Annotated in this window: 100 protein-coding genes, 3 tRNA genes, 1 other RNA gene and 1 pseudogene; 49 read left to right on the forward strand and 56 right to left on the reverse strand. The window is 63.7% G+C overall.

What is annotated here, in order from left to right:
* Positions 1-538 (forward strand): anti-sigma factor family protein (locus GCN74_RS15225; RefSeq protein WP_226939060.1); only part of this gene is annotated, 538 nt, incomplete at its 5' end.
* Positions 539-552: 14 nt separating this feature from the next.
* Here GCN74_RS15225 and GCN74_RS15230 read toward each other — a convergent pair.
* Entirely contained in the window at positions 553-1,803 is a 1,251-nt protein-coding gene (locus tag GCN74_RS15230; RefSeq protein ID WP_152257471.1) for an MFS transporter, read from the reverse strand.
* A gap of 138 nt (positions 1,804-1,941) precedes the next feature.
* Between GCN74_RS15230 and GCN74_RS15235 the strand changes: the two genes are divergently transcribed.
* Positions 1,942-2,844 carry a LysR family transcriptional regulator gene (locus GCN74_RS15235; protein ID WP_152257472.1) on the forward strand — a complete coding sequence of 301 codons (903 nt, stop codon included), beginning with the start codon at positions 1,942-1,944 and terminating at the stop codon, positions 2,842-2,844.
* Here the strand turns inward: GCN74_RS15235 and mug are convergent.
* Positions 2,826-3,356: a G/U mismatch-specific DNA glycosylase gene (gene mug / locus GCN74_RS15240; protein ID WP_152257473.1), complete on the reverse strand. Its 531-nt coding sequence runs from the start codon at positions 3,354-3,356 to the stop codon at positions 2,826-2,828. The genes GCN74_RS15235 and mug overlap by 19 nt on opposite strands.
* Positions 3,357-3,524: 168 nt before the next feature.
* On the opposite strand from mug, the gene GCN74_RS15245 reads away from it, so the two are divergent.
* Both GCN74_RS15245 and GCN74_RS15250 read left to right on the forward strand, forming a co-directional pair.
* A complete protein-coding gene (locus GCN74_RS15245) occupies positions 3,525-4,001 on the forward strand; it encodes a (2Fe-2S)-binding protein (protein WP_152257474.1) in 477 nt (158 codons plus the stop codon).
* Positions 3,998-6,307 (forward strand): xanthine dehydrogenase family protein molybdopterin-binding subunit, encoded by a 2,310-nt coding sequence (locus GCN74_RS15250; protein ID WP_152257475.1) that lies wholly within the window; start codon positions 3,998-4,000, stop codon positions 6,305-6,307. The genes GCN74_RS15245 and GCN74_RS15250 overlap by 4 nt, the downstream gene beginning before the upstream one ends.
* Before the next feature lie 229 nt (positions 6,308-6,536).
* Here the strand turns inward: GCN74_RS15250 and GCN74_RS15255 are convergent.
* A tRNA-Met gene (locus tag GCN74_RS15255) sits at positions 6,537-6,613 on the reverse strand.
* A 150-nt stretch (positions 6,614-6,763) separates the two neighbouring features.
* Positions 6,764-6,840: transfer RNA gene (locus tag GCN74_RS15260), tRNA-Met, on the reverse strand.
* A 187-nt stretch (positions 6,841-7,027) separates the two neighbouring features.
* Between GCN74_RS15260 and GCN74_RS15265 the strand changes: the two genes are divergently transcribed.
* The 3 genes from GCN74_RS15265 to GCN74_RS15275 are packed head-to-tail and all read left to right on the forward strand — an operon-like array spanning position 7,028 to position 9,136.
* The gene (locus GCN74_RS15265; RefSeq protein WP_152257476.1) at positions 7,028-7,615 is read left to right on the forward strand and encodes an NUDIX hydrolase; all 588 of its coding nucleotides are present in this window, start codon (positions 7,028-7,030) and stop codon (positions 7,613-7,615) included.
* 21 nt (positions 7,616-7,636) lie between these two features.
* Positions 7,637-8,353: a leucyl/phenylalanyl-tRNA--protein transferase gene (aat, locus tag GCN74_RS15270; RefSeq protein ID WP_152257477.1), complete on the forward strand. Its 717-nt coding sequence runs from the start codon at positions 7,637-7,639 to the stop codon at positions 8,351-8,353.
* Between the two features lie 60 nt (positions 8,354-8,413).
* Entirely contained in the window at positions 8,414-9,136 is a 723-nt protein-coding gene (locus tag GCN74_RS15275; protein ID WP_152257478.1) for an arginyltransferase, read from the forward strand.
* A gap of 98 nt (positions 9,137-9,234) precedes the next feature.
* On the opposite strand, the gene GCN74_RS15280 is transcribed toward GCN74_RS15275, so the two are convergent.
* Positions 9,235-12,528, reverse strand: a complete 3,294-nt coding sequence (locus GCN74_RS15280; protein WP_226939061.1) for a S41 family peptidase — start codon at positions 12,526-12,528, stop codon at positions 9,235-9,237.
* A gap of 221 nt (positions 12,529-12,749) precedes the next feature.
* Here GCN74_RS15280 and GCN74_RS15285 point away from each other — a divergent pair, with 221 nt between their 5' ends.
* The 3 genes from GCN74_RS15285 to GCN74_RS15295 all read left to right on the forward strand — a co-directional run bounded on the left by GCN74_RS15285 (position 12,750) and on the right by GCN74_RS15295 (position 17,574).
* The gene (locus GCN74_RS15285) at positions 12,750-13,799 is read left to right on the forward strand and encodes a quinone-dependent dihydroorotate dehydrogenase (protein WP_152257480.1); all 1,050 of its coding nucleotides are present in this window, start codon (positions 12,750-12,752) and stop codon (positions 13,797-13,799) included.
* Between the two features lie 9 nt (positions 13,800-13,808).
* Positions 13,809-14,855, forward strand: coding sequence for an aldo/keto reductase (locus tag GCN74_RS15290; protein WP_152257481.1), 1,047 nt, complete (start codon positions 13,809-13,811; stop codon positions 14,853-14,855).
* Between the two features lie 295 nt (positions 14,856-15,150).
* Positions 15,151-17,574, forward strand: a complete 2,424-nt coding sequence (locus GCN74_RS15295) for a TonB-dependent receptor plug domain-containing protein (RefSeq protein WP_152257482.1) — start codon at positions 15,151-15,153, stop codon at positions 17,572-17,574.
* A gap of 49 nt (positions 17,575-17,623) precedes the next feature.
* Here the strand turns inward: GCN74_RS15295 and GCN74_RS15300 are convergent, their stop codons facing one another.
* Entirely contained in the window at positions 17,624-18,460 is an 837-nt protein-coding gene (locus GCN74_RS15300; protein WP_152257483.1) for an aldo/keto reductase, read from the reverse strand.
* Positions 18,461-18,570: 110 nt separating this feature from the next.
* Here GCN74_RS15300 and GCN74_RS15305 point away from each other — a divergent pair, with 110 nt between their 5' ends.
* Positions 18,571-19,182 carry a DUF2185 domain-containing protein gene (locus tag GCN74_RS15305; protein ID WP_152257484.1) on the forward strand — a complete coding sequence of 204 codons (612 nt, stop codon included), beginning with the start codon at positions 18,571-18,573 and terminating at the stop codon, positions 19,180-19,182.
* Positions 19,179-19,538: an MmcQ/YjbR family DNA-binding protein gene (locus GCN74_RS15310; protein ID WP_152257485.1), complete on the forward strand. Its 360-nt coding sequence runs from the start codon at positions 19,179-19,181 to the stop codon at positions 19,536-19,538. Before GCN74_RS15305 ends, GCN74_RS15310 begins: the two co-directional genes overlap by 4 nt.
* On the opposite strand, the gene GCN74_RS15315 is transcribed toward GCN74_RS15310, so the two are convergent.
* The 8 genes from GCN74_RS15315 to GCN74_RS15350 form a co-directional block, all read right to left on the reverse strand.
* A complete protein-coding gene (locus GCN74_RS15315; protein ID WP_152257486.1) occupies positions 19,535-20,467 on the reverse strand; it encodes a CysB family HTH-type transcriptional regulator in 933 nt (310 codons plus the stop codon). The two genes, GCN74_RS15310 and GCN74_RS15315, sit on opposite strands and share 4 nt — an antisense overlap.
* Positions 20,468-20,613: 146 nt before the next feature.
* The gene (locus GCN74_RS15320; RefSeq protein WP_152257487.1) at positions 20,614-21,684 is read right to left on the reverse strand and encodes a sulfate/molybdate ABC transporter ATP-binding protein; all 1,071 of its coding nucleotides are present in this window, start codon (positions 21,682-21,684) and stop codon (positions 20,614-20,616) included.
* A 2-nt stretch (positions 21,685-21,686) separates the two neighbouring features.
* Complete coding sequence (gene cysW / locus GCN74_RS15325) at positions 21,687-22,616, reverse strand: sulfate ABC transporter permease subunit CysW (RefSeq protein WP_152257488.1); 930 nt, start codon at positions 22,614-22,616, stop codon at positions 21,687-21,689.
* The gene (gene cysT, locus GCN74_RS15330; protein ID WP_099408869.1) at positions 22,613-23,422 is read right to left on the reverse strand and encodes a sulfate ABC transporter permease subunit CysT; all 810 of its coding nucleotides are present in this window, start codon (positions 23,420-23,422) and stop codon (positions 22,613-22,615) included. The genes cysW and cysT overlap by 4 nt, the downstream gene beginning before the upstream one ends.
* A gap of 335 nt (positions 23,423-23,757) precedes the next feature.
* Complete coding sequence (locus GCN74_RS15335; RefSeq protein ID WP_034747512.1) at positions 23,758-24,396, reverse strand: peroxiredoxin; 639 nt, start codon at positions 24,394-24,396, stop codon at positions 23,758-23,760.
* Positions 24,397-24,438: 42 nt separating this feature from the next.
* Positions 24,439-25,005: an RBBP9/YdeN family alpha/beta hydrolase gene (locus GCN74_RS15340; protein WP_152257552.1), complete on the reverse strand. Its 567-nt coding sequence runs from the start codon at positions 25,003-25,005 to the stop codon at positions 24,439-24,441.
* Positions 25,006-25,058: 53 nt separating this feature from the next.
* Complete coding sequence (locus GCN74_RS15345) at positions 25,059-26,063, reverse strand: sulfate ABC transporter substrate-binding protein (protein ID WP_152257490.1); 1,005 nt, start codon at positions 26,061-26,063, stop codon at positions 25,059-25,061.
* A gap of 130 nt (positions 26,064-26,193) precedes the next feature.
* Complete coding sequence (locus GCN74_RS15350; RefSeq protein ID WP_152257491.1) at positions 26,194-26,577, reverse strand: diacylglycerol kinase; 384 nt, start codon at positions 26,575-26,577, stop codon at positions 26,194-26,196.
* A 154-nt stretch (positions 26,578-26,731) separates the two neighbouring features.
* Here GCN74_RS15350 and GCN74_RS15355 point away from each other — a divergent pair, with 154 nt between their 5' ends.
* Positions 26,732-27,511, forward strand: a complete 780-nt coding sequence (locus tag GCN74_RS15355) for an IclR family transcriptional regulator (protein WP_046685991.1) — start codon at positions 26,732-26,734, stop codon at positions 27,509-27,511.
* 153 nt (positions 27,512-27,664) lie between these two features.
* Here GCN74_RS15355 and GCN74_RS15360 read toward each other — a convergent pair whose 3' ends face one another.
* The 3 genes from GCN74_RS15360 to GCN74_RS15370 form a co-directional block, all read right to left on the reverse strand.
* Positions 27,665-28,738: a serine hydrolase gene (locus GCN74_RS15360; RefSeq protein ID WP_152257492.1), complete on the reverse strand. Its 1,074-nt coding sequence runs from the start codon at positions 28,736-28,738 to the stop codon at positions 27,665-27,667.
* Between the two features lie 176 nt (positions 28,739-28,914).
* Positions 28,915-29,634 (reverse strand): nitroreductase, encoded by a 720-nt coding sequence (locus tag GCN74_RS15365; protein WP_152257493.1) that lies wholly within the window; start codon positions 29,632-29,634, stop codon positions 28,915-28,917.
* Between the two features lie 40 nt (positions 29,635-29,674).
* The gene (locus GCN74_RS15370; protein WP_152257494.1) at positions 29,675-30,601 is read right to left on the reverse strand and encodes a DMT family transporter; all 927 of its coding nucleotides are present in this window, start codon (positions 30,599-30,601) and stop codon (positions 29,675-29,677) included.
* Positions 30,602-30,950: 349 nt separating this feature from the next.
* On the opposite strand from GCN74_RS15370, the gene GCN74_RS15375 reads away from it, so the two are divergent.
* Positions 30,951-31,517: a phasin family protein gene (locus tag GCN74_RS15375; RefSeq protein ID WP_046685995.1), complete on the forward strand. Its 567-nt coding sequence runs from the start codon at positions 30,951-30,953 to the stop codon at positions 31,515-31,517.
* Positions 31,518-31,649: 132 nt separating this feature from the next.
* On the opposite strand, the gene GCN74_RS15380 is transcribed toward GCN74_RS15375, so the two are convergent.
* The 4 genes from GCN74_RS15380 to GCN74_RS15395 are packed head-to-tail and all read right to left on the reverse strand — an operon-like array spanning position 31,650 to position 35,321.
* The gene (locus GCN74_RS15380) at positions 31,650-32,369 is read right to left on the reverse strand and encodes an ABC transporter ATP-binding protein (RefSeq protein ID WP_152257495.1); all 720 of its coding nucleotides are present in this window, start codon (positions 32,367-32,369) and stop codon (positions 31,650-31,652) included.
* Positions 32,366-33,139, reverse strand: coding sequence for an ABC transporter ATP-binding protein (locus GCN74_RS15385; protein ID WP_152257496.1), 774 nt, complete (start codon positions 33,137-33,139; stop codon positions 32,366-32,368). The genes GCN74_RS15380 and GCN74_RS15385 overlap by 4 nt, the downstream gene beginning before the upstream one ends.
* Positions 33,140-33,151: 12 nt before the next feature.
* Complete coding sequence (locus tag GCN74_RS15390; protein WP_152257497.1) at positions 33,152-34,369, reverse strand: ABC transporter permease subunit; 1,218 nt, start codon at positions 34,367-34,369, stop codon at positions 33,152-33,154.
* Between the two features lie 22 nt (positions 34,370-34,391).
* Positions 34,392-35,321 (reverse strand): branched-chain amino acid ABC transporter permease, encoded by a 930-nt coding sequence (locus GCN74_RS15395; protein ID WP_034785168.1) that lies wholly within the window; start codon positions 35,319-35,321, stop codon positions 34,392-34,394.
* On the opposite strand from GCN74_RS15395, the gene GCN74_RS15400 reads away from it, so the two are divergent.
* Positions 35,320-35,586, forward strand: a complete 267-nt coding sequence (locus GCN74_RS15400) for a hypothetical protein (RefSeq protein ID WP_152257498.1) — start codon at positions 35,320-35,322, stop codon at positions 35,584-35,586. The two genes, GCN74_RS15395 and GCN74_RS15400, sit on opposite strands and share 2 nt — an antisense overlap.
* A 32-nt stretch (positions 35,587-35,618) precedes the next feature.
* On the opposite strand, the gene ispH is transcribed toward GCN74_RS15400, so the two are convergent.
* The 3 genes from ispH to GCN74_RS15415 all read right to left on the reverse strand — a co-directional run bounded on the left by ispH (position 35,619) and on the right by GCN74_RS15415 (position 39,014).
* A complete protein-coding gene (gene ispH / locus GCN74_RS15405; RefSeq protein WP_152257499.1) occupies positions 35,619-36,566 on the reverse strand; it encodes a 4-hydroxy-3-methylbut-2-enyl diphosphate reductase in 948 nt (315 codons plus the stop codon).
* Between the two features lie 10 nt (positions 36,567-36,576).
* Positions 36,577-37,032, reverse strand: a complete 456-nt coding sequence (locus GCN74_RS15410) for an FKBP-type peptidyl-prolyl cis-trans isomerase (protein WP_070224501.1) — start codon at positions 37,030-37,032, stop codon at positions 36,577-36,579.
* Between the two features lie 134 nt (positions 37,033-37,166).
* Positions 37,167-39,014, reverse strand: coding sequence for a LamG-like jellyroll fold domain-containing protein (locus tag GCN74_RS15415; RefSeq protein WP_193317102.1), 1,848 nt, complete (start codon positions 39,012-39,014; stop codon positions 37,167-37,169).
* Between the two features lie 245 nt (positions 39,015-39,259).
* Here GCN74_RS15415 and radC point away from each other — a divergent pair, with 245 nt between their 5' ends.
* The 3 genes from radC to rpmG all read left to right on the forward strand — a co-directional run bounded on the left by radC (position 39,260) and on the right by rpmG (position 40,608).
* Positions 39,260-39,934 (forward strand): RadC family protein, encoded by a 675-nt coding sequence (gene radC, locus GCN74_RS15420; protein WP_152257501.1) that lies wholly within the window; start codon positions 39,260-39,262, stop codon positions 39,932-39,934.
* Positions 39,935-40,181: 247 nt separating this feature from the next.
* A complete protein-coding gene (rpmB, locus tag GCN74_RS15425; protein WP_010400928.1) occupies positions 40,182-40,418 on the forward strand; it encodes a 50S ribosomal protein L28 in 237 nt (78 codons plus the stop codon).
* Between the two features lie 22 nt (positions 40,419-40,440).
* Positions 40,441-40,608: a 50S ribosomal protein L33 gene (gene rpmG, locus GCN74_RS15430; RefSeq protein WP_093384732.1), complete on the forward strand. Its 168-nt coding sequence runs from the start codon at positions 40,441-40,443 to the stop codon at positions 40,606-40,608.
* Positions 40,609-40,761: 153 nt separating this feature from the next.
* On the opposite strand, the gene GCN74_RS15435 is transcribed toward rpmG, so the two are convergent.
* The 5 genes from GCN74_RS15435 to GCN74_RS15455 form a co-directional block, all read right to left on the reverse strand.
* On the reverse strand, positions 40,762-41,931 hold the full coding sequence (locus tag GCN74_RS15435) for a fatty acid desaturase (RefSeq protein ID WP_413541546.1): 1,170 nt from the start codon (positions 41,929-41,931) through the stop codon (positions 40,762-40,764).
* Between the two features lie 172 nt (positions 41,932-42,103).
* Positions 42,104-43,462 carry a mechanosensitive ion channel family protein gene (locus GCN74_RS15440; protein WP_152257503.1) on the reverse strand — a complete coding sequence of 453 codons (1,359 nt, stop codon included), beginning with the start codon at positions 43,460-43,462 and terminating at the stop codon, positions 42,104-42,106.
* 122 nt (positions 43,463-43,584) lie between these two features.
* The gene (locus tag GCN74_RS15445) at positions 43,585-44,904 is read right to left on the reverse strand and encodes an RsmB/NOP family class I SAM-dependent RNA methyltransferase (protein ID WP_152257504.1); all 1,320 of its coding nucleotides are present in this window, start codon (positions 44,902-44,904) and stop codon (positions 43,585-43,587) included.
* A 21-nt stretch (positions 44,905-44,925) separates the two neighbouring features.
* Positions 44,926-45,534: a phosphoribosylglycinamide formyltransferase gene (gene purN / locus GCN74_RS15450; protein ID WP_152257505.1), complete on the reverse strand. Its 609-nt coding sequence runs from the start codon at positions 45,532-45,534 to the stop codon at positions 44,926-44,928.
* Between the two features lie 156 nt (positions 45,535-45,690).
* Positions 45,691-46,089: a barstar family protein gene (locus GCN74_RS15455; RefSeq protein WP_152257506.1), complete on the reverse strand. Its 399-nt coding sequence runs from the start codon at positions 46,087-46,089 to the stop codon at positions 45,691-45,693.
* 560 nt (positions 46,090-46,649) lie between these two features.
* Between GCN74_RS15455 and GCN74_RS15460 the strand changes: the two genes are divergently transcribed.
* From GCN74_RS15460 to GCN74_RS15480, 5 genes are all read left to right on the forward strand, one after another.
* Complete coding sequence (locus GCN74_RS15460; RefSeq protein ID WP_034747447.1) at positions 46,650-47,162, forward strand: glycine zipper 2TM domain-containing protein; 513 nt, start codon at positions 46,650-46,652, stop codon at positions 47,160-47,162.
* 123 nt (positions 47,163-47,285) lie between these two features.
* Complete coding sequence (locus GCN74_RS15465; protein ID WP_152257507.1) at positions 47,286-48,074, forward strand: spermidine synthase; 789 nt, start codon at positions 47,286-47,288, stop codon at positions 48,072-48,074.
* A gap of 47 nt (positions 48,075-48,121) precedes the next feature.
* Positions 48,122-49,879, forward strand: coding sequence for a GspE/PulE family protein (locus GCN74_RS15470; protein WP_152257508.1), 1,758 nt, complete (start codon positions 48,122-48,124; stop codon positions 49,877-49,879).
* A gap of 68 nt (positions 49,880-49,947) precedes the next feature.
* Positions 49,948-50,023, forward strand: a tRNA-Lys gene (locus GCN74_RS15475).
* 102 nt (positions 50,024-50,125) lie between these two features.
* Positions 50,126-50,524: a hypothetical protein gene (locus GCN74_RS15480; RefSeq protein WP_152257509.1), complete on the forward strand. Its 399-nt coding sequence runs from the start codon at positions 50,126-50,128 to the stop codon at positions 50,522-50,524.
* A 3-nt stretch (positions 50,525-50,527) separates the two neighbouring features.
* Here GCN74_RS15480 and GCN74_RS15485 read toward each other — a convergent pair whose 3' ends face one another.
* Positions 50,528-51,031, reverse strand: coding sequence for a hypothetical protein (locus GCN74_RS15485; RefSeq protein ID WP_152257510.1), 504 nt, complete (start codon positions 51,029-51,031; stop codon positions 50,528-50,530).
* A 3-nt stretch (positions 51,032-51,034) separates the two neighbouring features.
* On the reverse strand, positions 51,035-52,081 hold the full coding sequence (locus GCN74_RS29310; RefSeq protein WP_226939062.1) for a lysozyme inhibitor LprI family protein: 1,047 nt from the start codon (positions 52,079-52,081) through the stop codon (positions 51,035-51,037).
* Between the two features lie 174 nt (positions 52,082-52,255).
* On the opposite strand from GCN74_RS29310, the gene GCN74_RS15495 reads away from it, so the two are divergent.
* Positions 52,256-54,415, forward strand: coding sequence for an alpha/beta hydrolase family protein (locus GCN74_RS15495; protein WP_152257511.1), 2,160 nt, complete (start codon positions 52,256-52,258; stop codon positions 54,413-54,415).
* Between the two features lie 62 nt (positions 54,416-54,477).
* On the opposite strand, the gene GCN74_RS15500 is transcribed toward GCN74_RS15495, so the two are convergent.
* The 5 genes from GCN74_RS15500 to GCN74_RS15520 all read right to left on the reverse strand — a co-directional run bounded on the left by GCN74_RS15500 (position 54,478) and on the right by GCN74_RS15520 (position 60,109).
* On the reverse strand, positions 54,478-55,770 hold the full coding sequence (locus GCN74_RS15500) for an MFS transporter (protein ID WP_152257512.1): 1,293 nt from the start codon (positions 55,768-55,770) through the stop codon (positions 54,478-54,480).
* Between the two features lie 217 nt (positions 55,771-55,987).
* Positions 55,988-56,719, reverse strand: coding sequence for a BON domain-containing protein (locus tag GCN74_RS15505; protein WP_152257513.1), 732 nt, complete (start codon positions 56,717-56,719; stop codon positions 55,988-55,990).
* Between the two features lie 104 nt (positions 56,720-56,823).
* A complete protein-coding gene (locus GCN74_RS15510; protein WP_226939063.1) occupies positions 56,824-57,516 on the reverse strand; it encodes a hypothetical protein in 693 nt (230 codons plus the stop codon).
* Between the two features lie 157 nt (positions 57,517-57,673).
* Positions 57,674-59,398: a dipeptidyl-peptidase 3 family protein gene (locus GCN74_RS15515; protein WP_152257514.1), complete on the reverse strand. Its 1,725-nt coding sequence runs from the start codon at positions 59,396-59,398 to the stop codon at positions 57,674-57,676.
* A 111-nt stretch (positions 59,399-59,509) separates the two neighbouring features.
* A complete protein-coding gene (locus GCN74_RS15520) occupies positions 59,510-60,109 on the reverse strand; it encodes a short chain dehydrogenase (protein WP_152257515.1) in 600 nt (199 codons plus the stop codon).
* A 112-nt stretch (positions 60,110-60,221) separates the two neighbouring features.
* On the opposite strand from GCN74_RS15520, the gene GCN74_RS15525 reads away from it, so the two are divergent.
* Entirely contained in the window at positions 60,222-61,139 is a 918-nt protein-coding gene (locus GCN74_RS15525; protein ID WP_152257516.1) for a LysR family transcriptional regulator, read from the forward strand.
* Between the two features lie 166 nt (positions 61,140-61,305).
* Here the strand turns inward: GCN74_RS15525 and GCN74_RS15530 are convergent, their stop codons facing one another.
* The 3 genes from GCN74_RS15530 to GCN74_RS15540 are packed head-to-tail and all read right to left on the reverse strand — an operon-like array spanning position 61,306 to position 65,584.
* Entirely contained in the window at positions 61,306-62,736 is a 1,431-nt protein-coding gene (locus tag GCN74_RS15530) for an efflux transporter outer membrane subunit (protein ID WP_193317103.1), read from the reverse strand.
* Between the two features lie 40 nt (positions 62,737-62,776).
* A complete protein-coding gene (locus GCN74_RS15535) occupies positions 62,777-64,375 on the reverse strand; it encodes a DHA2 family efflux MFS transporter permease subunit (protein WP_152257518.1) in 1,599 nt (532 codons plus the stop codon).
* A 6-nt stretch (positions 64,376-64,381) separates the two neighbouring features.
* Positions 64,382-65,584, reverse strand: a complete 1,203-nt coding sequence (locus GCN74_RS15540; protein WP_152257519.1) for an HlyD family secretion protein — start codon at positions 65,582-65,584, stop codon at positions 64,382-64,384.
* A 144-nt stretch (positions 65,585-65,728) separates the two neighbouring features.
* On the opposite strand from GCN74_RS15540, the gene GCN74_RS15545 reads away from it, so the two are divergent.
* Positions 65,729-66,448 carry a TetR/AcrR family transcriptional regulator gene (locus GCN74_RS15545; protein ID WP_152257520.1) on the forward strand — a complete coding sequence of 240 codons (720 nt, stop codon included), beginning with the start codon at positions 65,729-65,731 and terminating at the stop codon, positions 66,446-66,448.
* Positions 66,449-66,456: 8 nt separating this feature from the next.
* On the opposite strand, the gene GCN74_RS15550 is transcribed toward GCN74_RS15545, so the two are convergent.
* From GCN74_RS15550 to aceE, 5 genes and pseudogenes are all read right to left on the reverse strand, one after another.
* On the reverse strand, positions 66,457-67,557 hold the full coding sequence (locus GCN74_RS15550; RefSeq protein WP_152257521.1) for a hypothetical protein: 1,101 nt from the start codon (positions 67,555-67,557) through the stop codon (positions 66,457-66,459).
* A gap of 338 nt (positions 67,558-67,895) precedes the next feature.
* Positions 67,896-68,091 (reverse strand): annotated as a pseudogene (locus GCN74_RS15555) (dihydrolipoyl dehydrogenase); the annotation flags it as partial.
* A 71-nt stretch (positions 68,092-68,162) separates the two neighbouring features.
* Complete coding sequence (gene lpdA, locus GCN74_RS15560) at positions 68,163-69,953, reverse strand: dihydrolipoyl dehydrogenase (protein ID WP_152257522.1); 1,791 nt, start codon at positions 69,951-69,953, stop codon at positions 68,163-68,165.
* 10 nt (positions 69,954-69,963) lie between these two features.
* Positions 69,964-71,628, reverse strand: a complete 1,665-nt coding sequence (gene aceF / locus GCN74_RS15565) for a dihydrolipoyllysine-residue acetyltransferase (protein ID WP_152257523.1) — start codon at positions 71,626-71,628, stop codon at positions 69,964-69,966.
* A gap of 94 nt (positions 71,629-71,722) precedes the next feature.
* Positions 71,723-74,419, reverse strand: a complete 2,697-nt coding sequence (gene aceE, locus GCN74_RS15570) for a pyruvate dehydrogenase (acetyl-transferring), homodimeric type (protein ID WP_152257524.1) — start codon at positions 74,417-74,419, stop codon at positions 71,723-71,725.
* A gap of 537 nt (positions 74,420-74,956) precedes the next feature.
* On the opposite strand from aceE, the gene folD reads away from it, so the two are divergent.
* From folD to GCN74_RS15595, 5 genes are all read left to right on the forward strand, one after another.
* Entirely contained in the window at positions 74,957-75,802 is an 846-nt protein-coding gene (folD, locus tag GCN74_RS15575; protein ID WP_099666771.1) for a bifunctional methylenetetrahydrofolate dehydrogenase/methenyltetrahydrofolate cyclohydrolase FolD, read from the forward strand.
* A 79-nt stretch (positions 75,803-75,881) separates the two neighbouring features.
* Positions 75,882-77,966, forward strand: a complete 2,085-nt coding sequence (locus GCN74_RS15580) for a M3 family metallopeptidase (RefSeq protein ID WP_413541547.1) — start codon at positions 75,882-75,884, stop codon at positions 77,964-77,966.
* Between the two features lie 7 nt (positions 77,967-77,973).
* Entirely contained in the window at positions 77,974-78,411 is a 438-nt protein-coding gene (locus tag GCN74_RS15585; protein WP_152257525.1) for a DNA polymerase III subunit chi, read from the forward strand.
* The gene (locus tag GCN74_RS15590) at positions 78,408-78,809 is read left to right on the forward strand and encodes a hypothetical protein (RefSeq protein WP_152257526.1); all 402 of its coding nucleotides are present in this window, start codon (positions 78,408-78,410) and stop codon (positions 78,807-78,809) included. Before GCN74_RS15585 ends, GCN74_RS15590 begins: the two co-directional genes overlap by 4 nt.
* A gap of 326 nt (positions 78,810-79,135) precedes the next feature.
* The gene (locus tag GCN74_RS15595; RefSeq protein WP_152257527.1) at positions 79,136-80,278 is read left to right on the forward strand and encodes a branched-chain amino acid ABC transporter substrate-binding protein; all 1,143 of its coding nucleotides are present in this window, start codon (positions 79,136-79,138) and stop codon (positions 80,276-80,278) included.
* Positions 80,279-80,369: 91 nt separating this feature from the next.
* On the opposite strand, the gene GCN74_RS15600 is transcribed toward GCN74_RS15595, so the two are convergent.
* Entirely contained in the window at positions 80,370-81,272 is a 903-nt protein-coding gene (locus GCN74_RS15600) for a LysR family transcriptional regulator (protein WP_152257528.1), read from the reverse strand.
* 91 nt (positions 81,273-81,363) lie between these two features.
* Here GCN74_RS15600 and GCN74_RS15605 point away from each other — a divergent pair, with 91 nt between their 5' ends.
* Positions 81,364-82,386: an NAD(P)H-binding protein gene (locus GCN74_RS15605; RefSeq protein WP_152257529.1), complete on the forward strand. Its 1,023-nt coding sequence runs from the start codon at positions 81,364-81,366 to the stop codon at positions 82,384-82,386.
* A 21-nt stretch (positions 82,387-82,407) separates the two neighbouring features.
* On the opposite strand, the gene GCN74_RS15610 is transcribed toward GCN74_RS15605, so the two are convergent.
* Both GCN74_RS15610 and ilvD read right to left on the reverse strand, forming a co-directional pair.
* Entirely contained in the window at positions 82,408-82,719 is a 312-nt protein-coding gene (locus tag GCN74_RS15610) for a c-type cytochrome (protein WP_034786554.1), read from the reverse strand.
* A gap of 230 nt (positions 82,720-82,949) precedes the next feature.
* Complete coding sequence (gene ilvD / locus GCN74_RS15615; protein ID WP_152257530.1) at positions 82,950-84,815, reverse strand: dihydroxy-acid dehydratase; 1,866 nt, start codon at positions 84,813-84,815, stop codon at positions 82,950-82,952.
* Positions 84,816-84,993: 178 nt separating this feature from the next.
* On the opposite strand from ilvD, the gene GCN74_RS15620 reads away from it, so the two are divergent.
* The 3 genes from GCN74_RS15620 to GCN74_RS15630 all read left to right on the forward strand — a co-directional run bounded on the left by GCN74_RS15620 (position 84,994) and on the right by GCN74_RS15630 (position 88,484).
* On the forward strand, positions 84,994-85,905 hold the full coding sequence (locus tag GCN74_RS15620) for a LysR family transcriptional regulator (RefSeq protein ID WP_152257531.1): 912 nt from the start codon (positions 84,994-84,996) through the stop codon (positions 85,903-85,905).
* Positions 85,906-85,984: 79 nt separating this feature from the next.
* Positions 85,985-86,815, forward strand: coding sequence for a prolipoprotein diacylglyceryl transferase (lgt, locus tag GCN74_RS15625; RefSeq protein ID WP_152257532.1), 831 nt, complete (start codon positions 85,985-85,987; stop codon positions 86,813-86,815).
* 187 nt (positions 86,816-87,002) lie between these two features.
* Positions 87,003-88,484, forward strand: a complete 1,482-nt coding sequence (locus GCN74_RS15630) for a GGDEF domain-containing protein (RefSeq protein WP_193317105.1) — start codon at positions 87,003-87,005, stop codon at positions 88,482-88,484.
* Here the strand turns inward: GCN74_RS15630 and GCN74_RS15635 are convergent.
* From GCN74_RS15635 to GCN74_RS15655, 5 genes are all read right to left on the reverse strand, one after another.
* Positions 88,481-88,945 (reverse strand): EVE domain-containing protein, encoded by a 465-nt coding sequence (locus GCN74_RS15635; RefSeq protein WP_152257534.1) that lies wholly within the window; start codon positions 88,943-88,945, stop codon positions 88,481-88,483. The two genes, GCN74_RS15630 and GCN74_RS15635, sit on opposite strands and share 4 nt — an antisense overlap.
* Before the next feature lie 79 nt (positions 88,946-89,024).
* A non-coding RNA gene (ssrS, locus tag GCN74_RS15640) (6S RNA) lies at positions 89,025-89,202 on the reverse strand.
* Between the two features lie 201 nt (positions 89,203-89,403).
* On the reverse strand, positions 89,404-89,715 hold the full coding sequence (locus GCN74_RS15645; protein ID WP_034747344.1) for a cell division protein ZapA: 312 nt from the start codon (positions 89,713-89,715) through the stop codon (positions 89,404-89,406).
* The gene (locus GCN74_RS15650) at positions 89,715-89,978 is read right to left on the reverse strand and encodes a DUF904 domain-containing protein (protein ID WP_152257556.1); all 264 of its coding nucleotides are present in this window, start codon (positions 89,976-89,978) and stop codon (positions 89,715-89,717) included. The genes GCN74_RS15645 and GCN74_RS15650 overlap by 1 nt, the downstream gene beginning before the upstream one ends.
* Before the next feature lie 156 nt (positions 89,979-90,134).
* Complete coding sequence (locus GCN74_RS15655; RefSeq protein WP_152257535.1) at positions 90,135-90,881, reverse strand: hypothetical protein; 747 nt, start codon at positions 90,879-90,881, stop codon at positions 90,135-90,137.
* A 534-nt stretch (positions 90,882-91,415) separates the two neighbouring features.
* On the opposite strand from GCN74_RS15655, the gene groES reads away from it, so the two are divergent.
* From groES to GCN74_RS15680, 5 genes are all read left to right on the forward strand, one after another.
* Entirely contained in the window at positions 91,416-91,706 is a 291-nt protein-coding gene (groES, locus tag GCN74_RS15660) for a co-chaperone GroES (RefSeq protein ID WP_010400979.1), read from the forward strand.
* A gap of 50 nt (positions 91,707-91,756) precedes the next feature.
* Entirely contained in the window at positions 91,757-93,406 is a 1,650-nt protein-coding gene (gene groL, locus GCN74_RS15665; RefSeq protein ID WP_152257536.1) for a chaperonin GroEL, read from the forward strand.
* A 186-nt stretch (positions 93,407-93,592) separates the two neighbouring features.
* A complete protein-coding gene (locus tag GCN74_RS15670) occupies positions 93,593-94,105 on the forward strand; it encodes a hypothetical protein (RefSeq protein WP_226939065.1) in 513 nt (170 codons plus the stop codon).
* 93 nt (positions 94,106-94,198) lie between these two features.
* Positions 94,199-94,768, forward strand: coding sequence for a GNAT family N-acetyltransferase (locus tag GCN74_RS15675; protein ID WP_152257537.1), 570 nt, complete (start codon positions 94,199-94,201; stop codon positions 94,766-94,768).
* Positions 94,769-94,849: 81 nt separating this feature from the next.
* Entirely contained in the window at positions 94,850-96,424 is a 1,575-nt protein-coding gene (locus tag GCN74_RS15680) for an oligopeptide:H+ symporter (RefSeq protein WP_152257538.1), read from the forward strand.
* Between the two features lie 44 nt (positions 96,425-96,468).
* On the opposite strand, the gene GCN74_RS15685 is transcribed toward GCN74_RS15680, so the two are convergent.
* Positions 96,469-98,100, reverse strand: coding sequence for an alpha-D-glucose phosphate-specific phosphoglucomutase (locus tag GCN74_RS15685; protein WP_152257539.1), 1,632 nt, complete (start codon positions 98,098-98,100; stop codon positions 96,469-96,471).
* A 122-nt stretch (positions 98,101-98,222) separates the two neighbouring features.
* On the opposite strand from GCN74_RS15685, the gene GCN74_RS15690 reads away from it, so the two are divergent.
* From GCN74_RS15690 to GCN74_RS15735, 9 genes are all read left to right on the forward strand, one after another.
* Positions 98,223-98,846 (forward strand): TonB-dependent receptor domain-containing protein, encoded by a 624-nt coding sequence (locus tag GCN74_RS15690; RefSeq protein ID WP_226939066.1) that lies wholly within the window; start codon positions 98,223-98,225, stop codon positions 98,844-98,846.
* 96 nt (positions 98,847-98,942) lie between these two features.
* On the forward strand, positions 98,943-101,204 hold the full coding sequence (locus GCN74_RS15700) for a TonB-dependent siderophore receptor (RefSeq protein ID WP_226939067.1): 2,262 nt from the start codon (positions 98,943-98,945) through the stop codon (positions 101,202-101,204).
* 76 nt (positions 101,205-101,280) lie between these two features.
* Positions 101,281-102,027: a DUF4198 domain-containing protein gene (locus GCN74_RS15705; RefSeq protein ID WP_152257542.1), complete on the forward strand. Its 747-nt coding sequence runs from the start codon at positions 101,281-101,283 to the stop codon at positions 102,025-102,027.
* 2 nt (positions 102,028-102,029) lie between these two features.
* Entirely contained in the window at positions 102,030-102,377 is a 348-nt protein-coding gene (locus GCN74_RS15710) for a DUF3649 domain-containing protein (RefSeq protein WP_152257543.1), read from the forward strand.
* Positions 102,374-103,996, forward strand: a complete 1,623-nt coding sequence (locus GCN74_RS15715) for a PepSY-associated TM helix domain-containing protein (RefSeq protein WP_152257544.1) — start codon at positions 102,374-102,376, stop codon at positions 103,994-103,996. Before GCN74_RS15710 ends, GCN74_RS15715 begins: the two co-directional genes overlap by 4 nt.
* Positions 103,996-104,349 (forward strand): DUF3325 domain-containing protein, encoded by a 354-nt coding sequence (locus GCN74_RS15720; RefSeq protein ID WP_152257559.1) that lies wholly within the window; start codon positions 103,996-103,998, stop codon positions 104,347-104,349. The genes GCN74_RS15715 and GCN74_RS15720 overlap by 1 nt, the downstream gene beginning before the upstream one ends.
* Before the next feature lie 100 nt (positions 104,350-104,449).
* The gene (locus GCN74_RS15725) at positions 104,450-104,992 is read left to right on the forward strand and encodes a sigma-70 family RNA polymerase sigma factor (protein ID WP_226939068.1); all 543 of its coding nucleotides are present in this window, start codon (positions 104,450-104,452) and stop codon (positions 104,990-104,992) included.
* On the forward strand, positions 104,989-105,930 hold the full coding sequence (locus GCN74_RS15730; RefSeq protein ID WP_152257546.1) for a FecR domain-containing protein: 942 nt from the start codon (positions 104,989-104,991) through the stop codon (positions 105,928-105,930). Before GCN74_RS15725 ends, GCN74_RS15730 begins: the two co-directional genes overlap by 4 nt.
* Positions 105,931-106,008: 78 nt before the next feature.
* The gene (locus GCN74_RS15735) at positions 106,009-108,459 is read left to right on the forward strand and encodes a TonB-dependent siderophore receptor (protein WP_152257547.1); all 2,451 of its coding nucleotides are present in this window, start codon (positions 106,009-106,011) and stop codon (positions 108,457-108,459) included.
* On the opposite strand, the gene GCN74_RS15740 is transcribed toward GCN74_RS15735, so the two are convergent.
* The 3 genes from GCN74_RS15740 to GCN74_RS15750 all read right to left on the reverse strand — a co-directional run.
* Positions 108,450-110,264 carry a putative bifunctional diguanylate cyclase/phosphodiesterase gene (locus GCN74_RS15740; protein ID WP_152257548.1) on the reverse strand — a complete coding sequence of 605 codons (1,815 nt, stop codon included), beginning with the start codon at positions 110,262-110,264 and terminating at the stop codon, positions 108,450-108,452. The two genes, GCN74_RS15735 and GCN74_RS15740, sit on opposite strands and share 10 nt — an antisense overlap.
* 169 nt (positions 110,265-110,433) lie before the next feature.
* Positions 110,434-112,062 (reverse strand): methyl-accepting chemotaxis protein, encoded by a 1,629-nt coding sequence (locus GCN74_RS15745; RefSeq protein ID WP_152257549.1) that lies wholly within the window; start codon positions 112,060-112,062, stop codon positions 110,434-110,436.
* Positions 112,063-112,308: 246 nt separating this feature from the next.
* The coding region (locus GCN74_RS15750; RefSeq protein WP_152257550.1) for a transposase at positions 112,309-112,484 on the reverse strand (176 nt) is incomplete at its 5' end.

Raw genomic sequence — 112,484 nt, forward strand, 5'->3', positions numbered from 1 at the left:
GGCCGCCGTCGTGCTGCTGCTCGCCGGCGGCATGGGCGGCTGGCTGCTGCGCGGCGACAGCGACGCTGGCGACGACCTGCGGACGGCCAGCGCCAGCCCCCTGGCCCTGGCGCGCAACGCCGCCATCGCCCATGCCGTCTACACGCCCGAAGTGCGCCACCCCGTGGAAGTGGGCGTCGAGCAGGAAGCGCACCTGGTGCAATGGCTGTCGAAGCGCCTGGGCAGCACCCTGCAGCCGCCCGTGCTGTCGCCGCTCGGCTACCGCTTGATCGGCGGGCGTTTGCTGCCCGGCGATGGCGACGGCCCCGTGGCGCAGTTCATGTACGAAGATGGCAGCGGCAAGCGCCTGACCCTGTACGTGGCCAGGGAGCGGGCCGGCCGGCAGGAAACGGCGTTCCGCTACACGCAGGAAAAGGAACTGGGCGTGTTTTACTGGATCGATGGCCAGATGGGCTACGCCCTGTCGGCCAGGCTGCCGAAAACCGAGCTGGGCAAGATCGCCGACGCCGTGTATGCGCAGCTGGAAGCACATCGCTGAACCGCGGATAGGCGCTATTGCGGCGCCGGCGCGCGCCGCCGTGCGCACCGGCCGGCCAGGTGGATCAGGCTGGCGCACAGGCACAGGACGAGCCCGAAGGCGGCCACGCCCGTCCAGCCCAAGTGCGTCATCAGCCAGCCGCTGGCCGCCACGCCGGCGGCGCCGCCGAGAAAGGTGGCCGTCATGTACAGGCTGTTGATGCGGCCCTGCGCGGCCGGATCGGCGGCAAAGGCGCGCGTCTGGTTCGATACGAGGCCCGCCTGCACGCCGATATCGAGCACGATGACGCCGGCCACCAGCAGGATCAGCGAAGACTCGGCGCCCGCCAGCAGCAGATAGCCCAGCGTCACGATGCCGATGCTGGCGCCGACGACACGGCGCGGCCCCAGCTTGTCGGTAAACCGGCCCCCCAGGGTGGCGGCCAGCGCGCCCGCTGCGCCGATGATGCCGAAGCCGCCAGCCCAGGCGCTGCCCAGGTGCAATGGACCGTTGGCCAGCAGCGACGCCAGGTTGACCCAGAAGGCATTGAAGCAAGCCCACAGCAGCGACTGGACCAGCATGGCTTCACGGATGGGCCGATGGTCGCGGGCCAGCGGCCACAGCGACGCCAGCAGCCGCGCATAGGACAGCTGCGTGCCCGGTTTGCCTTGCGGCAGCAGGGCGGCGGCCGCGATCCACACGGGCACCATGCACGCCGCTTCCATGGCGTAGACGGCGCGCCAGCCCCAGGCCTCGCCCACCACCCCGGCCACCGTACGCCCCAGCAGGATGCCCACCATGATGCCGCCAACCACCGTTCCCACGGAGCGGCCACGCTCGCCGGGCGGCGACATCAGCGCGGCGAACGGCACCAGTTGCTGCGGCACGCAGCTGACGATGCCCAGGCCAAACGACGCCCCGATCAGCGCCCGGATGCCGGGCGCCAGCGCCGCCGCCAGCGCGCAGACGCAGGCCAGCGCGATCTGGCCCAGCACCAGCTTGCGCCGGTCGACACGGTCGCCCAGCGGCAGGAGCAAGGCCAGCCCCGTCGCAAAACCCAGCAGCGCCGCACCGGCGACGAGATCGACGGCCGCCAGGCCCACTCCCAGGTCCGCCTGGATCAAGGGCAGGATCGGCTGGGTGCAATAGATGTTGGTGATCACGGCGCCGGCGATGACGGCCATGATGAGGATCTTGCCGCGCGGCGCAGGCGTCGCGGCAGGCGCCTCAAGGGGAAGAACGGGCGCGGGGGGGACGGGTGTGGAGGAAACGGGCGTGGGGCGCATGGCGCTCTCCTTTCAGGGTGGCGCGGCAACATGCCGCGGCGAAGGAGACCAGCTTACGTACTTGCACCAGAAAAGAGAATCCCATAAGATTGAAAATCATTCTTCCATAATTTGATAGGATTTACATGGTAACGCTCCATGGATAGGCTGGAATCCATGACCATCCTGCTGGCGGTGGTGGACGCGGGCAGCCTGTCGGCCGCCGCGCGCCATCTCGGCATGCCGCTGGCTACCGTCAGCCGCAAGGTGGCGGCGCTGGAAACGCACCTCGGCACGCGCCTGCTGCACCGCACGACGCGCCAGCTGGCGCTGACGGAGGCGGGCGGTTCCTACGTGGCCGCATGCCGCCGCATCCTCGAGGAGATTGCGGAAGCGGAGCGCACGGCCACGGGCGAATACGTGGCGCCCAAAGGCGAGCTGACGGTCACCGCGTCCGTGGTGTTCGGGCGCCTGCACATCGTGCCCGTGGTAGCGGAGTTTCTCGCCCGGTATCCGGAAATCGAGATCAAGCTGGTGCTGACCGATCGCGTCGTGCACCTGATGGACGAGCAGGTCGACGTGGCCGTGCGCATCGGCGACCTGCCCGACAGCAGCTTCATCGCCACGCGCGTCGGCACGGTGCGCCGCGTCGTCTGCGCCAGTCCCGGCTACCTGGCCGCGCATGGCGTGCCGCTCGCGCCGGGCGACCTGGCCGCACACGACTGCATCAGTTTTGAAGTGCTGGAATCGCGGCGCGCCTGGGTCTTCGGCACCGGCAAATCGGCGCAGTCCGTGCCCGTGCATGCGCGGCTGGCCGTCAACACGGTGGACGCGGCGATTGCCGCCGCGACCCTGGGCGTGGGCGTGATCCGCGTGCTGTCGTATCAGGTCATGGACGCCCTGCGCGACGATGCACTGCGCATCGTGCTCGCACCGTTCGAAGCGGCGCCCCTGCCCGTCAGCCTGCTGCACAAGGGCCAGGCGCCGCTGCCGTTGAAATTGCGCGCCTTTCTCGATTTCGTCACGCCGCGCCTGCGCGCGCTTCAGCTGGACGCCATCTGAGCGCGCCGCAGTTCCGCATAGGCGTCGACCAGCCGTTCCTTGGAATAGCCGCGATTGAGTCCGCTGGGGTTGGGCAGTATCCACACGCGCGCGCCGCCGAAGCGTTCCGGCTGTTCGCCCCAGTCCAGCCGGCGTTTTCCCGTCATCGCCGCGTAGGCGGCCTTGCCCAGGAAAGCGATCCACCGGGGCTGCGCCCATGCCAGCTTGTGCAGCAGGCCAGCCGCCGCCTGCGCGAATTCGTCCTCCTCCACCTGGTCCGCGCGGCGGGTCGGACGCCCGACGGCCGCCGTCAGGCCCAGTCCGAAACCGAGCACGCTTCGATCGTCCTGCGGCGCCACCTGGTGCGGCGTGAAGCCGGCCAGGTGCAAAACGGGCCAGAAGCGGTTGCCGCGGCCGAGAAAATGGTGGCCGGCCGCCGCCGCATCCACGCCGGGATTGAGGCCGCAAAAAACCACCTGCAAGCCGGGAGCGAGAATATCGGGCAAACCTGCTGCCGGTGTGACGTGTTCCATAAAAAACTCCCCATGTCTGGAGCCGCAGTATAGAAGAACCTGTGCCGGCATGTGCTGGCCTGACCTGCAGCGCATGCCGGCTGGTGCTACCATCCCATGTTGATGTGCCAATCCGCCTGACGGACGGCCGTCACGCTTCTTCGCACCACCCCACTCCGAGGAATAAACATGACGACCCTGACCATCAATGGCAAGCAGCATGACCTTGCCCTGCCTGAAGACACCCCCCTGCTGTGGGCCCTGCGCGACGAACTGGGCATGACCGGCACCAAATTCGGCTGCGGCATGGCCCTGTGCGGCGCCTGCACCGTGCACCTCGATGGCGAAGCCATCCGCTCCTGCGTGACGCCCATGTCGGCCGCTGCCGGCAAGCGCATCACCACCATCGAAGCGGTGGGCGAAGACCAGGTCGGCCTGGCGCTGCAGCAAGCGTGGCAGGAGCACGGCGTGCCCCAATGCGGCTACTGTCAGGCGGGGCAGATCATGTCCGCCACGGCGCTGCTGCACAAGACCCCAAGGCCGAACGACCAGCAGATCCGCGAAGCGATGAGCGGCAATATCTGCCGCTGCGGCACCTACACGCGCATCCACGCGGCCATCAAGCAGGCCTCGGCCAGCATCAGCGCCAAAGGAGCGGCCAAATGAGCCCCCTCGACACGCTGTCCTCCCCCGCTTCGCCTGCGCGGCGCAACTGGCTCAAGGCCGCCGGCGCGCTGGCCGGCCTGACCCTGGTGGCCGGCCCTTCCGGCCTCGTGATGGCGGCCGACGCCGTCAAATACGGCGGCGACAAGATGGCCGGCGGCGTGGTCGACGACACCCTGGTCTTCCTGTCGATCGGCGCGGACGGCATCGTCACCATCGTGGCGCACCGCTCCGAAATGGGCCAGGGCATCCGCACCAGCCTGCCCATGGTGGCGGCCGACGAACTGGGCGCCGACTGGGCGCAGGTGCGCGTGCAGCAGGCACCCGCCGACGAAGCGCGCTACGGCAGCCAGGATACGGACGGTTCGCGCAGCATGCGCCACTCGTTCCGCGCCATGCGCCACGTGGGCGCCACGGCGCGCCTGATGCTGGAAACGGCGGCCGCCGTGCGCTGGGACGTGCCCGTCACCGAGGTGAAAGCCGTCAACCATGCAGTCGTGCATGCGGCCAGCGGGCGCTCGCTGTCGTTCGGCGCGCTGGCCGGGGAAGCGGCCAGATTGCCGGTGCCGCCGCGCGCGCGCATCAGCCTGAAAACGGCGGGCGAGCTGCGCTACATCGGGCAGACCAGTACGCGCGGCATCGACCTGCACGACATCGTCACGGGCAATACCCACTTCGGCATCGACACGCGCCTCGACGGCATGGCGTATGCCGTCATCGCCCGTCCGCCCGTGTTTGGCGGCAAGCTGAAAAGCGTGGACAAGACGGCGGCCCTGAAGGTGCCGGGCGTGCTGCGCATCGTCGAACTGGCAGGCAGTCCGCCGCCGGCCATGTTCAATCCGCTGGGCGGCGTGGCCGTCATCGCCAGGAACACCTGGGCCGCCATCAAGGGCCGCGAAGCGCTGGTGCTGGAATGGGAAGATGGCCCGAACGGCGGCTACGATTCGGCCGCCTTCCGCAAGACCCTGGAAGCCGCCGTGCGCCAGCCGGCCAGCCCGGCGCGCGACCAGGGCAAGACGGTGGCCGCCCTGGCCGCCGCGCCCGCCGCGCGCAAGTTCAGCGCCGAATACTATCTGCCCCACCTGGCCCACGCCACCATGGAACCGCCCGCCGCCACCGTGCGCATCGCCGATGGCAAGGCCGAAGTGTGGGCCTGCGTGCAGGCGCCGCAAGCGACGCGCAGCAACGTGGCCAAGGCCCTGGGCCTGGCGTATGACGACGTGACCGTCCACGTGACCCTGCTGGGCGGCGGCTTCGGGCGCAAATCGAAACCCGATTTCGCCGTCGAGGCGGCGCTGCTGTCGAAAGCCATGGATGGCGCGCCCGTCAAGCTGACGTGGACGCGCGACGACGACCTGCAGCACGACTACCTGCACACGGTATCCGTCGAACGGCTGGAAGCGTCGCTGGACGCGCAAGGCATGCCGACGGCCTGGCTGCACCGCACGGCGGCGCCCACCATCACCTCGACCTTTGCCGCCGGGGCGAACAAGCAGGCGCCGTTCGAGCTGGGCATGTCGGCCATCAACGTGCCGTATGCGATTGCGAACATCCGCGTCGAAGTGCCGGAAGTGCCGGCCCATACGCGCATCGGCTGGTTCCGTTCCGTATCGAACATCCCGCATGCCTTCGCCATCCAGTCGTTCACGGCCGAACTGGCCCACGCGGCAGGGAAAGACCACCGCGACTACCTGCTGGCGCTGCTGGGACCGGCGCGCAAGATCAACCCTTCCGACCTGTCCGACGGCTGGAACTATGGCGAAGACCCGGCGAAGTATCCGGTCGATATCGGCCGCATGCGCCACGTGATCGAGCTGGCGACCGCCAAGGCGGGCTGGGGCCGCAAGCTGCCCAAGGGGCGGGGGCTGGGCCTGGCCGTGTCCTACAGTTTCGTTACCTATGTGGCGGCCGTGATCGAAGTGGAGATCAACGCGGCCGGCGAAGTCATCGTGCCGCGGGTCGATATCGCCATGGATTGCGGACCGCAGATCAACCCGGACCGCGTGCGCTCGCAGATCGAAGGCGCTTGCATCATGGGCTTGTCCCTGGCCATGAGCGGCGAAATCAGTTTCAAGAATGGCCGGGTCGAGCAAAGCAATTTCCACGACTACGCCGTACTGCGGGCCGCCGACGCGCCGCGCGTGATCCACACGCACCTGGTGCCGGGCACCCTGGACATGGAGCTGGGCGGCGTGGGCGAGCCGGCCACGCCGCCCATCGCGCCCGCCCTGTGCAACGCCATCTTCGCCGCCACGGGCAAGCGCATCCGCGCCCTGCCCGTGGGCATGCAACTGGCGAAGAAGCGCTAACTGCGGCGCGCGAGGCCTGGCTGCAGCAGCGCGCCGCCGCCACGACGTGCACGCGCCGTGCGCCGCCTGCACGTCGATGGCGCGGAACGGGCCGATGAGCACACCTCGCTGACCATCGATGCGCACCGCCACTTGCGGCCGGTGGTGCATGCGCGCCAATTGACAGAGGATATCGCCCCCTCAACGAAAAAACCGCTGGCCCTCTTGCGAGGAACCAGCGGCTTCGAATTGGTTGCGGGGACAGGATTTGAACCTGTGACCTTCGGGTTATGAGCCCGACGAGCTGCCAGACTGCTCCACCCCGCAGAAGAATTATATACCAAATTGTTGCGCGGCGTAAAGGGCATGATTTGACAATGTCATTCCTGCCCCGCCTGCCGGAGTTGGCCGTTGGGTAAATTCAGGCAGAAATGAAAAAGCCGCCGGTCTTTTGCAAGAGTCGGCGGCTTTCGGTATTGGTTGCGGGGACAGGATTTGAACCTGTGACCTTCGGGTTATGAGCCCGACGAGCTGCCAGACTGCTCCACCCCGCACAAGAATTATAAGGGCAAACAGGTGGCTTAGGCAATAGCTATCTCAACTTCCGCTGCAATAGAGCCATTTAATTAAAAAATCCGGCCAATTGCCGGTTGGCATTGTGTCCGACCGTCACGCCACGCCGCACGCAATCGGTGTACAGTAAGCGTTACACTAGACATCATTCTTTTCCTAAGCCCGCCCATGAAATTCTGCTCCGAATGCGCCCACCCTGTCAGCCTGTCCATTCCGGAAGGCGACAACCGTCCGCGCTATGTCTGCGCCAACTGCGACGCCATCCATTACCAGAACCCGAAAATGGTGGTCGGCTCCATCCCCGTCTGGGAAGAGGATGGACAGCTGCAGGTCTTGCTGTGCAAGCGGGCCATCGAACCGCGCCTGGGCTACTGGACCCTGCCGGCGGGCTTTATGGAAAACGACGAGACGACGTCCGACGCGGCCGAACGCGAAACGGTGGAGGAAGCGGGCGCGCATATCGAACTGGGGCCCCTGTTTTCGCTGCTGAACGTGCAGCGCGTGCACCAGGTGCACCTGTTCTACCTGGCGCGTTTGCGCGACCTCGATTTCGCGCCCGGCATCGAAAGCCTGGAAGTCCGGCTGTTTACGGAAGCGCAGATTCCCTGGGACGACCTGGCCTTCCCCACCATCCGCGCCACCCTGGAACTGTTCTTTGCCGACCGCGTGAAAATCCGCGAAGGCGGCAGCTACGGTGTCCATACGGGCGACATCACGCGCCCGATGGCGCGCACGGATGCCGGGCAAGCCTCCTGACCTCGCTCACGCCGACACCGCATGATTCCCTGGCTCGACATCCACACCCCGTTTCCCGACGTCTCGCGCGCGCTGACCGACGAGGCGCCCGGCCTGCTGGCGGCCGGCGCCGACCTGTCGCCCGCGCGCCTGCTCGACGCCTACCGGCGCGGCATCTTCCCCTGGTTTTCCGAAGGCCAGCCCATCCTGTGGTGGAGCACCGATCCGCGCATGGTGCTGATGACGGCAGAGTTCAAGGTCTCCGACAGCCTGGCCAAGGCGCTGCGCAGGGTCGAGCGCAGCGCCGCCACGGACGGGCGCTGGCAGCTGCGCTTCGACGGCGACTTCGAAGGCGTCATGCGCGCCTGCGCGGCGCCGCGCAAGGATGGCCCGGGCACGTGGATCTCGGACGAGATCATCGCCGGCTACACGGGCTTGCACAAGCTGGGCTACGCGCACTCGTCGGAACTGTGGCTCGATGGCGAACTGGTAGGCGGCGCGTATGGCGTGTCGATCGGGCGCATGTTCTATGGCGAATCGATGTTCGCGCGGGTCACGGATGGCTCGAAGATCGCGCTGGCGCAGCTGGTGCGCTTTTTGAAGGCACGGGGCGTGGCCATGATTGACTGCCAGCAAGAAACAAAACACCTGGCCTCGCTGGGCGCGGCGCCCATTTCGCGCGCGCACTTCCTGGCCCACGTACGCGTCGCTATTGAAGCAGCGCAAATCACCGATTGGCGAGCTGCGCCATCCGCATAAAAAAGCTATGATATCTTCAGGCAGACATTCATTGCCGCGGACAGACCAGACAGGATCAGCATGACGCACCTGAACGAACTACCGTTTGCCACCCTGCAGTTCTACACGACGGCGCCCTACCCGTGCAGCTATCTGGACGACCGCCAGGCCCGCTCGCAGGTGGCCACGCCTTCGCACCTGATCAACAGCGACGTGTATTCGGAACTGGTGCGCAACGGCTTTCGCCGCAGTGGCATTTTTACCTACCGCCCGTACTGCGACGGCTGCCAGGCCTGCATTCCCGTGCGCGTGGTGGCGCAGTCCTTCGCGCCCAACCGCAACCAGCGCCGCGCGTGGAACCGGCATGCCGACCTGCAGGCGGGCGTGGCCAGCCTGTCCTTCCTCGACGAGCACTACGAGCTGTATCTGCGCTACCAGAGCACGCGCCATGCGGGCGGCGGCATGGACCAGGACAGCCGCGACCAGTATGCGCAGTTCCTGCTGCAAAGCAGGGTCAATACGCGCCTGGTGGAATTCCGCGATGCCGCAGGCACCCTGCGCATGGTCAGCATCATCGACGTGCTGGCCGATGGCCTGTCGTCCGTCTACACGTTCTTCGACCCGGACGTGGCGGGCGCCTCGTACGGCACCTACAACGTGCTGTGGCAAATCGCCCAGGCGCAGGAACTGGGCCTGCCCTACATCTACCTGGGCTACTGGATCGCGCAAAGCCCGAAAATGGCCTACAAGATCAACTTCAAGCCGCTGGAAGCGCGCATCAAGGGGCAGTGGGTGGTGATGTAAATCAAACCCAGCATGTAATGCCGGGGTCAGCCCCCCCGCGAGCGTTAGCGCCAAGCTCGGAGCTAACAATCGAGAGGGTCTGACCCCTGCCCTTCAGCTTATTTGCTCTTGTCCGGAAACGCCGGACGCGCAGGCCGCACGGGCGGGTTCTTCGCCAGCTCGACCTGGATCACTTCAATCGCCTTTTCCAGCTGCGGATCGCGGCCCGCGATGACGTCGGCCGGCGTTTGCTCCACTTCGATATCGGGCGGCACGCCTTCGTTTTCCACGCCCCAGCCGTTCTCGCGCGTCCAGAACGCCAGGTTGGGCGCCGTGATGAAGCCGCCATCCATCAGCACGGGGAAGCCGAGGATGCCCACCAGGCCGCCCCAGGTAGCCTTGCCGATCAAGGGACCCATGTTGTTCTTGCGGAACATCCACGGCAGCAGGTCGCCGCCCGAACCGGCCGTCTCGTCGATCAGCATGGCGCGCGGTCCCTGGATGGAGGCGGACGGCGTCTTCATGTCGGCGCCGTAGCGCATGGTCCACCAGGCGATTTCCTTCTTCTGCAGGATCTCGATGTAGTAATCGGCCACGCTGCCGCCGCCATTGAAACGCTCGTCGACGATGATGGCCTGCTTGTCCGCCTGCGGGAAGAAGTAGCGCTTGAAGTAGGTATGGCCCAGGCCCGCCGTATTGGGCACGTACACATACGCCACCTTGCCGCCCGTCGCCGCATTCACCTTGCGCATATTGCCTTCGATCCAGTCGCGGTTGCGCAAGGCATCCTCGGTAGGCACGGGCACCACGGTAATCGTGCGCGCGCCCTTGCCGTCCGCCGATGGCCCCACGGTCAGGTCGATGGCCTTGCCGGCCGTGTTCTCGAAGGCGCTGTACAGATTCGTCGGCGGCAGCAAAGGACGGCTGTCGACGGCCAGCAGGTATTCGCCCGCCTTGACGTTCAGGCCAGGCTCCGTCAGCGGCGCGCGCAGGGCGGGATTCCAGTTCAAGCCGCCATACACCTTCTTGAAGCGGTAATGGCCGTCGCTCACCTCGTAGTCGGCGCCCAGCAAGCCGCCCGGCACCTTCTTCGCCTCGATAAAATCGTCGCCGCCGCCGCCGCGGTGATGGCCCACGGCCAGCTCGCTGCACATCCACTGGATCAACCGGTTCAGGTCGGCGCGGCTGGACAGCTCGGGCAGGAAGACGGCGTACTTGTCGCGCATGGCCTTCCAGTCCACGCCGTGCATGCCCGGGTCATAGAAATAGTCGCGGTTGATGCGCCACACCTCATTGAAAATCTGCGTCCACTCGGCGCGCGGATCGGCCTTCACTTCGATGGCATCGACCTTGATCCTGCCCTCGCCCGGCGCCAGCAGCTTGCCCGTGGCCGACCCCATGGCCCAGTTCTCCTTCTGGCGGTACAGCAGCTTCTTGCCATCGGCCGAGACCTCGAAATCGTCCGCCTCCGCCACCACGGTTTCCGCCTTGCGCTCTTTCAAATCAAAACGCTGCACGGCCTTCTTGCCATCGCTTTCGCGCAGCAGAAAGATCTGTCCCGCAGCGCCGGCCGTCAGGTTGGAAAACTGCGCGGCCGGCAGCGGCAGGTCGACGATGCGCGTGGCGATACCGTCGAAATCGATGGCAATCGGCGCCACGGGCGCCACCGTGACTTTCGGGTCGTCGCGGCCCGTCTTCGGATCGACCTTCGGCTCGCTCTTCGCTTCCGCCTCCCCCTTCGCCGTGTCTTTTTTACTCTCCGCGCCGGCCGCCTTTTCCTCGTCGCTTTCCTTGATCAGCGGCGACGGCAAGTCGCGCCGCAGCACGGCCATCCACACGGTGCGCGTCACCAGGTTGTCTTCGTTCTGCTGCGAGAACCAGTTGTTGCTGGGGCCAGCATTCGTCGAAGCGAAGAAGTACAGGTATTTGCCGCTCTTGTCGAACACGGGCTGGGCCACGTCGGACAAGCCATCGGTCACGGGCATCGACTTGTTCTGCTCGACGGAATAGATATAGGCGCTGCGCGTGTAGGTGGGCGAATTGAGCGTGTAGGCCAGCCAGCGCGAGTCGGGCGCCCACGAGGCGCGCATGCTCTTGTCCACGCCATACATCGGCTCCGTGGCGATTTTTTGCACCTTGCCCGTGCCGACGTCGATCACGTACATGCTCCAGCCATTGTCGGCAAACGCGATCTTCCTGCTGTCGGGCGACCAGACGGCATTGTCATAGAAGCCGCTGCCATTGAGCTTGAACTTGCGTACGGCGCCCTTGCCGTCCTGCGAACGCACGTGCAGTTCATACTCGCCCGACTCGTCCGAAAAATACGCGACCGAGCGGCCATCGGGCGACCAGATGGGCGTGCGCTCGTGGGCGCCGGCCGTCTGCGTCAGGTTGCGCACGTCGCCCTTGTCGGCGGGGATGGTGACGATCTCGCCCCGGTACTCGAATGCCACGCGCGCACCCGAGGGCGAGATCGACGCATCGCGGATGTATTTCGCGTTCTTGACCCAGCGGGGGCGCGCCTGCCCCAGGTCGCTGGCCACGGCGATGGCCAGTCTGTGCGCCTGGCCGCTGGCGATATCAAACGAGTGCAAATAGCCGGCCTGCTCGTAGACGAGCGTGCCGTTCGCCGCCGAGGCGTTCAGCACGGGGAAATCCGTGTGCTGCGTCAGCTGGCGTACGGCCTTCGTCTTCACGTCGTACGCAAACAGGTTGAATTCGCCGTTGCGGTCCGAGCGGAAGTACACGGTATCGCCCAGCCACATGGGGTCGACGTCGTTCGAGCGCGTGGTGGGCTGGGGGATTTTTTCGATGGATTTGTCGGCCGACGAGAAGAGCCACAGCCAGGAATTGGTGCCGCCACGGTAGCGCTTCCACTGCTTGAAGGCGGGCGCCAGCGGGTTGTAGGCGATGCGCTTGCCGTCGGGCGAATAGGCGGCGCGCGAGGCGTTGGGGATGTCCAGCTGGCTTTCCACGCCGCCCGTCACCGGCACCGTAAACAGCTTCTGGAAGCGGTTGTTGAAGGCGGCGCGCGGAGAGGTAAACATCACGGCCTTGCCGTCGGGGGTGAAGGCCTGCGCCAGGTCCGCGCCCGGGTGGAAGGTCAGGCGGCGCGGCACGCCGCCCGCCGCCGCGATCACGTACACGTCCACATTGCCGTCGATGTTCGCGCTATACGCGATCAGGCTGCCGTCGGGCGAGAAGACGGGGTTGGACTTGTCGCCCAGGTCCGAGGTCAGGCGCCGCGCGCCGCCGCCGTCGAGGTTCGACAACCACAGGTCGCCCGCATAGATGAAGGCGATGTGGCGGCTGGAGACGGCCGGTTCGCTCAGCATGCGGGTGTCTTGCGTATTGGGCAGTGCCAGGGCCGGGTGGCTCAGCAGCAGTGCGCTGGCGGCTGCGATGGCCGTCAAGATGCGTGTCTTTTTCAATCGATGTCTCGCTTATGAAGTCAACAGAACAGAGAAGAAACAGGAAAGTCCAAGGCCGGATGCGAATTATCAATGGATCAATATTGCATTTAGCCAACAAGAACTATACACCCGACCGCTGCGTGGAACACGGTAAAATACGGCACTTATTCCGCGCGCCGCCAGCCGTTCCCGGCGGCCCGCACACCTACTCAAAGCGCCCCATGTCTGAAAAATTCCTGTACTCCCTCGCCCGCCCGCTGCTGTTTTCGATGGATGCCGAAGCGGCCCACCATCTCACCCTGCCCGCCCTGAAACGCGCCGCCGCGCTGGGCCTGACGAAGCTGGCCGGCAAACCGGCAGCCGATCCGCGCACGGTGATGGGCATCACCTTTCCCAATCCCGTGGGCCTGGCCGCCGGCCTGGACAAGGATGGCGCCTACATCGACGCGCTGGCCGACCTGGGTTTTGGCTCCATCGAAGTGGGCACCGTCACGCCGCGCGCGCAGGCGGGCAATCCGAAACCACGCATGTTCCGCCTGCCGCAGGCGCAGGGCATCATCAACCGCATGGGCTTTAACAATGGCGGCGTGGACGCGTTTGTCGCCAACGTGCAGGCGTCGAAGTTTTACCAGGAGCGCGCCGGCGTGCTGGGCCTGAACATCGGCAAGAACGCCGACACGCCCATCGAGCGGGCGGCCGACGACTATCTGCTGTGCCTGGAAAAAGTCTATCCCTACGCCAGCTATGTGACGGTGAACATCTCGTCGCCGAACACGAAAAACCTGCGCCAGCTGCAGGGCGCGTCGGAACTCGACGCCCTGCTGTCGCAGCTCAAAGATGCCCAGGCGCGCCTGGCGGACAAGCACAAACGCTACGTGCCGCTGGCCCTGAAAATCGCCCCGGACATGGATGGCGAACAGGTGAAAAGCATCGCCGAGTCGCTCACGCGCCACCAGATCGACGGCGTCATCGCCACCAACACGACCCTGTCGCGCAGCGCCGTGGAAGGCATGCCGCACGGCGCGGAAGCGGGCGGCCTGTCGGGCGCGCCCGTGTTCGAACTGTCGAACAATGTGATCCGCCTGCTGAAGGCGGAACTGGGCGACGCGCTGCCCATCATCGGCGTGGGCGGCATCATGCAGGGCAGCGACGCCATGGCCAAGTTCGAGGCGGGCGCGCAGCTGGTGCAGCTGTACAGCGGCCTGATCTACGCCGGTCCCGCGCTGATCAAGGATTGCGCGCGCGCGCTGCGCGGCAAGCAGGCACGCTAAGGACGGCGCATGGAAAAGATCAAGCTGGGCGCCAGCAGCCTGGAAGTGAGCAGGATCTGCCTGGGCACGATGACCTTCGGCGAACAGAACACGGAAGCCGAAGCGCACAGCCAGCTCGATTACGCGCTGGAGCGGGGCATCAACTTCATCGATACGGCCGAGATGTATCCCGTGATGGCCAGCGCGCAGACGCAGGGCAGCACGGAACGCCATATCGGCAGCTGGCTGAAGAAAAGCGGCAGGCGCGGCGACATCGTGCTGGCCAGCAAGGTGGCCGGGCCGAACTCGCGCATGCACTGGATACGCAAGGGCAGGACGGACCACGACGCGGCCAACATCCGCGCCGCCGTCGAAGACAGCCTGCGCCGGCTGCAGACGGAGCACATCGACCTGTACCAGCTGCACTGGCCCAGCCGCAACCTGCCCATCTTCGGCGCCAGCGTGTACAACCCCCGCAAGGAGCACGCCTCGGTCGCCATCGAAGACACCCTGGCCGTGCTGGGCAAGCTGGTCGACGAAGGCAAGATCGGCCACATCGGCGTGTCGAACGAATCGTCGTGGGGCGTGTGCGAGTTCATCAAGCAGGCCGAACTGAAAGGCTTGCCCCGCATCGTCTCCATCCAGAACCTGTACAACCTGACGGCGCGCCATTTTGAAACGAGCTTGCTGGACGAGACTTGCCACCGGGAAAATGTGGGCTTGCTGGCCTACAGCCCCCTGGCATTCGGCCAGCTGACGGCGAAATACATCGACGATCCGCAGGCCAAAGGCCGCCTGACGCGCTTCCCGGCCGGCTGGAGCCCCCGCTACGTGCGCCCCGCAACCATCGAAGCGGCCACGCAGTATGCGGCGCTGGCCCGCGCGCATGGCTTGACGCCGGCGCAGCTGGCGCTGGCCTGGTGCTATACGCGCTGGTTCGTCGCCTCGACCATCATCGGCGCCACCAGCGTCGAGCAGTTGCGGCAGAATATCGACGCCCACCAGCTCACGCTGTCGCCGGAACTGGTGGCGGCCGTCGACGCCATCCACGCCCAGATACCCAATCCGGGCCAGTAGACGCCCCGCCTGGCGGCGCATGCCGCCGCCAGGCGCCGCCACTCTCATCGCAGATAGTCGTATTTATACAACAGCTGGCAATTTACTGCTGTGCAGCATTGCAGCCTTGCCATGCCCGGTCGTATGCTGGAAACGAGGCCATATGCGCTACTCGCGTCATTTCTACGTGTATCAGATATTTATTGCATATCGATAGACAGAACGATTCGTAAGCGCGCCACGTGCCCGCTGTTAATCTGATTTCATCACCGGACCGCCATGGTCCGTGCATCCCCTAACCGAAGAGATATCGTCGATGAGTTCAAGCACTGTCCGCTCCCAGCTTCCCGCCCTGCCCGTGAAAACCGTTATCGCCGCCAGCCTGATCGCCTGCTTCGGCCTGCCCATGCAGGCGCAAGCGCAGCAAGAGCTGCCGGCCGAAGGCGAATTGCAATCGGTGGTGGTCACCGGCACCTTCGCCAAGAACCGCCGCACCATCGATTCCGAGTCGCCGATCGACATCCTCACCTCGCGCGACCTGCAAAGCACGGGTTCGGCCGAACTGGCCACCGTGCTGGCGCGCCTGCTGCCATCGCTGAACTTTGCCCGCGCCACGGGCGCCGACGCCAGCGACGCCGTGCGTCCGGCCCAGTTGCGCGGCCTGTCGCCCGACCAGACCCTGGTGCTGGTGAACGGCAAGCGCCGCTATACCTCGGCCGTCGTCAACGTCAATGGCTCGCTGGGCCGCGGCTCGGCGCCCGTCGACCTGAACGCCATTCCCCTGGCCGCCATCGACCACGTGGAAGTGCTGCGCGACGGCGCCGCGGCCCAGTACGGCTCCGACGCGATTGCCGGCGTGATCAACATCATCCTGAAAAAAGGCGCGGCCGGCGGCGATATCGAAGTGGGCTATGGCCAGACGCAGGAACGCGACGGCAAGCAGAAATCCATCAAGGGTTCGGCCGGCTTCAAGCTGGGCGACGACGGCTGGGTGCGCGTCTCGGCCGAAGTGGCGGAACGCGATCCGACCAACCGCGCCGGCGCCGATTTCCGCAATCCGCTGGAACCGCGCTATGGCAAGGTCAACCAGCGCTATGGCGACCCGGAAAGCAAGCCGGCGACGATTTTCCTCAACAGCGAATATCGCATCAATGACAGTGTGGACTGGTACGCCTTCGGCAATTACGGCAAGCGCGACACCTCGGCCGCCGCCACGTGGCGCACGGCCCTGATCCCGGACCCGAACAATGCAAAGCTGTTCGTGCAGCGCACGCCGATCTTCCCGGAAGGCTTTTTGCCTTTGCAAAACAGCACGCTGACGGACCAGTCCCTCGTCACGGGCTTGCGCGGCGAAGCGGCCGGCTGGCGCTGGGATGCCAGCCTGAACTACGGCAGCAACAAGTTCGAGCTGGACCTGGACAACACCGTCAACCAGTCGCTGGGCGCGAACAGCCCCACGCATTTCTATGCCGGTTCGCTGAAAAACGAACAGACCGTCTTCAACCTCGATGCGGCGCGCGAATTCCCCGTCGCCGCCTTCTCCGGCCCGCTGACGGTGGCCGTGGGCGCCGAAGCGCGCCATGAAAAATACAGCATCGGCGCCGGCGACGCAGCGTCGTACACGGGAGGCGGCTCGCAAGGCTTTGCCGGCTTCCGTCCTGCCAACGCTGGCAGCCATTCGCGCCACAACGAATCGATCTATGTCAACCTGGAAGCGGAAGCGACAAAAAACCTGTCCGGCGGCGTGGCCCTGCGCCATGAGCGCTACAGCGATTTCGGCAGCACCACCTCGGCCAAGGGTTCGGCCCGCTACGCGTTCACGGACGCCCTGTCCCTGCGCGGCACCGTGTCGAGCGGCTTCCGCGCGCCATCGCTGGCGCAGCAGTACTACACCATCACCACCACCAACTTCCAGGTGGTCAATGGCACCAATACGGCCATCGAGACGGGTACCTTTGCCGTCAACACGCCGCAGGCGCGCGCCCTCGGCGCACAGGACCTGAAACCGGAAAAGGCCCGCAACTACAGCCTGGGCCTGCAATTCCAGCCCAACCGCAACTTCACCACCAGCATCGACGCCTACCGCATCGACATCGACAACCGCATCCTGTTCTCGGCCAACCTGGCGCTGAACGACAAGCTCAAGAGCCAGCTGGCGGCGCAAGGCACGCCCGTGGGCGCGGCGCGCTACTTCACCAACGCCGTCGATACGCGCACGGAAGGCGTGGACATCGTCAGCACCTACCGCATCGACCTGCAGGACAAGAACCGCCTGGACCTCACCGCGGCGTACAACCACAACAAGAGCACGGTACAAAAAATCGCCGACAATCCGGCCATCCTGACGGCCAACAACCTGAAACTGATCGACCGCCAGAGCATCGACCGCATCACGGTGGCGTCGCCGAAGGACAAGTTCAGCCTGGCCGCCGACTACAGCTTCGGCATCTGGAATGCGCACGGCGTCGTGACGCGCTACGGCAGCTTCACCGTGCCGCAAAACGACGTCAAGCTGGACCAGACGTATGACCCGCAATGGGTGCTGGACCTGTCCGGTTCCGTGAAGCTGGACAAGAACTGGCGCCTGGTGGCCGGCATCGACAACGTCACCAACCGCTACCCGGCGCAAGTGACCAGCAACGGCAACCTGAACGTCAACGGCACGCAGCCCTACAGCATCTTCGCGCCGAACGGCTTCAACGGCCGCTACTACTACGCCAAGGCCGGCTACAGCTGGTAAGCGCCGCAGCAGCAATGCAAAGGGAGGCCTCGCGCCTCCCTTTTTTCGTTTACCGTTCGTCGTTGGTATCGGGATCGCCGCCCTGGCGATGCTCGCCGTCGAGCAGCGCCAGCGCCGCCAGGTCGTCACCGTCGAGGGCAAAGTCGAAGACGGCCAGGTTTTGTGCCATGCGTGCCGGGTCCTGCGATTTCGGGATCGCCACCAGGCCGTGCTGCACATGCCAGCGCAGCAGGATTTGCGCGGCCGTACGGCCGTGCTTCTGCGCCAGGCGCAGCACGGTGGCATCCTGCAGCAGCGCGCCGCGTCCCAGCGGGCTCCATGACTCGATGACGATGCCCTGCCGCGCATGCCAGGCGCGCAAGGCCGCCTGCGTGAAGTCCGGGTGCAGCTCGAGCTGGTTCACGGCGGGCAGCACGCCCGTCTCCGCCAGCAGGCGTTCGATATGCGCGGGCTGGAAATTCGACACGCCGATCGAGCGGATGCGCCCTTCCCCGCGCAGGCGCACGAAGGCGCGCCACGTGTCCACATACAGGCCCCGCATGGGCAGCGGCCAGTGGATCAGGTACAGGTCGAGGTAATCCGTGCCCAGCGCGGCCATGGTGGCGTCGAAGGCGCGCAAGGTCGTATCGTAACCGTGTTCGCTGCCGCGCAGCTTGCTGGTGATCGCCACCTCGCCGCGCGGCAGGCCGCTGGCGGCGATGCCGCGGCCCACGCCCGTTTCATTGCCGTAGCGGGCCGCCGTATCGATCAGGCGGTAGCCGCAGGCCAGCGCCGCCCGCACGGCCGCCTCCGCCTGCGCATCGTCTAGCGGCCAGGTGCCAAAGCCGATCTGCGCGATGCGCCGGCCATCGTTGAGGGGTAAATGGGGGATCGTTGCGTCCGTCATGCCTGTCCTTGTGTGAGAGGGGGAACGGCCATCATACGGCTTGCGCGCGCGGCGTGCTTTCAGGCGTGCAATCGGCTACCATGGGCTTTCTTTCCCGACGACGGATCACCATGCCCAGCTGGCACCTGGCCGACGCAGCCGAACTGGCGGCGCGCCATCCCTACACCTTCTATACATCGCCGCCCGAGGCCATCGCCCAGGTGCGCCCCGGCGACGTGGTCAAGCTGATCTTCGCCTTCCACAGCGACGACCCGCACGCGCCGGGCGCCGAGCGCATGTGGGTGCTGGTCGATACGGTGGACGCCGGCGGCCAGTTCACGGGCAAGCTCGACAACACGCCCGCCTACATCCGCGACCTGCACGCGCAAGACCCCATCGCCTTCGCGGCACGCCACATCATCAATACGCAGCACGACGATGACGATAACCTCGTCAAGCGCTATGCGGGCCTGTGCTTCGTCACGAAAAGAGTGCTGGAAGACGGCGCGCCCGTCGGCTACCTGTACCGCGAGGAGCCGGACACCGCCGACGACAGCGGCTGGCGCTTCACGGCCAACGACGAGAGCGACGACTACATCAACGACAGCGCCAACGTGGCCCTCGTCTCGCTGGGCGTCGTGCTCAGCGTGGATGACCGTTTTATTGCGCTGCTGGACGCTCCCACCGGGGCGGCCTATGCCTTCGACCATAACACCCAACAATTCATGGCGGTTGACGAATGACAAGTGATGAACTGAAAGACGTTTGCGCGGCCCTGCCCGGCGCGCAAGCCGTGCTGTACGGCCCGCCGTCGAACATCCTCGTGTATGAAGTGAGCGGCAAGAAATTTGCCTATTTTAAGACCAGCACCCCCGAGCAGTGGCGCTTCAGCCTGCGCGCCAGCGCCGAGCGCTTCATCGAACTGACGGACATGCCGGGCGTCAAGCCGGCCCGCTACATGGGCCGCTTTCACTGGGTGACCATCGTCGACGTGGCGCGCTTCCCCGCCGATTACCTGCTGGAACTGCTGCAGGATTCCCACGCGCGCGCCGTGGCCAGCCTGACGCGCGCGCAGCGGGCCGCGCTCGCGCCAGCTTAAAGCGGCTCTTCGCCCGCCATGGCGCGATCGATGTCTTCGCGCGTCAGGTCCGGCGCCAGTTGCAGGATGAACTCGTAGGCATACGCGCGCAGGTAGGCGCCGCGGCGCACGGCCAGGCGCGTCGTGTTGGTGGCGAACAGATGCGACGCTTCCACGGCCCGCAGCCCCTTGTCGCGGCCATGGTCGAAGGCCATGGAGGCGACGATGCCCACGCCCAGGCCCAGCGCCACGTATTGCTTGATGACGTCCGAATCCATGGCCGTCAGGATGATGTCGGTGGCCACGCCCGCCTTGGCGAACGCATCGTCGATATGGCCGCGGCCCGTGAAACCCTTGTCGTAGGTAATCAAGGGATATTTCGCCAGGTCTTCCAGGCGGATGGGCGAATGCTCGAGCAGCGGGTGGCCGTCCGGCACGACGATCAGATGGCTCCAGCGGTAGCACGGGAACGACACGAGGTCGGGGAACTGGCTCAGGCCTTCCGTGGCGATGCCGATATCGGTCTTGCCCGACAGCACCCATTCCGCGATGTGCTCGGGCGCGCTTTGTTGTAGCGCGATACGCACGTCGGGGAAGGCGGCGCGGAAGCCCTGCACCACTTTCGGCAGCGCATAGCGGGCCTGCGTGTGCGTGGCCGCCACGGACAGGGTGCCGCTGGTCTGGCCGCTGTATTCGAGGCTGGCCTGCTGCAGGTTTTCCGCTTCGATCAAGAGGCGGTCGACGATTTTCAGGATGCCCTTGCCCGGCTCCGTCAAGCCCGTCAATCGCTTGCCGTTGCGCTCGAAGATGACCACGCCCAGCTCGTCTTCCAGTTCGCGGATCTGCCGGCTCACGCCCGGCTGCGACGTGAACAGGGCGTTGGCCACTTCCGTCAGGTTATAGCCGCGGCGGGCCGCTTCGCGGATCGATCGCAGTTGTTGAAAGTTCATGGTGTTCCAGTATGTGAGTTAACTTTGCGACACCTGACAAAACCGTAGCGAGCGGCAGTGATTTGTGGCTAAGAAGCGCAACCGTACTAAAGTACGGTGAGCATCGCAGGCCGCAAAGCGCGACGCGCAGTAGGTTTGGTCAGGTGTTATCTTGCTGTCGGTTCGACGAACACGTGCAGGCGTTTCGGGCGCACGACCAGGGTTTCGCCCTCTTTCAGCTGCAGATGGCTGAAACGCTCGTTCGACATCACCGCTTCGATCAGTTCACTGTTATCGACGCGCTGCAGGTCCAGCTGGGCCAGCGGGCCGATGGCATGGGCGCGGCTCAGTTTCACGACGATGCCTTCCGCACCCTGCGTGTAGCGGTCGATTTCCAGGTCGTGCGGACGCACATAGGCCGTGCCCTTGCTGTCGCTCACGCCCGCGTAATCGGGTACCTCGAAGCTGGCGTCGCCCGTGGCCATCACGCCGTCATGCACCCTGCCGTGGAACAGGTTGACGTTGCCGAGGAAGCCATACACGAACGGCGACGCGGGGTGGTTGTAGACTTGCTCCGGGGAACCGAGCTGCTCGACGGTGCCCTTGTTCATCAGCACCACCTGGTCCGCCACTTCCAGCGCTTCTTCCTGGTCATGCGTGACGAAAATACTGGTGACGTGCAAGTCGTCGTGCAGGCGGCGCAGCCAGCGGCGCAATTCCTTGCGCACCTTGGCATCGAGGGCGCCGAACGGTTCGTCCAGCAGCAGCACGCGGGGCTCGACGGCCAGGGCGCGCGCCAGGGCGATGCGCTGGCGCTGGCCGCCCGACAGCTGCGGCGGATAGCGGTCGGCCAGCCAGTCCAGTTGCACCAGTTCCAGCAAATCCTTCACTTTGCGGCGAATCTGGTCTTCCGACGGGCGCTCGCTGCGCGACTTCACGCGCAAGCCAAACGCCACGTTCTCGAACACGGTCATGTGCTTGAACAGCGCGTAATGCTGGAACACGAAACCGACCTGCCGCTCGCGCACATGGCGGTTCGACGCGTCTTCCGCATCCAGCAGCACCTGGCCGCTGTCCGGATGTTCGAGGCCGGCGATGATGCGCAGCAAGGTGGTCTTGCCGCAACCGGACGGGCCCAGCAGGGCCGTCAGTTCGCCGGCGGGAAAGTCCAGCGAGATATTGTCGAGGGCGACGAAATCGCCGAAGCGTTTATTGATGTTTTTAACTGCGATGGTCATGATCAGTGCTCCGTGGAACGTAAGGCGGAATCGTCGGCGTTGCTCTCGTTCAAACGCCACTCAATAAAGGCTTTCAGGGCCAGGGTCACCAGGGCCAGCAGGGCCAACAGGGAGGCGACGGCAAACGCGGCGGCGAAGTTGTACTCGTTGTACAGAATCTCCACTTGCAGCGGCATGGTGTTCGTTTCGCCGCGGATATGGCCGGACACCACGGACACGGCGCCGAACTCGCCCATGGCGCGGGCATTGCACAGGATCACGCCATACAGCAGACCCCACTTGATGTTCGGCAAGGTCACGCGACGGAAGGTATTCCAGCCCGAGGCGCCCAGCACGATGGCGGCCTCTTCCTCTTCGCTGCCCTGCGACTGCATCAGCGGGATCAGCTCGCGCGCTACAAACGGGAAGGTGATGAAGATGGTGGCCAGCACGATGCCGGGCACGGCAAACAGGATCTTGATGTCGTGCGCCTGCAGCCAGGGACCGAACCAGCCCTGGGCGCCAAACATCAGCACATAGATCAGGCCGGAGATCACGGGCGAGACGGAAAACGGCAAGTCGATCAGGGTCAGCAGGATGCTCTTGCCGCGGAAGTCGAACTTGGCGATACACCACGAGGCAGCCACGCCAAACACCAGGTTCAGCGGCACAGCGATGGCGGCCGTGATCAGGGTCAATTTAATGGCGGAAATCGCATCCGGATCGATGATGGCGGCGATGTACGCTTCCCAGCCCTTCTTGAACGCTTCCGCAAACACGGCCACCAGGGGCACGATGAGGAAAGCCGTCAGGAACAGCAGGGCGACGGCGATCAGGACCGTGCGCACCCACAGCGGTTCCAGCACGACGGGGCCGACATTCGGCTCGAAACGGCGCGCCGCTTTGGGCAGCGCATCTTGCGCGCTGGCGACGGCAGTAATATTCGTACTCATGATTTCTTCGCCTTTCCGCGCGTCCATGCTTGCAGCAGGTTAATCGTCAACAACAGCAGGAAGGACACCACCAGCATCACCACGGCAATGGCCGTGGCGCCCGCGTAATCGTATTGTTCCAGCTTGGTAATAATGAACAGCGGCGTGATTTCCGACACCATCGGCATATTGCCGGCGATAAAGATCACGGAACCGTACTCGCCCGTGGCGCGGGCAAACGCCAGCGCAAAGCCCGTCAGCAAGGATGGCAGGATGGTGGGGAAGATGACGCGGATAAACGTCTGCAAGGAATTGGCGCCCAGGCTGGCGGCCGCTTCTTCCAGTTCCTTTTCCGCGTCTTCCAGCACCGGTTGCACGGTGCGCACGACGAAGGGCAAGCCGATGAAGGTCAGCGCCACCACCACGCCCAGCGGCGTGAACGCCACCTTGATGCCCAGCACGCCTTCGATGAACTGGCCGAACCAGCCGTTCGACGAATACAGGGCCGTCAGGGTGATGCCGGCCACGGCCGTCGGCAAGGCGAACGGCAGGTCGACCAGCGCGTCGATGATGCGCTTGCCGGGGAATTTGTAACGCACCAGCACCCAGGCCAGGATGCCGCCGAACACCACGTTCAACAGGGCCGCGATCAGCGAGGCGCCAAACGTCAGCCGGTACGACGCCATTACGCGGTCGGACGTGACGGCGCTGAAGAAGGCGTCCCACGTCATGGTGAAGGTTTTCAGAAATACCGACGACAGCGGAATGAGAACGATCAGGGCCAGGTAAAAGAGCGTGAAGCCCAGTGACAGCTTAAACCCCGGCATGACCCGAAACGGCGCGCCGCGCGCCTTGAGCGGCGCTGCTGATGCTGATACTGCAGACATAGAAACCCCTTCTTATTACATTTTTGAGTTATAGAGTGCAATATTCACATGCAATCGTTATAAAAAGAACTAACCATTTCTCATTTGCTTAGATGGATTTTGCATACTTGGCAGCAAATGGCACGGGCGAAAAAAAACGCACCGGACAGGTGCGTTTTTGCTTCTTAGACATATTCATACCCGAGACAAATGCTGGGGTCAGACCCCGAGGGGGAATGCGTCCCAATGGGACGCATTCCGATTGCGAAGCAACTGACCCTGGTCTTACGGTGCTCTTATTTGTTCGGCTGCGGCGTCAGGCGCAAGTATGGCTTGGCGGCCGTAAATCCCTTCGGATACTTCTGCTTGATCACGTCCGGGTCTTGCACGGTCAGCGGAATGATGACGTCGTCGCCATCTTTCCAGTTGCCGGGCGTGGCCACGGTATAGCCGTCCGTCAGTTGCAGGGCGTCGATGACGCGCAGGATTTCATTGAAGTTGCGGCCCGTGCTCAGCGGATACGTGAGGATCAGCCGGACTTTCTTGTTCGGGTCGATGATGAAGACGGAACGCACGGTGGCCGTGACGGATTGCTCCGGGTGGATCATGTCGTACAGCACCGACACTTTCTTGTCGACGTCGGCGATGATGGGGAAGCCCACCACCGTGTTCTGCGTCTCTTCGATATCCTTGATCCAGCTCTTGTGCGACTCGGCCGCGTCCACGGACAGGGCGATGGCCTTCACGTTGCGCTTGTCGAATTCCGGCTTGAGCTTGGCCGTCAGGCCCAGTTCCGTCGTGCACACGGGGGTAAAGTCGGCCGGGTGGGAAAACAGCACCACCCAGGAATTGCCAGCCCACTCGTGGAACTTGAGCGGGCCGATCGAGCTGTCTTGTTCAAAATCAGGGGCGACATCGCCCAGGCGTAAAGTCATCGTGATCTCCTTGAAAGGTTGTGTAGCGGGATGTTCGTCGTCTCAGGCTGCCTGACGGTGGCGCTTGTCGCTTTGCGCCAGATCAAACAGCGTTTGCAGCTGCGCCTGGCCGTAGACCCAGTCGCCAAGGCGCGACTCGGCGTTGATATGGCCCAGCGCACCGCCATCAATATACTTGCAATTCCAGCGCCGTGCCCACTGGGCCGCGTGTTCGGCCGTCATCCACGGGTCCGTCTGGCTGGCGATCAGGATGCCGGGGCAAGGCAGGCGCTTGTGCGGCAAGGCCTTCGCCACGCCGAACTTGTCCGGATCGGCCGGTCCCACCAGCAGCACGCCGGCCACGCCCTGCGGGTCGCGGGCCAGGCTGTGCGCCGTCGTCAGGCAGCCGAAGCTGTGGGCGACGATCAGGGTCGGGCGCGCATCCTGGCGCCGCGCCTGGTCCAGGCGCGCCGACCAGCTGGCCAGGTCGGGAGTGTTCCAGTCATCCTGCTCGACCCGCTCGAATTGCGGATACAGGCGCTGCCAGCGGCTTTGCCAGTGCTCGGGACCGCTGTTATGCAAGCCCGGCACGATCAATACCCGGTAATCGGAAAAGCTGCGCAGCGCCATGATGTGTCCTTGCGTGATCGATTCCGGCAAGCGTAGCCGCCTGCCGGTGAAGATTACTTCGGCTGATAGATCTGGTCGAAGATGCCGCCGTCGGCAAAGTGCGCCTTCTGTGCTGCCGTCCAGCCGCCCGCCGCTTGCTCGATGGTGAACAGGTTAACCTTGGCAAATTGGGACGCGTATTTCTTCGCCGCCTTGTCCGTTGCCGGACGGTAGTAATTCTTGGCGATGATGTCTTGCGCTTCGTCCGTGTACAGGTAGTTCAGGTAAGCCTCGGCCACCTTGCGCGTACCGTGCTTGTCGGCAAACTTGTCGACGACGGCGACGGGCGGCTCGGCCAGGATGCTGACGGAAGGCGTGATGATGTCGAACTTGGTCGGGCCCAGTTCCTTGACGGCCAGGTAAGCTTCGTTTTCCCAGGCGATCAGCACGTCGCCGATGCCCCGTTCGACGAAGGTGGTGGTGGCGCCGCGCGCGCCGGAATCGAGCACGGGCACGTTCTTGTACAGTTTGCCCAGGAAATCCTTGGCCTTCGCTTCATTGCCGCCCGGCTGGCGCAGCGCGTAGCCCCAGGCAGCCAGATGGTTCCAGCGGGCGCCGCCCGAGGTTTTCGGATTCGGCGTGATGACGGAGACGCCCGGCTTGATCAGGTCGTTCCAATCCTTGATGCCTTTCGGATTGCCCTTACGCACGAGAAACACGATGGTCGAGGTGTACGGCGAGCTGTTGTGCGCCAATCGCTTTTGCCAGTCGGCCGCCAGCAGCTTGTGCTCGGCCAGCGCATCGATGTCATAGGCCAGGGCCAAGGTGACCACGTCCGCTTCCAGGCCGTCGATGACGGCGCGCGCCTGCTTGCCGGAACCGCCGTGCGATTGCTTGATCTTGACGTTGTCGCCCGTCTTGCCTTTCCATTCCTTGGCAAATGCCGTGTTCACATCCTGGTACAGCTCGCGCGTCGGGTCATACGACACGTTGAGCAGGGTGATATCGGCAGCCTGCGCTGTTTGCAGAATGGCAAACGCGCTGATGGCGGCGGCAATGATGATTTTTTTCGACAGCATCTAAGATCCCCGTGTGGTTGAACTTTCAGAGCCACCAGATTACGGCGCAACGGCCGCAAAGAGAACGAAGCGTTTCGCCGTTTGATATACATTTTTCGCATATGGACGGCGTGCAACGGGGATAAAGCGGTTAATAGAAACGGTTAAATAATACGACGGCCCAGGTGGCGAAGGCCAGGATGCAGGTGAGCAACACGGCGGCGCTGCCGAAGTCCTTGGCGTTTTTCGACAGCGGGTGGCGGTCCAGCGAGATGCGGTCGACCACGGCTTCCAGCGCGGAATTGATCAGTTCGACGATCAGGACCAGCAGCAGCACGCCGATCAGCACCAGTTTTTCGAAGGCGGAGATACGCAGCAGCAAGGCGATCGCGGTGCCGACGACGAACAGGCCCAGTTCCTGGCGAAATGCGTGTTCATGGCGCCAGGCCGCCTTCAAGCCATCGAGCGAGTAGAAAAAGGCGGAGAAAATCCGTTTCAAGCCACTTTTACTCTTGAATTCATTTACAGGTTGCATAGTTTTCCACGGTGTCCAGCGAGTGCGATACCCACATTATGGGGTCCGGAATAGGAATTGTGACAATTTTTTCGCTGAATATCTCGGAACATTTCACTATTTTTTCACATCATGGTATAAAGATGCATGAATACTGCATTGCACCAAATCCATCATGAAAATTGAACCGGTCGCTGCCCCGAAGACGACGATCCAGGTGATCGAACGCATGGTCGCCCTGCTCGATGCCCTGGCCAAATATTCCGACCCGGTCAGCCTGAAGGAATTGTCGAAAGTTTCCGGGCTGCACCCTTCGACGGCGCACCGCATTCTCAACGACATGGTGCTGACGCGCTTTGTCGACCGCATCGAACCGGGCACCTACCGACTGGGCATGCGCCTGCTGGAACTGGGCAATGTGGTGAAAAGCCGCCTCAGCGTGCGCGAAGCGGCGCTGGACTTCATGCGCCAGTTGCACAAGAAAACCCAGCAAACGATCAACCTGTCCGTGCGCCAGGGCGACGAGATCGTCTACATCGACCGCGCCTTTTCCGAGCGCTCGGGCATGCAGGTGGTGCGCGCCATCGGCGGGCGCGGCCCGCTGCACCTGACCTCGACGGGCAAGCTGTTCCTGTCCGTCGACGAGCCGAAAGCCATCCGCGCCTACGCCACGCGCACGGGCCTGGCCGGGCACAACAAGAATTCCATCACGGATCTGCAGAAACTCGAGCGCGAGCTGAGCCTGGTGCGCGAACGCGGCTATGCGCGCGACAATGAAGAGCTGGAACTGGGCGTGCGCTGCATGGCCGCCGGCATCCGCGACGACTCGGGCAAGCTGATCGCTGGCCTGTCGATCTCGGCACCGGCCGACCGCTTGCAGGATGAGTGGCTGGTGGACCTGGTGGAGACGGCAAACCAGATTTCCGTGACCTTGGGATTCATTCCTCAAGACTGAGAACGCCTGACCAAACCTGCTGCGCGGCGCGCTTTGCGGCCTGCGATGCTCACCGGCTCGGCGCCCCCGTACAGAGTACGGTTGCGCTTCTTAGCCACAAATCACTACCGCTCGCTACGGTTTTGTCAGGCGTCGTAACGATAGCCTTGTGCATTAACCACCGGGCAGGCTCATGTTGGCAGGCTTGAGTGCCTCCAGCCACTTGCGCATGCGTCCCGCATCGGCCGTGCGCGACTGTTTGCCCTTGGAATCGAGGAAGACCATGATCACGGCCCGTCCTTCGATGACGGCCTGCATCATCAGGCAACGTCCCGCCTCATTGATGAAACCCGTCTTTTGCAAGCCGATCTCCCAGCCGGGATTGGCGACCAGATGATTCGTATTGCCAAACTGCATCGGCTGCCCGCTGGCTTCCACGATGGCTTTCGGGTCCGTCGAGTACTCGCGCAGCAGCGGATGGCGGAAGGCGGCCATGGCCAGCTTGCCCAGGTCGCGCGCGCTGGCCACGTTCATTTTCGACAAGCCGCTGGAATCGACGTAATGCGTATCCATCATGCCCAGCTGGCGCGCCTTGCTGTTCATCGCATCGACAAACGCGGGCAAGCCGCCCGGATAATTGCGGCCCAGGGCCGAGGCGGCGCGGTTTTCCGAACTCATCAGGGCAATGTGCAGCATATTGGCGCGCGTCAATTGCGCGCCCACTTTCAGGCGTGAGCTGCTGAACTTGGCGCGGTCGACGTCCTCGTCCGTGATCGTCAGCACCTCATCCATGTCCTGATGCGCTTCGACCACCACCAGGCCTGTCATCATCTTGGTGATGGAGGCGATGGGCAAGGCGACATTGGAATTCTTTTCAAACAGCACTTCCGAATTGGCTTGGTCCAGCACCAGCGCCACGCTGGACTTCAGATCGAGCGGATCGCGCGTGAGGTTCAGGCCCGCCAGGTCGCCCATGGTAGGCATCGGTGCTGCCATCGGCACGGCCACGCTGCTGACTTTCTGATAGATGACCTTGCGCTTGCCGCGCACCATGACGACCCGGCGCACGGTCTTTTCGCGCGGCGCGGCCGTCGCGCCCTTGCGCAGCACGACCTTGACTTTCTTGGTATTGTGTTTCTTGGAGGCTGAGGATTTGCCGTTCGCGTCCTTGGCGTGCACGGCCGCAGCCGGCGCCAGCGCAAACAGCAGGGAAGCCAGGACACCCAGCGCAAGTTTAAACTTAGCCATTCGATAATTCCCCGTGAAGCTGTTGCCTTATTGCAGTGTAGCGAAATGCAGAGCAATCGCAAGCCAATTTAACAGTTAGGACAGTATTTATTGCAGCAATGGAATATAAATCGTTGGCGATCAGCAAACAAACTCATCCTTAGCCAGCTATTTGCCTGTGCCGATCGCTGGCATGTCTATTTGTCCATGAATTTAACAAAGCCGGCCAGCGGCTCGCGTTCCGTGCTCAGGCGGTTCTCGATCTTGTCCGGGTCGGCAAAGCCGAGGGCCATGCCGCACACCACCATTTCGCTGGCCGGCACGCCCAGTTCGTCGCGGATGATGTCATGGTAATGGATGAAAGCCGCCTGCGGGCAGGTATCGAGTCCCCGCGCACGGGCCGCCAGCATGATATTTTGCAAAAACATGCCGTAATCGAGCCAGGAACCCTGTTCCAGCACCCGTTCGATGGTGAAGATCAGGCCCACGGGCGCATCGAAAAACTGGAAATTGCGTCCATGCTGGGCCGCCATGCCGGCCGTATCGCCCCGTTCCAGGCCCAGCAGCTGATACAGGTCCAGGCCGATCTTGCGGCGGCGTTCGATGAATGGCGCCGTCCACTGGCGCGGGTAATAAGTATACGACGCCGTACGGGCGGGCGCATCGGGTGCCTTGGGTGCGGCGTAGGCGGCCAGGATGCGGCGCGACAGGCGCAGGCGCGCCTCGCCCGACAGCACGTACACTTTCCATGGCTGCATGTTGGCGCCCGAGGGCGCGCGCGCCGCCACTTCCAGGATGCGCGCGATATCGTCCTGCGCCACCGGCGTGGGCAAAAAGGCGCGCACCGACCGGCGCGACACGATGACGGCGTCGACGGCTTGCTGCGCCGACGGTGTTTCAGATGCTTGCTTGTTCACTGCCCTGCTCTCCTGCTTGTTCTCGACTGACTGTCATGCGCTATTTCTTGACCACGAATACCACGCCGACCACGGCCACCAGCATGCCGGCGATGCCCAGCATATTAAAGGCTTCGCCAAACATCAGCCAGGCCATCACGGCCGTCGTGGGCGGCGTCAGGTACAGCAAGCCCGTCACTTTCGTCGCGTCGCTGCGGCGGATCAGGGCGAACAGCAGGAAGATGGCGCCGATGGACAGCACGAGTACCGACCACAGCAAGGCGCCGATGAAATTCGCCGTCCATTGCACATTGCTGAAATGCAAGTCCAACCCTTCGTAATACAGGGCGAACGGCAACACCACGACGATGGAAGCCGCAAACTGCACCACCGTGCCCGTGCGCAAGTCGAACTGCGGGCAGTGGCGTTTTTGATACATGGTGCCGGCCGTCATCGACAGCAGCGCAAACACGCACAGCAGCACGCTTTCCACGCTCAGTCCCACGAGGTTGATCTTCGCGTACACCACCAACGCCACGCCCAGCAAGCCAAAGAACAGGCCCAGCCACTGGCGCGGGCGCACGGATTCGCCGATCAGGGGTGCGGCGCAGGCCGTCAGCACGGGTTGCATGCCGACAATTAGCGCAGAGAGGCCGGCCGGCATGCCCAGCTTGATGGCGCACCAGACGCCGGCCAGGTAGCCGGCCTGCATCAGAATGCCGGCCACGGCGATCTGGCGGAACTGCCCCACGGGCCACGGCGCGCGCAAGATCAGCACCAGCGGCAGCAAAATGACCAGCACGCCCAGGAAGCGCAGCAGCAAAAAGGTCAGCGGCGGCGCGTATGGCAAGCCGAACTTGGCCACGATAAAACCTGTGCTCCATAACAACACGAAGAAAGCGGGCAAGGCCATCGGCGCCACGGTGGTCAGGAAAGAAGCTTTGGGGGCTTGGCCGCTGGCGCCAGCCGCGGCGGGAAGATTGGACATGGTATCGACTCGGAAACGGGATACTCACCGGGGCGGTGCGCCGGTGCGGGAGCCAAAGTCTAGCATGCTGCGCCGCACCCGTCCTGAAAGGCGGGGAAATAATGGTTTAGGGCTAAACCATTAGCACTCAGAAATCAAATATTTCTCTTTAGAAACAATGGCTTTTGACCCAAATCTATTCAATTGTTGCATCGCACAAGAATCGCTTGACTTCGTTTTTTTTAACCGTAGAATAGGGTTTGTTGCGTTGCACAATTCTTGTTCAGCTTGAAAAATTTAGATTCACCTGCTTTCCCAAACGGTACACGCAGCATCAAATTAACCAGATTTCGATTTTTTGGAGATTTATATGTTTTCAATTCCTGAGCAATTTTCGTCCGCTACCAAAGCCAACCTGGAAGCCCAGTTCGCCCTGTTCTCGTCGCTGACGGGCAAGGCCTTCGAAGGCATCGAAAAGATCGTCGAACTGAACCTGACCGCTGCCAAGGCAACCCTGGAAGAATCGACCGCCGCCGCCAAGCAATTGCTGTCGGCAAAAGATCCACAAGAATTCTTCTCGCTGAGCGCTGCTCAAGCCCAGCCTAGCGCAGAAAAAGCCATCGCCTACGGCCGCCACCTGGCTGCCATCACGTCCGGCACGCAAGCTGAATTCAGCAAAGCGGCTGAGTCGCAAATCGCTGAAACCAACCGCAAAGTCATTTCGCTGGTGGAAGAAGTCACCAAGAATGCCCCAGCCGGTTCGGAAAACGCTGTTGCCATCCTGAAAAGCGCCATCGGCAATGCCAATGCTGGCTACGAGCAATTCTCGAAAACCAGCAAGCAAGCCGTCGAAGCCATCGAAGCGAACCTGGCATCGGCCGTGAACCAGTTCACGCAAGCGGCTGAAAAAGTCGTGCCGCGCGCTGCCGCCAAGTAATTACCAAACGGCCGCTGCGGCGGCCGCTGTTACCAGCTCCTCCAGGCGTCCATCCCGTACTTCCCCGACGGATGCCATTATGCCCCGGCCCAGCTGGGGCATTTTTTATGCCCGCAAGCTTCCCGCACCTTCCTACTCCCCCAGATACGCGGCCTTCACGCGCGGGTCGTCCAGCATGGCGGCCGCGTTGCCGCCCATCGTGACCAGGCCGGAATCCATCACATAGCCGCGGTGCGCCGCCTGCAGGGCCAAGCGGGCATTCTGTTCGACCAGCAAGATCGTGATGCCTTCGGACGAGACCTTGCGGATCACCTCGAAGATTTTCTCGACCATGATGGGCGACAGGCCCATCGAGGGCTCGTCGAGCAGCAGCAGCTTCGGATGGCTCATCAGTGCCCGCGCCATGGCCAGCATCTGCTGCTCGCCGCCCGACAGGGTGCCGGCCATCTGCGCGGCCCGCTCCTTCAGGCGGGGAAACACGTCGAACCAGCGGGCGATATCCTCCTCGACACCCCTCGCATCCGCGCGCGTGTAAGCCCCCATCATCAGGTTTTCACGGATCGACATGCGGGTAAACACGCCCCGCCCTTCCGGCACCATGGCCAGCTTCCTTTCCACCAGGTGAAACGATTTCGTGCCCTTGAGCGATTCGCCCAGGTAGTTGATCGTGCCTTCGACCTTGCATTCAGGCAAAGTGCCCGTGATGGCTTTCAAGGTCGTCGTCTTGCCGGCGCCGTTCGCGCCGATCAGGGCGATCAGCTCGCCCGCATTCACTTCCAGATCGATGCCTTTCACCGCCTTGATGCCGCCGTAGGCCACGTGCAGGCCCGCCACCTTCAATATATTGCTCATGCGTGCGATCCCCCCAGGTAAGCCTCGATGACGGCCGGGTTTTGTTGTATTTCGGCCGGCAAGCCTTCCGCGATGCGCTTGCCATATTCGAGCACCGTGATGCGGTCGCACAATCCCATCATCAATTTCACGTCGTGCTCGATCAACAGCACGGTCTTGCCTTCGGCCTTGATTTTCACCAGCAACTCGCGCAGGGCCAGCTTTTCCGTCGCGTTCATGCCGGCCGCCGGCTCGTCGAGGGCCAGCAGTTGCGGGTCGGTGGCCAGCGCGCGGGCGATTTCCAGGCGCCGCTGGTCGCCATACGACAGGAAACGCGCCGTGCGGTTGGCGAACTGGGCGATCCCGACGAAATCGAGCAGCTCCATGGCCCGCCGGCGGATGGACGCCTCTTCCTCGCGCGCCGCCTTGTGGCGGAAGATGGCGCCGAACACGCCCTGGTGCGAGCGCACGTGGCGCCCCACCATGACGTTTTCCAGCGCCGTCATGTCGCCAAATAAACGGATGTTCTGGAAGGTGCGGGCGATGCCCGCCTTGGCCACCTTGTGCGGCGCGGATGGCGAATACGGCTTGCCGGCCAGCTCGAAGGTGCCCGTGTCGGGCTGGTACAGGCCCGTGATCACGTTGAAAAACGTCGTCTTGCCGGCGCCGTTCGGCCCGATCAAGCCGTAGATCTGGCCTTGCCGGATGGTGATGCCCACGTCGGTGAGCGCCTGCAAGCCGCCGAAACGCTTGTTCACGCCGGCGATATTGAGAATGATCTGTTCGCTCATGCCATCCCTCCCTTAAGCGGACACGACGCCGGTTGACTTGTTCGGCTGGTCCACATCGTGGTCGGGCCGGTCTTCGTGCTTCGGCGATGGCCACAAGCCGGCAGGACGGTTGAGCATGATCAACACCATGGCCAGGCCGTACAGCAGCTGGCGCAGCACTTCCGCCTCGATCACCACATGGCCGAACAGCGCCTGCTGGGCCGGCTCCACCACATGGCGCAGCACTTCCGGTATCGAGGCAAGGATCACGCCGCCGAGGATCACGCCGGGGATATGCCCGATGCCGCCCAGCACCACCATGGCCAGCACGGCAATCGATTCCGTCAGCGAGAACGATTCCGGCGAGACAAAACCCTGGAACGAGGCAAACATGGCGCCGGCCACGCCGCCGAACGAGGCGCCCATGGAAAAGGCCAGCAGTTTCACATTGCGCGTGTTGATGCCCATGGCCTTGGCCGCGATCTCGTCTTCGCGGATGGCCACCCAGGCGCGGCCCAGGCGCGAATGCTGGAGCCGCTTGGTGACGAACACGACGGCGATGCACAGGAACAGGAACAAAAAGTAATAGGCGTTCACGGACGGCATGGAAAAGCCGCCCACCACGACGGTGCTGTTGGTGCCCGCCTCGCCCGCCAGGTTGACGCCGAAGATGCGGATGGGATCGATCAAATTGATGCCTTGCGGCCCATTCGTGAAATTGATCGGGTCGTTCAAATTGTTCATGAAGATGCGGATGATCTCGCCAAAGCCCAGGGTCACGATGGCCAGGTAGTCGCCGCGCAGTTTCAGGGTGGGCGCGCCCAGCAGGGCACCGAACAGGCCGGCAACAGAGGCAGCCAGCGGCACGATGAGCCAGATCGACAAATGGATGCCGTTTTCGCGGATTTCCGGCCCCATCAGTTGTACCAGGGTCTCGCCCAGCACCGGGTATTGATTCACCACCGATTCGAGCAGGATGGCGAACTGGGGCGACGCCAGCAAGGCCGTCAGGTAGGCGCCCACGGCATAAAAGGCGATGTAGCCCAGGTCGAGCAGGCCGGCAAAGCCGACGACGATGTTCAAGCCCAGGGCCAGCATGATGTACAGCAAGGCCATGTCGATGATGCGTACCCACGAGTTGCCGAACTGCGCAGCAAAAAACGGGAACACCATCAGCAGCGCGGCCAGGCCCAGCATGCCGGCGTAGGCCTTGGCGGGATTCTTTTTTGCGTCGAAATCGAGTAGTGCCATGATTTAATCTCCCAGTTTCACATCAGGCACGGTCGGCCACTCTTTCGCCCATGATGCCGGACGGGCGCAGGGTCAGCACGATGATCAGCACGACGAAGGCAAAGATATCCTGGTAGTGGCTGCCCAGGAAACCGCCCGTGATGTCGCCGATATAGCCGGCGCCCAGGCTCTCGATAATACCCAGCAGGATGCCGCCCAGCATGGCGCCATAGATATTGCCGATGCCGCCCAGCACGGCCGCGCAAAATGCCTTCAGGCCGGGAATGGCGCCCATGGAAAACTGGATGGACGCATAGTTGGCGCCCCACATCACGCCCGCCACGGCCGCCAGCGCGGCGCCGATGGCAAAGGTGGCCACGATGACCTTGTCGGAATCGACCCCCATGAGTCCCGCCACGCGGGGGTTTTCCGCCGTGGCGCGCATGGCGCGGCCCATTTTCGTTTTTTCCACCAGCAACACCAATCCCCCCATCGACAGGGCGGCCAGGGCCAGCAGCAGCACTTGCGTTTGCGAAATCACGGCGCCCCCTATGTTGATGGGGTCGGTCGACAGCAATTGCGGGAAGGGCAAGGGATTGCGCGTCCAGATCATCATGGCAAAGGTTTGCAGCAGGATGGAGACGCCGATGGCGGTAATCAGGGGGGCGAGGCGGGGGGCGTTGCGCAGGCGGCGGTAGGCGACCCGCTCGATGATGATGTTGACCAGAATACAGATGGGAATGGCGCCGAGGATGGCGGTGGCCAGTTTCAGGTAGCCGGGCCAGTCCGGTACATAAATGCCCAGCAGCTTGAGGATGGTCAAGCCCACCATGGCGCCGATCATGAGCACGTCGCCGTGGGCGAAGTTGATCAGATTCAAGACGCCATACACCATCGTGTAACCGAGGGCGACTAAGGCGTACATGCTGCCCAGCACCAAGCCGTTAATGATCTGCTGGATGAATGTATCCATGATTGCCCTATCAAATATGCATTTTTCGGGAACAACTTCCACCAGAACATGGGGCGCTGATACAAAAACGGCACCGGAGGAAGAATTCCTGCAGTGCCATCCCTGGACCGTTCTCACCAGCATGGTGCACGCACTAAAAACGGGCGCACCCTTGCTTAGTCATAACGACAACATATTCAAGCTTGAGGCAATCATAACGATCTTTTGCAAAAACCAAGCTTGGAATAAAGCGATCATTTCCGAATTAAATTCGGTTTTGAGGTAACTATTTCATCGATATCCAGCTGCCATGCAGACTCAGGCGACGTCGCGCTTGATGCCATCGAGGCCTTTCGGCATCGGGAAGGTGACGGCTTCCTGCACGCCGTCAAGCGGGCGCACGCTCTTCACGCCGCACTCTTTCAAGCGGTCGATGACGGCTTGCACCAGCACCTCGGGCGCCGAGGCGCCGGCCGTGACACCCACGCGCAGCTTGCCTTCCAGCCAGGCGGGGTCGATTTGCGAGGCATTGTCGACCATGTAGGCAGGCGTCCCCATCTTGTCTGCCACTTCGCGCAGGCGGTTCGAATTCGAGCTGTTCGGGCTGCCCACGACGATCACCACTTCCACCAGCGGCGCCATGAATTTCACGGCTTCCTGGCGGTTGGTGGTGGCGTAGCAGATGTCGCCCTTTTTCGGCTCGGCGATATTCGGATATTTCTGCTTCAGGGCCTCGATAATGTCGCGAGTGTCGTCAACTGACAACGTTGTTTGCGAAACATAGGCCACGCTGTCCGGATTGGCAACCTGCAGTTTCGCCACATCGTCGAGCGTTTCCACCAGGTGCATGCCCATGTCGGCCTGGCCCATCGTGCCTTCCACCTCGGGATGGCCATCGTGGCCGATCATGATGATCTCGCGGCCTTCGCGGCGCATCTTGCCCACTTCCATGTGCACCTTGGTGACGAGCGGGCACGTGGCATCAAAAATGCTCAGGCCCCGCGATTCCGCCTCGGCGCGCACGGCTTTCGACACGCCATGGGCGGAAAACACGAGCGTATTGCCAGCAGGCACATCATCGAGGTCGTCGATGAAGATGGCGCCCTTGTTGCGCAAGTCCGCCACCACGTAGGCGTTGTGGACGATTTCATGGCGCACGTAGATCGGTGCGCCAAATTGCTGCAAGGCGCGTTCGACAATCTCGATCGCCCGGTCGACGCCAGCGCAGAAGCCGCGGGGCTGGGCCAGTAACAGTTCTTTATCCATCGCTATTCCTTCACAGCACCGAAATGAGCTTGACTTCAAAGCGCAGCGGCTGGCCGGCCAGCGGATGATTGAAGTCGAACAGGGCCGAGTCCTCGCGCATTTCGCGCAGCACGCCGGCAAAGCGGCCGCCGCCCGGCGCGGCGAAGTCGACCAGGTCGCCGATCTTGTAGTCGGCGCCCGGCACGGAATTCTCGTCCAGGGTGGCGCGCGAAACGGACTGCACCAGCTCGGGATTGCGTTCGCCGAAGCCTTCGCCGGCAGCCAGCTCGAACGTCTGGTGCGTGCCCTCAGGCAAACCCAGCAAGCGCTGCTCGAGGAACGGCGCCAGCTGGCCCTGTCCCAGCATCAAGGTCGCGGGATTGCCGCTGAAGGTCGTGACAATGTCAGTACCGTCAACAGTGGCAAGACGATAATGCAGGGTGAGGTAAGCCGCTTCGGTGACGACTGCTGGTTGCTCGTTGGACATAGTAGTTTTCAAGTAACTGGTGCAAAACGATATTGTAAGCCACCCTGAGCCAGCGCGCCCCATGCCATCTCGGCGCGGCCATGCTTTTGTCAAAAAACATGGCCGCGCAACACATCCGGCGTCGAATCAGCGAATCAGACGTTGACGTACGTCAACCCGCCCGCCGTGCTGGCATGATTGCCGAAGCCGGAGCTGTCTTCCAGGTTGCCGTCGAGCTTCCAGCGCCCCACGGGCCGGTGCACGATGCCGTACTGGCCATAGTCATACACTTCCCTGGGCGTCAGCACGCGGTCGTAGAGGATGACGTCCGACAACTGCCAGGCGGGCGCGCCCTGCTCCAGCGCATCCACGGTGCGGCCGATCACCAGGGGCGCGCCGATGGCCTGCACGAATGGCGTCGCCATCTTGCTGCCCTGCGACATCAGGAAATCGTCGACGTACAGGCTGATGGAACCATCATGCTTGACGGTGTAGGTGCAGCGAAACCAGCGGTTGGCGCTATCCACGTTCACGCCGTGGCCATTGTTATTGAAGCCCGCACCGGCACTGTTGCGCAGGAACAGGAACGTCTGGATATCCTGCGTCAGCAGCGTCCATCCTTTCAGGTTCGCCTGGCGCGCGACAAACGCCCCGCCCCGGCCCACCATCGTGGAAAATGCCTGCTGCCGGATGCAATACGACAGCGAAAAATCGGCGCTCTCGTAACGCACGGACGACGGCACGGTGAGCAGGAGGCCAGGCTGGAACTGCAAGGTTTTCTTGACGCCGAAGCAAGGCGTGGGCGGCGCCTGACGGACGGCGTCGTCGCCGCGCAAGGCGTTCCAGACGGCCTTGCGTCCGTTGCTGTAGGCCGGTGTCTCCACCAGGTTCAGACCGTCGTCTTGCATGGGTTTGCCGCCGTTCCAGTCCCAATAGCATGCCAGTTGCACGCCCGTACGGCGTATGGCGCTCAGCAAGGCGTGCAAGTTGTCTTGCCGTTCGGTATCTTGCAACGCCTGCTCCTGCTTTTCCGACAGGCAAAAACTGCCAAGGTAATACGGCTTGCCCAGGTCCCTGGCCGCGCGCTGCATCACTTGCAGGTAAGCGAGCGAGGACGAGACGAAGTCGGCCGGCAGATCCGCGCTGTTGTCCAGGGCGCTGCTCACATATTCATTACCCGGAAACAGGTTTTCACAAAGGCAGTCGACCGGATCCGGATTCATCAATGGCAGGGTTTCCGTGACATATTGCTGCAAAGAGCCTTGCCGGGGCCAGGTATGGGCAATGCCCGCGTTACCGGAAGAAATCATGCGCGCCAGGCCATCGTTATCACGCAGCAATTGCGCCGTCTCCTGGATAATTTCCCGGCAAGCGCTCAAGCTCATCCCCGTCACGCCCATCAGTTCCTGCGCAGCCATCCAGGCGGCGATGCCGGCGTGGTTGCTGTAGTGCTGCGCAAAAGCCTGCGCAAAGGCACGCATGTAGCGGCGTGTTTTCGACTGCGGATTGGCCAGTGCGACCCGCGCGGCGGCGGCCTGCTCGTCTTTTGTCGCGCCCGCAGGCCCGGCTTCGCCCACCAGTTGCGGCACGGCGTAGGGATTCCAGAACGGGCAGGCGATGATGCCGATGCCATTGGCCAGCGCGCAATCGAGCAGCGCCTGGATCGCGGCCCAGTATGCGGGCTTGATATTGAGCGCGGTCAGCGTGTTGTCGCTTGTGAAATCGGGCTTGCCAACGACCTCGCCCCAGTTCCAACCGCCCTCCTTGCCGTTGAAAGGCGCCAGCATCACCTGGAGGTACTTGAAGCCATTGGCGGCAAGATACGGCAAATCGGTGCTGTAATCGGGATTCTTCACGTCCGGATCGAGCGGCGCGGTAACGCTCCAGTTGCGGTGTTCCATATACGCGTGCGCATTGAGGCCGATGCCGCGGACCTTGCCCGTGTTGACGCCGGCGGCGTTGAACTCCTGCATGACTCCATTGATAACTTTGATATAAGGCATGACTACTCCTGTAAGACAAGTGGAAGACATTGAGTTCAGGGCCCTGACTCCCCGCCGCTACAACTTGCATGAAGTGCAACGACAGGCAAATGATAGCGCCTGAAAATGCGCCGGCCGGACATCTTGGCTTTTGTTTTTTTACTATGATTTACAGTGAAGACGAGCTAGCGCAGCATGGCCGTCCGGGGAAGGCGCGACAATCGTCGGCAGGCGCCACGACCGGGCGGGCGCGAACGGGAGGCAGCATGGGCATCAAGGATTGGCCGGCCGGCGAACGGCCGCGCGAACGCCTGATCGAGGATGGCGCGCAGTCGCTGTCGGACGCGGAATTGCTGGCCGTCTTCCTGCGCACGGGCGTGCGCGGCAAGAGCGCCGTGGAGCTGGCGCGCGACACGGTCGAGCACTTCGGCTCCTTGCGGGGCCTGTTCGGCGCCAGCCTCGTGAGCTTTTCCGCCGTACACGGCATGGGCAGCGCCAAGTTTGCCCAGCTGCAAGCCGTGCTGGAACTGGCGCGGCGCGCCATCATCGAGGACTTGCAGACGGGTCAGGCCCTCAATTCGCCGCACGCCGTCAAAGATTATTTGCGCCTGACCCTGGGCCACCTCGCGCATGAAGCGTTTCACGTGTTGTTTTTAGACGTCAAGAACCGCTTGATCACGACCCGGGAAATGTTTCGCGGCACCCTCACCCACACGAGCGTGTATCCGCGCGAAGTGGTCAAACAGGCGCTGCTGCACAACGCGGCCAGCGTCATGCTGGCCCACAACCACCCGTCCGGCACGCCGGAACCCAGCGAATCGGACTTGCTGCTGACGCGCGCGCTGGTGCAAGCCTTGGCGCTGGTGGACGTGCGCATCCTCGACCATTTCGTCGTGGCCGGCCGGCAAGTGCATTCATTTGCGGAACACGGCCAGATCTAGGCCGGCGCCGACCCTGTCACAGTTAACCATGTGTAAACAAGGACATACGTGGCGCTGGCGGGATGCTTATCTAGCAGTAAACACGTCGGTTTACCAGCATTTTCCCTATGAGGAATGGGCAAACCTAAATTTGTTAAATAAATCCACAACAACATGACACAATTGTTTTTCGCAAGTCATTGATAAATCGGCTTATTTTGGATATACTCTCGTTTTTCCAATTTGGAATATCTTTAAGGAGTGCGCCATGGCACGTGTTTGCCAAGTCACTGGGAAGAAGCCGATGGTCGGCAACAATGTTTCCCATGCAAACAACAAAACCAAACGTCGTTTTTTGCCTAACTTGCAGAATCGTCGTATTTTTGTTGAATCTGAAAACCGCTGGGTCTCCCTGCGTTTGTCCAACGCCGGTCTGCGCGTCATCGATAAAGTCGGCATCGACGCCGTATTGGTCGATATGCGCGCTCGTGGCGAAAAAGTCTAATTAGCAGAATAAGGGAGCTATCATGGCAAAAACAGGCCGCGACAAAATCAAGTTAGAATCGACCGCCGGTACGGGTCACTTCTACACGACCACCAAAAACAAGCGTACGACGCCTGCGAAAATGGAGATCATGAAATTTGATCCTAAAGCACGCAAGCACGTAACGTACAAAGAAACCAAGATCAAGTAATTGATATTGTGTTCTGCAAAAAGAGCCGCTCGATGAGCGGTTTTTTTTCGCCCTGATTGTTAGCCTGCCCACTCTTCTAGCCTGCCCACTCCCGCTTTGCCAGGACGAAAAAAAAGGCCCCGCGCTGCGGAGCCTTGATTGGCAACGGCCTTCCTATGCGTAGCTGCGCAGGCGCAAGGAGAAATCTTGCAGCGACTTGATGCCCGACGCTTCGGCGCGCGCGCACCAGTCTTGCAGCTTGTGCAGCAATTGCTCGCGCGTAAAGTGGGAACGCTCCCAGATGGCGCCCAGTTCCACGCGCATGTGGTGCATGGTTTCCAGCGCCTTGCTGTGCTGGAACAGTTCCGACAGCTGCTCGTGATGCGCATCGGCCAGTTTGCCCGGCTCGCGCTGCATCAGCTTGCGCGACGATTTCAGGAAGCGTTTTTCCAGCTCGGCCTTGTGTTTCAGGTGCTCCAACTCTTCCTTCCAGGCATGCTTGATCGATTTCGCGTACTTGGCCATCACATCGTAACGGTTGGCGATGACTGACTGCAAGGTCTCGAAGTCCGCCTCCTGCTTGCCGTGCGAAAACTTCGGTGCCGGCGCCAGCTTCTTCACCTTGGCCATGCCCAGCATTTCCAGCGCGCGGATATACGCCCAGCCAATATCGATTTCATACCATTTCGACGACAACTTGGCCGACGTCGCATACGTATGGTGATTGTTGTGCAACTCTTCGCCGCCGATCAGTATGCCGAAGGGAATGATGTTGGTGGCCGCGTCCGCGCAGTCGTAGTTGCGGTAGCCCCAGTAGTGGCCGATGCCGTTGATGATGCCGGCTGCCGTAATGGGGATCCACATCATCTGCACGGCCCACACGGAAATGCCGATCACGCCGAACAGGATGAAGTTGATGACGAACAGCGAGACCACGCCCAGCCAACTGTATTTGGTATACAGGTTGCGCTCGATCCAGTCCGTCGGCGTGCCGTGGCCATACTTGGCCATGGTTTCCATGTTCTTCGATTCAGCGCGGTACAGCTCGGCGCCTTCCCAGAAAACTTTCTTGATGCCGCGCGTCACGGGGCTGTGCGGATCTTCTTCCGTATCGCACTTGGCGTGGTGCTTGCGGTGGATGGCTGCCCATTCCTTGGTGACCTGGCCCGTCGTCAGCCACAGCCAGAAGCGGAAGAAATGGCTGGGAATCGCATGCAATTCCAGCGCCCGGTGGGCTTGGTGGCGGTGCAGGTAAATCGTGACGCTGGCGATCGTGATATGCGTGACCACCATGGTGTAGAGGAAAATTTGCCATGCAGACAGATCGGTAATGCCAGTTGCCATGAACTGCAAAACGTCGTGTAAAACGGAACTCAATGTCATTACTACTACTCCAAGTGGACAGGGCATGCGCACGGTCGCTCCAGTGACTCTGGAGGTCCGGCAGAGTTAATTTTAGGCGTGATTGTACGCCCTAATGGGTGCGGTCAGGCAAAAACGGAGGCAGGCAGCGAGGTTAAGGCTGGGTGCCGGAGGGCGCGGACTCACCGTCTGCCGCGCCAGCGAGCGGGGCAGGAGGCGTACCAACAATACGCAATTCGCGTTGCGGAAACGGTACAGTGACCTTATGTTCCTGCAAGGTGCGCCAGATGGCGCGGTTCACATTCGACTTCACGCCGCCGGTGCCGTTTTCCGGGTCCGCGATCCAGAAGCCGATCTGCACATCGAGGCCGTCGGCGCCGAAACGCACGAGGGTGGCCGATGGCGGATTGCTTTGCGCCACACGCGGCACCTTGGCCGTCGCCGCTTCCAGCAAGGGGAAGATGACATCGAGATCCGTTTCATAGCCAACCGACACGGCCGTCGACAGCCAGACCATGCGATTGCTCAGCGACATGTTCTGCACGCCACCGGAAATCAGCATTTCATTGGGCACGATGGACTCAACGCCATCGCCACCCAATAATACAGTATAGCGCGTATTGATTTGCGTGACCTTGCCGGTAAATTGACCCACCGTAATCATGTCGCCGATGGTCAGGCTACGGTCGAGCAGGATGATGAAACCGGACACGAAGTTCGCGGCGATCTTTTGCAAGCCAAAGCCCAGCGCCACGCCGAAGGCGCCGCCAAACACGGACAGCACCGTCAGGTCGATGCCTACCAGCGACAGGCTGACCAGCACGGAAACGAGGATCAGCACGGCGCGGCCCATGCGCGACAGCACCACGCGCAGGGAGGTGTGCAGACCCTGCATTTTCATCAGGCGCTCGTCGAGCGAGGTGCCGGCCCACATGGCCAGGACCAGCAGCACGGCCACCGAAATCGCGGCTTGCAAGATGGCAGCCACGGACACCTTGTTGCGTCCCAGCGGCACGACGATGCTTTCCAGGAATTCATGCAATTCCGGCCACAGGCCCGTGATATACAGGGCCATGCCGGCCCACACCACGACGGTAAAGATCTTTTCCAGCAACAACATGGTCGGGCTGATGTCGCCGTGGCGGGCAAAAATGCGGCGCAGCACATAGAACCCGAAGCGCACCAGCGCCATCGACGTGCACAGGGGAATGGCAATGCTGAGCAGGTTCACGGACTGGAACTTGGCCAGGAAATGTTGCGCAATGCCCAGCAGCATGGCCGCCAGCACGGGCGTCAGGATGCGAATAAAGCTATCCGTGCGCTGCAAGGTTTCCGGCGTGGCTGGCGTGGCCGCCGCTTCCGCCCGCTGGTGCAGGAACACGCGCAACTGCCGCACCAGCAGCCAGCTCAAGGCCAGGCAGGCAATGATTGCCAGCGCCTGCCACAGGATGGCCGGTTGACGGAAATCATCGACAAAGTCAGTGATCAGATTCAGCAGTGGGGTTTCATTCATGGCGGAGGGGGTCCGGAAGGTGGAGCGGAAGTGGTACGGATGGGCTGTTAACCCATGCGCCAGGCTGGCTGGCGGCAGTGCAAGGCCGCCGCTGCGGCTGGCAGCGGCGGCCCTTGACAGGCTTACTCGGCTTGGTCGGCGTCAACGTCGTCGGCCGGCTTTTCATCGGCGTAGACTTTTTTCGGCATGACCTTGCGCTCGAACACGGCAGCAAAGAAGCCGTCGGTCTGCTGCAGGTGCGGCAGCAATTTCAGATAGTCGCCCATTTCCAGCTCGATCTTCTGCTCGGCCAGCACCTTGTGCATCGGCACCAGGGTGAAGTCCGGATGCGCGGCCAGGAATTGCTCGGCGATCTGGTCGTTTTCTTCGTTCAGGAAACTGCAGGTGGCGTACACCAGGCGGCCGCCCCCCTTGACCAGGCGCGCGGCGCCGGCCAGGATGGCTGCCTGCTTGGCTTGCAGCTCCACGATGGAGTTCGGCTGCTGGCGCCATTTGACGTCGGGATTGCGGCGCAGGGTGCCCAGGCCGCTGCACGGGGCATCGACCAGCACGCGGTCGATCTTGCCGGCCAGGCGCTTGATCTTGGCATCGCGCTCATGCGCGATCTGCACCGGATGCACGTTCGACAGGCCGCTGCGGGCCATGCGCGGCTTGAGCTTGGCCAGACGCTTTTCCGACACGTCGAACGCATACAAACGGCCCGTGTTGCGCATCAGCGCGCCCAGCGCCAGGGTCTTGCCGCCCGCGCCGGCACAGAAGTCGACCACCATTTCGCCGCGCTTGGCGCCGACGATCTGCGACAGGATCTGGCTGCCTTCATCTTGCACTTCAATGGCGCCGCTCTGGAACAGGGGCAGGTTTTGCAGCGATGGTTTCTTGATCACGCGCAAGCCCAGCGGGGCATATGGCGTCGGCGTGCTGAGGATGGGCGCTTCGGCCAGGGCCAGCATCACGTCTTCGCGCGTGGCCTTGAGCGAATTGACGCGCAAGTCCAGCGGCGCCGGCGCGTTCAGCGCATCGGCCAGCAGCATGGTTTCCGCTTCGCCGAACTGGGCGATCAGCTTGTCGAACAGCCATTTTGGCATGTTGGCGCGCATGCTGGCCGGCATCAGGCTGCGGTCGATCTGCTTGATGCGCTCCAGCCATTCCACTTCTTCTTCCGTCAAACCGCCCAGGGAGTCGGCGCCCACCGCTTCGGCCAGCCCGAGAATGGTCAGGCGGCGCATGGTGGGGCCATTGCCCGCTTCGGCGAAGTCCGTGAAGAACGATTTGTTGCGCAGGACGGCATAAATGCCTTCGGCGATGGCGCCGCGTTCGCGCGAACCGAGGCGCGGATGGTCGCGGAAATAGCGCGACAGGGTGGTGTCGGCCGGGGCCGTGAAACGTAAAATTTCGCGCAATACTTCTTCAGCATTGGCAAGTATCGCTGGTGGCAATCTCATTGTTATTTTTCCTGTAATATTTTATTGAGGGTCCACGCGGACCTGGCCATGCTCGACTGACAGTTTATCGTCAATGAACAGGCGGATGGCGCGCGGGTAAAGCAGATGTTCCTGTACCAGCACGCGCGCCGATAAGCTGTCTTCTGTGTCGCCCGGCAAGACGGGGACTGTCGCGCTCGCCACGGCCGGGCCATGGTCTAGCTCGGCAGTCACGAAATGCACGGTCGCGCCGTGTTCCGTCACGCCCGCCTCGAGCGCCTGGCGGTGTGTCGCCATGCCCGGGAACAGCGGCAGCAGCGACGGGTGGATATTGAGCATGCGCCCCGCGTAGTGGTCGACGAAGGGCGGCGTCAGGATGCGCATGAAACCGGCCAGCACGACCAGGTCGGGGGCGAAGCCGTCGATCACGGCCTGCAGCGCCGCATCGAACTGTTCGCGGCTGGCATAATCCTTGTTGGCAACGACTGCCGTCGCTATCCCATGTTCCGCGGCAAAAACCAGTCCCTGGGCGTCGGCCCGGTTACTGATGACGGCGGCAATACGGGCTGGCCATTGCTCGGCTTGCGCCGCGCGCACAACCGCTTCCATGTTGCTGCCGCGTCCGGAAATGAGGATAACGATATTTTTCATAGCGCGCATTGTACCCGCTATGGCGACGCGAATCTAGAAAGGCCGGCATTATTGTTGCGGCGCAACATGAGCGCCGGCGCGCCGCAGCCGCCCGGCAATGCCGGTTTTTACCTGCGCGGGAGGCCGGTTTTTGGGCGCCGCGGCAAGAGTAAGTATTTACTCGAATGAATAGAAGACGCGGAACGGCACTTTCTTCTCGGCCCAGTAGTCGGCCGCGTCGCGGAACACATCGAGCAGGATCTCGCGCGCTTCCTTGTCGAATTTTTGCGTATTTGGCAATTGCTCGAGCACCACCAGGAAACCCGTTTGCGTGCCGGCCTTGTACATGGTGTCCGTCAGGCACAGGCGCAGGGCATCGAAATTCTTCGCCAGATTTTTCGGAAACAGGAATGCTTCTGCAATAATGCCGATGACTTGTTGTTTGGTCTGTCCAGCGTTGCAATGCGCATATAAAAAGTGCTGCCCGAGACGGATCGCCTCGTCTTGTAATTCGGTCACGCGAAAGGCACGGATGGACTGGACAAGGTTGGGCGGCACGGTTAGTAACAAACTCATTTTTCCCTCAAATCGACCTGTTATGTATGGATCTGTTTAAGTAATCCCCAATAAATTATTGTGATTTCCAGCTTCCATAACCGGCGCTCTGCGGCGTTGCCCACTGCCAGCAGTGCTCGCACTGCGTCGCAGCGGACGCCTTGCATAGCATCCGGTTCTCTTCGTTATAAATTCACAATATTTCCCTGAGCATTACTTAGCTGCTCGTCTTATTGCATCCCCGCACGCGGGTCAATGCGCACGCGGTGATTCGATCTGTATCAACTTTTATGCGATTCAGTGCGATTTTATATAAGCCATACGCGTATTAGGGTAACGTGTTGTCCTGCATGAATCAACCCGAATATGATGTCAAACGCAAGATTTGTTACAAACCGCTGGTTTCAAGTCACTTCAACATCTTGTATCGATTGAAAGTGCATGTTACAGACTGTGGGGCAAGGGGCTTGGGCTGTTACATTTTGTTGCCACGCGAAACACTTGCCGCAGGCTGGCGGGATTACTATAGTCCCAAGTTGTAAAAAATACCCTGAAAGATTCTCTACATAATGAGGTTAGAAATGAACTTGCAAGCCAAATTGATGATGTCAGCCCTTTGTATCGGTGCATTGCCACTCGCCCAGGCCGCCGACTTTGAAGATTTCGGCAAGGTCGTGCGCGTCGTGCCGCAAGTGGAACAGATCAATCGTCCACGCCAGGAATGCCGTACGGAATACGTGCAAGTGCAGGCGCCGCCGCAACAGCGCAGCGCGGGCGGCTCCATCGTGGGCGGTATCGCCGGCGCCCTGCTCGGCAGCCAGGTAGGCGGCGGCAATGGCCGCACGGCCGCAGCCGCGGCTGGCGCGATTGCCGGCGCCGTCGTCGGCGACCGCGTCGACAACCAGAACAATTACCAGGGCGGCGTGCAGGAACAAGCCGTCAAGCAATGCCGCCAGGTCGACCACTGGGAATCGCGCAACAATGGCTACCAGGTCACCTACGACTACCGCGGCCGCAACTACACGAGCATCATGTCCTACGATCCGGGCGAGCGCATCCGCCTGCGCGTCTCGATCGAGCCTGCTCAACAGTAAGGCCTGACATAAGCTGTCGTTGCACAGCAATTTAAAATGCCGGTCCCGGTCGTTCTCATGGGGCCGGCATTTTTTATGGCGCACCGGCGCGGGCTATAATGCGGCACACTTTCAGGCCGCCTTATGCTTATCAAACGAAAATCCATCGAACAAGTCGAATCCTCGCGCCCTGCGCGCAAGCCCCGCTACGCCCCCGTCACCCTGTCCGAAATGGATGGCGTGCGCTATCTGCATTTCGGCACGGAATGGGTGCAGGGCGCCATGCGCATCCGCAAGCCGGACTGGCCGGAGCTCGAATACGCGCAGCAGATGATGGCGTGGATGCTGTGGATCGAGCAACCGCAGCGCCTCGCCCAGCTGGGCCTGGGCACGGCCGCGCTGACCAAGTTCTGCTACCGCCAGTTTCCGCAGGCACAGGTCGAAGCCATCGAACTGAACCCCTCCGTCATCACCATCTGCGCATCGATGTTCAAGCTGCCGCCCAACGACGCGCGCCTGCACGTGCGCGAGATGGACGCGCTCGACTACGTCAACGACGAGGCCAAGCACGGCACCCTGGACGCCCTGCAGGTGGACCTGTACGACGCCACGGCGCGCGGTCCCGTGCTCGACAGCGCCGAGTTCTATGCCGCCTGCTGCGCCTGCCTGGCGCCGCACGGCATCATGACGGTCAACCTGTTTGGCGACCATCCCAGCTACGCAAAGAACATCAAGGCGATGAAGTTTGCGTTTGAACAGGTGATCTGCCTGCCGGAAGTCCATGATGGGAACGTGGTGGCGATCGCTTTCAAGACGAAAGTGGCACTCGATACCGCAGCGCAAGCCGTCCTGCTGGAACGGGCCAAACAGATCGTCGCCGAGACCAAGCTGCCCGCCAAGACCTGGGTCAAGGGCATCGCCAGCACCTTGTAACCGCCGGCACGTCCATGCAAGGCCGGCAGCCCTGAAAGGCACCGGCCATGCCCGCTTCCCCTCCTTCGCCTGCCGACACGCCGCTGGAACTGCCGCAACTGCTGGCCTGGCTGCAGGAAGACGGCCTGCTCGATGCGGCGCAAGCGGCCGCCATCGGCGCGCAGGCCGCCCGGCTGCCGGCGCCCGCCTTGCATCCGCTGTGCAGCATCGTCCACGACGCGCTCACGCTCGACACCCTGTGCGCGTGGCTGGCGCAACGCGCCAGCCTGCCGTACATGCGCATCGATCCCCTGCACATCGATTTCAGCCAGGTGGCCGACGTCATGACGGCCGGCTATGCGGCCCGCTTCAACATCCTGCCCGTGGAAAGCACGCATGACCGCATCGTCATCGCCACGGCCCAGCCCTACGCGCTCGCTTGGCAGGCGCAGCTGGGGAATCTGGCGCCGCGCAAGCTGAGCCTCGTCATCGCCAATCCGCTGCACATCGCCGATGCCATTGCGCAATTTTTCAGCCTGGCCAGCTCCGTCAAGGTGGCCCGCCAGGCCTCCACGCAAGACCTGGCGCTGCGCCACAATTTCGAACAGCTGGTGGAACTGGGGCGCAACAAGGCCAGCCTCGACGCCAACGACCAGCACGTGGTGCGCATCGTCGACTGGCTGTGGCAATACGCGTTTGCCCAGCGCGCGTCCGACATCCACCTGGAACCGAAGCGCGATGCGGGCCTCGTGCGCCTGCGCATCGACGGTCGCCTGCACCAGGCCTACCAGCTGCCGCCCGTGGTCTTGCTGGCCATGACGGCGCGCATCAAATTGCTCGGGCGCATGGACGTGGTGGAAAAGCGCCGCCCCCAGGATGGCCGCATCAAGACGCGCAATGCGCAGGGGCAGGAAATCGAGCTGCGCCTGTCGACCTTGCCCACGGCCTTCGGCGAAAAGCTCGTCATGCGCATCTTCGACCCGGAAATCGCCGTCAGGGGCCTGTCCGAGCTGGGCTTCCCGCCCGCGGACGCCGAACGCTGGCGGCAACTGACGGCACGCACGCACGGCATCGTGCTGGTGACGGGCCCCACGGGCTCGGGCAAGACCAGCACCCTGTACAGCACCTTGAAGGCGCTGGCCGGCAGCGAAGTCAATGTGTGCACGGTGGAAGACCCCATCGAAATGGTGGAACCGGCCTTCAACCAGATGCAGGTGCAAACCCAGGCCGGCATCGAACTGTCGTTTGCCGACGGCGTGCGGGCGCTGATGCGGCAAGATCCCGACATCATCATGGTGGGCGAAATCCGCGACCTGGCCACGGCCGAGATGGCCATCCAGGCGGCGCTGACGGGCCACCTGGTACTGTCGACCCTGCATACCAACGATGCGCCCTCGGCCGTCATGCGCCTGCTGGAACTGGGCTTGCCCGCCTATCTGCTGGAAGCGTGCCTGATCGGCGTGCTGGCGCAGCGCCTGCTACGCTGCCTGTGTCCGGGCTGCAAGCAGCCGGACGCGGGCCCCGGTGCCGCGTCCTGGCAACGCCTGACGGGCGGCCAGCTGGAACGGCCGGAAGCCACATACCGCCCCGTCGGCTGCGCCCAGTGCCGGCACAGCGGCTACCTGGGGCGTGCCGGCATCTATGAACTGCTGAGCGTGACGGAAACGTTCGGCCAGCTGGTCAAGGCAGGCGCCGACCTGCACGCGCTGCGCCGCCAGAGCATCCTCGACGGCATGACGCCGCTGCGCATCGCCGGCGCGCGCAAGATCGTCGATGGCACGACCAGCATCGACGAAGTGCTGAAGCTCACGGCAGCCCTGCATTAGCGGGCCTGCACTTTCTCGCATGAATGCTTTGCATTCTTTTTCAACTGATATATAATGCGGCCTCTTTCGGGTCGTTAGCTCAGCTGGTAGAGCAGCGGACTTTTAATCCGTTGGTCGCAGGTTCGAATCCCGCACGGCCTACCACGAATGCGCAGTACTAAAAAGCCAATCCTCCGGGATCGGCTTTTTTCGTTTCCGGCCTCCGGTTATACTGGGCCTTCGTCTTGCCAGCCCTGAAAGCAACGCATGAAACTTGCCGCCGCCCTCCTCCTGGCCACCGCCTGCCTGTCCGCCCAAGCGCAATCGCCCATCGTGCTCGACGGCCAGTACAGCGCGCGCACGGACGAGATGAGCCTGGAGATCATCGGCAAGCGCGTCTGTTTCGCGCCCGACAAGGCGCAGTGGGGCCGCCTGCCCCGCCCTGCCGCCACGCACGATGCGTGGTTTTGCTTCAGCAACGACGCCGAGGCGCGCCGCTTGCTGCGCGTGCCTGCGCCCCAGGCCGATAATTGCGGCTGGCAAGCCCGCGCGCGCATCATCATTGATATGTATCAACCGTATGTGGAGCAAGGCGACGGCAACGACATGGCGCGCCTGGCGTCGGTCGTCAAAGTGGCGCAACCGAACGCCATCGCCTGCGAATAAACGCTAGCCCAGTTCGTATTCCTGCAGATACCGGGCAAACAGTTCCCCGTCGGCCAGCGGGCAGGCAAACCCCGCGCCCCAGTCGGCCAGCAGCAACTGTTCCCTCAGGGGCAGCAGCATCAGTCCGGGCATGCCATCGCTGCACCACAGGTCGCACACGATGCCCTTGTCATCCAGGCCGGCAAACAGGGTTTCCGTGCCGTCGCCGCCGAAGGCCAGCACGTTCTTGCATTCCACGCGGTAACTGCCGTAGCCCGTGTAGACGGCGTCGTAGGGCGGCAAGACCTCGGCCAGCGCCAGCCGCAGCTGCCCGGCCGTCATGCCCAGGGCGGACAGCGGCGACGGCGGCGCCTCGATCACATACATGTCCGTCCAGCCGGCGCCACTGCGGTGCGCATCGGCAAACGCCTGCTGCTCGCCCATCTGGCCCAGGCAGTGCTGCAAGTTATCCAATGGCAGCAGTTCAATCATGCAAAAATCGTCTTCGTGATAATAGGCTTCGCGCATGCCTTAATTCCCCAGCAAATCTTGCAGTTGCGCATTGCGCCGCGCCGTCAGCAGGCCGGCCCAGGTGTCGCTGGTGACGGACGGATAGCGCACGGCGCCGAAGCTGATCCAGGCATCGCGGTATGCCAGCCACAGGCGCTGGGTGGCGCGGATGCCATCCTTGCCCACGGCGCCCGCATAGGGCTCCGTGGGCTTTTTCATGAGCTTGCCGTAGATGGCGTTGAGCTCCTTGTCGAGCGCCGCCAGCTGCGCCTTCGACAGGGCCGGCGGCAGCTTGCCCCCTTCGTATTCGCGCACGTCCCGCGCCAGCAGATCAAGCTCGGCCGTGCGGGCGGCAATGCTCAGGGCGGCGCGCGCCGTGCCGCTCAAATCCGTTTCATTGGCCGCGCGCGCATCGGCAAACTTGCCTACGGCCGCCTGCAGCTTTTGCAGCGACGCCTGCGCCGCGGCCGGCATGGCTTCGCTGGCCTTGCCTGTTGCCTGCGTGCGCACGCGCTGTTTCTGGCGCGCATCGATGGCGCTGCACACGCCCATCATGTAGCCGCTGGTGATGTCGTCGCACAAGTCGATCATGCCCCGCCCGCTGGCATTGATCTGCTGCAAGTGTTCAATGCGGCCCTGCATCTCGGCCGGCGCCGCATCGATGCTGCACGCATACTTGAGCGCCAGCTGCGGGTCTTTCTGCACGCCCTGTCCATTCTGGTACAACATCATCAGCACGGCGCTGTTGTGCGTGGCCATGGCGCAATGGCGCACGGGACGCCAGTCGGCCGGCTTGGCCGAGGACATACTCTTGGTATCGTAATACAGGTCCGTCGCCTGGCACTGCTGCAAGGCCGCCACGGCGGATGGCGCCGGCAGGTCGGCCGGCGGCGGCGCCGCATCCCTGACCTTCAGGCAGCCCGCATACCAGGCCGTGCTTTCCGCGTGGCCCACGCCCATGGCGCTGGTATTCGGGTACGGGGCGGCGGCAGCGGCAAAGACCGGAGCGGCCAGCAGGCAGTTCGCGCCCAGCAAGATCGTTTTCAATAAGGGTAGACTAATTTTCATGGTCGGCCAGCGCCAGCGTCAGTAAAACAACAAGTTTAACTGATCGGCCACGACGTCCCCGCCCGATACATGGCGGTCCCGCCTGGTAAGTTACGGTACACGGCCTTGGCAGTGGAGGAAACGATGGGCAATAATGTTGCCCGCTGTACTTTTTTCACTTCCCGGACCACGCCCATGACCCTACCCCGTCTTCGCCGTTCCCTCGGCTCCCTGCTGATCGCAGCAGCCTGCGCCTCGCTGGCCCATGCCGCCGATACCACGCCGGCATCGCCAGTTACCGCCACGCAAGCCAATGCCAGACACGCCATCACGCATGAAGACGTGTGGCTGATGAAACGGGTGGGCGCGCCCGTCGCCAGCCCGGACGGCAAGTGGGCCGTGTTTTCCGTCGTCGACAGCGCCTACTCTAGCCAAGACCAATGGTCGGACCTGTGGATCAAGTCCCTGCTTGACGACAGCGCCCCGCGCCGCCTGACGTTCTCCAAGGGCGGCGAAGGCGCCGTGGCCTGGTCGCCGGACAGCCGCCAGTTGGTGTTCGTCGCCAAGCGCGACGGCGATGAAGCGGGCCAGATCTACCGCCTCGACGTGGCCAGCGGCGGCGAAGCGCAGCGCCTGACGTCATTGACCCTGGGCGCGCGCATGCCGAAATGGAGCCCGGACGGCAAGCAGCTGCTGTTCATCAGCGACATCTATCCAGGCAACAAGACGGAAGCCGACGTCAAGCAAAGCGCGAAAGAGCGCAAGGACCGCAAGTACAGCGCCCGTTCGTATGAAACGACGGCGCCCCGCTATTTCGACAAGTGGCTGACCGACAAGCAGGTGCGGTTGTTCATCGTCGATGCCCAGCCTGAGACGAAAGGTGAAAACACGCCGCGCGACATCCTGTCGGGCACGCAACTGGTCACCCTGCCGGGCTTTGGCGGCGGCCAGGGCGACGAGGGACAATCGTTGGATGCCGTCTGGACGCCGGACGGCAAGGCCGTCGTCTTCAACGCGGCCACCAACCGCGATGCGGCGCAGCGCGAAGCCGTGGTTTCGCAGCTGTACTTGCTGCCAGTGGCCGGCGGCGAAGCGCAGCGTCTGACGCAGGACAAGCATAGCTACGGTTCCTTGAAATTTGCCGCCGACGGCAAGACCCTGTTCGCCCTGAGCGACGCGCAAACGCCCGGCAAAGTGTATGACGTGAAGCGCCTGGCCAGCTTCGCGTGGCCGCTGGTTAAGGCGGAACCAACCATCCTGACGGCCAGGCTGGACCGTTCTATTTCGCGCTTCGTGCTGCCCGAAGGCGGCAAGCGCGTCATCTTCAGCTATGAACATGCGGGCCTGGAAAAGCTGTACTCGATCGATGCCAGGGGCGGCGACGTGCGCGAGGAGCCATCCTTGCCGACGGGTACCATCAATTCGCTGAGCAGCGGCGGCAAGGCCTTGGTGGGCGTGTGGGAATCCGCCATCAACCCGCCGGAAATCTATGCATTCCACGGCAAGCAGCCGAAACGCCTGACGGCGTTCAATACGGACAAAGCGGGCAAGATCGACTGGCAGGCGCCCGAGCACTTCTGGTTCACCACGGCCGACGGCCGCCGGATCCACAATATGCTCGTCAAGCCGGCCAACTTTGACCCGAACAAGAAATACCCGCTGTTTACCGTCATCCACGGCGGCGCGGCCAGCATGTGGCGCGACCAGTTCGTGCTGCGCTGGAACTATCACTTGCTGGCCAAGCCCGGCTATGTCGTGCTGCTGACGGACTACAAGGGTTCCACCGGCTATGGCGAGGAATTTGCGCGCTCGATTCAGTTCGACCCATTGAAGGGCCCAGGCGACGAAGTCAACCAGGGTGTCGATGAAGCCATCAAGAAATATCCATTTATCGACAGCACGAAACTGGCCGCCGGCGGCGCCAGCTATGGCGGCCACCTGGCCAACTGGCTGCAGGCGACCACCACGCGCTACAAGGCCATCGTCTCGCACGCGGGCGAAATGGACCTGATCATGCAGTGGGGCACCAGCGATGGCGGCTTCGGCCGTGAAACCAATGCAGGCGGCCCCGTCTGGTCGAACCTGCCCGTGTGGCGCGACCAAAGCCCCGTCATGCAAGCGGGCAACCACGAAAAGGGCACGGGCTTTACCACGCCCATCCTGATCACCGTGGGCGAACTCGATTACCGCGTGCCGGCCAACAATGCCTTGATGAACTTTGCCGTGCAACAGCGCCTGAACGTGCCGGCGAAATTGCTGGTGTTCCCGGACGAAAACCACTGGATCCTGAAGGGCGAGAACAGCCGTTTCTTCTATAGCGAAGTGGAAGGCTGGCTGGCCAAGTACCTCAAATAAGTCCTGAAACGTTCTTGAAAAAATGAAAAAGCCAGGCTCCGCTCATGCGGGACTGGCTTTTTTCATGCTGGCTGGGCGGCGGGTGCGGCCGCCTTCTGGCGGGCAATCGCCATCACCATCAGCGCGGCCACGAGGCAGGCGGCGCCGGCCGCGAACAGGGCCGGGTTGTAGGTCAGCATCAGGGTGCGGATGCGGCCCGCGCCATACGCGGCCACGGCGGCGCCCAGCTGGTGGCCCGCGAAGATCCAGCCAAACACCATGCCCGCCCGCTCCCGGCCAAACGTGGCCCCCAACAGCTTCACGGTGGGCGGTACGGTGGCGATCCAGTCCAGGCCGTAGAACATGGCGAACAGCGACAGGCCGTACAGGGTGAATTCCGAATACGGCAGCCAGAACAGGGACAAGCCCCGCAAGCCGTAATACCAGAACAGCAATTTGCGGTTGTCATAGCGGTCCGACAGCCAGCCCGACAGGATCGTGCCGAACAGGTCGAAGGCGCCCATCATGGCCAGCACGGATGCGGCCGGCACGGCGGACAGGCCCGAGTCGCCGCACAGGGAAATGAAATGCGTCTGGATCAAGCCGTTGGTGCTGAGACCGCAAATGAAAAAGGTGCCGAACAATATCCAGAAGGTGCGGTTTGCCGCTACGCTTCGCAAGATCAGAAAAGGCGTGGCAAACGTCATCTTCGCCGCAGGCGCCACCGCCAGGGGCGTGGCCGGGTCGGCGCCATACGGACGCAAGGCCACGTCCTGCGGCCGGTTGCGCATGCACAGGAAGGCCAGCACGGCGACGATGGCGCAGCTGGCAAACACGGGCATGACGGCCGTGCGCCAGCCGAAGTGCTCGATCAGCCAGGCGCCCACGGGCAGGAACAGCAGCTGGCCCGTGGCCGAGCTGGCCGTCAGCACGCCCACCACCAGGCCCCGGTGCGTCTCGAACCAGCGGTTCGCCACCACGGCACTGAGCACCAGCGCCGTCATGCCCGACCCGAGCCCCAGCAAGATGCCCCACAGGGCGACCAGGTGCCAGAACTGCGTCATGCGCGTGGCCAGCAGCATGCCGGCGGCGATCAGGCCCAGGGCCACGCAGATGATATTGCGCAAGCCGAAGCGCTCCAGCAGGATGGCCGCAAACGGCCCCATCAGTCCAAACAGCACGAAACGCACGGCCAGGGCCGAGGAAATCTGCTCGGCATCCCAGCCGAACTCGCGGCTCAAGGCTTGCATCAGCGCCCCAGGCAAGCCCAGCGCTGCAGACGAGGTCAAGGCGGTGAGGAAGGTGATGGCGACGATGACCCAGGCAAAGTGGATGCCGCGCCGGTCCAGCCATTGCGAAAAAGGATAGGAAAGCATGCTGCCCTCATGAAAAAAAGAATACCAAGGCACCACCAGGTGGCGGGCTTTTCCCCATGTTATATGATGATCGTAATTTATACAATCAAAAAAACGGGAGCCGCACTGCTGCGTGCGGCTCCCGTCCAGGCGTCAGGCGGCTGAAACGGGGCAGTCGCTGCGTGATCGGCATGCGTCCCAGCGGGACGCATGCCCCCGGCGGATCAGCCCCCTTCCATTACTTCACTTTCAAGCCATTCTTCACGTCCGTCACGCCTTCCACGCCACGGGCCAGGTCGGCCGCTTTTTTCACTTGCGCCTGGGAAGGCACGAAGCCGCTGAGCATGACGACGCCGTTGACCGTTTCCACGTGCACGTCCAGCGCTTTCAAGTCATTGTCCTTGACGAGGTCTGCCTTGATCTTGGTGGTGATGACGGAATCGGACATGGCCGTCTTGGTGCTGCTGGCCGCATTGCGCGTCACGCAGGCAGCCTTGGCCGTCGCATCCATGGCGTCGCAGTTTTCCTTCGTCGTGGCGGGCGGATTCTGCGCCACGTTGGTGCCGGCCCTGGCGCCCGTGCTGGCATCGGCCAGCGCGGCCGTTTTCGCCGCCTTGGCATCGTTCATGCACGTGGTTTTATCGGCGCCCGTGCGGTCGCCGCACCTGGCCTTGGCCAGGTCATACTCGGCATTGGCGACATCCTTGCGGGCCTTGCCCAGTTCGCGCGGCGTGTTGCGGTACTGGGCCACGGCGTCCGAATCGGCCTTGGCGCGCGCCACTCTGGCTTCTTCCACGCAGACTTTTTTCGCATTGCCGCTGTGGCTGCCGCAGGCGGCCTTGGCCTGCTTGTAGTCGGCCGAAGCCTTGTCCGTCAAACTCTTGTATGAGGCATCCTGCGCATACGCGGGCGTGGCGGCAAGCAGGGCGCTGGCACTGGCGGCCAGCATGAGTGCGATCATTTTGTTCATGATGGTTCCTCTCTGGTTAGTTGATGCCCAGATTAGACCCCTGCCCGCCGCAAAGCTCCGTGCGACAGCACACGCTGACAGGCCATCCGGGCATAAATCAGCGTTTATTTGTCGCCGCTCAAGCCCTTCCGCCACAATACTTGCGCCTGTTCAAATGGTGAAGCAGACCCATCAAATGCGCCGTCGCCATCGGCCAGCGCCAGCCATGCCTGCGTAGCGTGCGAAGCGCCCCCGCTGTCGCCGCCGGCACGCACGCCGCGCATCCAGGCCAGTACCTCCGGGTATTGCCCGGGGTGGCGCCCATGCATCCAGGCCAGGGCCACCAGGTCCGCATACGCCTCTTCGCGGCGCGTCTCGCGCAGCTCCTGCGCCAGCTGTGCCTGCTTGCCACGCTGCATGCTGGGCGGCTCGACAAAGCCCCGTGGCAAGGCATGCCAGTCGCCCTGCGCATAGCGCTGGCAATGGCCGATCTCGTGCGCCATCATCGCTTCCATCATCATGCCTTGGCGCGCAGGCAAGACATCGTGCAAGACACCCTCCGCCTGCGCATTGCCGCGCAGCGACAGCACCAGCTTGCAGCGCCCCGCTTCGTAGCCCAGCGCCAGCGGCACGGCGCCGGGCGCGTCCTGCGGCTGCACGATGATATCGATGGGCAAACCTTGCGCGCGCGCAAACGCGATGACGGGCTGGCCCGCCTGCAGCCAGCGGCTTTCCACATCCGTGAGCCTGGCGGCGGCCACGGCGGGCAAGGGAGATACAGCGATGAGCAAACTCATCAGCAAGAGGGGATTCGGCATGGGATCGGCGGGGTAAAGGAAAGCGGAAAGCAACCGTTGCAGGGTAAGCGGTGAAGATATTTCCGCAAGGAAAAACTGGCAACTTTTCGGAAAAAAAAGACGAAAAAAAACCGGTGCACGGCACCGGCTTTTCACACTGACAATAGCCAGGAACGGCTTACTTCTTCGCCGCCTGGTCCAGTGCGCGCGCCGTGACGAATTCCGGGCGGATATCGTTCGGCACGGCCTTCATCTTGTCGAGCGCCACCTGCACTTCAGGACGGATGACCACGTACTTGGTCATCAGCGCTTTCGCGCGCGCGTAGTCGCCCGTCGCTTCGATGGTCAGGAATTCACGGTCCAGGTCGATCACGGCTTGCTTGATCTTGCCGAAATCGACGCCAAACCTGCCGTCGCCCAGCGAGACAAAACCGCCCTTGTCGAGGATGTAATTCATCTGGATGGCCATGCCGCGCGCATGCGAATCCGTCAGGCCGAAATGCAGGGTGCGGAAGCCGGAGGCAAGGAAGGTGTTGTACAGCTTGCGCTCGGCCACCGCGCCCTGGCCCAGGGTGTCGTTGAGCTGGCCCTTGTCCATCATGTAGCGCAGCGCGTACAGGCCCGTGATGTCCGCCTTGGCTTCTTCGATGGTCGAATACGCTTCCTTCAAGTCCTGGCGCGGCGTCGATGGCTTGCCGTCGACGACGGTGGCATGCGGGCCCAGGCCGTGCATGATTTCATGCGCGAGGATGTGCGTGAAGAAGGAATTGAAGTCCACGTCCTGCTGCGCCTCGGGCGTGAGCACCAGTTTCGAGATCGGCGTCAGGGTGGCCTTGAACTTGGCTTCCTGCACGTTCTTCAGCATCACGCGCTTCGAGCCGCGCGCGCTGATGATGCGCTCGTCATTGGGCAGGTTGTAGGCGGCCGTCTGCACGGCCATGTTGCCGTCGCCCGCGCCATACACCTGGTTCACCACCACCATCGGCGCCAGCGCGCCCACTTTCGGGTTGCGGTACTGGGCGTCCAGCGGCAGGTTGTCTTCCAGCTCCTGCATGTGCTTGGCGAAGAAGTTCAGCTTCTGCGTTTCCGCCTGGTCGCGGATGTTCACATACGCCTCGAACGCGGCCTTGTAGCCGAACAGCTCGTCGTTATACGTTTCGTACGGGCCGATGGTGATGTCGACGGGCGAGTCGAGGTCCATCCAGGCGAAGTCGGACGGCAGGTAATCGTTGTCGAGGAAAGCCTTGGCGCGCAGGGTCAGGAATTTCTTCAGGGATGCGTTGTCGGTGGCGGCGGCCGCCTCGTCGAGCAGCTTGGCCAATTGTGTCAGTTCTACCTTGTACTCGTCCGAATACTTGACGGTACGGTACTTGCCATCCTTGCCCGCGCGGATGGTCGTGAAGAACCATTGCGCCTGCTGCTTGTCGTCCGCCGACAGGCCGTTCATCCACGTTTCCAGGCCGGCCTTGGTGGCGCCCGGCGGATAGAAATTGCCCGCTTCCGGCTTGTGCGCGGGAATGGCGATGCCCGCATAGCTGGCCGGCATGAACGCGGCGTGGGCATCGAGCACCGACCACGGGCCCTTGTTGATCCAGAAATAATTCAGACGGGCCTGGCCCAGCTTTGATTTGTCCTTCTTCAGGGCGGCCCACAGGGCTTCATTGCCGGACCAGCGCTGGCGCAGCTGCAGCACGTCGACCAGCTTGGCCGCTTCGACCAGCTTGGCGATGGCCTGGCGGTCGCCCGCGGACAGGTGGGTGGTGTCGGCAGTCAGCTCGACGGGCGCGTAACGGGCGCTCATGGCCGTCAGTTGCGCGGCGGTGGCCGGCGTTGCCGCTTGCGGCGCGGCGCAGGCGCTGCCGACGGCGGCGGCCATCAGCAGGGGAATCAGGATGTTTTTCATGGGGCCTCGGTGTATGGTTCACAGCAAGCAAGCGCCCCGCACCATCACGGCGCGGCCGCTTCCTTGTTCAGCCTGCGATTGTCCCACCTGCCCCATGGCATGGCAAGCGGCTTACCAGACCCTGTACACCTGCCCCGTCTGCGCCCCTTCCACGCTGCGGCTGTAAGCGAGCGCCACGCGGCTGGCGGCGGCCGGTTCGAAGCCGTAGAAGAACGGGCCATACGACTCCAGCGACTCTGCCAGCACCGTGGGGCTGACGACATTGATGCGCACGCCGCGCGCCAGTTCGATGGCGGCGCCCCGCACGAAGCCTTCCACGGCCGCATTCGTCATGCTGGCGGCCGCGCCGAAGCGGATGGGCTGCTCGGCCACGATGCCGCTGGTGAGGGTGATCGAGCCACCGTCGTTCAGGTATTCCTGCGCCACCAGCGCCACGTTGACCTGGCCCATCAGCTTGCTGTCCAGGCCCAGCTGGAATTGCTCAGGAGTAAATTCCGCCAGGGGGCCGAAATGCAGCTTGCCGGCCGTGACGACGACGGCGTCGACCTTGCCGATGCGCTTGAACAGGGCCCGCACTTGCGCGATGTCGCCCATGTCGGCCTGGTGCGTGCCGCTGCGGCTGCCCACTGCGATGATTTCATGGCGCTGCGCCAGTTGTGCGGCGACGGCCGTGCCGATGGTGCCGCTGGCGCCGATGATGACGATTTTCATGCTGCTTCCTTGTCTGGGGTTGAACGATGGAGCCAGTATGCGCCGCTTCCAAAAAGGAATAAATACGCTAGAATTTACAAGATTACTAACCCACAATTTGCAATCGAGGCGTATGGATAAATTGCGCAGCATGGAAATCTTCGTCTCCGTCGTCGACCAGGGCAGTTTTACGGCCGCCGCCGACAGCTTCCGCATCTCGCCCGTGATGGTGGGCAAGCACATCCGGCAGCTGGAAGAGCGGCTGGGCACGCGCTTGCTGGCGCGCACCACGCGCCGGCAGAGCCTGACGGAAATCGGCCAGCAGTACGTGGAGCAATGCCGCCAGATCCTGGCGCAGATCGCGGCCGCCGAAACGGGCGCGGAAGCGATGCGCGCCACGCCGCGCGGCAAGCTGAAAATCACGGCACCCGTATCCTTCGGCAGCGAACGCATCGCGCCGCTGATGGCCGAATACCTGGCGGCCTACCCGGACGTGAGCCTGGAGCTCAATCTGAATGACAGGATGGTGGACCTGGTGGAGGAAGGATTCGATGCGGCCATCCGCATCGGCGCGCTCGAGGATTCCGGCATGGTGGCGCGGCCCCTGCAGCACTACGCGATGGTGATCTGCGCTTCGCCCGACTATCTGGCGAAACACGGCACGCCGCACACGCCCGACGATCTGGCGCGGCACGAATGCGTGGATTTCATGCAGTGGTCGCGCCACATGCGCTGGCGCCTGAGCGGCAAGGAAGCGCGCCACGATGGCGTGACTGCCGAGAGCCGCTTCCGTTCAAACAATGGACAGGCGCTGCGCATGGCGGCCCTGCACGGTTTCGGCATCGTGATGCAGGCGGAAATTCTGCTGGCCGACGATATCGCGGCGGGACGGCTGCTGCCGCTGCTGCAAGATTACGTGCCGGCGCCGCGCCTGATGCACCTGCTGTATCCGCGCGATCGCCAGCCCACGCCGAAGCTGACGACCTTCATCGACTTCATGCTGGAACGCTACGGGCCGGCGGCGACACCGCCACCGGCCACGCTCACGTAACTAGTTGGATTGACTTACCATTTTTTGCTCATGGTTGACATTGCGACACCTGAGAAAACCGTAGCGAGCGGCAGTGATTTGTGGCCGAGAAGCGCAACCGTACTCTAGTACGGTGAGCATCGCCGGGCGCAAAGCGCGACGCGCAGTAGGTTTTATCCGGTGTCCTTCAATGCTGCCAGCCGGCGCCCAGCGAACGGGCCACGGCCACCGTCGCCAGCAGGCGCTGGGTCTTGATCTGCGCGGCGGCGCGGTCCGCTGCCAGCGAACTGCGCTGCGCATCGGTGACGTCCAGGTAGGTCGAGATACCGCGCTCGTAGCGCGTGCGCGCCACCAGGTAGGCGCGCGCCGCCGCTGCCTGCGACAGGGCCTGGGCATCGCCCTGCAACTGGCGCTGCTCCACGTCGGACAAGGCGTCTTCCACTTCGCGCAGGGCCGTCAGCAGCTTGGTTTCATGGTTGGCCACGGCCTCGCCATAGCGCGCCTTGCTCAAATCCAGGTTGGCCTGGTTGCGGCCGCCGTCGAAGATGGGCAGCGACAGGGCCAGCGGACCAAAGCTGAACTGGCGCGAACCGCCCTGCGCCAGGTCGCGCAGTTTTTCCGACGCGTAGCCGAAATTGCCCGTCAATTGCAACGACGGATAGAACGCGCCTTCGGCCACGCCCACCTGCGCGTTTGCCGCGCGCAGGTTCGCCACGCTGGAGATCAGGTCGGGGCGGTGCGCCAGCAGGCTGGCCGGCAAGCCGACGGGAATGGCGGGCGGCAGCGGCAAGCTGGAAGGCTCGGCGGCCACCGGCAATTGCAGCGCCGACGGCGGCTTGCCCGTCAGGGTAGCCAGGCTGTTTTCCAGCTGGTTGCGCTGGCGCTTGACTTCATGCAGGTCGGCTTGCGCGTTCGACAGTTCCACTTTTGCGCGCGCCAGGTCCAGCTCATTCGTCAGGCCCGCATTGAAGCGCGCCTCGACCAGCTGCGCCGATTCGCGGCGCGTGTCGAGCGCGCCATTCAAAATGGCCATTTCCGCATCCAGGCCGCGCAACTGCCAGTAGTTGCTGGCCACTTGCGCCGACAGCATCAGCAGCACGCCATCGCGGTCGGCCTGCGCCGCCAGCGCCTGCGCATCGGCCGCTTCGACCAGGCGTTTCACGCGGCCCAGCAAGTCGACTTCGTACGACAGCGTACCGCCCACGGAAAAATTATTGCCGCTGATGGAGCGGTTGCCCAGGGCCAGGCCCTGCGAGGTGTTGGCCGAGGTGCGCGAGTTCGAGATGCCCGTGCTGACGTTCACGCTCGGGCCCTGGTTGGCGCGCGCCGTGCCGCTTTGCGCCAGCGCCTGCAGCAGGCGTTCGCCCGCCGCCTTGACGCTGGGATTGTCCTGCAGGGCGCTGCGCTCGAGGCGGTCCAGGGTGGCGTCGCCGTAGATGCTCCACCACTCTTTCGGCAGCTGCGCGGCATCGGCCGCGGCCGCGCCGTGGCGGAACGAGGCGTTGTCGATGCCGGCCACGTTTGCCGGGGCCGTGAAATCCTGGCCCACGGTACCGCAGGCGGACAGCGCCACGGCAAGGGAAGCGGCCAGCGCGATTTTCGTCAATACTGTTTGCATGGTGTATACCTTCTTGTTCTTTAAGGGCTTGCGTTGGCGGTCAATGACCGCCGCCACCGCCACCGGGGGCTTTGAGTTTGTCGGCCAGCCACAAGGGCACGATGCAGGCCAGCAGGATGGCGCCGATCAGGAAGAAGCCATCGTTGTAGGCCATCACATACGCTTCGCGGCGCACGATGCCGTCGATCGCCTGCAAGGCTTGGTTGCCGGCCGTGACGGCGTCATAGCCCTTGGCCATGAACGAGGACGTCAGCTGGTCGATGCGCAGCTGGGTGGCGCTGGAATACGCATTGATCGCCTCGCCCAGGCGCTGCGAGTGGAAGTGCTCGCGCGTGCTCAGGGCCGTGGCCAGCAGGGCGATGCCGATGGAGCCGCCCAGATTGCGCGTCATGTTGAACAGGCTCGATGCGGACGGCATGTCCTTCGGCGCGATGCCCTTCATGGCGAAGTTCGACAGGGTCAGCATGACGAAGGGCTGGCCCAGCGCGCGCACCACCTGCGACCACAGCAGCTGGTCGTAGCCGGTGGATGCATCCATGTACGCATTCATCATGCACGAACCGCCAAACAGCAAGAGGCCGAACGAGCACAGGATGCGGTTGTCCACCTTGGAGGACAGCTTGGCGACGAAGGGCATGATGAACAGCTGCGGCAAGCCCACCCACATGATGACTTCACCGATCTGCATGGGCGAATAGCCGGCGATCTGGCCCAGGAACAGGGGCAGCAAAAAGGCCGAGCCATACAGGCCCATGCCCGTCACGGCCGACAGCACGGTGGCGACCAGAAAGTTGCGCTGGCCGTACAGGCCCAGGTTGACGAACGGTTCGGCGCGCGTGGCGCTGGTGACGACCCAGCCCAGGATGCCCACCAGGGCCAGCGCGGCAAAGGTGATGATGAAACCCGAGTCGAACCAGTCCTTCGAATTGCCCTCTTCCAGGAAGATGGTCAGGCAGCCCAGGCCCAGGGCCATGAAGAAGATGCCCAGCCAGTCCGCTTTCCAGAACATCTCGAGCTTCATCGGCTCCTTGTCCAGGCCATAGATCATGCCGGCGATCAGCAGCACGCCCGGCACCCAGTTGATGTAGAAGATCGAGGGCCAGCCATACAGCTCGGAGAGATAGCCGCCCAGGGTCGGCCCCATGGCTGGCGCCAGGGTGGCCGTCAGGCCGAAGATGGCCATGCCGACGGCGCGCTTCGAGGCGGGCAGCTTGAGCATCACCAGGGTGAACGCCATGGGGATCAGGGCGCCGCCCGTGAACCCCTGCAGCATGCGGAAGACGATCATGCTTTCCAGGTTCCAGGCCGTGCCGCACAGGGTGGAGAACAGCAGGAAGAAAGCGGTGGTGCCTATCATGTAGGTGCGCAGGCCGAACACGCGCGCCAGCAGCGCGGTGAGCGGGATGACGATGATTTCCGCCACCAGGTAGGCCGTGGAAATCCACGAGCCCTCTTCCTGGGTGGCCGACAGCGAGCCAAGGATATCCTTGAGCGAGGAGTTGGTGATCTGGATGTCGAGCACCGCCATGAAGGCGCCCAGCATGCCGGCGGCGACGGCCAGCCAGGTACGCCCGGAGACTTTCTCGCTGATCACGGGAAACGCCGGCGATGCCGCCGGTGTGGTGGAAGGGCTGCTCATGGAAGCTTAGCGGGCGGCGGTGTGCACGGCTGGAGCGACTGGCGCGGCGGCGTGGCGCGGCGTATTTTCCGACGCGGGCTGGTTCACTTCCACTTCGGCGATCACCGACATGCCCGGCACCAGGCGGCCGTTCATGGCCTTGATGTCTGCCGGCTGGAAGACGATCTTCACCGGCACGCGCTGGACGATCTTGGTGAAGTTGCCGGTGGCGTTATCGGCCGGCAGCAGCGCGAATTGCGCGCCCGAGGCAGGCGCGAAGCTGTCGACCGTGCCCACCAGTTTCTTGCCCGGCATGGCGTCGATCGTCACGTGCACGTTCTGGCCGCGGTGCAGGTCGGCCAGCTGCGTTTCCTTGAAGTTGGCGGTGACCCAGACGTTGTCCTGCACGATGGCCGTCAGTTGCTGGCCGGGCTGCACGCGCATGCCCGTTTCCACGTTGCGCTTGCCGATGCGGCCGGCGACGGGAGCCAGGATGCGGTTGTATTGCAGCTGCTGCTCCGCGTCCTTCAATTGCACGCGCAGCACGGCCACCTGCGCCTTGGCCACGTCGCGCGCAGCTTGCGCCGCACCGATCTGCGCCTTGGCGGCCGATGCGCTGTCGCGGCGGGCGGCCAGGTCGGCCACGGCGCTGGAGCGGGCGGCATTGGCCGCATCGACTTCCGCTTTCGAGACGGCTTTCATCTGGCTCGTGTACAGCTGGCCATAGCGCTCCGCATCCTGTTTCGCGCGCAGCAGCTGCGCGTCCGCCTGTGCCACTTGCGCCTGGGCAGCGCTCGCTTGCGCCTGCACTTGCGCGATCTGCGCATCGGCCTGCAGCACTTGCTGCTCGGCGCTGGCGATCTGCGCGGCGATCTGTTCGGTCTTCACGCGCTGGTCGAAGGGATCGAGTTCGGCGATCACGTCGCCCTCTTTCACCATTTGGTTATCGTCGATGAAAACCTTGGTGACGACGCCGGAAATGCGTGCCGACACGGGATGCACGTGGCCCGAGACATAGGCGTTTTCCGTTTCCACGAAATAGTGGCTGCGGTACCACATGCGCGCGCCGGCGCCCAGTGCGACGAGGACGATCAGGCCGGCGATGATTTTCACGCGGTTGTTCGGCGGGGCGGAGCTGGCGGAAGCGGCGGGCGTGGAAGGTGCGGCCGGGGCCGCGGGTGGGACGGCGCTAAGCACCTTGTGCTCTGCTTGGCCTGGCTGGTTGGACATACTCGCTCCGAAAATGAAATGACATAGGTTCATTATTGGTCAAAGAAAAGCCAAAGTCAAGAAATGAAACGATTGCATTTCATTTTAATTTGCACTACAGTGTGAGCCATCACTGACCTTCCAACTTATAAAGAGACCCAGACCATGCCCGATCCCGGCCTCAGCGATACCTTGCCTACCGATAAAGAATCCGGCGATGCCGCCCAGGAGCTTTCCTGCTGCGGCAAGCCAGCCGGCCGCCCGCGCGCAGCCGACATGGAGGCGCGCATGGAAAACCTGCTGCACACGGCCGCTTGCCTGTTTCTGGAAAAGGGGTATGGAAAGGTCAGCCTGGAAATGATCGCCCGCGAAGCCCATGTGGCCGTGCGCACGATTTATGTGAAATTTGGCGGCAAGTCGGGCTTGTTCAATGCCGTGGTGGAATTGCGCCGCGCCGCCTACTTCTCGACCATGCCGGCGCTGGAAACGGATATGCGGCCCCTGGCCGCCATCCTGAGCGAGTTCGGCCTGCTGTTCGTGCAGCTCGTTACGATGCCGGCCGCCATCCGCCTCAATCGCATGGTGGTGGCCGAAGCGGCCACGCACCCGGAACTGGCGGAAACGTTCTACAAAGTGGGACCGGGACAGACGCGCGAGATGCTGGTCAAGTTTTTCAGCCGCCCCGACATCGCGCCGCTGTTCCGCGCCGAGTTGACGCCGTCCATGCTGGCGCTGCACCTGCTCAATTGCCTGCTGGGAGATCAGATGTCGCGCCTGCTGTTCCCGCCGCAGGCGCAACCGGATGTGGCGCAACTGCGCGCCAAGGTGGAGGTCAGCCTCGACCTGTTCCTGCGCGGCACCCTGCGCCAGCCGCTCGCGGACTGAGGCGCGGTTCAGCCAGGGTGGCTGCCCGCTGCCTGCAACACAGCTTCGGCACGCCCATCGCTCAAGCCCAACGCACGCAGGAAAGGCTGGGCTGCCGACGGGCCATCAAGGCTGAGTGAAGGCTCACTGCCATCATACCGTTCCGGACCATAGCGCATCAGGTCGAACGAGGTTTCAAAGCGCTGCGCCAGGAAATAGGTGCGGAAGTAATCAAAGGCAAACGCCACCTGCCCATCGGCGCGCGACAGCAAGCCGTGCGCATACAGCGGCGCCAGCCAGTCTCCGGCCCCCATGTTCCAGCCCTTCACGCCACAATAATCGCTGGCAAAACGCTCCAGTTCCGCCTCGCCGAGAAACAGGGTCTTGGCTTCGAACATCACGAACGCCAGCTCGATCAGGAATTCGCGCGCATCGGCAGCCGCGCCGGCGTCCGCGCGCGGCGGCACGCCCGCCCTGCCCAGCAAACCATCGAAATAGGCGGACTCGCCTGCCAGCTCCGGCAGCAGGGTGGCAAACACATACTCGGCATCCACCTGCCCCGTTTCCTGGCCATTCGGCGTGTACAGCACCGACAACGCGAAGTTCTTGCTCACTTCGTCGAACTCGCGCAGGGACACGGTCCACTGCGTGCCTGCCGCGTCGCCATCGGCCGCGCCTGTGCCGAACTCGAGCACGGAAAACGCCGCCATCTGGCCATGCGTACCGTACAGACTGCCAGGATTGCTCTTGAACAGGATGCCCAGCGACTTCATGAGCGAACTGGCATCGCCCGTATGCTGGTGGCCATGGAACACGGCGTGGATATTCTTGTAGTGCGCGCGCTGCTCGGCACTGGCGTGCTCATCGGCGGAGAAAAAGCTGAAGCCGGCATTGCCCAATGCCGCCGCTGCAACACCCTGCACGCGGCTGCCCGGCACCAGGTAGAAACGCGCGCCGGGCAAGCTGGCCGCCTGCAGCAGGGGGCGCAGGAAATATTCATAGACATACACGGGCGTCGTGCTGGCGCAGGCGTCGGGCGCCACCAGCTGGCCCGTGAAGAAAATCGCATCGATCTGCTTGCCGGCGGCCAGGATAGCGGCCACGTCCTGGTACAAGGCATGCAGCATCACGGCTTGCTCTTGCTCATCAGCCCGACGCAGACGGACATCGGCAATATGAAGGGCGGTAAACTTTTTCATTGTTGCAAAACTCTCTCAGTACAGCGGAACTTGACCGAAACCCACGCTGGCAACATTCCTGGAAAAATCACACGCTGCTGTTGAAGCAAAAAGCAGAACATGGTGACAGACCTCCATTCTGCCACTTTTTCCATACGGCAATACTCACCAATTTTCACATGGGGCGGATACGCCACGCTTCATCTGCGGTTTACCTTGCCGGGATCAAGGGAAATAAAAAAACCCGCAATCGCTTGCGGGTTTTTTTTGTACTGAAAATTAACTTTTTATCAGCGCTTGCGCGGCGGCGGCAAGTCCGTGCACACGCCTTTGTACACTTCGGCGGCCATGCCGATCGACTCGCCCAGGGGCGGGTGCGGGTGGATGGTCTTGCCGATGTCGGTGCCGTCGCCCTTCCTTGATGGCCAGCGCGATCTCGCCGCCACATCGTTATCTGCGGCCCGCATGCGTGCCGACGATGGCGCCACAGCGGATATGCTGGATGAAAAAAACCCGCAATCGCTTGCGGGTTTTTTGTACTGGGAATTGACTTTTTATCAGCGCTTGCGCGGCGGCGGCAAGTCCGTGCACACGCCTTCGTACACTTCGGCGGCCATGCCGATCGACTCGCCCAGGGTCGGGTGCGGGTGGATGGTCTTGCCGATGTCGGTGCCGTCGCAGCCCATCTCGATGGCCAGCGCGATTTCACCGATCATGTCGCCCGCATGCGTGCCGACGATGGTGCCGCCGATGATGCGGTGCGTTTCCGCATCGAACAGCAGCTTGGTGAAGCCTTCGGCGCGGCCATTGGCCACGGCGCGGCCGGAAGCGGCCCACGGGAAGTGGCCCTTCTCGACCTTGATGCCCTTGGCTTTCGCTTCGTCTTCCGTGATGCCGGCCCATGCCACTTCCGGGTCCGTGTAGGCGACCGACGGGATCACCTTGACGTCGAAGTGCGACTTCTGGCCGGCGGCCGCTTCGGCAGCCACGTGGGCTTCATGCACGGCCTTGTGCGCCAGCATCGGCTGGCCCACCAGGTCGCCGATGGCGAAGATGTTCGGCACGTTGGTGCGCATCTGGCTGTCGACGTTGATGAAGCCGCGGTCCGTCACTTGCACGCCCGCCTTGTCGGCGGCCAGCTTCTTGCCGTTCGGGCTGCGGCCCACGGCGACGAGCACCAGGTCGTAGACTTGCGGCGCCGGTGCCGTGGCACCCGCTTCGGCGGCTTCGAACGTGACCTTGATGCCCTCCGGCAGCGCCTCGACGGCTACCGTCCTGGTCTTGGTCATGATGTTATCGAAGCGTTTTTCATTGAACTTCTGCCACACCTTGACGGCGTCGCGGTCCGCGCCCTGCATCAGGCCATCCATCATTTCGACCACGTCGATGCGCGCGCCGAAGGTCGAATACACGGTTGCCATTTCCAGGCCGATGATGCCGCCGCCGATGACCAGCATGCGTTTCGGGATCTGACGCAATTCCAGCGCGCCCGTCGAATCGACGATGCGCGGGTCTTCCGGCACGAAAGGCAGTTTCACCACGGACGAACCGGCGGCGATGATGGCCTGCTTGAACTGCACGACCTTCTTCGTGCCGTCATTGGCCGTCACTTCGATGTGGTTCGCGGAGAGGAACTGGCCCACGCCCGTTACCACTTGCGTCTTGCGCGCCTTGGCCATGCCGGCCAGGCCGCCCGTCATGTTCGAGATCACGCCTTCCTTGTACTTGCGTACCTGGTCAATGTCGATGGTCGGCTTGGCAAACGTCACGCCCGTGCTGGACATGTGCGCCGTCTCGTCGATAACGGAAGCGACGTGCAGCAGCGCCTTCGACGGGATGCAGCCCACGTTCAGGCACACGCCGCCCAGCGTGGCGTAGCGTTCGACGATGACCGTGGACATGCCCAGGTCGGCCGCGCGGAACGCCGCCGAATAGCCGCCAGGACCGCCGCCCAGCACCATCATGTCGACGTCGATGTCGACCTGGCCGCTGTAATTGCCGGCCGGGATGGCGGCGACGGCCGCCGGTGCCGGGGCCGCAGCGGCGGCAGGTGCTGCCGCCGGAGCTGGCGCAGCGGCAGGCGCAGTTGCCGGAGCAGCAGCCGCGCCTTCCGACGCGTCCACCACCAGCAGCGCGCTGCCTTCGGCGATCTTGTCGCCGACCTTGACTTTCAATTCCTTGACGACGCCGGCGTGGGTCGATGGAATTTCCATGCTGGCCTTGTCCGATTCGACCGTGATCAGCGACTGGTCCACCTTGATGGTATCGCCCACCTTGACCATCAGTTCGATGACTTCGACTTCCTTGAAGTCGCCGATATTCGGTACTTTTACCTCTACTGTGCTCATCAATCGCTCCTTACAGCAGAATTTTGCGCATGTCGGCCAGGACTTCGCCGAGGTACACGGAGAATCGCGCGCCCATCGCGCCATCGACCACACGGTGGTCGTAGGACAGCGAGGTGCCCATCATCAAACGCGGCTGGAAGGCCTTGCCATCCCATACCGGCTTGATCGAGGCTTTCGACAGGCCCAGGATGGCCACTTCCGGCGCATTGACGATAGGCGTGAAGTGCGTGCCGCCGATGCCGCCCAGGGACGAAATCGTGAAGCTGGCGCCCTGCATGTCGGCCGGTTTCAGCTTGCCTTCGCGTGCCTGCAAGGACAGTTCCGTCATTTCGCGGGCGATCTGCGAGACCGACTTCTGGTCCGCGCCCTTGATCACGGGCACCACCAGGCCATTCGGCGTGTCGGCCGCGAAGCCGATGTTGTAGTACTGCTTGAGGATCAGGTTTTCGCCCTTGGCATCCAGCGAAGCGTTAAACGCGGGGAATTTCTTCAGCGCGGCGACGGACGCCTTGATGACGAAGGCCAGCATGGTCAGCTTGGCCGCATCCTTGTTCTTCGCATTGGCCGCGTTGGTGTCGACGCGGAACGCTTCCAGGTCCGTCACGTCCGCTTCGTCGAACTGCGTGACGTGCGGGATCATGACCCAGTTGCGGTGCAAATTCGGACCCGAGATTTTCTTGATGCGCGACAGCGGCAGCAGTTCGGTCGCGCCGAACTTGCTGAAGTCCAGCGACGGCCATGGCAGCAGGTCCAGGCCCACGCCCGAACCGCCTTTGGCGACCGGCGCCGCATTGGCAGCACCTGGCGCGGCGACGGCGCCCGACATCACGCCCTTGACGAAATTCTGCACGTCTTCCTGGGTGATGCGGCCCTTCGGACCGGAACCGCCCACGCGGGCCAGGTCCACGCCCAGTTCGCGCGCGAACTTGCGGATCGACGGCGACGCGTGCGCCAGCTTGCCGTTGACGGCAGGGGCTGCGGCCACTGGCGCCGGGGCGGCAGCGGCGACCGGCGCCGACGCGACGGCAGCGGCTGGCGCGGCGACAGCTTGCGCCGGTGCGGCGGCAGGTGCAGCAGCAGGAGCGGCAGCGCCGCCGGTCGTTTCCACGACCAGCACCAGCGAACCCTTGGCGACCTTGTCGCCGACCTTGACCTTCAATTCCTTGACGATACCGGCGTGGCTCGATGGAATTTCCATGCTGGCCTTGTCCGATTCGACCGTCAGCAGCGACTGGTCGACCTTGATCGCATCGCCCACCTTGACCATCAGTTCGATGACTTCGACTTCCTTGAAGTCGCCGATATCGGGCACGCTCACTTCCACCAGGGCCGGCGCGCCGGCAGGGGCGGCGGCTGGCGCAGCTTCGGCAGCCGGTGCAGGGGCGGCAGCGGCTGGCGCCGGTGCGGCCGCAGGGGCAGCCGTGGCCGAGGCGTCGTCCGCCACTTCCAGCAGCAGGACCAGCGAACCTTCGGCGATCTTGTCGCCCACGTTGACTTTCAATTCCTTGACGACACCGGCGTGGCTCGATGGAATTTCCATGCTGGCCTTGTCCGATTCGACCGTGATCAGGGACTGGTCGACCTTGACCGTATCGCCTGGCTTGACCATCAGTTCAATGATCTCGACTTCCTTGAAATCGCCGATATCCGGGACTTTGACTTCCACAATGCTCATAGCTTGCTCCGTTATTTTATTTGTCAGATGGACCCGCACACACGCCAGGGCGGCACTTTCGCACCGCCCTGGCATCATCGGGTCCGCACAACGATTACTGGGTCACCGGATTCGGTTTGTTGGCGTCGATGCCGTACTTGGCGATCGCCTGCTCCACCACCGACACGTCGATCTTGCCTTCGTCAGCCAGCGATTTGAGCGCGGCCACGGTGACATAATAACGGTTCACTTCGAAGAACTCGCGCAGCTTGGCGCGGCTGTCCGAGCGGCCAAAGCCATCGGTGCCCAGCACTTTATAAGTGCGGCCCTTCGGCATGAAGGCGCGGATCTGTTCTGCAAACGCGCGCATGTAGTCGGTCGTGGCGACGATCGGGCCATCCGTGTCCTGCATCAGCGACGTGACGTACGGCACGCGCTGCTCTTTCGACGGGTTGACCATGTTCCAGCGTTCCGCATCCTGGCCATCGCGGGCCACCAGGGTCAGCGACGGCGCCGACCACACGTCCGCAGCCACGCCCCAGTCGTTGGCAAGCAATTCGGCGGCGAAGATCGATTCGCGCAGGATGGTGCCGCAACCGATCAGCTGTACGCGCAGCTTGGCGTCAGCCGGGCCTTCCTGCAGCTTGTACATGCCTTTCAGGATGCCTTCTTCCTGGCCTGGCTTGATGCCTGGCTGGGCGTAGTTCTCGTTCATGATCGTGATGTAGTAGAACACATCTTCCTGGTTGGCGATCATGCGGCGCAGGCCGTCCTGGATGATGACGGCGACTTCATGGCTGAAGGTCGGATCGTACGGCATGCAGGTCGGGATGGTCGCGGCGAAGATATGGCTGTGGCCATCTTCGTGCTGCAAGCCTTCGCCGTTCAGGGTCGTACGGCCGGCCGTGCCGCCCATCAGGAAGCCGCGGGCGCGCATGTCGGCCGAAGCCCATACCTGGTCGCCGATGCGCTGGAAGCCGAACATCGAGTAGAAGGTGTAGAACGGGATCATGATGCGGTCGTTGGTCGAATACGACGTCGCCGCGGCGATCCACGAGCTCATGCCGCCCGCTTCGTTGATGCCCTCTTGCAGGATCTGGCCAGCCTTGTCTTCGCGGTAGTACATGACCTGGTCTTTGTCGACCGGCTCGTACAACTGGCCTTTCGGGTTGTAGATGCCGATCTGGCGGAACAGGCCTTCCATGCCGAAGGTACGCGACTCGTCGACCAGGATAGGCACGACGCGCTGGCCCAGGTTCGGGTCTTTCAGCAGGGTCGAGATGACGCGCACGAATGCTTGCGTGGTCGAGATTTCACGGCCTTCAGGCGTGGCTTCGAGCACGTTCTTGAACGCGTCCAGGCCAGGCACGGGCAGGGTTTCTTCCGACTTCTGGCGGCGCTGCGGCAGGTAGCCGCCCAGGGCCTTGCGGCGCTCGTGCAGGTAGACCATTTCCGGCGCATCGTCGGCAGGCTTGAAGAACGGGATGTCGGCCAGCTTGTCGTCCGGGATCGGCAGCGAGAAGCGGTCGCGCATTTCGCGGATGGCTTCGTCGTCCAGTTTTTTCGTCTGGTGCGCCGTGTTGCGCGCTTCGCCCGACTTGCCCATGCCGTAGCCCTTGATGGTCTTCACCAGCAGGACAGTAGGCTGGCCCTTGTGTTCCTGGGCGATCTTGAAGGCCGCGTAGATCTTGTGCGGATCGTGGCCGCCACGGGTCAGGCGCCAGATGTCGTCGTCCGTCATGTTGGCAACCATTTCCAGCAGCTTCGGATGCTTGCCGAAGAAGTGCTTGCGCACGTAGGCGCCGTCTTTCGCTTTGTAGTTCTGGTATTCGCCGTCGACGGTTTCCATCATCACGCGCTGCAGGATGCCTTCCTTGTCCTGTGCCAGCAGGGCGTCCCAGCCCGGGCCCCAGATGACCTTGACGACGTTCCAGCCGGCGCCGCGGAATTCGCCTTCCAGTTCCTGGATGATCTTGGTGTTGCCGCGCACAGGGCCGTCCAGGCGCTGCAGGTTGCAGTTGACCACGATGACCAGGTTGTCGAGCATGTCGCGTGCGGCCAGGCCGATCGCGCCCAGCGATTCCGGCTCGTCCATCTCGCCATCGCCGCAGAAGGCCCAGATCTTGCGGTTGTCGGTCTTGGCGATGCCGCGTGCGTGCAGGTACTTCAGGAAGCGCGCCTGGTAGATCGCCATGTGCGGGCCCAGGCCCATCGACACGGTCGGGAACTGCCAGAAGTCAGGCATCAGCTTGGGATGCGGGTACGAGGACAGGCCCTTGCCGTCGACTTCCTTGCGGAAGTTCAGCATTTGCTCTTCCGTCAAACGGCCTTCGAGGAAGGCGCGCGCGTAGACGCCGGGCGAGGAGTGGCCCTGGATGTACAGCAGGTCGCCGCCGTGGTCGGCCGTTGGCGCATGCCAGAAATGGTTGAAGCCGATGCCCAGCATGTTCGCCAGCGAGGCGAACGAGGACAAGTGGCCGCCCAGGTCGCCGTCGGCGCGGTTGGCCTTGACCACCATGGCCATGGCGTTCCAGCGCATCCACGAGCGCAGGCGCTCTTCGTATTCCAGGTTGCCGGGGCAGTGTGCTTCTTGTTTGGTCGGGATGGTATTGACGTAGGCGGTGGTGCTGGAGAACGGAATCTGGGCGCCGCGGCGGCGGGCCAGGTCAACCAGGCGCTCCATCAGGTAATGCGCGCGTTCCGGACCTTCATTTTCCAGCACGGCTTCGAGCGCATCCAGCCACTCCTTGGTTTCCTGCATATCCGGGTCGGTGCCGATCTGTGTCGTTACCTGGTTCAGTTGAGCTGACATCTGTTGAGTCTCCTTTGTGAGCGCCCCACCCCGATTTTCCGGATCGCTGTCGGACGGTATTTCGCTGATTATTTACTATTAAGTCGGTTTAGTGTGGGGATTCTAACAGCGTATTTACTATTTTTCAAATTACGATATAGCATTTCGCATTGTGAAATTACCCTATGAAATTTATGCTGCAGTGCCGCAAATTCCGCCCGGAAACTAGGATGTGCAGAGTAGCAAATAGCGGCGAAACCGGAAAACTTGCATACCCTGGCCGCCCCTGCTCTACGAGCACATCAGCAAAGCGAATTACCACCCCAGTCGTCCGCACAGGCATACCGGGCCAAGCGGGCCTGAAAAATGTCGAGGGCAAGGCGCAGCGACGCAGACAGTACGCCAGTACGGCAAGGCGCTGCAACGCCGCCATCGGCATTTTCTCGGGCCCGCGTCTCCGCCCGCTGTTGTTACGCCACATTGAGCCAAAACCGCCCCTTTGCGTCGCCCGGCTTTATAATCTGTCTTTTCCCTCCCACAGCTCTCAGCCTCCCTACCATGCCAGCACAACTGATCGACGGAATCGCCCTCTCCCAAAAACTGCGCAGCGAAATCGCCACGCGCGCCGCCGCCCTCACGGCCAAGGGCACCCAGCCCGGCCTGGCCGTGATCCTCGTCGGCGAAGACCCGGCCAGCCAGGTGTATGTCCGCAACAAGGTCAAGGCATGCGGCGACGTGGGTTTTCACTCCGTGCTGGAAAAATATGAAGCGGACCTGTCCGAAGCGGACTTGCTGGCACGCATCGCCAGCCTGAATGCCGACCCGGCCATCCACGGCATCCTCGTGCAAATGCCCTTGCCCAAGCACATCAACCCGCACAAGGTCATCGAAGCCATCGCCACGACGAAAGACGTGGACGGCTATTCCGTGCTGAGCGCCGGCGAACTGATGACGGGCTTGCCCGGCTTCCGCCCGTGCACGCCGTATGGCTGCATGAAACTGATCGAAAGCACGGGCGTCGACTTGCGCGGCAAGCATGCCGTCGTCATCGGCCGCAGCAACACCGTCGGCAAGCCGATGGCCCTGCTGCTCTTGCAAGCGAACGCTACCGTCACCATCTGCCATAGTGCGACCCCGGACCTGGGCCTGTACACGCGCCAGGCGGACGTGGTCGTGGCCGCCGTCGGCCGCCGCAATACCCTGACGGCCGACATGGTCAAGCCGGGCGCCATCGTCATCGACGTGGGCATGAACCGCGACGATGACGGCAAGCTGTGCGGTGACGTGGATTTTGCCGGCATCAAGGAAGTGGCATCGCACATCACGCCCGTACCGGGCGGCGTGGGTCCGATGACGATCACCATGTTGCTGATGAATACCGTCGAGGCCGCCGAGCGCATTTAAGAGGAGCACCTGAGACAATGCTCATGGCGGCGTTGCCTGGCCTTGAACATTTTTCAGGCGCTCCATATATGAAGACAGAATGGACGAACCGACGATGAACACCAATCCCCTGCTTGATTTTTCCGGCCTGCCACGCTTCGACGCGATCACGCACGAGCATGTCACGCCTGCCATCGATACCTTGCTGGAACAGGCGCGCGCCACGGTGGCGCAGCTGGAAGCGCCCATGGAAGAAGTGAGCTGGGACAATTTCGTCGCGCCCCAGGACCAGATCGCCGAAACCCTGGGCCGCGCCTGGAGCATCGTCAACCACTTGAACAGCGTGGTCGATACGCCCGAACTGCGCGCCGCCTACAATGCGAACCAGCCCAAGGTGACGGAATTCTGGACCGAACTGGGCCAGAACGAAATCCTGTTCGGCAAATACAAGCAGTTGCAGGCGCGCGCCGATTTCGCCAGCCTGTCTCCCGCGCGCCGGCGCATCGTCGAGAATGCCGTGCGCGACTTCCGCCTGGGCGGCGCGGAGTTGCCCGAAGACAAGAAAGCGCGCTTTGGCGCCATCCAGGAAGAACACGCGGCCGTGTCGACGCGCTTTTCCGAAAACGTGCTCGACGCCACCAATGACTACAAGTTGCTGGTCGAGAACGAAGCTGAACTGGCCGGCCTGCCCGACGACGTCAAGGCGGCCGCGCGCGCCGCCGCCGACAAGGCGGGCAAGCAAGGCTATGAATTCTCGCTGCACTTCCCATCCTACTACCCGATCCTGCAGTTTGCCGACAATCGCGCGCTGCGCGAAACCATCTACCGCGCCAACGCCACCAAGGCATCGGACCAGGGCGAGGCCTTCAGCAAAAAAGACGACTGGGACAACACGCACAACATCGTCACCCTGTTGCAATTGCGCGAAGAAGAGGCAAAACTGCTCGGCTACGGCAATTTCGCCGAAGTGTCGCTGGTGTCGAAAATGGCGACGTCGCCCGCACAGGTCATCGCTTTCCTGGAAGACCTGGCCAAACGCGCGCGTCCATTCGCCGAGAAGGACCTGGCCGAACTGAAACAATTCGCCAAGGAAGAACTGGGCATTGCCGAGCTGCAGGCATGGGACGTGCCGTATGCCTCCGAAAAGCTGCAGGAGCGCCGCTACGCGTTCTCGGCCCAGGAAGTGAAGCAATATTTCCCTGAACACAAGGTGATCGACGGCCTGTTCCGCCAGATCCAGAACCTGTTCGCCGTCGAGATCAAGCTCGATACGGCGCCCGTCTGGCACCCGGACGTGCGTTTCTACCGCATCGAGCGCGACGGCAAGCTGGTGGGCCAGTTCTACCTGGACCTGTATGCGCGCGCGGGCAAGAGCGGCGGCGCCTGGATGGACGACGCGCGCGGCCGCCGCGCCGACGCGCAACACGTGCAAACGCCGATCGCTTATCTCACCTGCAACTTCACGCAGCCGGCCGTCGTCGATGGCCAGGTCCAGCCGGCGCTGTTCACCCACGATGAAGTGATCACCCTGTTCCACGAGTTCGGCCACGGCCTGCACCACATGCTGACGGTGGTCGACGAACTGGGCGTGTCGGGCATTGCCGGCGTCGAATGGGATGCCGTGGAACTGCCGTCGCAATTCATGGAAAACTTCTGCTGGGAATGGGAAGTGCTCGAACACATGACGGCCCATGCCGTCACGGGCGCACCGCTGCCGCGCGCGCTGTACGACAAGATGCTGGCGGCCAAGAATTTCCAGTCCGGCTTGCAAACCCTGCGCCAGGTGGAGTTCTCCTTGCTCGACATGCATCTGCACTACGACTACGACGCGGCCACGGGCCAGAGCGTGCAGCAGCTGATCGACGGCGTGCGCGCCAGGTTTGCGCTGCTGATCCCGCCTGCGTTCAACCGCTTCCAGAATGCCTTCGGGCATATCTTCGCGGGCGGCTACGCAGCCGGCTACTACAGCTACAAATGGGCCGAGGTGCTGTCCGCCGACGCCTATGCGGCATTCGAGGAAGCCCGCGCGCTGGGACCGGCCGCCACCACGGCAGCGGGCAAGCGCTACCTGCAGGAAATCCTGTCCGTCGGCGGCTCGCGCCCCGCGCTGGAATCGTTCACGGCCTTCCGCGGCCGCGAACCGTCGATCGACGCCCTGCTGCGCCACAGCGGCATGGCCGCCTGAGTCCGCCATGAGCCGCGTCGATTTTCACAGCAACGTGCCGGACAAGCTGGCCTACGCCTGCCGCCTGGCGCGCAAGGCCTATATGGCCGGTAACAAGGTGGTCGTGCTGGCGCAAGACGGCGCCCAGCTCGACGCCTTGAACCGCGCCATGTGGACGTTTTCCGCCACGGATTTCCTGCCGCACGTGCTGGCCGGCGATCCGCTGGCGGCGCAGACGCCCATCATCCTCACCGATGACGGGACGGCGGATGTGCCGCACCACGACATCCTCGTCAACCTGTCGCAGTTGCCGCCGCCCAACTATACGCAGTTCCAGCGCGTCTTCGAGATCGTCGCCATGGATGAGCAGGATGCGCAGGCGGGCCGCCAGCGCTTCCTGCACTACCGCCAGCAAAACGTGCAACCGACGCACTTCGTGGCGGGCAACTCAGTGGACAAACCATGAGCCAGCCGCCATTCGACCAGGGCATTCCCCTGCTGACGGAAGTGCTGCTGGGGCCGGATGTGCCGGAGCCGGCGCCCGCGGTACCCGTTGTGCCAGCGGCGGCCCCTGTCCCGGCAGCGCCGCCTGCCGGGCAAGCGCCAGCGTTGCCTCCCAGCGTCGTGCAGCCCGACTGGGACGCCATCGAACAGCGGCTGACGCAGCGCATCCTGCATCAAGTCCAGGGCAAGATCGACCACCTGCTGGAAGAGCGCATCGCCCACGTCCTGCAGACGGCCCTGCAGAATGCCCTGATCGGCATGCGGGGAGCGTTGCGCGAAGACTTGCAGCAATCGCTGGAACAGATCGTCGCGCATGCGGTGAGCCATGAGCTGGGGCATCTGCACCCACCGGCGCTGTAATCCCCTCGCTGTAATCCCCGCACTTCCTCCGCCAAACAGCGAACGGCTGGGGTCGGCCCCTCAGGGTCTGCCCCCGGATGTCGTTTTGGGGGAGAAGAGCGCAGATTTTCTTACACCCTTCCCCCTTGCAAGGCCATTCTTTGGTGCGCTCGCGCCTGCGAAATCGGTGCATCGCGCCTCACTTTGGTGATTGTTGCGACAAAATGCAAAAAGCCAGAGAAGCGGCTTTGCGCCGCCTGTTTTTTGTTGTACCTTCTTCAAATGCACCGCCCCTCGAAGCGGTTTTCACGAGACGCCGCCGTATCTTTATCCATTGGAGAATGTTTATGCTGCTCAAGACCAAAGTCCTTCCTCTCGCCCTCGCCCTCGCCTTTGCCGGCCATGCGGGCGCACAGGAAATCATCAAGATCGGCCACGTCGCCCCGGTCTCTGGCGCCAGCTCGCACCTGGGCAAGGATAATGAGAACGCGGCCAAGATGGCCATCGAGGACTTGAACGCCAAAGGCTTCAAGATCGACGGCAAAGCCGTGAAATTCGTGCTGGTGCCGGAAGATGACGCCGCCGATCCCAAGCAGGGCACGGCCGTGGCGCAAAAACTGGTCGACGCCAAGGTCAATGGCGTGGTGGGTCACCTGAATTCGGGCACGACGATACCCGCCTCGCGCATTTACTTCAATGCGGGCATTCCGCAGATTTCGCCGGCCGCCACCAACCCGACCTATACCCAGCAAAAGTTCAACACGGCCTTCCGCGTAGTGGCCAACGACAACAAGCTGGGGGGAACGTTGGGCGCGTATGCCGTGGGCAAGCTGCAAGCGAAGAAAATCGCCGTCATCGATGACCGCACGGCCTACGGCCAGGGCGTGGCGGAACAGTTCGTCAAGGGTGCCAAGAAGGCGGCGCCAGGCGTGCAAATCGTCGGCAAGGAATTTACCAATGCCAATGCGACCGACTTCAATGCCATTCTCACCAGCATCAAGTCAAAAAATCCCGACCTGATCTTCTTTGGCGGCATGGATTCCGTGGGCGGCCCCATGCTGCGCCAGATGAAGGCGCTGGGCATCAAGGCCAAGTTCATGGGCGGCGACGGCCTGTGCACGGAACCGCTGGGCAAGCTGGCGGGCGACGCCGTGGGCGAAGACATGGTCACCTGCGCGGAAGCGGGCGGCGTGACGGGCGCGCAGCAAAAAGGCATGGACGATTTCCGCGCCCGCTACAAGCAGAAATACAATATGGAAGTGCAGCTGTACGCGCCCTACGTCTACGATGCCGTGATGACCATGGCCACCGCCATGGCCGACGCCAAATCGTCGAAACCGTCCGTCTACCTGCCCTTCCTGGCCAAGGTGCACTACCAGGGCGTGACGGGCCCGATTGCGTTCGATGCCAACGGCGACATCAAGGATGGCGCGCTGACCCTGTTCACCTATCGGGATGGCAAGAAGACCAAGATGGAAGTGGTCAAATAATAGCACCTACTGTGCGGCGCGATTTGCGGCCTGCGATGCTCACTGTGCATTCGCACAGCTGCGCTTCTCAGCCACAACTCACATCCGCTCGCTACGGTTCTTGCTGTCCGGCTACATAAGCCAGCAAGCCTTCGGCCAGCGCGTCGAAGGTGGCGCGGCAGCGCAAGCTGCCGCGCAAGTCTTCATGCATGGTGACCCACGTTTCCATGGGCAGCGAAAATGCTTGCGGCAACACGCGCCGCAGCGATGGATCGCGCGCCGCCAGTCCCGCCTGGCACACGCCGATGCCCGCGCCCGCGCGTAGCAAGGCCAGCTGCGCCAGGTCGCTGTCGCTGCGCCAGGCAAAGTTTTCCCGCGCAAATCCCTGGAAGGCCGCGCCCGCGTTGCGCACGAAGGGGCTCGCCTCGTCGTAGCCGATGACGGCGTGGTGCGCCAGGTCCGCCAATGCCAGCGGCGTGCCGTGCCGCGCCAGGTAGTCCGCGTGCGCATGCAGGCCCAGTTCGATGTCGCCCACCTTGCGCGCCACCAGCTGCTCCTGGCGGGGACGCAGCATGCGCACGGCGATGTCCGCTTCCCGGCGCAGCAAATCCTGTACTTTATTGCTCAATACCAATTCAATGACCAAGCCCGGATGGCGCGCGCGCAGGCGGGCCAGGACAGGCGGCAGCACTTCCACGCCCACCACTTCGCTGGCCGCGATGCGCACGACGCCGGCCACGCCCTGCCCCTGGCTGCTGGCGGCCCGCTCCATCAGGGCTGCCGTATGCTCCATGCTTTCCGCATGGGGCCGCAATGCCAGGGCCACTTCCGTGGGCAGCAAGCCCAGCTGGGAGCGCGTGAACAGGGTCGCCCCCAGCGCCTGCTCCAGCGCTGCGATATGCCGGCCGGCAGTAGGCTGCGTAATCCCCAGCGCGCGGGCGGCGCCGGACAGCGAGCCGTGCCTCAGCACGGCCAGCAGCGAACGGTAGTATTCCCAGGCGATGGCGGCAGTCATACATAAATGTATAGCCTGTACGCGATGTTCGTCAATTCCCAATTAGCCTTGCGCGGCAGATACTGGCGCCATCAACCACACGGAGGTCAGGATGGAGAACACGAAAAACACGGCATTGGTACTGGGCGCCACGGGCGGTATCGGCGGCGAGATGGTGCGCCAGTTGCTGGCGGCGGGCTGGCAGGTACGCGCCCTGACGCGGGGAGAAACGCCGCCGCCGCGGGGCGACCGCATCGAATGGCTGCGCGGCGATGCGCTATCGCGCGCGGACGTGCTGGCGGCCGCCCGGGGCTGCGCCGTCATCGTGCACGCCGTCAACCCGCCCGGCTACCGACATTGGGGCCAGCTGGTGCTGCCCATGCTGGACAATACCATCGCCGCGGCCATTGCCGAAGGCGCCACCATCGTGCTGCCCGGCACCGTCTACAACTTCGGCCCCGACGCCTTCCCCGCATCGGGAGACTTACTTGCGGAAGACGCGCCGCAGCGCCCGCTGACGCGCAAGGGCGCCATCCGCGTGGAACTGGAAGCGCGCCTGGAAAAGGCCGCCACCCAGGGCGCCAGGGTCCTGATCGTGCGCGCGGGCGACTTCTTCGGTCCCCGCGCCGGCAATAACTGGTTTTCGCAGGGCCTCGTCAAGCCTGGCCGGCCCGTGCGCAGCATCCTGTATCCGGGCGCGCCCGGCGTGGGCCACCAGTGGTCCTACCTGCCCGACGTGGCGCGCACGATGGTGCAGTTGCTGGCCATGCGCGCCGCCCTGCCGCCGTTTGCGCGCTTGCACATGGCGGGCCACTGGGACCACGACGGCCGGCAAATGACGGGGGCGGTTGCCCGCGTGGTGGAACAGGCGTCGGGCACGCGCCCCGTCATCCGGCGCTTTCCGTGGTGGCTGGTGGCGCTGGCGTCGCCGTTCGTGGCGACCCTGCGCGAAATGCGCGAGATGCGCTATTTATGGCAGACGCCCTTGTCCATGGACAACGCGCAACTGCTGGCCTTGCTGGGGCAGGAGCCGCACACGCCGCTCGACGAGGCGGTGCGGGCGACACTGGAGGGCATGGGCAATCTGCAAAAGGCGGCGGACAAAAAAAACGCGCCGGGATTGCCGGCGCGCTGATTGCAGGTACTGCGGCACAGATTATTTCTGTGCCAGTACCCATTTGACCAGGGTGTGGGCTTCCGCATCGCTCACTTGCGGGTTGGCTGGCATCGGGATCGCGCCCCAGGTGCCGGAACCGCCCTTCATGACTTTCGCCACGAGCTTGGCTTCCGCGTCTTTTTGACCGGCATACTTGGCAGCCACGTCCTTGAACGCCGGGCCCACCAGTTTCGTGCTCACCGCGTGGCATGCCATGCAGTTCTTTGCTTTCGCCAGGTCAGGATTGGCCAACGCTGCTTGCGATGCCAGGGCCGACACGGCCAATACACTCACCAACATAAAACGTTTCATTGTCTTTTCTCCAAAGTTACTTCCTGCGGCATTTTACTGTGTTTCCGCAGATGCACCACGAGCCCAGATCAAGCGTTTCAATGTAGTAACGCAATGTAGTCAGCAGGCAGTCCTATTCTGCCCCATCTGCGCGGCCATGACCATGTTGTTTGTAAGGCGATGTAACGACGGCCGGCCCCGTCCAGTCAAACGGGGCCGGCCGTCGTACTTACACAACAGATGGGTGCGGCTTAACGCTTTTTCAGCTGCGACAGATCGCGCACGGCGCCCCGGTCGGCCGACGTCGTCAGCGCCGCATACGCCTGCAGCGCCTGCGACACGTAGCGGTCGCGGTTGACGGGCAGCCAGGCTGCATCGCCCTTCGCTTCCATGGCGGCGCGGCGCGCGGCCAGTTCGGCAGCGGTCACGCGCAGCTTGATGGTGCGCTCGGGGATGTCGATGTCGATGTAGTCGCCCTCTTCCACCAGGCCGATGGCGCCCCCTTCGGCCGCTTCCGGCGATGCGTGGCCGATCACCAGGCCCGAGGAACCGCCCGAGAAGCGCCCGTCCGTGAACAGCGCGCACGCCTTGCCCAGGCCCTTCGACTTGATGTACGACGTCGGGTACAGCATTTCCTGCATGCCGGGGCCGCCTTTCGGGCCTTCGTAGCGGATGATGACGACGTCGCCTTCATGCACGGTATCGGCCAAAATCGCTTCAACGGCGGCATCCTGGCTTTCGAACACGCGCGCCTTGCCCGAGAATTTCAAAATGCTTTCATCCACGCCGGCCGTCTTGACGATGCAGCCTTTTTCCGCCAGGTTGCCGTACAAGACGGCCAGGCCGCCATCCTGCGAGTACGCGTGGGCCTTGTCGCGGATGCAGCCCGTGCTGCGGTCCGTGTCGACGGCCGCGAAGCGCTCGGACTGCGAGAACGCCGTCTGCGTGGGCACGCCGCCCGGCGCGGCGCGGAACAGTTCATGCACGGCCGGATTGTCCGTGCACATGATGTCGTTTTGCGCGATGGCGTCGGCCAGGGTGGGCGCGTGGATGGTCGGCAGGGTCGTGTCGAGCAGGCCGGCGCGCGCCAGTTCGCCCAGGATGCCCACGATGCCGCCCGCGCGGTGCACGTCTTCGATATGGTATTTATCCGTCATCGGCGCCACCTTGCACAGGCATGGGACCTTGCGCGAGATGCGGTCGATGTCGGCCATCGTGAATGCCACCTCCGCCTCGTGCGCGGCGGCCAGCAAGTGCAGCACGGTGTTGGTCGAGCCGCCCATGGAGACGTCGAGCGCCATCGCGTTTTCAAACGCCGCCTTGGTGGCGATCGAGCGTGGCAGCACGGAATAATCGTCCTGCTCGTAGTGGCGCTTGGCCAGGTCGACGATCAGGCGGCCCGCGCGCAGGAACAGCTGCTGGCGGTCCGAGTGCGTGGCCAGGATGGTGCCGTTGCCGGGCAGGGCCAGGCCCAGCGCCTCGGTCAGGCAGTTCATCGAATTGGCCGTGAACATGCCGGAACAGGAACCGCAGGTCGGACAGGCCGAACGCTCGATTTCCGCCACGTCGGCGTCGCTGACGGTGCTGTCGCCCGCCTTGATCATGGCGTCGACCAGATCAAGTTTAATAACCTTTTGGGCGCCGTTGACCACTTTCAGGACCTTGCCCGCCTCCATCGGCCCGCCGGAAATAAACACGACGGGGATATTGATGCGCATGGCGGCCATCAGCATGCCCGGCGTGATCTTGTCGCAGTTCGAGATGCACACCATGGCGTCGGCGCAGTGGGCGTTGACCATGTATTCGACGGAGTCGGCGATCAGGTCGCGCGAAGGCAGCGAATACAGCATGCCGCCGTGGCCCATGGCGATGCCGTCATCGACGGCGATGGTATTGAATTCCTTGGCCACGCCGCCGGCCGCTTCGATTTCGCGCGCCACCATCTGCCCCAGGTCCTTCAGGTGCACGTGGCCGGGCACGAACTGGGTGAACGAGTTGACGACGGCGATGATCGGCTTGTCGAAGTCGCCATCCTTCATGCCGGTGGCGCGCCACAGGGCGCGGGCGCCAGCCATGTTGCGGCCGTGGGTGGTGGTGCGGGAGCGGTATTGCGGCATGATGGGGACCTTCCAGGAAATGAATGATGCCTGACTGCGGCGGGGAGCCTTGGGCAAAACCCTGCGTGCAGTGGGGGTACGCCAGATTGCCTTGCGCGCGTCCCCCTGTCAAATATATGATGCACGTGTCTGTGAGTCATTTTATATATCACAGAACTTATTCCACATGGAAACGCATATGAACCTTGAACTGCGCCAGCTGCGCTACTTTGTCACCGTCGCCGAGGAATTGCACTTCGGCCGCGCCGCCGCGCGCCTGCATATGACGCAGCCGCCCCTGTCGCAAACCATCATGGCGCTGGAAGACTTGCTGGGCGCGCCCCTGTTCGTGCGCACGCGGCGCGAAGTGCAGCTGACGCCGGCCGGCAGCGCCCTGCTGCCCGAGGCGCGCCGGATGCTGGCGCAGGCGCACGATTTGCCCGCGCTGGTGCAGCGGGCCGCGCAGGGCGAGGCGGGCCGTCTGAGCCTGGCCTTCGTTTCCTCGGCCGACTACAGCGTGCTGCCGCCCTTGCTGCGCGCCTACCGCACGGCCTACCCGCAAGTGCAGATCGCGCTGCAGGAAGCCACGTCCGACCTGCAGCTGGACGAACTGCTGGCCGGGCGCACGGATGCGGGCCTGCTGATCCCGCCCCTGCCCGAAAAAGCGAAGGAGGCGCTCGACTACCTGCCCGTGCTGGCCGAACCGCTGGTGCTGGCGGCGCCGTCCGGCCTGGACATTCTGGCGGCGCCAGGGCCCGTGCGCCTGCGCGACCTGCCGGCGCTGCCCCTGATCATCTTCCCGCGCGCGATCTCGCCCGCCCTGCACGACGCCATCCTCGGCGTGTTCCGCGCGGCCGGCATCACGCCGCAGATCGGCCAGGAAGCGATCCAGATGCAAACCATCGTCAGCCTCGTCTCGGCTGGCATGGGCATCGCGCTTGTGCCACAATCGGTATCGAATCTGATGCGTCCGGGCGTAGAATACAGGCCGCTGCAGGACGCCACGCCGCTGGTGGAAACGGGCCTGGCCTGGCGCCGCGACAATCCGTCCGCCGTGCTGCAAGGCTTTCTGGCGCTGCTGCGCAAGCAGATCGGCGGTACTGCCCCTTAAATTAAGTGGCCGCTAAGGCAAAAAACCGCCAGCGCCGCCATACTACGCAACCTTAGCTTTAAACAAAGAAAGAAACCCCATGCTGATACACCCGATGCCCGATCCGATTGCTATCCAGATCGGCCCGCTCGCCGTGCACTGGTACGGCCTGATGTATGTGCTGGCCTTCGCCCTGTTCATCATCCTGGGCCGCGTGCGCATCAAGCAGCCGCACATCGCCGTGCTGGGCTGGAAGAAGGAAGACCTCGACGACATGCTGTTCTACGGCATGCTGGGCGTGGTGATCGGCGGGCGCCTGGGCGAAGTGCTGTTCTACCGCCCCGAATATTTCATGCACAATCCGCTCGAGATCTTCATGGTGTGGCATGGCGGCATGTCCTTCCATGGCGGCTTCCTCGGCGTCATCCTGGCCATGTACCTGTGGAGCCGCAAGGCGGGACGCAACCTGTTCGACGTGCTCGACTTCATCGCCCCGCTGGTGCCGCTCGGCTACGCGGCTGGCCGCCTGGGCAACTTCATCAACGCCGAACTGCCGGGCCGCATCGCGCCGGAAACCCTGCCCTGGGCCATGCAATGGCCGGGCATCCCGTATCCCGTGCACCCGTCGCCCATCTACCAGATGCTGGTCGACGGCATCCTGGTGTTCATCATCCTGTGGCTGTATGCGCGCAAGCAGCGTCCGCGCATGGCCGTGGGCGCCATGTTCACCCTGCTGTACGGCTGCGCGCGCTTCTTCACGGAATACTTCCGCACGCCGGACTGGGAAGTCGTGTGGCTGGGCGTGCCGATCACGTCGGGCCAGATGCTGTCCTTGCCCATGATCGTCGGCGCCATCGCGCTGCTGGTGTGGGCGTATAAAAGCCAGGTGATGGGCACGCCGCCCACCAAGGCCCGTCCGGCAAACACGTAAACCGCCGCCCCCCCCGATGGCGTGCCAGGCAGGCGCGCCATCCCCCGGCAACACTTCCCTACAAGCAGCACAATTTCCTTGCGGAATGAATCTTCGCTTGCGATAGCGCGATGATCGCTTTACCCTGCAGCAAGAGCAGGGCATGCGCTCATGCAGTGTTGGCCATTCGAGCCGGGGAGTCCCATCCATGCAATATGCGAGGAAGACCACGACATTCTGGCTGGCGCTGGCGGGCGGCTACGTGCTGGCGCAGCTGGCCTTGACGGCCTGGGCCGGGGAGCACGGTCCCGCCGTCAGCTATCTGTTCGGCGTGACGGCCCCACTGCTGGCGCTGGCCGCCTGCTGCCGCAACGCCTGCCTGAGCACGCCCGGCGTCGTGCGCACGGGCTGGGGCCTGTTTGCGGCCGCCATGCTGTTCTGGAGCGGGGGCATGGCGCTGTCCGCCTGGCAAGACCTGAGCGGCCATGTGGCTTCCGACACGACGTATTTCTCCGATTTTGCCTACTTCATGTATGGCGCGCCCTTGCTGCTGGCCATTTCCTCCGTCAGCGACCGCCACCCTTCGCGCACCCTGCAATGGCTGGATGCCGTGCAAGTGCTGCTGGCGGCCTACCTGACCTATACGGCCATCTTTTCCGTCTCGCCCTTCGACCAGCGCTCGATCGCGCCGATACCCGCCAGCCTGCTGGTGCTGACCTACAACGTGGAAAACCTGGTGCTGGCCTGCTGCGCCTCGCTGCGCCTGCTGGCGCACCGCCGCGATGGGGCACAAGGGCGTTTTTACCTGCTGCTCAGCGTATTCCTGTGGTGCTACGCGGCCTGCGCGGGCGCCTATAATTACCTGACCCTGCACGCGCTGGCCGAAGCCGGTCCCAGCGAGGTACTGCCCAGCCTGCCTTTCCTGCTGCTGGCGGTGCTGTCCATGCGCGTGCAGCCGGGCAAGGAAGAAGCGCGGCCGCCGCGGCCGTTGACCTTGCTGATTGACAACTTCAGTCCCATCTTCTTCACGGCGGCCCTGCTGGGTCTGGGATTCGTCGTGCTGCGCGAGCATTTTTACCTGGCGGCCAGCGCCCTGTTTGTCGCGCTGGCCGTCCACGCACTGCGTTCGGCCACCCTGCAAAGCCGCTACATGCAAAGCGAACTGGCCTTGCGGGCGGCGCACGACAAGCTGGAAAAGCTGTCGCTGACGGATGGCTTGACGGGCATCGCCAACCGGCGCTGCCTGGACCAGTCCTTGCAGGCCGAGTGGCAGCGCGCCGCGCGCAACCAGCACGCGCTGGCGCTGCTGATCATCGATATCGATTTCTTCAAAAGCCTCAACGATACCTTTGGCCACCCGTATGGCGACGCCTGCCTGGTGCAGATCGCGGCGGCCCTGAACTCGGCGCTGCCCCGTGCCAGCGACCTGGTGGGACGCTTCGGCGGCGAGGAATTTGCCGCCATCCTGCCCGCCACCGACCGCGCGGGCGCGCTGGCCGTGGCGCAAAAAATGCAGGAAGCGATCGCCGCTGCCGCCATCGCCCACGCGCCGTCGCGTGGCGGCCTGGTGACGGCCAGCATCGGCCTGGCCCTGAGCGACGACGTACCGACGCCGGCACAGCTGCTGGCGGCCGCCGACCAGGCCCTGTACCGGGCCAAGCAGAACGGCCGCAACCGGATCGAAGGCTAGGCTTTCAGCTTGCCGGTAATGACCTTCCATTGCGCCGGCGTCACGGGCGTGATGGACAGGCGGCTGCCCTTCTTCAGCAGCAGCATGTCTTCCAGCTCCGGCATCTGGCGCATCTCGGACAGGGGCAGCAGCGCCGTCTTCTTCACGCCCCGCACATCGACGCTGATCCAGCGCGGCTGGGCCAAGGTGGCCTTGGCATCGAAATATTTGCCGCCCGCTTCAAACTGGCTGTGATCGGGATAGGCCCCACTGGCCACTTCGGCCACGCCCGCCACGCCCGGCTGCGGGCAGCTGGAATGGTAGAACAGCACGCCATCGCCCACCCGCATGCCATCGCGCATGAAGTTGCGCGCCTGGTAGTTGCGCACGCCGAACCAGGGCATGGTGTGCGCGGGCGCCGCCATCAGGTCGTCGATGCTCACTTCATCGGGTTCGGACTTCATCAGCCAGTATTGTTTCATGCAGACTCCGTGTCAAAGCGGCAGACGTAAAAAAACGGTTGCGCATCAATGCGGCAACCGTTTTCAGTTGTAGTACAAATTGGGCCCCGCCTGTGCCGCTATGCCGGCATCCCGAACCAAACGGTTCAAGGTGGTCACGTTAGTTCAATTTCGGGTTCGTCGAACGAGCGACGCTCACTCCCATCAAACAAAATTCGCAACCGATGCGCATAAATGGTTCAAGGAATATATGGCAATCGCGAACACCGCAGGGTAGACGCAAGTTTACTCCTTTGATCGCGCATCGCAAAGACAAATCGTACCGTATCCGCTTAAAATCCAATTAATAACACTGAACAAAACCGTAGCGAGCGGAAGTGAATTGTGGTCGAGAAGCGCAACTGTGCGAGCACGGGGCCGCCGAGGCAGAGAGCATCGCAGGCCGCAAGTCGCGACGCGCAGCAGGTTTGGTTCGGTGTTTAAAAAAGATTTTCCTGGGGCGTCAGAGCGCTGTCCAGGACGGTGTGCATGGCCGAGATTTTCTGCTTCACTTCCAGTATCGTCAATTCCGACAGCGGACCTTGCGGCGACTTCACGGACAGAAATTCCGCGGCCACGCCCAGGGCGGCCAGCACGGCGATGCGGTCATTGCCCTTGACCTTGCCCGCGTCGCGGATGGCTTTCATTTTGCTATCGAGATAGATCGCCGCTTCGCGCAGCGCGCGCTCTTCGCCGTCGCGGCACACCATGCTGTAGGACTGGCCCATGATATTGACATCGACACGCGGCATTACGCTTCCTTCTCGTTCTCGGCAGTATAGGCGCCCGCTTCCGAAGCGGCTTGCTCCAGGCCTGCTTGCACCAGTTCGGGAATTTTCTCCAGCAACGCCTCCACCCGCTCCTGCGCCTCGCGCATGCGCTGCACATGCAGGGCGTTGTCGGCGGCCAGCGCGGCGTTGTCCTTGCGCAATTGCGCGTTTTCACGGCGCAGCGCATGGGTCATTTCGGCCAGCAGGCCTATTTTGTCGGATAATTCGTTGAATTCGGAAATCATCCCGCCACTATAGGGCGGACGCTCCATGGGCGTCAATCGAATCACGCCGCTGTCACACATATTTACATCAATGCAGGGCAGTTGGCGGACAATACACGCTTTTTCCGGCGCTTTTCGCCATCTGTGCGCATCCGCCAGCGCCGCGATGGCGGCGTTTTACTCGTCGACGTAATCGGGTTCGATATCCAGTCCGCCATAGCGGTTTTCGCACGAGCGGCGCGTCAGCGTCTGTTGTCCGCCCTTGCCGTCAAGCACCATCGTCAAGTCGCGGCAAGTCTGGCGGTAGCTGCCGGGTTTGGCGTCCGTCCCCGAGGGCGTCAGGCGTACTGCCAGCGGCACCGCATTGCCCAGGCCCTTGTTGCTCCACTGGCGCGTCTTGCCATCCTCCTCATCCTTCAAGGTGCGCACGGCAGCCGTCAGCAAGGCTTGTTTTTCCTTGACATTGAGCTTGGCGATGGTGACGTCGGACAGGAAAGGCGGAGATACGACGGGCGCCGGATCCTTGCCCTGCACATCCCAGCGGCCGCTGTTCTGCGAACAGGTGCGGCGGCTCAGGTCCTGCGACTTGCCGCCCGCCGTGACGACGAATTTCAGGTCGCGGCAGACATGCGCCTTCAAGCTGTGCTCCGTCATGCCGGAGTTGCTGAAGTTATACGTGACTTTCACCAGCACGCCGCGGTCGCCGCCGTTGTCCCAGACATGGGCTTGCTGGTCGTCGTCGTCCTTGTTCAAATCGTTGAACAAGTCATTCAGCAGCATTTCCTTTTCCAGCGGCGTCAGGGCCGCCACGGTGATCTCGTCGACGATGGTAGGCGCCTGTGCGGCGGCATTGCCCAGGCAGGCCAGGCCGATGGCGGTGGCGCCCAGCAGGCGTAGCGCGGGATGGAAAAGGGGGAATGGCATGGTGTGCTTTCTCGTGCAAGTGGGAATGTGTGGCGATATTGATATGCAATTACAATCATCTTATCAAATCCCATAGTGAAACTCTGTTTCCCGTGCGTACAGGAACGCCCCCCTGCCGGACGACATGCTAGAGTCGCGCCTGTTGCTGACGCCCGGGGAGTTCGCTTACGCCAGCGCAAACCCTGCGTAAATGCAGGCTGCGCAGAACGCCTATGCATATCTCCCCGGAGAATAAGCCCTTGAATAAGCCCCATACCGTCCCTATAATTAGCACTCGTTAGTAGAGAGTGCTAACAAACTCTTTCGTAGCAATCCTCAGGACTGATGGTGCTTGCCAGGCAACTGCAGGGAACGCTACGCGGCGGGCGACGCCGCGATGCACCACTGCCGGATACAGGCAAGGACAGGATGACCGGGGGTTTGCTTGACCGTTGCGGGCTGCTTTCAACGGCGGTCACTGAAAGCACGTCTGGCGCTGCGCCAGAAATGTATTCATTTAGCAACACCTATCCATTGAACTTTAAGGAGTTTTGTATGAATCTGCGCCCATTGAACGATCGCGTCATCGTCAAACGCCTCGACCAGGAAACCAAGACTGCATCCGGCCTCATCATTCCTGATGCAGCTGCTGAAAAACCGGATCAAGGCGAAGTCCTTGCCGTAGGCAATGGCAAGATTCTCGACGACGGCAAAGTCCGTCCTCTGGATGTCAAAGTGGGCGACCGCGTCCTGTTCGGCAAGTACGCCGGCCAAACCGTCAAAGTTGACGGCGATGAGCTGCTGGTCATGCGCGAAGAAGACATCATGGCGATCGTCGTCAAGTAATTGTTTCCACGTTGTAGACAGATACATCCCGAAACTCAGGAGAATTGAACATGGCAGCTAAAGAAGTAGTATTCGGCGACGCAGCGCGCGCCAAGATGGTCGAAGGCGTCAACATCCTCGCCAACGCAGTCAAAGTAACGCTGGGCCCGAAAGGCCGCAACGTGGTCCTGGAGCGCTCGTTCGGCGCCCCTACCGTCACCAAGGATGGTGTGTCGGTAGCGAAAGAAGTTGAACTCAAAGACAAGCTCATGAACATGGGCGCGCAAATGGTCAAGGAAGTTGCTTCCCGCACCAGCGACAACGCCGGCGACGGCACCACCACCGCGACCGTGCTGGCACAAGCCATCGTACGCGAAGGCATGAAGTTCGTTGCCGCCGGCATGAACCCGATGGACCTGAAGCGCGGTATCGACAAAGCCGTTGCGGCAACCGTCGAAGAACTGGCGAAAATCGCCCGTCCTTGCACCACGACCAAGGAAATCGCCCAAGTCGGTTCGATCTCGGCCAACTCGGATGCATCGATCGGCGAGCGTATCGCTGAAGCGATGGAAAAAGTCGGCAAGGAAGGCGTCATCACCGTAGAAGACGGCAAGTCGCTGAACGACGAGCTGGACATCGTTGAAGGCATGCAGTTCGACCGCGGCTACCTGTCGCCATACTTCATCAACAACCCAGAGAAACAAGTTGCCGTACTGGACAGCCCATTCGTCCTGCTGTGCGACAAGAAAATCTCGAACATCCGTGACCTGCTGCCGGTACTGGAACAAGTCGCCAAAGCTGGCCGTCCACTGCTGATCATCGCAGAAGACATCGAAGGCGAAGCGCTGGCCACCCTGGTTGTGAACAACATCCGCGGCATCCTGAAAACCTGCGCAGTGAAAGCCCCTGGCTTCGGCGACCGCCGCAAAGCCATGCTGGAAGACATCGCTGTCCTGACCGGTGGCCAAGTGATCGCTGAAGAAGTCGGCCTGACCCTGGAAAAAGTGACCCTGGCCGAACTGGGCCAAGCGAAACGCATCGAAGTGGGCAAGGAAAACACCATCGTTATCGATGGCGCCGGCGAAGCTGCCTCGATCGAAGCACGCGTGAAGCAAGTGCGCGTACAGATCGAAGAAGCGACCTCGGACTACGACCGTGAAAAACTGCAAGAGCGCGTAGCCAAACTGGCTGGCGGCGTTGCCGTGATCAAGGTTGGCGCAGCCACCGAAGTCGAAATGAAAGAGAAAAAAGCCCGCGTTGAAGATGCACTGCACGCAACCCGCGCTGCCGTGGAAGAAGGCATCGTGCCAGGCGGCGGCGTAGCCCTGCTGCGCGCACGCGCCAACATCACGGTCAAGGGCGACAATGCTGATCAGGACGCTGGTATCAAGATCGTCCTGCGCGCAATGGAAGAGCCACTGCGCATGATCGTGCAAAACGCTGGCGAAGAAGCTTCGGTCGTCGTGGCAGCCGTACTGGCTGGCTCGGGCAACTACGGCTACAACGCTGCCAACGGCACGTATGGCGACATGGTTGAAATGGGCGTCCTGGACCCAGCCAAAGTGACCCGTTCGGCGCTGCAAAACGCCGCTTCGATCGCTTCGCTGATGCTGACGACCGACTGCATGGTCTGCGAAATCGCTGACGACAAGGCAGCCGGCGGCATGGGCGGCGGCATGGGTGGTATGGGCGGCATGGGCGGCATGGACGGCATGATGTAATGTCCGGCGTCCCCGCGCGCAGGCGACGGCGCGCAGGGACGCATACGCCGGGACAGGACAGGCAGGCCAAAAGCTGCGTGCACCTGCCCGGCGGCCCCGAAAGCTATCTTCTACGGAAGGTAGCTTTTTTTTCGCCTGTTGATTTGGCAAGCCTGGCGATTGCCGGCCTGGGCGTTTTGCTTTAGCATGGCCGCCATCGTCCCTCTTTCTCACGCCGCCATCATGCCGCCACGCGCTTCCTCTTCCAAAACCACCGTCATCGCCGGCATCCTGGCCGGCTTGCTGGCCGCCGGGCTCGGCGCTTTCTACCTGCACCAGCAGTCCGCGCCGCAGGCAGACAAAGCCCCGGCCGCGAGCAGCCAGACGGCGGCACCGGAACAGAATGCGCGCGCCATCAATGCGCTGATGGCCTTACCGGAAATCAAGGCGTGGTCCGCGCATATCGAAAAGGCGTCGAGCGGCCGCGCCCATGGCGCCGTGATGGAAACGTCGCCCGAGACGCGCCTCGTCGATGGCGCCGCGTATTATCAGCTGAGCTTTTTCGAAAACACGCCGGACGCGGCCCACCGCTGGGAAAGCTTTGTCGTCTCGCCCGACGGCAAGCGCATCCTCGTCGACGACATCGTCAGCGCTGAACTGATCAGCCTGGAACAATGGCGCAAGGACAACGCGCCCATGCAGCGCGTCGCCACCCAGTAACGCCCCTGCCCCGGCTGCGGGCGCGATGGCCAGGGACGCCTGCCTTGCAGCGCAAGCTTTACTTTCTGACATCGAGGCCCGATACTCGCCCACATGCCCGCCACCACTGTCCGTCCCCTCACGCTTGACGACGCCTGCGCCTACCGCACGCTGCGCCTGGCCGGCATCGCCGAACTGCCCGCCACGTTCTGCACCACGCATGCGGCGGAAAGCGGCTTGCCGCTGGCACAGATAGCCCAGCGCTTGCGCGCCACTCCGCACCAAATAATATTTGGCGCTTTCGACGAGAAACAATTAATCGCCATTGCCGGCCTGCGCCGCGAACCGATCGCCGTCGTGCATGACAAGGCCAGCCTGTGGGGCGTGTATGTGGCGCAGCAGGCGCGCGGACGCGGCGCGGGACGGCAGCTGGTGCAGGCGGCCATCGCGCATGCCTGCGCCATTCCCGAGCTGGGCCGCGTGCGCCTGGCCGTGGCGCAGGACAACCTGGCCGCATTGACCCTGTACCTGGGCTGCGGCTTTACCCTGGAAGACAGTCCCGCCACGGATGGCATGCTGCAAATGCGGCTGATGCTGCCCCGTCCGGCGCGTGCCAGTGCAAGCGCAAGTGCCGAAAGTAATGTCTTTATGAAAATCAATACCTTACAAATCCCTGCGAAATAGCGGACAGGCCGTTTTTTCTGTTGCAAGCAAACGCGGCAGGCCTTAGCATCGCGGCTTACAAAAAAAACTTGGGGAGAGCCAATGTCATCGGCCGAGACACAAACCGCCACGGGCAAAATGCCCCGGCAAATACCGTACATCATTGCCAACGAAGGCTGCGAACGCTTCAGCTTTTATGGCATGCGCAACATCCTGACGCCATTCCTCATCAGCACCCTGCTGCTGATGATCCCGATCGACCAGCGCACGGGCGAAGCCAAGCATGTGTTCCACACCTTCGTCATCGGCGTATATTTCTTCCCGCTGCTGGGCGGCTGGCTGGCCGACCGCTTCTTTGGCAAATACAACACCATCTTCTGGCTCAGCCTCGTGTACTGCGCCGGCCATGCCTGCCTGGCCATCTTTGAAAACAGCGTCAACGGCTTCTATTTCGGCCTGTTCCTGATCGCCTTCGGCTCCGGCGGCATCAAGCCGCTCGTCGCTTCGTTCGTCGGCGACCAGTTCGACCAGACCAACAAGCACAAGGCCAAGCTGGTCTTCGACATGTTCTACTGGATCATCAACTTCGGCTCCTTCTTCGCCTCGCTGCTGATGCCGATATTCCTGCGCGACTACGGTCCGTCGATCGCCTTCGGCATCCCGGGCCTGATGATGCTGGCCGCCACCGTCGTCTTCTGGATGGGTGCCAAGAAATACGTGCACGTGCCGCCGGCGCCGCCCAACCCAGACTCGTTTACCCGCGTGGCCCGCACGGCCCTGCTGGCCCGCGTCGACGGCGGCTCGCGTCCCGGCCTGTACGTGGCGTATGTGGGCGTGATCGGCGCCCTGTATGCGTTCTACAGCATTCCCGAATGGGGCTTCGTGATTTCCGCGTGTACCGCGCTGGTATTGCTGCTGGCCTTCGGCAGCATCGGCACGGCCATGCAGCTGGAACGCGCGCGCGGCATCCACCCGGACGAAGCCGTCGAAGGCGTGCGCGCCGTGCTGCGCATCCTCGTCATCTTCGCCCTTGTCACGCCGTTCTTCTCGCTGTTCGACCAGAAGGCCTCGACGTGGATCGTGCAGGCGAACACCATGGAAAAACCAAGCTGGTTCCTGCCGGCGCAGATGCAGGCGCTGAACCCGATGCTGGTGATGCTCCTGATCCCGTTCAACAACCTGGTGCTGTACCCGATGCTGAACCGCTTCGGCCTGGAAGCGACGGCCCTGCGCCGCATGACGGCCGGTATCGGCTTTTCCTCGCTGGCCTGGATCGTCATCGGCTTGCTGCAGCTGGCGCTCGACAGCGGCAACGCCGTCTCCATCATGTGGCAGATCCTGCCGTACGCGCTGCTGACGTTCGGCGAAGTGCTGGTCTCGGCCACGGGCCTGGAGTTTGCGTACAGCCAGGCGCCCGTGTCCATGAAGGGCGCCATCATGAGCTTCTGGAACCTGTCGACCACGGTGGGCAACCTGTGGGTGCTGATCGTCAACCGCAGCGTCATGAACGAAGGCGTGATCGGCAAGATCGCCGAGAGCGGCATCAGCGTGACGGCCTTCCAGATGTTCTTCTTCGCCGCGTTTGCCGCCGTCGCCATGCTGGCCTTCGGCCTGTATGCGAAGCGCTACAAGATGGTGGACAACTACCGCCAGACCGCCATCCCGGCAAAAGCGTGATGCCGGTGTGATCTGAGGCAAAAGGGCGCCTTCGGGCGCCTTTTTTACGTCGTCACCGTGGGCGCGTCGCGCCCCGTGCGCGCGCGGATCTGCGCCACGGTTTCCGCCACGGCGATCAAGCCCGCCAGCGCCTGCTGCGTGGGGATGGCGTGCTGCGCCGGATCGGCTGCGTAGCGCTCCAGGTACAGGCGCAGGGTGGCGCCTTCCGTGCCCGTGCCGGACAGGCGCAGCACGATGCGCGCGCCATCCGTCATGACGATGCGGATGCCCTGCTGCGTGGCCACGGAACCGTCGACGGGGTCGGTGTAGCTGAAATCGTCGGCCAGCGCCACCGTGTAGCCCTCGAATACCTGGCCCGGCAAGGCGGCCAGCCGGCCCCGCACGGCCTCCATCAGCTGCTGCGCGCCGGCGCTGTCGATATCTTCGTAGTCGTGGCGCGAATAATAGTTGCGGCCATGGGCGGCCCAGTGGGCGCGCACGATGGCTTCCACGGACTGCCCTTTCGCTGCCAGCAGGTTGAGCCAGAACAGCACGGCCCACACGCCATCTTTTTCGCGCACGTGGTGCGAGCCCGTGCCGTAGCTTTCCTCGCCGCACAAGGTCGCCATGCCCGCGTCGAGCAGGGTGCCGAAGAATTTCCAGCCCGTCGGCGTCTCGAAGCAGGGAATGCCCAGCGCGCCAGCGACCCGGTCGGCCGCGCCCGACGTGGGCATGGAACGGGCGATGCCCGCCAATCCCCCGCGGTAGCCGGGCGCCACGGCCGCGTTGGCGGCCAGGATGGCCAGGCTGTCCGAGGGCGTGACGTCGAAGCGGCGGCCCACGATCATGTTGCGGTCGCCGTCGCCGTCCGAGGCGGCGCCGAAGTCCGGCCCATCATCCGCCGCCATGATGGCGAGCAGTTCCTGCGCGTTGACGGGATTCGGGTCGGGATGGCCGCCGCCGAAGTCTTCCAGGGGCACGCCGTTGATGACGCTGCCCTTGGGCGCGCCCAGCATGCCTTCCAGGATGGCCGTCGCATACGGTCCGGAGACGGCGTGCATGCCGTCAAAGCAGATGCGCAGGCCGCCCGCGAACAGGGCGCGGATGGCGTCGAAATCGAACAGCCGCTGCATCAGTTCCGCGTAATCGAGAACCGGGTCGATCACTTCGACCGCCATCTGCTCGATGCGCACGCTGCCCGGCTGGTCGAGGTCGATGTCGGCGGCGTCGCTGATGCGGTATTCGGTGATGGCCTGCGTGCGCGCAAACATGGCTTCCGTGACCTTTTCGGGCGCCGGTCCGCCATTGGCGATGTTGTACTTGATGCCGAAATCGCCATCGGGGCCGCCCGGGTTATGGCTGGCCGACAGGATGATGCCGCCGCTGGCGCCATGCTTGCGGATCACGCAGCTGACGGCCGGCGTCGACAGGATGCCGCCCTGCCCCAGCAGCACGCGCGCATAGCCGTGCGCGGCCGCCATGCGCAGCACCGTCTGGATGGCGGCGCGGTTGTAGAAGCGGCCGTCGCCGCCCAGCACCAGGGTCTGGCCGCGGCAGTCGCCCACGGTATCGAACACGCTCTGGACGAAGTTTTCCAGGTATTGGGGCGCGCTGAAGACCGCCACCTTCTTGCGCAGGCCCGAGGTGCCGGGCCGCTGGCCGGCAATCGGCGCCGTATTGATGATTTGAATCGCCATGTTATCTCCACATTAACTTCCAATGCTAATCGATGCAGGCCGCCGGACAAAGCGTTGTACGTCTGCCACGGTGCGCCAAACCGCTTAGCAAGGCATCCCACCGGGCCAACTCTTGCAATATGATGAAAATTATTCCAGGCAAGTATCGGCCTACGGCAGCTACACGCGCATCTTCTCGCCCAGTCCACCACGGATGCGGCCGGCCAGCCCCTGAGCCGCGCACGGGCCAGCAATTCGAGCCGGGCCTGAAGGCGGAGCTGTTCGACAAGAAGGTCAATGCGCATGCGGCCCGGTTCCGCATGGAAGACGAGAACCGCGTGATGCCCGACCCGGCCCCCCTGTTTTCAATTGGCGCGGGCAAGATGCGCAGCCAGGGCGTGAAAGCCGAGCTGAGCGGCAGCCCCCTGCCGGGCTGGAGCGTCACGGGCGGCTATGCCTGCAGCAGCACGCGCACCCTGGAAGGCAGCGACGATCAGAAAGCCCAGTTGTACACCTTCATCGCGCCGCGCCACAACTTCAACGTGGGGACCACTTACCCGCCAGCCGGGGCGATGCACGGCCACCGCAAAGGCGGTGGCCGTTCTCGTTTACAACATCGCACTCTTGCATGTCTCGCAACCCCGCACTATAATAAGAATAGTTCTCATTCACATTTAGACCCCGACCAGGTCCGCACAACGCCGCTTCCGCCTGCGCCCATCGACGATGTGCCGCCGGGCCGACATGACCGGCACGCGGCTGGATGACACGCTGCGCCAGCCAGGCATCGCCGCCAAGCAAGCACTCCATACCCATAACAGGCCTGCCGCATGACGGCAGGCATACGAGAAGAAGGATGCTTCATGGCACGAACACGTTCGCTGGCCGGCACCGTTGCCGCCGCGATGTCCCCCGCCCTCCCCGCATGTCGCGTGCGGCCGCTGGCCGCCGCCGTCCGGTCGGCCCTGCTGGCGGCAGCGCTGGGCGCAGGCGCGGCCCTGGCCGCCGACGCGCCGGCCAATCCCGAGGTCGCCACCTTGAGCGAGATCAAGGTGCTGGGCCAGCAAGACAAGGCATCGACGGAAAACACGGGTTCCTACACGACCAGGGAAATGGCCACGGCCACGCGCATGGGCCTGTCCATCCGCGAAACGCCGCAATCGATCTCCGTGGTGACGCGCCAGCGCATGGACGACATGGGCTTGAACAGCCTGGCCGAGGTGCTGGTACAGTCGACGGGCGTGACGGTGCAGGAAAACGATAGCGAACGCACGAACTTTTCCGCGCGCGGCTTTTCCATCGGCAATTACCAGATCGACGGCGTGGCCGTCAATTCGGGCAGCAATGCGCTGTTCGACACGGCCATCTATGACCGCATCGAAATCGTGCGCGGCGCCACGGGCCTGGTCAGCGGCAATGGCGACCCGTCGGCCACCATCAACATGCTGCACAAGCGTCCGGGCAAGGAATTCGCCGCCTCGGCCGGCCTGACCGTCGGTTCCTGGAGCAAGGTCCGGCTCGAAGGCGACATCGGCGCGCCGCTCAATGCCGATGGCAGCATCCGCGGGCGCGTCGTGGTGGCGGGCCAGAACCGCCATTCCCACCTCGACCTGTACCAGGAGCGCAAGCTGGTGGGCGCCGTCATCGTCGAGGCGGACCTGACGCCGGACACCTTGCTGACGGCCGGCATCGATTACCAGAAAAACACGCCGAAAGGCACGAGCTGGGGCACCACGCCCCTGTTCTTCTCGGACGGCACGCCAGCGAACATGCCGCGCTCGTTCAACATGGCGGCCAAGTGGAGCAGCTGGGAGCGCGCGTTCGAAAACAAATACATCTACCTCGAGCACCGCTTCGCCAACGACTGGAAGGTCAAGGCCGCGTATGGCCGCCTGGACAGCTCCTCGAACGGCAAGCTGTTCTACGGCGGCAGCGGCTACCCGAACCGCGACGGCTCCGGCCTGGGCGTGTGGAGCAGCGCCTTCCCCTACGATGAAAAGCAGGACAACTTCGACCTGTCGGCCAACGGCACCTTCCCCCTGTTCGGCCGCCGGCACGACCTGGTGCTGGGCGCCAACGGCTGGAAGCGCACGGGCACGACGAATGAAACGCAGTTCGAGGACCCGCTGCCCTTCGCCACCACGATTCCCGACTTCCGCCACTGGACGGGCGACGTGCCCGAGCCGGCCATGCTGCGCACGGGCGCGCACGACGTCGCCACCACCAAGCAGTCAGGCGCCTTCATCGCCACGCGCATCAACGTCATGGACAATCTGAAGGTGCTGGCCGGCGCGCGCATCTCGAAGTGGGAAACGTATAGCGACCGCTACGACACGCAGGGCCGCTTTGCCAAGCGCAGTTCCGCCTACAAGACGGACGATGTGGTCACGCCGTATGCGGGCGTGGTGCTGGACGTGAGCAAGAGCACCTCGCTGTACGCCAGCTACGCGGACCTGTTCAAGCCGCAGAACCTGAAGGACAAGAACAATGCCTTCCTCGACCCGATCACGGGCAGCAACGTGGAAGCGGGCGTGAAGAGCGAATTCTTCGACGGCGCCGTCAACGCCTCGTTCGCCGCGTATGAAGCCAGGCAGGACAACCTGGGCGAGGAAGACAGCTCCGTGCCGCTGACCTTCTTGCTGCCCGACGGCAGCCGTCCGTATGTCTCGACGGGCAAGGGCACGAAAAGCCGCGGCTACGAAGCGGAAGTGTCGGGCAGCCCGCTGGCGGGCTGGCAACTGTTCGCCGGCTTTACCCACAGCACCTCGAAGACGGGCAAGGGCGTGCTGACCAACACCATCCAGCCGAGCAACATGCTGCGCGTCTCGACCACCTACCGCCTGCCCGGCCAGTGGCAAGACCTCACCATCGGCGGCGGCTTGAACTGGCAGAACGAGATCTACACGACGGCCACCCTGCCGAACAAGACGAAGACGCGGGTCAGCCAGGGCAGCTACGCGCTGGCCAACCTGATGGCGCGCTACCAGATCAGCCCGAAACTGTCGGCCAGCCTGAATGTCAACAACCTGTTCGACAAGACGTATTTCCGCCGCGTGGGTTTCTATAACGGCGGCTATTACGGCGAACCGCGCAGCGTGGCGCTGAACCTGCGTTACCAGTACTGATGCACCGTGCCGGCCGCCTTCTTCTGGAACGCGGCCGTTTTGACTGTTTGGCATAAAAACATACAAGGGATACACCATGCACCTCACTTCCATCGCGCGCCCCGGCGCCCTCGCCGCCGCCCTGCTGGGCGCGGCCACCGTCTGCGGCAACGCCGGCGCGCACCAGATCTGGCTCGAACAGAAGGGCCAGGCGGCCCACGTGTACTTCGGCGAATTCGGCGACAACCTGCGCGAGGCGTCGCCCGGCCTGCTGGACAAGTTCCGCATTCAGAGCGCGACGTGGATTGCGCCGTCCGGCAGCAAGCCGCTGCAGGCGAACAAGACGGCCGGCGCCTTCGTGCTGAACGGCAAGGTGGGGGCCGGCGAAAGCATCATCGTCGAGGAAAACGCCTATCCGTCGTGGGAAGAGAAAAAGGATGGCAAGGCCACGCGCACCGTGTGGGTACCCGCCGCGCGCCTGGTGGCCGACGCCAAGGCGCAAGCGCCCGCGCTGGCACTGGACCTGGTGCCGACGGGCAAACCGGGCCAGTTCCAGGTCAGCTACAAAGGCAAGCCGCTGGCCGAAGCCAAGGTCAACGCGGTGGTGCAGTCGGGCTGGGGCAAGGAAGCGTGGAGCGATGCGCAAGGCCTGGTCAGCTTCCCGCTGCCGTGGCAGGGCACGTATGTGCTGGAGGTGCAGCACACGGACAAGACGGCCGGCCAGCGCGGCGCCGAACACTATAACAAGGCCATGTATGTCACCACCCTGAGCCTGGTGCAGCCGCAGGGCGTGGCGCCGCTGCCGGCCGGCCCGGCCCTGCCGCCAAGCAAGGACCACGACTGACCATGCAAGCGCCTGCCCATTCTGATCCCGCTGAAAAAGCGCCGCGCCTGCGCCTGTCCGCCGATGCCGTGTACCGGCTCGGCGTGGCCTCGCGCAGCGTGGCCGCCATCGTCGGCGGCTACGTGCTGGCCGCGCTGGTCACCATGCTGCTGTCGGTGAGCCTGCCCATGGCCCGCTCCGAAGCCGTCATGACGGCCACCCTGCTGTCGTTTGCCATCTACACCTGCGTGGTGATGTGGGTCTTTGCCACGCGCAGCGCCCTGCGCGCCTGGCTGGGCCTGTTGATCCCCGCCGCCGTCATCGCCGCCATCCTGCAATGGATGGACGCACTATCCTGGAGTCTCGCATGAAAGAAGGTTTCCGCCAGTCGATGGCATGGCTGCACACCTGGTCCGGGCTGCTCGTCTGCTGGATCTTGCTGCTGGTGTTTTGCGCCGGCACGGCCAGCTACTACCGCAACGAAATCACCTTGTGGATGCAGCCCGAACTGCATGGCGCCGCCGCCAGCCAGGTGACGACGCCAGACGCGGCCACGGTCGCGCAGCAGGCGATGCAGGAGCGGGCCACGGGCGCCACGCGCTGGTTCATCAGCCTGCCCGGCGAGCGCAATCCCTCGCTGCAGCTGGGCTGGAGCAAGCCGTCGCAACCGGGTGAAAAGAAGCGCGGACGGCGCGGCAACTTCCATAGCGAAGCGGCCGACCCGGCCACGGGCGAGGTGCTGTCCAAGCCGCGCGACACGCGGGGCGGCGAATTCCTCTACCGCCTGCATTTCGACCTGCACTACATGTCCGCCATCTGGGGCCGCTGGATCGTGGGCTTCTGCGCCATGTTCATGTTCGTCTCCATCATCAGCGGCATCGTCACGCACAAGCGCATCTTCAAGGACCTGTTTACCTTCCGGCCGAAGAAGGGCCAGCGCTCGTGGCTGGACGCGCACAACGTGACGGCCGTGCTGGCCCTGCCCTACCATATGATGATCACCTACACGGGCCTCGTCACGCTGATGTTCCTGTACATGCCGTCCGGCGCCACGGCCGCCTACAAGGGCGACCAGGATGCCTTCTTTGCCGAAGCCTTCCCGGGCCGCTCGGACGAGCGCAAGGCGGCCGGCGTGGCCGCGCCCCTGGCGCCGCTGGCGCCGCTCGTGCGCCAGGCGGAGCAGCAGTGGGGCGGCAAGGTCGAACGCATCTCCGTGAATCATCCGGGCGACGCCAACGCCACCGTGACCCTGTCGCGCGCGGCCGGACGCGACATCTCGTCGAAGCAGCCGTCGATGGAATTCGATGGCGTCACGGGCAAGCTGCTGTCATCGGACGGCGACGCGCTGCCCGGCGCGGCCGCCACGCATGGCGTGATGTATGGCTTGCACATCGCCCGTTTCGGCGGCCCGCTGCTGCGCGCGCTGTTCTTCCTGTCCGGCCTGGCCGGCTGCGCCATGGTGGCCACGGGCGCCTTGCTGTGGGCCGTCAAGACGCGCCAGAAGCAGGCCAAGGCGCTGGCCGCCGGCAAGCGCCCCAGCTTCGGCCTGCGCCTGGTCGAAGCGCTCAACATCGGCGCCATCGCCGGCATCCCGATCGCCTTCGGCGCGTATTTCTGGGCCAACCGCCTGCTGTCGGTGACGATGGAAGACCGGCCGAAAGAGGAAATCGCCTGCTTCTTCGGCGCCTGGGCCCTGGCCGCCATCATCGCCCAGCTGCGCCCGTCGCGCGCCATGTGGCGCATGCAGCTGGGCGTGGGCGCGTTCATGCTGGCATCCCTGCCCGTGCTGAACGTCTTCACCACGGGATCGCACCTCGGGGTGACCCTGTTCCTGGGCCGCGGCCCCGTGGCGGTGGCCGCCTTCGACCTGGTGGTGCTGGTGCTGGGCCTGGGCCTTGCGTATGCGGCGTTCAAATTGAAGCCGCTGCCCGTGAAGGCGCCCAAGCCGGCGCCTGCCGCCAAACCGGCAACGACGATGGAGGCCGCGTGATGGAGCTGCTGTCGAACTTCCTCGTCTTTGCCCTGTGCTATGCGGGCCTGTCGGCGCTGTGCCTGGCCATGGACCGCCACTACGCCGACCTGCACGGACGCGGCGCCGAACCGCCCGCGCCCCTGCGCCGCCGCTTGCAGTGGACGGGGTCGCTGGCGCTGGCGGCCGGCCTGGCCTGGGCCATGCACATCGCGGGCGGCGGCTATGGCCTCGTCTACTGGACCGGCAGCCTGACGGGCTGCGGCTTGCTGCTGATCTGGCTGCTGCCCTATGCGCCGCACCAGGCCATGCGCCTGGCGCGCCTCGTCGGCGGCGCGGCCGTGCTGGCCGCCATCGCGCTGGCAGTGCTGTAACGCTGCAAGCGCGTGGCGGCATAGCAACAGCGAATTGCATCGCCCGCGCTACCGCGCTAAAATGAGAATAATTCTTATTTGCATTAAGGCCTTCTCTACCATGCTTGGCAGTCCGTTCGCGCCCTCCCCCCTGCTGCCCACGCAGCTGGAAAGCTACTACAGCGCACACCACGGCTGGCTGGCACACTGGCTGCAGCGGCGCCTGGGCAATGCTGCCGAGGCCGCCGACCTGATGCAGGATACCTTCGCCCGCCTGCTGGCCGGCGCACCGATGCAGCCGCAAACGCCGGCCCTGCGCGCGCCGAAAGCCTACCTGGCGACGGTCGCCAAACATCTGCTGCTCAACCACTTGCGCCGCCAGTCGCTGGAACGCGCGTGGCTGGACGCGCTGGCAGCCCTGCCCGAACACCATGTGCCGTCGGCCGAGCAGCGCGCGGAAATCCTGCAGGCGCTGCAAGCGGTCGATGCCATACTCGACGGCCTGAAGCCGAAGGTGCGCGCCGTCTTCATCATGGCGCAGATCGAAGGCTATGCGTATGCGGAAATCGCCGCGCTGCTGGGCATGGGCGAGCGCTCCGTGAAGCGCTACATGGCCGAGGCGCTGACCGAGTGCGTGCTGCAGGCGCCGGACCGGACTGCATGAGCGGGGCCATGCCCCTGTCGCGCAAGGTGGCGCGCCAGGCCGTCGAATGGTATCTGCTGGAGCAGTCGGGCCAGGCCACGCCGGACGACCTGGCCGCCAGCGCCCAATGGCGCGCGCGCGACCCCGAACATGCGCGCGCCTGGAACAAGGTGCGGCAGGTGGGCCAGACGGCCAGCCTGCTGCCGCCGGACCTGGCCGTGCCCGTGCTGCGCCGGCCGCAGCGCCGCGTGGCCATGCAGGTGCTGCTGGCGCTGATGGCGGCGCCCGCCGCCTGGCTGCTGGCGCGCCACGAGATGCTGGCCGATTACCGCAGCGGCGTGGGCGAACGGCGCGACGTCTCCCTGCCCGATGGCAGCACGCTGGTGCTCAATACGGACAGCGCCGTCGACGTGGCGTATGGCGCCGCCGAGCGCCTGCTGACCCTGCGCCGCGGCGAACTGCTGGTGCAGACGCGCCCGGACCACGCGGGCAGCCGCCCCCTCATCGTCGCCACCTGCCATGGCCGCATCCGCGCGCTGGGCACGCGCTTCATCGTGCGCGTCGATGACGACAGCAGCCGCGTGACAGTGCTCGAACATGCGGTGCAAATCGCCCCGCGCGCGCCCTCGGCCACCGTGCACCTGCTGGCAGCGGGCCAGCACAGCCGCTTCGACGCCAAGCACGCCAACCTGCCCACGCCGGCGCCGCTGCATGCCGATGCGTGGGCGCGCGGCATGCTGGCGGTGCAGGACATGCGCCTCGACGCCTTCGCTGCCGAATTGTCGCGCTACCGCCCCGGCCTGCTGCGCGTGGAGCCGGCGGCGGCGGGCCTGCGCCTGTCGGGCGCCTTCCAGCTCGACGACACCGACGCCGTGCTGAAAAGCCTGGTGCACATGCTGCCCGTGGACGTGCTGTACCGCACCCCGTACTGGGTCACCATCGCGGCCCGCCAAAAATAGTTTACAAAAATTGGCCCCTTTTTTCACCCTGGCCTGTCCTGTGGGTATTGCAACGACACTCACCGGAAAGGCAAGACCATGCATCCTCCTCGTCTGACTCCCCTCGCGCGCGCCGTCGGCAGCGCCGTGTTCCTGCTGGCGCTGGCGCAGGCGCCCGCCATGGCGGCAGACATGCCTGCCGCGCCGGCCGCCGCGCAAACGGCCTTCAACGTTCCGGCCGGCGAGCTGTCCGCCGCCATCGCCAGCTTTGCCGTCGAGGCGAAAGTGAGCGTGGGCGCGGCGGCCGAACTGCTGCAAGGCATGCGCACGCCGGGCCTGAGCGGCAGCTACACGGTGCCGCAGGCGCTGGCCCGCCTGCTGGCCGGCACGGGCCTGGAAGCCCTGCCCAGCGGGGAACGCAGCTACGTGCTGCACAAGGCGGGCACCGCGTCCACCGGTGCGCCCATCGCCGCCACACTGGGAGAAGTCGCCGTCAGTTCCAGCGCCCTGCGCGACGGCACCACGGAAGGCAAGCGCAGCTACGCGGGCCTGACCAGCGCCACGCGCCTGAACCTGTCGCTGCGCGAAACGCCGCAAGCCGTCAGCGTCATCACGCGCCAGCAAATCGAAGACCAGGGCTTGAAAACCCTGCAGGACGTGCTGGTGCAATCGCCCGGCATCACGGTCGACCATTCCTCGAGCACGCGCGAATACGACCAGGTGTTTTCACGCGGCTTCGAAGTGACCTCGTACATGTTCGACGGCATCCCGACCAGCAAGAACCTGGAAGCGCGCACCTACGACATGGCCATCTACGACAGGGTCGAGATCATCCGCGGCGCCACGGGCCTGATCAGCGGCACAGGCAGCCCGTCGGCGGCCGTCAACCTGGTGCGCAAGCGCCCGGGCCGCGCGTTTGCCGCCACGGCCGGCGCGCAGCTGGGATCGTGGGACCGCTACCGCATCGAAGGCGACGTTTCGACGCCCCTGACGGCGGACGGCAAGGTGCGCGCGCGCCTCGTCGCCGCGCATGAAGACCAGCGCTCGTTCATCGACCGCTACCAGCAGAAAAAGGACGTGCTGTACGCCATCGTCGAAGCGGACCTGTCGCCGTCGACGGTGCTCAGCGCCGGCATCAGCTACCAGGAGGAAAAGCTCAAGGGCGCGGGGCGTGAATTCCCCGTGTTCTACGCCGACGGCGCGCAGACCCGCTTTCCCCGTTCGATGAACGGCACGGCCGCATGGAGCACGTATGACCGCGAACAGAACATGCTGTTCGCCACGCTCGACCACTATTTCGACAACGACTGGATCGCCAAGGTGGCCGTCAGCCGCAGCAGCAACCAGTACGACGCCCTGCAGGGTTTTTCCGGCAACGGCTACCCGGACCGCGTGACGGGCGGAGGCATGAAGCTGTGGCTGGCCAACTGGCACAGCAAGCCGCAACAGACCTCGCTCGACGCGTACGTGAGCGGCCCGTTCCAGGCCTTCGGCCGCAAGCATGAACTGGTGCTGGGCGTGAGCGCCTCGGAACTGAAGACGAATGGCCCCATCTACCCGAACTGGCGCCTCGACGGCTACGACTACACGGTGCCGGACATCCACGCCTGGCATGGCGCCATGCCGGTGCCCGACTACAGCGGCACGCGCCTGGGCTCCGCGTACGACAAGGAACGGGAAAGCGGCGTGTATTCGACCCTGCGCCTGCGCCCGACGGACGCGCTGTCGGTGATTGTCGGAGCGCGCCTGTCGTACTGGAAGCGCGACATCCGCAGCGATTATTTCAACGGCACGGACCTGTACGACGCCATGCGCGAAAACGGCAAGATCACGCCGTATGCGGGCGTGGTCTACGACCTGGGCCAGCACTGGTCGGCCTACGCCAGCTACACCAGCATCTTCACGCCGCAAAGCCAGCGCGACGTCAGCAGCCGCTTCCTGGCCCCGCTGGAAGGCAAGAACTACGAAGTGGGCGCCAAGGGCGAATTCTTCGGCGGCAAGCTCGCCACCAGCGCGGCCCTGTTCCAGCTGAAGCAGGAAAACCTGGCCGAAGCCGATCCGGGCAACATCTGGATCATCGGCACGGGCGGCGGCTCCTACGCCTATCACACGGTGAAGGGCGCCACCACGCGCGGCTTCGAGGCGGAGGTATCGGGCCAGCTGCGCCCCGACTGGCAGCTGACGGCCAGCTATGCGTATAGCCGCATCCGCAACGCCGCCGGCGAGCGCATCCAGACCAACCAGCCGCAGAACATGGCCAAGCTGTGGACCACGTGGCGCCTGGCGCAGGGCGTGCCTGGCCTGGTGCTGGGCGGCGGCGTGAACTGGCAGAGCGATATCTACATGGATGACCGCGGGCCGAACGGCGAACGCTTCACGCAGAAGGCGTATGCGGTGGCGGGACTGATGGCGCAGTACCAAGTCACGCCGCAGCTGGTGGCGACCCTGAACGTGAATAATGTCTTCGACAAGAAGTACTACTCGACGGGCATGGGCGGCTACTACGGCGATCCGCGCAACGCCATGCTGTCGCTGCGCTATCAGTTCTGAATGGCTTCACTGCTTTTGAGCAGCGCCTCGACGCCTTCGGGCCCCATGGCGCGGCCCAGGAAATAGCCAAACGCCTCGTCGCAGCCCATCTCGGCCAGCAGCTCCAGCTGCTCGCCGCTTTCCACGCCGCCGGCGATGGTGCGCAGTCCCAGCGTGCGCGCCATCGCCACGATGGCGCGCACCATGGCGCCGTCGCCGCCCGGCTTGCCCACGTCGTCGACGAAGCACTTTTCGATCTTCACGGCATCCGTGGGAAAGCGTTTCAGGTAATTGAGCGAAGCGTCGCCCGTGCCGAAATCGCTGATGGCAATCGCCATCCCAAGCTGGCGGAACTGGCGCAGTATCAGTTCGCAGTTCTGGTTGCGGTCGATCAGGATGCCGGCAGCGATTTCCAGCTCGATGCAGTGTCCCGGCACGCCAGCCGCCTCCAGCGCGGCGGCGAAATTGCGCGCGATATCGCGCTGGTAGAACTGGCGCGCCGACAGGCTGACGGACACCGTCAGCATCTGCCCTTGCGCGATCCAGCTGCGCGCCTGCTCCACCGCCGTGGCCATCACCCAGGCCCCCACCGGCAGGATCAAGGCGCTTTCCTCCAGCACCGGCAGGAAATCGAGCGGCATCATCAGGCCCAGTTCCGCGTGCTTCCAGCGCAGCAGCGCCTTCACGCCCGTGATCCTGCGTGTCCTCAGGTCCATGCGCGGCTGGTAGAACAGCGCGAATTCATCGCGTTCGAGCGCATGGCGCAGAGCCGTCTCGAGGATGGTGCGCGAATACGACTGCGCCTGCATGCGCGCGGCGTAGCGCAGGCAGGTGCCCGGCGCGTGGCGCTTGGCCGCATACATGGCCAGGTCGGCCTTTTCGATCAGCGCATTGACGTCGTCGTCATCGTCCGGGTACAGCGCCACGCCCACGCTGGCCGCCACCGACAGGCTGTATTCGCCGATGACGAAGGGCGCGGCGATGGCGGCGACGATCTTTTCGGCCACCCGCTCGGCATCGTGCGCCGTGCGCAGTTCCGTCAGCAGGATGATGAATTCATCGCCGCCCTGGCGCGCCACCGTATCGACCTTGCGCACGCACTGCTGCACCCGGCGCGCAAACTCCGTCAGCACCTGGTCGCCCACGTCGTGCCCCAGGCTGTCGTTGATGGACTTGAAGCGGTCGATGTCGACGAACAGCACGGCCAGCAAGCCCTGGTGGCGGCGCGCGTAGGCGATGCCGTGCTCGAAGCGGATCTGGAAATGCAGCCGGTTGGGCAGGCCCGTCAGGCCGTCGTGGTGGGCGATGAATTCCAGCTGCTGCTCGGCGCGCCGGCGGGCCGACACATCGTGCAGCAGCAGTACCGCGCCGCCCTGTGCCAGCGGCGCGCAGCTGTACTGCACGTCGATGCGCTTGCCGTCGAGGTGGCGCAGCAGCACGGCGCCGCGCGCCACCTCCAGCACTTCCTGCTGCGCCACGCAATCGCGCACCTGGCGCGCCGCATCGATGGGCGTGCCGTCGTGGAACAGCGGCAGCAGCTGCGTCACGGGCTGGCCCAGTCCGTCGCCGCCCGGCAGCCCGCCCATGGCGCTGGCGCGGGGATTCAGGTAGCGCACCACGCCCTCCTGGTCGGTGCCGATGACGGCCGCCGGCAGCGCGTGCAGCAGCGCCAGCGCATCGGCCGCCACCTGCGCCTGCGCCGCCTGCCGCACCACGCCGGTCGCATGGCGCATGCGCCACGTGCGCGCCGCCTGCCACTGGCAGGCCAGCAGCACGCTCAGCACCACGGCCAGACTCAGGCACAGTGCCAGCAACAGCGTCGTCATGCGTCACCCGGCAGGCGGAAAGTGAGGAACATGGTTTTCCTTTGCAACGCGCGCCATGCGGCCGGGCGCAGATACATGCGGAAAGGAAATAGTATAAGAATTTCGCCGGACTTTTTGCCTGATCGGGCGCCGCTTGACTGGCATCAAGCGGCGCGGGACAGGGCTTGCGTTACGCCAGCGACAGCGTCCGGGCCAGGGCGGCCCCCGCCGGCGCGGCCGCGCCGGGCGTGCCATGCAGCTTGAAGATGCTGACGGCGTCGGCCAGGCTGGCCGCCTGCTGCTGCAGCGCGTCCGCGGCAGCGGCGGCCTGCTCCACCAGGGCCGCATTCTGCTGCGTCACGCCGTCCATCTGGCTGATGGCAATGCTGATCTGTTCGATGCCGTCGCGCTGCTCCACGCTGGCCACGGCGATCTCGCCGATGATGGCGTTGACGCGCTGCACACTGCTCACCACGTCGTCCATCGTGCGCCCCGCCTGGCCGGCCAGCACGCTGCCCTCTTCCACCGTGCGCACGGATTCGCCGATCAGCTGCTTGATCTCGCGCGCCGCCTCTGCCGAGCGTTGCGCCAGGCTGCGCACTTCCGTCGCCACCACGGCGAAACCGCGTCCCTGTTCGCCCGCGCGCGCCGCTTCCACGGCCGCGTTCAGGGCCAGGATATTCGTCTGGAAGGCGATGCCGTCGATGACGGCGATGATGTCGACGATGCGCTTCGACGAGGCATTGATATGGCTCATGGTCTGCACCACCTGCGCCACGGCCTCGCCGCCGCGCTGCGCCACGTCGGACGCGCCGCCGGCCAGCCGGCGTGCCTGGTCCGCATTGTCGTTATTCTGCCGCACGGTGGAAGTGAGCTCGATCATCGAGGCGGCCGTTTCTTCCAGCGAGCTGGCCTGCTCCTCCGTGCGCGACGACAGGTCCATATTGCCGCTGGCGATTTCGCCGGACGCCGTGGCGATGGCGTCCGTGCCGGCGCGCACCCGTCCCACGATGGCGGCCAGGTTGCCGCTCATCGCTTTCAAGGCGCGCAGCAGGTCGCCGATTTCATCGCGGCTGCCGTCGGCCACCACGGCGCGCAAGTCGCCGGCCGCCACCTGCTGGGCGATGCCCACGGCCGCGCCCAGCGGCACCGTGATGCTGCGGATCAGCCACCACACGGTGACGGACCCCACGACCAGGGTCACCAGCACGGTGGCCAGCATGGCGATGCTGGCGCTGCGGTGCGCGGCGTCATCCTGCGCCTTCATCTGCGCCATCAGGCTGTGCGACTGCTTGCCGATGGCCGTGACGATGGCGTCGATCTGGCGCGTCGGTTCGCGGTCCATGCCCTTGACCAGCGCATCGACGGCCTGCGCGCTGTCGGCGCGCGCGCCGTCATACTTTTGCAGCGCCGCCAGGTAGCTGACGCCCAGCGCGTCGTGCGCCTGCACGGCTTGCGCCACGGGCGCCGTATCGAGCTTCAAGGCGGCCATCATCGCTTCCAGGCTCTTCAATTCCTTGCGCGTCTGCGCGCCGCTGGCAACGAACGCCTCGCGGTAGCGCTGGAAGGCGGCCGCATCGCCGCCCCGCAGCAGGATGTTTTTCCATTCCTGTACCTGGATCTTGAATTCCACCTGCGCGCTGCGCGCCGCATCGACCGCTTCCGTCAGGGCCACGGAACGCTGCATGGCGTCCGCGCTGCGCGCGCTGGCCGCGTCGAGCGCGCTCCAGCCGCGCACGCCGACGAACAGCAGCGCAAGAAAGAAGAAGGCGCCCAACAGACCCAGGCGGACAGAGATTTTCAGATTCTCGAGTTGCATGTGTTTCTCCCGGCAGCAAGAACAGGATGGCAACAAAGGGGGTGCCAAAACTATCCAATTCTCACCAAATGGGGAAATCATGCAGCGTGCCCCGTGAAAAACCAAGCGGCGCTTTCGCTAGTGAAACACTTTCAGCATAGAAACAACAAATTACATGAAAAGCTTAACTGTCTGGCCATATTGCTGCACGTGCAGCATGGTCTGGCCGGCAATCTTGCCGCAGCGCTAGGGTCTATCTGACTGATTTCAGAGGAGCCATAGAATCATTGTTGCGATAATCACGACTGCCAGATAATTGTGTCCGCGTTTATCGTAGCGAGTTGCGACGGCGCGGAAATCTTTCAGGCGGTTGATTGCGCGCTCGACGACATTGCGGCCTTTGTAAGCTTGTGCGTCAAAGCGCGGCGGCGCTCCACCTCGAC

This window comes from Janthinobacterium sp. FT14W, assembly GCF_009208755.1.
In the GTDB taxonomy this organism is placed as follows: domain Bacteria; phylum Pseudomonadota; class Gammaproteobacteria; order Burkholderiales; family Burkholderiaceae_D; genus Janthinobacterium; species Janthinobacterium violaceinigrum.

What these genes read in the sequence shown, in the direction of transcription:
- GCN74_RS15230 (WP_152257471.1), bottom strand. Translation starts at nt 1,803, where the DNA reads ATGCGCCCCACGCCCGTTTCCTCCACACCCGTCCCCCCCGCGCCCGTT.
- GCN74_RS15235 (WP_152257472.1), top strand. Translation starts at nt 1,942, where the DNA reads ATGGATAGGCTGGAATCCATGACCATCCTGCTGGCGGTGGTGGACGCG.
- mug (WP_152257473.1), bottom strand. Translation starts at nt 3,356, where the DNA reads ATGGAACACGTCACACCGGCAGCAGGTTTGCCCGATATTCTCGCTCCC.
- GCN74_RS15245 (WP_152257474.1), top strand. Translation starts at nt 3,525, where the DNA reads ATGACGACCCTGACCATCAATGGCAAGCAGCATGACCTTGCCCTGCCT.
- GCN74_RS15250 (WP_152257475.1), top strand. Translation starts at nt 3,998, where the DNA reads ATGAGCCCCCTCGACACGCTGTCCTCCCCCGCTTCGCCTGCGCGGCGC.
- GCN74_RS15265 (WP_152257476.1), top strand. Translation starts at nt 7,028, where the DNA reads ATGAAATTCTGCTCCGAATGCGCCCACCCTGTCAGCCTGTCCATTCCG.
- aat (WP_152257477.1), top strand. Translation starts at nt 7,637, where the DNA reads ATGATTCCCTGGCTCGACATCCACACCCCGTTTCCCGACGTCTCGCGC.
- GCN74_RS15275 (WP_152257478.1), top strand. Translation starts at nt 8,414, where the DNA reads ATGACGCACCTGAACGAACTACCGTTTGCCACCCTGCAGTTCTACACG.
- GCN74_RS15285 (WP_152257480.1), top strand. Translation starts at nt 12,750, where the DNA reads ATGTCTGAAAAATTCCTGTACTCCCTCGCCCGCCCGCTGCTGTTTTCG.
- GCN74_RS15290 (WP_152257481.1), top strand. Translation starts at nt 13,809, where the DNA reads ATGGAAAAGATCAAGCTGGGCGCCAGCAGCCTGGAAGTGAGCAGGATC.
- GCN74_RS15295 (WP_152257482.1), top strand. Translation starts at nt 15,151, where the DNA reads ATGAGTTCAAGCACTGTCCGCTCCCAGCTTCCCGCCCTGCCCGTGAAA.
- GCN74_RS15300 (WP_152257483.1), bottom strand. Translation starts at nt 18,460, where the DNA reads ATGACGGACGCAACGATCCCCCATTTACCCCTCAACGATGGCCGGCGC.
- GCN74_RS15305 (WP_152257484.1), top strand. Translation starts at nt 18,571, where the DNA reads ATGCCCAGCTGGCACCTGGCCGACGCAGCCGAACTGGCGGCGCGCCAT.
- GCN74_RS15310 (WP_152257485.1), top strand. Translation starts at nt 19,179, where the DNA reads ATGACAAGTGATGAACTGAAAGACGTTTGCGCGGCCCTGCCCGGCGCG.
- GCN74_RS15315 (WP_152257486.1), bottom strand. Translation starts at nt 20,467, where the DNA reads ATGAACTTTCAACAACTGCGATCGATCCGCGAAGCGGCCCGCCGCGGC.
- GCN74_RS15320 (WP_152257487.1), bottom strand. Translation starts at nt 21,684, where the DNA reads ATGACCATCGCAGTTAAAAACATCAATAAACGCTTCGGCGATTTCGTC.
- cysW (WP_152257488.1), bottom strand. Translation starts at nt 22,616, where the DNA reads ATGAGTACGAATATTACTGCCGTCGCCAGCGCGCAAGATGCGCTGCCC.
- cysT (WP_099408869.1), bottom strand. Translation starts at nt 23,422, where the DNA reads ATGCCGGGGTTTAAGCTGTCACTGGGCTTCACGCTCTTTTACCTGGCC.
- GCN74_RS15335 (WP_034747512.1), bottom strand. Translation starts at nt 24,396, where the DNA reads ATGACTTTACGCCTGGGCGATGTCGCCCCTGATTTTGAACAAGACAGC.
- GCN74_RS15340 (WP_152257552.1), bottom strand. Translation starts at nt 25,005, where the DNA reads ATGGCGCTGCGCAGCTTTTCCGATTACCGGGTATTGATCGTGCCGGGC.
- GCN74_RS15345 (WP_152257490.1), bottom strand. Translation starts at nt 26,063, where the DNA reads ATGCTGTCGAAAAAAATCATCATTGCCGCCGCCATCAGCGCGTTTGCC.
- GCN74_RS15350 (WP_152257491.1), bottom strand. Translation starts at nt 26,577, where the DNA reads ATGCAACCTGTAAATGAATTCAAGAGTAAAAGTGGCTTGAAACGGATT.
- GCN74_RS15355 (WP_046685991.1), top strand. Translation starts at nt 26,732, where the DNA reads ATGAAAATTGAACCGGTCGCTGCCCCGAAGACGACGATCCAGGTGATC.
- GCN74_RS15360 (WP_152257492.1), bottom strand. Translation starts at nt 28,738, where the DNA reads ATGGCTAAGTTTAAACTTGCGCTGGGTGTCCTGGCTTCCCTGCTGTTT.
- GCN74_RS15370 (WP_152257494.1), bottom strand. Translation starts at nt 30,601, where the DNA reads ATGTCCAATCTTCCCGCCGCGGCTGGCGCCAGCGGCCAAGCCCCCAAA.
- GCN74_RS15375 (WP_046685995.1), top strand. Translation starts at nt 30,951, where the DNA reads ATGTTTTCAATTCCTGAGCAATTTTCGTCCGCTACCAAAGCCAACCTG.
- GCN74_RS15380 (WP_152257495.1), bottom strand. Translation starts at nt 32,369, where the DNA reads ATGAGCAATATATTGAAGGTGGCGGGCCTGCACGTGGCCTACGGCGGC.
- GCN74_RS15385 (WP_152257496.1), bottom strand. Translation starts at nt 33,139, where the DNA reads ATGAGCGAACAGATCATTCTCAATATCGCCGGCGTGAACAAGCGTTTC.
- GCN74_RS15390 (WP_152257497.1), bottom strand. Translation starts at nt 34,369, where the DNA reads ATGGCACTACTCGATTTCGACGCAAAAAAGAATCCCGCCAAGGCCTAC.
- GCN74_RS15400 (WP_152257498.1), top strand. Translation starts at nt 35,320, where the DNA reads ATGATTGCCCTATCAAATATGCATTTTTCGGGAACAACTTCCACCAGA.
- GCN74_RS15395 (WP_034785168.1), bottom strand. Translation starts at nt 35,321, where the DNA reads ATGGATACATTCATCCAGCAGATCATTAACGGCTTGGTGCTGGGCAGC.
- ispH (WP_152257499.1), bottom strand. Translation starts at nt 36,566, where the DNA reads ATGGATAAAGAACTGTTACTGGCCCAGCCCCGCGGCTTCTGCGCTGGC.
- GCN74_RS15410 (WP_070224501.1), bottom strand. Translation starts at nt 37,032, where the DNA reads ATGTCCAACGAGCAACCAGCAGTCGTCACCGAAGCGGCTTACCTCACC.
- GCN74_RS15415 (WP_193317102.1), bottom strand. Translation starts at nt 39,014, where the DNA reads ATGCCTTATATCAAAGTTATCAATGGAGTCATGCAGGAGTTCAACGCC.
- radC (WP_152257501.1), top strand. Translation starts at nt 39,260, where the DNA reads ATGGGCATCAAGGATTGGCCGGCCGGCGAACGGCCGCGCGAACGCCTG.
- rpmB (WP_010400928.1), top strand. Translation starts at nt 40,182, where the DNA reads ATGGCACGTGTTTGCCAAGTCACTGGGAAGAAGCCGATGGTCGGCAAC.
- rpmG (WP_093384732.1), top strand. Translation starts at nt 40,441, where the DNA reads ATGGCAAAAACAGGCCGCGACAAAATCAAGTTAGAATCGACCGCCGGT.
- GCN74_RS15435 (WP_413541546.1), bottom strand. Translation starts at nt 41,931, where the DNA reads ATGGCAACTGGCATTACCGATCTGTCTGCATGGCAAATTTTCCTCTAC.
- GCN74_RS15440 (WP_152257503.1), bottom strand. Translation starts at nt 43,462, where the DNA reads ATGAATGAAACCCCACTGCTGAATCTGATCACTGACTTTGTCGATGAT.
- GCN74_RS15445 (WP_152257504.1), bottom strand. Translation starts at nt 44,904, where the DNA reads ATGAGATTGCCACCAGCGATACTTGCCAATGCTGAAGAAGTATTGCGC.
- purN (WP_152257505.1), bottom strand. Translation starts at nt 45,534, where the DNA reads ATGAAAAATATCGTTATCCTCATTTCCGGACGCGGCAGCAACATGGAA.
- GCN74_RS15455 (WP_152257506.1), bottom strand. Translation starts at nt 46,089, where the DNA reads ATGAGTTTGTTACTAACCGTGCCGCCCAACCTTGTCCAGTCCATCCGT.
- GCN74_RS15460 (WP_034747447.1), top strand. Translation starts at nt 46,650, where the DNA reads ATGAACTTGCAAGCCAAATTGATGATGTCAGCCCTTTGTATCGGTGCA.
- GCN74_RS15465 (WP_152257507.1), top strand. Translation starts at nt 47,286, where the DNA reads ATGCTTATCAAACGAAAATCCATCGAACAAGTCGAATCCTCGCGCCCT.
- GCN74_RS15470 (WP_152257508.1), top strand. Translation starts at nt 48,122, where the DNA reads ATGCCCGCTTCCCCTCCTTCGCCTGCCGACACGCCGCTGGAACTGCCG.
- GCN74_RS15480 (WP_152257509.1), top strand. Translation starts at nt 50,126, where the DNA reads ATGAAACTTGCCGCCGCCCTCCTCCTGGCCACCGCCTGCCTGTCCGCC.
- GCN74_RS15485 (WP_152257510.1), bottom strand. Translation starts at nt 51,031, where the DNA reads ATGCGCGAAGCCTATTATCACGAAGACGATTTTTGCATGATTGAACTG.
- GCN74_RS29310 (WP_226939062.1), bottom strand. Translation starts at nt 52,081, where the DNA reads ATGAAAATTAGTCTACCCTTATTGAAAACGATCTTGCTGGGCGCGAAC.
- GCN74_RS15495 (WP_152257511.1), top strand. Translation starts at nt 52,256, where the DNA reads ATGACCCTACCCCGTCTTCGCCGTTCCCTCGGCTCCCTGCTGATCGCA.
- GCN74_RS15500 (WP_152257512.1), bottom strand. Translation starts at nt 55,770, where the DNA reads ATGCTTTCCTATCCTTTTTCGCAATGGCTGGACCGGCGCGGCATCCAC.
- GCN74_RS15505 (WP_152257513.1), bottom strand. Translation starts at nt 56,719, where the DNA reads ATGAACAAAATGATCGCACTCATGCTGGCCGCCAGTGCCAGCGCCCTG.
- GCN74_RS15510 (WP_226939063.1), bottom strand. Translation starts at nt 57,516, where the DNA reads ATGCCGAATCCCCTCTTGCTGATGAGTTTGCTCATCGCTGTATCTCCC.
- GCN74_RS15515 (WP_152257514.1), bottom strand. Translation starts at nt 59,398, where the DNA reads ATGAAAAACATCCTGATTCCCCTGCTGATGGCCGCCGCCGTCGGCAGC.
- GCN74_RS15520 (WP_152257515.1), bottom strand. Translation starts at nt 60,109, where the DNA reads ATGAAAATCGTCATCATCGGCGCCAGCGGCACCATCGGCACGGCCGTC.
- GCN74_RS15525 (WP_152257516.1), top strand. Translation starts at nt 60,222, where the DNA reads ATGGATAAATTGCGCAGCATGGAAATCTTCGTCTCCGTCGTCGACCAG.
- GCN74_RS15530 (WP_193317103.1), bottom strand. Translation starts at nt 62,736, where the DNA reads ATGCAAACAGTATTGACGAAAATCGCGCTGGCCGCTTCCCTTGCCGTG.
- GCN74_RS15535 (WP_152257518.1), bottom strand. Translation starts at nt 64,375, where the DNA reads ATGAGCAGCCCTTCCACCACACCGGCGGCATCGCCGGCGTTTCCCGTG.
- GCN74_RS15540 (WP_152257519.1), bottom strand. Translation starts at nt 65,584, where the DNA reads ATGTCCAACCAGCCAGGCCAAGCAGAGCACAAGGTGCTTAGCGCCGTC.
- GCN74_RS15545 (WP_152257520.1), top strand. Translation starts at nt 65,729, where the DNA reads ATGCCCGATCCCGGCCTCAGCGATACCTTGCCTACCGATAAAGAATCC.
- lpdA (WP_152257522.1), bottom strand. Translation starts at nt 69,953, where the DNA reads ATGAGCACAGTAGAGGTAAAAGTACCGAATATCGGCGACTTCAAGGAA.
- aceF (WP_152257523.1), bottom strand. Translation starts at nt 71,628, where the DNA reads ATGAGCATTGTGGAAGTCAAAGTCCCGGATATCGGCGATTTCAAGGAA.
- aceE (WP_152257524.1), bottom strand. Translation starts at nt 74,419, where the DNA reads ATGTCAGCTCAACTGAACCAGGTAACGACACAGATCGGCACCGACCCG.
- folD (WP_099666771.1), top strand. Translation starts at nt 74,957, where the DNA reads ATGCCAGCACAACTGATCGACGGAATCGCCCTCTCCCAAAAACTGCGC.
- GCN74_RS15580 (WP_413541547.1), top strand. Translation starts at nt 75,882, where the DNA reads ATGGACGAACCGACGATGAACACCAATCCCCTGCTTGATTTTTCCGGC.
- GCN74_RS15585 (WP_152257525.1), top strand. Translation starts at nt 77,974, where the DNA reads ATGAGCCGCGTCGATTTTCACAGCAACGTGCCGGACAAGCTGGCCTAC.
- GCN74_RS15590 (WP_152257526.1), top strand. Translation starts at nt 78,408, where the DNA reads ATGAGCCAGCCGCCATTCGACCAGGGCATTCCCCTGCTGACGGAAGTG.
- GCN74_RS15595 (WP_152257527.1), top strand. Translation starts at nt 79,136, where the DNA reads ATGCTGCTCAAGACCAAAGTCCTTCCTCTCGCCCTCGCCCTCGCCTTT.
- GCN74_RS15600 (WP_152257528.1), bottom strand. Translation starts at nt 81,272, where the DNA reads ATGACTGCCGCCATCGCCTGGGAATACTACCGTTCGCTGCTGGCCGTG.
- GCN74_RS15605 (WP_152257529.1), top strand. Translation starts at nt 81,364, where the DNA reads ATGGAGAACACGAAAAACACGGCATTGGTACTGGGCGCCACGGGCGGT.
- GCN74_RS15610 (WP_034786554.1), bottom strand. Translation starts at nt 82,719, where the DNA reads ATGAAACGTTTTATGTTGGTGAGTGTATTGGCCGTGTCGGCCCTGGCA.
- ilvD (WP_152257530.1), bottom strand. Translation starts at nt 84,815, where the DNA reads ATGCCGCAATACCGCTCCCGCACCACCACCCACGGCCGCAACATGGCT.
- GCN74_RS15620 (WP_152257531.1), top strand. Translation starts at nt 84,994, where the DNA reads ATGAACCTTGAACTGCGCCAGCTGCGCTACTTTGTCACCGTCGCCGAG.
- lgt (WP_152257532.1), top strand. Translation starts at nt 85,985, where the DNA reads ATGCTGATACACCCGATGCCCGATCCGATTGCTATCCAGATCGGCCCG.
- GCN74_RS15630 (WP_193317105.1), top strand. Translation starts at nt 87,003, where the DNA reads ATGCAATATGCGAGGAAGACCACGACATTCTGGCTGGCGCTGGCGGGC.
- GCN74_RS15635 (WP_152257534.1), bottom strand. Translation starts at nt 88,945, where the DNA reads ATGAAACAATACTGGCTGATGAAGTCCGAACCCGATGAAGTGAGCATC.
- GCN74_RS15645 (WP_034747344.1), bottom strand. Translation starts at nt 89,715, where the DNA reads ATGCCGCGTGTCGATGTCAATATCATGGGCCAGTCCTACAGCATGGTG.
- GCN74_RS15650 (WP_152257556.1), bottom strand. Translation starts at nt 89,978, where the DNA reads ATGATTTCCGAATTCAACGAATTATCCGACAAAATAGGCCTGCTGGCC.
- GCN74_RS15655 (WP_152257535.1), bottom strand. Translation starts at nt 90,881, where the DNA reads ATGCCATTCCCCCTTTTCCATCCCGCGCTACGCCTGCTGGGCGCCACC.
- groES (WP_010400979.1), top strand. Translation starts at nt 91,416, where the DNA reads ATGAATCTGCGCCCATTGAACGATCGCGTCATCGTCAAACGCCTCGAC.
- groL (WP_152257536.1), top strand. Translation starts at nt 91,757, where the DNA reads ATGGCAGCTAAAGAAGTAGTATTCGGCGACGCAGCGCGCGCCAAGATG.
- GCN74_RS15670 (WP_226939065.1), top strand. Translation starts at nt 93,593, where the DNA reads ATGGCCGCCATCGTCCCTCTTTCTCACGCCGCCATCATGCCGCCACGC.
- GCN74_RS15675 (WP_152257537.1), top strand. Translation starts at nt 94,199, where the DNA reads ATGCCCGCCACCACTGTCCGTCCCCTCACGCTTGACGACGCCTGCGCC.
- GCN74_RS15680 (WP_152257538.1), top strand. Translation starts at nt 94,850, where the DNA reads ATGTCATCGGCCGAGACACAAACCGCCACGGGCAAAATGCCCCGGCAA.
- GCN74_RS15685 (WP_152257539.1), bottom strand. Translation starts at nt 98,100, where the DNA reads ATGGCGATTCAAATCATCAATACGGCGCCGATTGCCGGCCAGCGGCCC.
- GCN74_RS15690 (WP_226939066.1), top strand. Translation starts at nt 98,223, where the DNA reads ATGAAAATTATTCCAGGCAAGTATCGGCCTACGGCAGCTACACGCGCA.
- GCN74_RS15700 (WP_226939067.1), top strand. Translation starts at nt 98,943, where the DNA reads ATGGCACGAACACGTTCGCTGGCCGGCACCGTTGCCGCCGCGATGTCC.
- GCN74_RS15705 (WP_152257542.1), top strand. Translation starts at nt 101,281, where the DNA reads ATGCACCTCACTTCCATCGCGCGCCCCGGCGCCCTCGCCGCCGCCCTG.
- GCN74_RS15710 (WP_152257543.1), top strand. Translation starts at nt 102,030, where the DNA reads ATGCAAGCGCCTGCCCATTCTGATCCCGCTGAAAAAGCGCCGCGCCTG.
- GCN74_RS15715 (WP_152257544.1), top strand. Translation starts at nt 102,374, where the DNA reads ATGAAAGAAGGTTTCCGCCAGTCGATGGCATGGCTGCACACCTGGTCC.
- GCN74_RS15720 (WP_152257559.1), top strand. Translation starts at nt 103,996, where the DNA reads ATGGAGCTGCTGTCGAACTTCCTCGTCTTTGCCCTGTGCTATGCGGGC.
- GCN74_RS15725 (WP_226939068.1), top strand. Translation starts at nt 104,450, where the DNA reads ATGCTTGGCAGTCCGTTCGCGCCCTCCCCCCTGCTGCCCACGCAGCTG.
- GCN74_RS15730 (WP_152257546.1), top strand. Translation starts at nt 104,989, where the DNA reads ATGAGCGGGGCCATGCCCCTGTCGCGCAAGGTGGCGCGCCAGGCCGTC.
- GCN74_RS15735 (WP_152257547.1), top strand. Translation starts at nt 106,009, where the DNA reads ATGCATCCTCCTCGTCTGACTCCCCTCGCGCGCGCCGTCGGCAGCGCC.
- GCN74_RS15740 (WP_152257548.1), bottom strand. Translation starts at nt 110,264, where the DNA reads ATGACGACGCTGTTGCTGGCACTGTGCCTGAGTCTGGCCGTGGTGCTG.
- GCN74_RS15745 (WP_152257549.1), bottom strand. Translation starts at nt 112,062, where the DNA reads ATGCAACTCGAGAATCTGAAAATCTCTGTCCGCCTGGGTCTGTTGGGC.